Here is a 112,065-nt window from a genome sequence, read left to right as displayed (position 1 = left end):
TGCAGGCATGAGAACCTCCTCAGAAAGGCTTGACACTTCTGCGAGTTATTATACCGGATTATTTACTGGAACACCATTAGTCGGCTGAGGTCTTTGGAAGCGATGGGATGCCGACTAAAGTCGGCACTACGACAGTAAAGCTGAAAGCGCGTTTCTGAAACCATCCCTAAAGGCTACCCAATAAAAACTCCGCTTGCTTCGCGTGCGCTGGTATCACCTGCTCTCTGGGAAGATAGATGCTCACTTGGATGGGGAGTTGGGCGAGGTAGCGGCACATGAGTGGCCCGACATCCTGCCATGGCAGCCCACCGAGGCCACAACCGAGTGCGGGCAGTGCCAATGATCTGATGCCTTCCCGCTCGTAGGCTGCTACGACCCATTGCAAGCCCTGCTCGATCCCGGCCAGATCCGAACCTTCGCGCCAGTGCCGTTTGGTGGGAAAGAGCAGGAACCACTTGTTAGAATTGAGCTCTGATAACCCCGTAGGCTCGTCGGCAAGTTGTTGATCAAGGTGGCCTTCACGCTTGTAGATCGCTGGTTGGCCCATGGTCAGAATCTTTTTGCGGCAGAGATCTTCGTAGTAGACATACACATCAGGAAATTGGTATTTGGTGCGCGAAGCCAACCCTTTGCCCATTATGCCTACGGTGTTGACACTGATGGTAAGTGTTTGCATCTGAGAGAAGAACATATCACCTTCAAAAAGATTAAGTTTTTCGGTAATTTTATGGATCTGACGAGGCTGAAAAAACATATGTGGTTCTGGAACAACCGCAAGCTTGGCTGGCGCAATCAGCGCCTTGACCTGCTGTGCTGCCGCATGATGCGCCACATAGATGGTGTCAATGAAATGGGGCGGAATGCGATCCGGCACAAGACATTCGGCCATGATCTTGCGCTTGGAACCGTCTTCTTCTTTCCACCACTCACTGGTAACGATGTTCCACATCTGCCGAAGCTGCTCAAGTCCTGCTTCGACAGGTAGGATGGCGGTGGGCTGGCTCGCTGCATTGCCCGTGGTCACAAAAATGTTGGGTTCACGCAGCAGATCCGGACGCAGATGCAGTACCGCAATTGATTGCTTTTGGCCTTGAATGACCCGGTAGAGCATCGGATTGCGCGCCTGAAAATAGACATTGGCAAACTCCCAAAGACTGCGCCCATCAGGAGTCTTACGTTGCTGGCGGTTGGTCACAATCTGGCTGTCATAGATCGGTGTAGAGGCATGCCGTTGGGCCACAACCGCTGCATGCGAGAGGATGCCGTGTTCTAAGATTGAGGGTAGGTTGTTGATGTGCGTAATATAGTAGAGCCCTCTGATCTGCGGTTTTTTCATGGCACCTCCAGCGTTACCTTTTCGTAGATCTCGGCTAACTGCAAGCTACACTGAAGCGTAGGCAAAACCAAGGTTGCATCACGGCCATGCGCTTCTGCAAAGAGCCATGTGTCGCCACTTTGACGCACGAACTGTTCAATATGGTAGGCGTCTTGGGCAATGAGCAGGTATTCACGTAGCGACAAAATGCTGCGATAGTGTTGAAATTTTTTGCCCCGATCATACTTCTCGGTCGAAGGCGAAAGAACCTCGATGATGACACTAGGATTGAGCAAGGTATCTTCGCTGCTGTCTTCAAACGCCTCCGTGCCACAGACAACAGTGATGTCTGGGTAGGTATAGAGACCTGTTGCTGCGATTTTGACGCGCATATCACTGGGGTAGACGTTGCAATCACGCTGGCGCAATTGGGCATAGAGTGCCGCATAGGTGCTACCCGCGATCCGGTTGTGGCGCGCACTGCCCCCCGCCATCGCGTAGACTGCCCCCGCATAGTATTCATGGCGCTCAGTGCTGGTGCGCTCGGTGGCTAGGTAGGCTTCAACGCTTACCTCTGGTTTGGCTTGGGCGGTCATCGTGTAACTCCGAAAAGAAGTACCGAGGATTGCACCACAGAGGCACGGAGAGCACAGAGGTTGAAACGGAGAGAATGCCCAACAATGGTGCTGTCCATGCCCTACATCTCTCTGTGTTCTCTGTGTCTCTGTGGTGCAATCCTCTGCATCTCTGCAAAAACTCTATCAACGCACCAACTTCTTATACACCACCCGGTGGGGCTGATCCGCTGCGCTGCCCTTGCGCTTGTGGTAGTCCGCTTCGTACTCTGAGTAGCTTCCAGGGAACCAGACCACCTGGCTGTCATTCTCGAAGGCGAGAATGTGGGTCGCTACCCGATCCAAGAACCAGCGGTCGTGCGAGATGATCACGGCGCAACCGGCGAAGCTCTCAAGCCCCTCTTCGAGCGCCCGCAGGGTGTGTACATCCAAATCGTTCGTCGGCTCGTCGAGCAGCAGCAGGTTGGCCCCCGATTTGAGGATGCGCGCCAAATGGACGCGGTTGCGCTCGCCGCCCGAGAGGGTGCCTACCAGTTTCTGCTGATCAGAACCAGTAAAGTTGAAGCGCGCACAGTAGGCCCGCGAGTTGATCTGGCGGTTGCCTAAGACCAACACTTCGTTGCCTGCGCTAATCGTCTCCCAAACGCTCTTTTGCGGGTCGAGAACGTCGCGGCTCTGGTCCACATAGCCCAACGTCACCGTAGAGCCAATGGTGAGACTGCCGCTATCGGGCTGCTCTTGGCCGACAATCATGCGGAAGAGGGTGGTTTTGCCTGCACCGTTGGGCCCAATTACGCCGACGATGCCACCAGGCGGCAACTCGAAGGTCATTGCTTCATAGAGCAGCTTGTCGCCATACGCTTTGCTCACATTGTTTGCTTTGACCACCACATCACCGAGGCGCGGGCCGGGCGGAATGAAGATCTCAAGGTTGCGATCCTGCTGCTCTTGGCTCTCGTTGAGCAGCTTCTCGTAGGCGCTCAGGCGTGCCTTCGATTTGGCGTGGCGGCCTTTGGGTGCCATGTTCACCCAGTCCAACTCGCGCTGGAGCGCCTTCTGGCGCTGACTCTCGCTCTTCTCATCGCTGGCCAACTTCTGCTTCTTCTGCTCCAGCCAACTGGCATAGTTGCCGCGCCACGGAATCCCGTGGCCGCGCTCAAGCTCCAGAATCCAGCCCGCAACATTGTTGAGAAAGTGGCGGTCGTGGGTCACGGCGATCACCGTGCCTTTATACTCCTGGAGGTGGCGTTCGAGCCAAGCGACCGACTCGGCATCAAGGTGGTTGGTTGGCTCATCAAGCAGCAGGATGTCGGGCGTCTGCAAGAGCAGACGGCAGAGTGCTACCCGCCGCCGCTCGCCCCCCGACAGCACCTCCACCTGCGCGTCGCTCGGCGGACAGCGCAGCGCATCCATCGCCAGATCAAGCTTGTTGTCGAGATCCCAGGCATCCAAATGGTCAATCTGTTCCTGCACCTGCGCCTGTTCGGCCAACAGCGCATCATAGTCGGCATCGGGGGCTGCAAAGAGCTCATTGATCTCATCGAAGCGCCGCAGTAGCGCAGCGGTCTGGGCAACGCCCTCTTCCACCACTTCGCGCACCGTCTTACCCGCCTCCAAATGGGGCTCCTGCTCCAGCATGCCAATCGTAAAACCGGGCGACATCGTGGTTTCGCCATTAAAATCCCGATCAATGCCAGCCATAATGCGAAGCAGCGTACTCTTACCCGAACCATTAGCCCCAATCACACCAATCTTTGCCCCGTAGAAATAGGAGAGGCTAATATTCTTAAGAATTTCGCGCTTAGGCGGAATGACCTTCCCGACGCGGATCATGGAATAGATGATTTTGGTATCTGTCACTCAAAACTCCTTAAGCAGCTATTGGCTCACCTCGCGCAGGCGCGCAATCATCGGCGGCAGAACCTCAAGCAGATAGGCAACTTCGTCGCTCGTGGTCGTTTGGCCCAGGGTGAAGCGCACCGAGCCATTGGCCGCTTCGGGCGTCAAGCCCATAGCGACCAGCACATGGGAGGGTTCGAGCGAGCCGGAGGTACACGCCGAGCCACTGCTGGCGCAGATGCCCACTTGGTCGAGCAGCAGCAGCAGGCTCTCACCTTCGATCCCGGCGAAGCCCAGGTTGGCATTGTTGGGCAAGCGCTGCGTTGGGTCGCCATTGAGCCAACTGTCTGGAATGGTGCCAAGCACCTTGGTGATCAGGTGGTCGCGCAGGTGGCTCAGGCGCTGGCTCGCTGCGCCCCGTTGCGCCTCGGCTTGGCTGAGGGCCGCAGCGAAGCCCACAATTCCAGGCACATTCTCGGTTCCGGCGCGACGACGGCGCTCTTGACCGCCTCCATTGATCTGTGGCTGCAACGGAATGCCCCGGCGGGCATAGAGCACCCCGACCCCTTTGGGGCCATAGCACTTATGCCCCGTGAGGCTGAGCAGATCGACATGGAGCGTCTCCACATCAAGTGGCAGCGCCCCCGCCGCCTGCACCGCATCGCTGTGGAAGAACACCCCCGCCGCTCTACAGATGGCACCCAATGCAGGAATGGGCTGGATACTACCCACTTCATTGTTGGCATACATCACCGAAACCAACACCGTATCGGGGCGTAGCGCAGTTTGCAGATCGCTTGGTTGCACCAGACCATTGCGATCCACTGGCAGCAGCGTCAACTCAAAGCCAAGCGTTTGCAGCGCCTCAGCGGCATGCAGTACCGCATGGTGTTCAATCGCACTCACAATCAAATGGGCACCGCGCCCACGCGCTCGTTGGGCCAGCGCCACACCCTTGAGCGCCAAATTAGCCCCTTCACTCCCACCACTCGTGAAGATTACCTCACGGCGCGTACAGCCCAACACCAGCGCCACCTGCTCACGCGCATCATCAAGCGCATGCAGCGCAGCCCGCCCCAACTGATGAATACTAGAGGGATTGCCCGCTTGGAGCGAAAAATAGGGCAGCATCACCTCCAATACCTCCGGAGCGAGCGGCGTCGTCGCCGCATGATCAAGATAGACGATCCGTTTGTTCATTGCAGCAGTATACTACAACTCATGAGTTCACATATAGAACGTAAGTGCCAAAAATCCTTAACACCGCCCATCGCACAGTATATACAAAACAGAACATATGTCTAACCCATTGCAATGGGGGATTCATGTGGGATATATGTGGGATAGTGTGGGATAAAAGCGGCCACTTGTGTAAAACAATACGCAACACAGACTAGACATGCCCCGTATAATGGGGAGAGACGACGGGGGTGCTGCTGCCCTAAACGTCGTGCAGATGGGAGGCATAGCCTCACACGTATAGTCTAAGGGATACTACCAACCATGATGAAACAATCATCACTGCCCGAAATGATCAACCAGAGCCGTGACGTTATACTGCACCCAGGTGTTTCAACCTTTGAACGCTACGAACAGCACGGCACGATGAAAGAAGCGGCCATCTATGTGGGCATCGCTGCCTTTATCTCCGGGCTCCTCGGCCTCGTTGGGGGCTTCGGTGGCTTCATTACCGGCTTCATCGCGGCGCTCATCCAGTTCTTCGTCTTTACCGGCATGGTCTATTTCGTGGGCAAGAAGATGTATGCTGGTACCGGCACATGGGACGAAGTGGCCTATACCTTTTCGCTCTTCATTGCTCCACTGATCGTGGTGAGTGCCCTGATTAGCCTCATTGTTAGCTTTTTCGCATGGATTCCCCTGCTTAACCTGATCGTAGCCCTACTTGGCTTCTTTGTTCGTCTGATTGTCCTGGTTTTTCAGGTCTACTACGCCTACATTGCGGTGCAGTCGAGCATGAACCTGTTTGATCGCACCCAAGCGCTGCTTACGTTGGTGCTTTCTTACATTGGTACACTCGTGATCATGTTCATTGTCTTTTCGATCTTCTAAATGTTGGTATAAGGCTCTTCGTATGCGGATTCTGCATCTTGCCGACCTGCACCTGGGGGTCGAGAACTATGGACGGATTGATGCGGCCACGGGCTTACATTCGCGCTTCAACGACTACCTCGCCCGCCTTGATGCTGCGCTGGCCCTCGCGTTGGACGCGGGTGTTGATCTGGTGCTGATTGCGGGCGATATTTATAAGAATCGCACGCCTAATCCGACCCACCAGCGTGAGTTTGCGCGGCGCATCTATCGTCTGCGTTCGGCGGGTGTGCCGGTCTTTATTCTTACGGGCAACCACGACATCTCGCCCGCCCTAGGCCGCGCCCATTCGGTCGAGATTTTTGCGGCCTTGGGGGTTGAGGGGGTAACCATTGCCGACCGTCCGCGGCTCCATCAGATCGAGACGCCCGCCGGGATCATTCAGATTATTGCGCTGCCTTGGGTGACGCGCCATAGCCTGATGACCCGCGAGGAGATGCGTGGGGCCAATTTTGCGAGCATTGAGTATGAAGTACGCCGACGGCTGGAGGCGTTTGTCGTAGATGCCGCCCAACGCCTCGATCCGGCCTATCCTGCCCTGATTGCCTTCCACGGCAGCCTTGATGGCGCCCAGCTTGGTGCGGAACGCAGCATGACTCTTGGCCAAGACCTTGTGCTGCCCCGTTCGCTCATGGCTCAACCAGGGGTTGCCTATGTCGCAATGGGCCACATCCACAAACATCAGGCCCTCAGCCACGATCCGCCCATGGTCTATCCGGGCAGCATCGAGCGGGTAGACTTTGGCGAGCGCGATGAACCCAAGGGCTGCGTGATGGTGGAAATCACGGGCGGGCGCGCGACGTGGCAGTTCCATGCCTTGCCAGCACGCCCCTTTGTGAGCATCGAGAAAGATGTGCGTGCCAGCAGCGATCCGCTTGAACAGGTACGCATCCTGATTGGCCGCCACGATCTGCACGAAGCGGTAGTGCGCGTCGAGCTACGCGCCGAACGCGAACAGGTGCCGAACCTGCGCGAAGAGCGCATCCGCGAACTCTTGGAAGCCGCCGGGGCTTTCTATATCGCCGCGATCAACGTCCATGTCGAACGCAGTGGGCGTAGACGCCTAGCCGGTATGGAGCAAGAACTACTCGATGGCCTAACGCCACGCCGTGCCCTAGAACTCTACCTCAACAGCAAACAGCCGCCACTTGCCCCCGAACGCATTAACGCCCTCTTGAGCGCCACCGATGAACTACTAACGTAACCCCCGCCGGTAGGCGTAGCGCCATACGTATGGGGTAGGGCGAGGAACCTAGTTCCTCGCCCTACCCCTTTTTTACAGAACTTGCGTTCTTAACATAATCATACCCGCAAATCAACGCCATTCTGGTTCCAAAGTGTAAAAGATTACATTTTATGAACAATGGCTCATTTGGGAGATACCCCCGCGCAGAAGGCTTGAAATGGGGGGGGAAGTGGTATATAATGGCCTTCGCGGTGGGGGAAAGTGGGGAAAAGTGGGGAATTAGCACAGACGTTCAATTAAAAATGTCTGTCAATGGAGCGGTCAGTGTTTCTGGGCGAGTTTGAACACTCCATAGATGACAAGGGCCGTGTTGCCATCCCCGCCCGCTTTCGTGAGGAGCTTGCTGAGGGGTTTATCGTCACCAAAGGCTTTGAGCCGTGTCTTCAAGCCTTTCCCAAGCCGCTCTGGGAGCAACTGGCGTTCAAGATTGACCGCTTGCCCCTGGGAAGCCCGCAAGCACGCACCATGCGGCGTCTGATCTTTGCTCCTGCGACTGAAGTTGAAGTGGATCGCCAGGGGCGTATTCTTATCCCCCAAGGTCTGCGCGAATATGCTGGGTTGAGCGAGGAGGTCTTGATCACCGGGATGAATACCTACTTTGAGCTCTGGTCGGGCCAACGCTGGCGTGCGCTCCAGGAGGAGTTGAATGGTAGTGGAGCGGCCATTGCCGAGCAGATGGCCGATCTGGGGATTTAGTTGGTGTCAGAGGCGTTTCACCATGTTCCAGTCCTGCTTGATGCCGTATTGGAGGCGTTGCAGCCCCAACCTGGCGGGGTCTACCTTGATGGTACGCTCGGTGGTGGGGGCCATGCTCAGGCTATTCTGCAGGCGGCCCAACCCGCTGGCAGGCTCTTGGGCCTTGATGCCGATCCGGCGGCCCTCGTGGCGGCTCAAGCCCGCCTCTTGGCAGCCGGCCTCCCCCCAGAGAGCTTTCGACTTCACCATGCTCCCTTTGCTCAGTTGGCCCATATTGCCCACCAAGATGGTGTGCAGCAGGTAGATGGCATCCTGCTTGACCTTGGGGTCTCTTCGCATCAACTCGACACCCCGGCCCGTGGTTTTAGTTTTACCAATGATGGCCCGTTGGATATGCGCCTTGACCCGACCTGTGGCCCTACGGCGGCTGATCTGGTTAATGATCTGGAGGAGACGGTGCTGGCTGATCTGATCTATCGCTATGGTGAAGAGCGCGCTTCACGGCGCATTGCGCGCCAGATTGTGGCCCAACGACGCCAGGCACCGCTGCGTACCACGGCTGAATTGGCCGCACTGGTGGCGCGTGCGCTGGGGCGAGGCGGGCGCGAGCGGATCCATCCGGCTACCCGTACCTTCCAAGCGCTGCGCATCGCCGTCAATGCTGAACTGGATCAGCTTGAGGCCGCTTTGCCTCAAGCAGTGACCCTGCTGCGTCCCGGTGGGCGCTTGGCCGTAATCAGTTTCCACTCGCTGGAAGATCGCATTGTCAAACACTACTTTCGTGCAGTATCGGGCTATGGCGGAAGCGCCAATCCCCTTCCTCCCCAACTGCGCATCATCACCAAAAAGCCCGTAGAGGCCACTGCCGCAGAAGTGGCCCACAACCCTCGTGCGCGTAGTGCCAAACTGCGTGTCGCTGAACGTTGTATAGAGACCCTCAGTATGGAGTAACGCATGGCCGTCAATACACAGCGAATGTCGCCGATTGCCGGGGCGCGCGCCCGCCGCCTAGAGTTGCCGCACTACCTGCGCTTGGAGGGAAGTCGCTACCTGTTGGGCTTAGTTGCCATTCTGAGCCTGATGAGCCTAATTGTGCTGTTGCAGACCGGGGCGGTGGCGACGCGAGGGTATGCGATTGCGCGTTTGGAAGCGGAGAAGACCCAACTGCTGCGTGAGCGTACCATTCTGCTTGAACGCCAAGCCCGTGCTCAATCGCTGGATCGGGTGCGCTACCAGGCTGAACAGTTGGGCTTGCGCCCCGTGCAGCCCGACCAGGTGCGCTACTTGAGTCTGCCGCAAGTGCAGTCTCCGCCCGGCATGATGGCCGCTAATGCTCCCGTCTGGCGTGGAGGCTTGCATAATGAGTAGGAGCGAGCAGCAACGCCGCATCCGCACGCCTCTGCTTGGCAAGCTGCGGATCCCAAATCCGCCGCAACCACGGGTCAGTGCCCGTGGCACCAGCGCACCAAAACAGGTGCGCTTGGAGCGTTGGCGTATTCATGGGCTGCTCTTGTTTGGGATGTTCCTCTTGGGTATGGTGCTGGTGCGCGTGGTTGAGCTTCAAGTTGTGCGCCATGCGGAATTGAGCCAAAAGGCCGAGCACCTGATTGAACTGCAACTGCCCATTGCGCCCACACGCGGGGCCATTACCGACCGTATGGGCAATGTGTTGGCGATGGATGTGGATCGCAAGAGCCTCTGGGTGGTGCCGGGTGAAGTGCAGGCCGAGCGGGTGCCCGCCTTAGCACTCTCGCTCTCAGCACTGGTGCAGCGTTCACCACAAGAACTTGAGGCGGCCCTCACGGCCCGTGATCGCTACTGGGTGCGCGTGGCTCGTTGGCTCGAACCCGAAGTCGCCAACCAGATTGCGGCCCTTGCAGAACCAGGCTTGCGCCTTGAGTATGATCCCCATCGCGTCTATCCTCAAGGTAGTTTCGCCGCCCAACTTATTGGTACCGTCAACCATAATGGTGATGGGATTAGTGGGATTGAAGGCTTCTTCAATAGTGCCCTCAAAGGCGTTCCAGGGGTGCGCGAAGGCGAATTTGATAGTCTCCAGCGCCCGATTGCGATTGCACCAATGCGTGAAGTGCCTCCGCGTGATGGAGTGCAGCTTCAGACAACCATTGATCCACGGATTCAGTACCTCGTTGAACATGAACTGCATAGTGCAGTCGAGCGCCACCGCGCTGATGGTGGTTCGATCATTGTGCTTGATGTGCAGACCGGTGCCGTGCGTGGCATGGCCTCATGGCCGCCCTTTGATCCCAACAACTACACCGCCTACCCCCCCGAAGTCTATGGGCGCAACCCGGCGATTAGTGATCTCTATGAGCCAGGCAGTACCTTCAAGATGTTCACCGTGGCGGCGGGGTTGCAGAGCCGCGCCTTTAGTGCCGATACGCTGGTACACGATACCGGGGTGATTGCACGCCACGGCTTTACCCTGAAGAACTGGAATGCTGCCGGTAATGGCATGCTCGACTCGGCAGGGATCATGTACTACTCTAGCAATGTGGGTGCCCTGCTGCTCAATGAACTTACCGGCCCTGAAGCCTTCTACCAGAGCATTGCGGACTTTGGCTTTGGCCGCCCTACCGGCATCGAACTGGCGGGCGAAGAGCAAGGCATCGTGAATGCCTGGGGTGGCCCCAACTATAACGATCTCACCTTCCTCACCAATGCCTATGGTCAGGGTATTTCCGTGACCCCCCTGCAACTGGTGGTGGCGGCGGCGGCAATTGCCAACGATGGCATCCTGATGCGGCCCTATATCATTGAACAGCGCTGCGAAGGTGCTGTGTGTGTGGCAACCGAGCCGGTTGAGGCCGGACGGCCCATCGAACCAGGGGTAGCTTGGACGATCCGGCGCATGATGGTTCACTCAGCCAACCACTATGCCCCGGTGGTCTGGGGGCCACGCACGGGCAGCTATGCGGATCAATGGCTTGTTCCTGGCTACCAGATTGGGGCCAAGACGGGCACATCGAGCATTCCATTGCCCGGAGGGGGCTATGATCCACAATATACCATTGGTTCCGTCCTCGGTTTTGGCCCGGCTGAAGAGGCCCAATTTGCGGTCTTGGTCAAGATTGATCGCCCCAAGGATGACATCTGGGGCGTAGCGACGGCTATTCCGGTCTTTTATCGCATTATGGACGAATTGATGCGCTATGAGCGCATTGCGCCCGATCCGAACCTCTTTAGTCCGGGCCAAGCCCAGTCCCAAGCCCGGCCTTAGGCGCATGTCAATCTTGATTCTTTGTTCGTTCGTGTTGACGGCGCAGCCGTCAACACGAACGAACAAAGTTGTTAGCGCGAAAAAGCTTTGGGTTGACAGGCTGCCTCGCGGTGGCTTCGACAAACTGGCTTCGACAAGCTGGCTTCGACAAGCTGGCTTCGACAAGCTGGCTTCGACAAGCTCAGCCACCGGGCCACCGCGCCACCGCGCCGCTGGCTGAGCCTGTCGAAGCCAAGCGGCGCGGCCTAGGACTTCTTCCGCACGAACGAAAAAAATTCTTCGGAGGAGGCGTAGCCTCCCCCCAACCCCCGCTACTATACATCCTACCAAATGCCTACGTATACTCTCAGGAGGTGCTATAATTGCCCTAGATGTCCCACACAAGCAGAATGGGATCATGGAGGGCGATGTGCTACGACTCAGCGAAGTCCTATATGGTGTGCAACCCCGATGGGCACGGGCATTGCCCCATCTGCCACCGCAGTGGCAGGGGGTACAGCTTGGTGAAGTGGTCACCGACTCACGCGATGTAGAGCCGGGGGGACTGTTTCTCGCCCTTCAGGGGGAACGTACCGATGGGCATCTTTTTCTGGCCGATGTGATAGCAGGCGGCGCACGGGCAGCGCTCGTTACCCGTGCTGCGGTTGAGGCGCAACAAGCGACGCTGCGTCGCCTTGAGCGCCCGTGGGTTCTCGTAGACCCCGCCACTGGCGCGGGGCTCGCCGAAGCGCCCGCCGATGCTTGCTTACTCATCGCCGTGGACGACCCGCTGATGGCGGTTCAGCGCTTGGCCGTCTACCATCGTGGACAGCTCACGCCAACTGTTGTTGGTATCACCGGTAGCGTGGGCAAGACTTCCGTCAAGGAGGTCACAGCCGCCGTCTTGGGGCGGCGTTTCCGCACCTTAAAAAGCAAACGTAGTTTTAATAGCGAGGCCACGCTACCGACCAGCCTGCTCCGCTTACGACCGCACCATGAGGCGGTTGTGCTGGAGATGGGCATGTGGGCTGCGGGCGAAATCCGCTTTCTGGCGGGGCTCGCCCGCCCCACGGTCGGGATTGTTACTAATGTTGGCCCGACCCACCTTGAGCGGCTCGGCAGTATTGAGGCGATTGCCCATGCCAAAGCTGAATTGCCTGAATCGCTGCCCGCCGAGGGCTGGTGTATTCTGAATGCCGATGATCCGCTGGTGGCGGCAATGGCCAAACGTACCCGCGCGCGCGTCTTCACCTTTGGCTGTAGCCCTACTGCCGATCTGCGGGCTGAACACATCGAGAGCTTTGGCCTCGACGGGATCGCCTTTGAAGCCCACCACGCTGGCAGCAGCGTAACCCTGCGCCTGCCCATGCTCGGTCGCCATAGCGTCTACACGGCCATGGCCGCCGCAAGCGCTGGCCTCGTGTTGGGCCTCAGTTGGGAAGAGATTGCTGCCGGGTTGCAAGATTCTTCGGTGCAGTCGCGTGTGGCTGTCGTGAGCGCCGCAAATGGGGCTATAATAATTGATGACACCTACAATGCTGCGCCCTTCTCAACCGTGGCGGCCCTCGACCTCCTGGCGGAAATGCCTGGCCGTAAAATTGCAGTCTTGGGCGATATGCTGGAATTGGGTAGTGCCAGCGCAGCGGGCCACCGTCAGGTCGGTGAACATGCCGCAACGGTGGTAACCCATTTGGTGACGGTAGGGCCCCAAGCTGAAATGATTGCATCCGCTGCGCGGGCGTCCGGATTGCCCGCTGATCACGTTCTTACTTGTACAACGAATGCCGATGCTATCACCGCCTTGACCCCGTTGCTCCAGGCTGGTGACTATGTATTGGTGAAGGGATCACGGGCGCTGGAACTGGAGCAGCTTGTTGCTGCACTCCAAATCCGCCCAGAGGAGGAGTAGTTTTGGATGTTCTACGAGCGGTGCTGGTGCAAGATATGGCCCGCGCTCTCTTGTTGGCCGCTGCGGCCTTCGTGCTGACCCTGTTTGTCGGTGCGTGGTGGGTGAACTTCGCTCGGCGTCATAAGCTCGGTAAGCAGATCCGTGTGGATGGCCCCAAAAGCCATCTGACCAAGATGGGGACGCCGACTATGGGTGGGGTGATGATTGTTAGCACGGTAGTGGTGCTGACGATGCTCTTCAACATGGTTGATCGCTGGTCTATGCTCTTGCCCCTTGCGGTGTTGCTCAGTTTTGCGGTCTTGGGTGGGGTGGATGATTGGAAGAGCCTGACGGGAACGAAATCGAAGACCTATGGCTTTACGGTGCGCTACAAGTTCTGGCTCATGGTCGTGGTGGCCTTGGTGGCTAGTCTGGCGCTCTATTTGCCGAAGCCCTTTGGCTTGGCCCACGATGGTCTTGTGCAGATTCCCTTCATCGGCGAACGGAACATTGGCCCCTTCTTCATTCCGCTGGCGATCTTTATTATTGTGGGTACGGCGAATGCGGTCAATATCACCGATGGGCTCGATAGCTTGGCTGGCTGGAACTTGACGCTGGCCTTTGCTGCCTATGGCGTGATGACCTTCTTGGCGGAACCGCAATTGACCAATCTGATGGCCTTTTCCTTCACGCTCGTAGGGGCTTGTGCGGCCTTCCTTTGGTACAATGCTCATCCGGCCCAGGTCTTTATGGGTGATCTCGGTTCACTTGCCCTTGGGGCTACGTTAGCCGTTGTTGCCCTTCAGTCGCAACAATGGTTGCTACTGCCTGTAGTAGGGATTGTTTTTGTTGTTGAAGCGTGTTCAACCATGATCCAGACAGGCTATTTTAAGTGGACAAGGTGGCGCTATGGTGAGGGGCGACGGGTGTTTCGCATGGCACCGCTGCACCACCACTTTGAATTGTGTGGCTGGAGTCAGGTTCAGGTGACGCAACGCTTTGTGCTGATTGGCACGGTAGCCGCTATGGTGGGTATCTCGATGGCTCTGATCTTTGCAACGCCGCGTCCGCCCCAACACGCCGATGTTCCGCCCGCTACCCAAGTGGTTGAGGGGCGACCATGAATCTGCGTGACCAAAAGGTGCTCGTGATGGGCCTGGGCGTGCATGGCGGCGGGTTGGGGGTCGCTCGCTGGCTGCTGAGTCAGGGTGCCAAGGTGACAGTAACCGATAGCGCTGAGCCGGAGGCTTTGGCCGCGTCGGTGGCGGCACTCAATGCGGCGGCTGAGGAGTTGGACTCCCACGTAGACTATGTGCTGGGTGAGCATCGCGCTGAGGATTTCACGACGAGTGATCTCGTGGTGGCCAATGCGGCGGTGCGCCCCGACTCGCCCTGGCTGGCGCAGGCGGCGGACGCAGGGGTGCCGATTGAAACCGAGATGACGCTCTTCTTTCGCGCCTGCCCCGGCCCTATTCTGGGGGTGACGGGCACGAAGGGTAAGACCACCACGGCTCTGTTGCTGGCCGCGATGCTGCGACGACGCCATCCGGCTACGCTGGTCGCAGGCAATCTGCAGGTCTCGGCGCTTGAGGCGCTTCCTAAACTGAACGCCAAGACGCCAGTGGTGCTTGAGTTGTCCAGTTTCCAGCTTGAACGCCTCGGGGCGGCAGGGCTCAGCCCGCACTACAGCCTCGTTACCAACTTCTCCTCGGATCATGTCAATTGGCATGGCTCGCTTGATGCCTATGCCGCCGCCAAACGCCAAATCTACTGGCATCAGCCCAAGGATGGCATTCTCGCGCTCAATGGCGCTGATGATGGCTCGGTGGAGCATATGCTGCTCTATGAGGGCATGCAGCGTCACGGCGGGCGGGCGATTTGGGTCTGCGCTGGCCCCCACTGGTCGCGGGCGCGCACGCGCTTTCTGCAGCCGGTGGTGCGCTCGGTAGACACCTCGGTGGAGCGGCGCGGCGATACGATTATCTGGCGCGATGTGTCGGGCTACTGTGGCTCCGCGACGCCGTTGGCCGGTGAGCCGCTCTTTAGTGTTGGGGATCTGCGTATTCCGGGGGCGCACAATCTGGCAAATGCGATGTTTGCCGCCGCCCTTGCGCGTGCCTTTGGTGCCTTGCCCGCCGATATTCGTGTGGCGCTACGCACCTTCACTGGGGTTGAGCATCGGCTTGAATTGGTGCGCGAGTTTGATGGGGTTAGCTATGTGAATGATACCACCGCGACCAATCCTGCGGCGGCGCTCGCGGCCCTTGAGACGCTGCATACGCCGATTGTCTTGATTGCGGGCGGTGCCGATAAGGAGTTGGAATTTGGCCCCCTTGGGGCAGCAATTGCCCGCCGCGTGAAGGCTCTTGTCCTGCTGGAAGGCAGCGCCACCTCGCGTATGGTTGCGGCGGTGCAGGCATCTGCCGACCGTGCTGATTGCCCGTTGCTCAGTGGGCCCCATACCAATTTTGCCGAGGCGCTCGCTGCTGCCCGTGGCTTGGCTGAGGAGGGCGATACGGTGCTGCTCTCGCCGGGGTGTGCGAGCTTTGGCATGTTCAAGAACGAGTTTCATCGTGGCGAGGAGTTTCGTCACCTCGTGGGCGCACTGGATAACGAGCAGCGTCAACGTAGTGGGCAACATTCGTCACCAAAGGCTGCCCAGTGAGCTATTCTTTCCCACCGCCAGATGACCACAACGAGCGCACTGATCCTGAACAGCCCCGCCTGGTTGCCCTCACAGTGCCACGCCCTTGGGCGGTCTATACGCTGTTGGGGCTGATTGTTGCGATGTATCTGCTCACCACGCTGCTCAATCTGCTCTTGGGCACGGGGGGGCTCTTTCAACCCCACCTCTTGGTGCTGTTGCTGCTCGGAGCGAAAGATAATAGCCTGATTGATGGCGGGCAGTATTGGCGGCTGCTAACCGCCATGTTTTTGCACGGCAATCTGATCCATATCTTCTTCAACAGCTTTGCGCTCTATGCCCTTGGGCCTGAGTGTGAGCGCATCTATGGCACGCGGCGCTTCCTCGTCCTCTACTTTTTGGCCGGCTTGGGCGGCAGTGTCGCCTCCTACCTGATGTCGCCGAACCCCTCTGTGGGTGCAAGTGGGGCGATCTTTGGGCTGATTGGCGGTTTGGGCATGTTCTTCTACCTGAGCCGCGCCGCCTTGGGCGAGTTTGGGCAGGCCCAGGTGCAGAGTATGGGCGCGATTGCCGGGATTAACCTGATCATTGGCTTTTCGGCACCGGGGATTATTGACAATTGGGGCCATATGGGTGGCCTCGTGGTTGGAGCCCTCGTTGGGGCCGCCTTGGCTCCCCGCATCAGCGTGGATCAGCGCTTCTTTCCGCCCATGCTCAGCCGCACCTATCCGCCCTGGGGCACAACCGCAACCGTTGCTATTGGCGGTACCCTCGTACTCCTAGCTCTCCTGTTTTCTGGAGCATGAGCAGCATTGAGGTCAAACTTCCCCCGAAGAACTTTTTTCGTTCGTGTTGGTGGCGTAGCCACCAACACGAACGAAAAAAAATAAGGAGATTCCTGTGGCCGAGCGAACCCACAAACCCGACTACCTCCTCTTAGCTACGGTCGGGTCACTGGTGGCCTTCGGCTTGGTGATGATCTATAGTTCGAGCTTTGTCGAAGGCTACAATCTGCATAACAACCAGTACTACTATCTGCTGCGTCAGATGGTAGGTGCAGCAATTGGGACGGTGGGCCTGCTGGTGGCCCAACGGATCGATTATCGCATGTGGCGCAAATATTCGATCCATCTGATGGCGGCTTGTATCGGGCTTTTGGTGTTGGTGCTGATCTTGCCCGCCTCAATCACCGAAGTCAACAACTCACGCTCTTGGATTCGGCTTGGTGAGGGTGGCGTCTTTGGGCTCTTTAGTGTGCAACCCGCCGAGATTGCCAAGCTGATCATCATTATCTACTTTGCCGATTGGCTCTCGCGGCGCAGCGAAAAGGTCGGCAATGTCACCTATGGGCTCATTCCTTTCGCGGTGATGATGGGCCTGATCTTTGGCCTGGTGATGCTCCAGCCCGATCTGGGCACAGGCGTGGTGCTAGTGCTGATTGGCGGTTCGATCTACTTCGCCGCTGGGGCGCGCGTCTGGCATATCCTTGGGGCCATCGGGCTGGCCGTGGCCTCCTTTTGGTTTCTGATCAGCGTCGCGGGGTATCGCAATGCGCGCATTATGGCCTTCCAAGACCCCGAGAAGTACTACAGTACCTTTGGCTTCCAGCCTACCCACGCGCTCTATGCGCTCGGCAGTGGTGGCATCTTCGGCCAGGGTTTGGGCCAGGCGCGTCAGAAGTTCCAGTGGTTGCCCCAAGCCCATACCGATACCATTTATGCCATCATTGGCGAAGAACTGGGCCTCGTCGGGACGGTGCTGGTCTTGATCGCTTTTGCGATCATTGCCTACCGCGGCTATCGTATTGCTGGCCGTGCCCCCAATCCCTTTGCATCCCTCGTGGCGGTGGGGATTACCAGTTGGATTACGCTCCAAGCCTTCATTAATCTGGGGGTGACCACTTCGCTGCTGCCCTTTACTGGCCTAACTTTGCCCTTTGTATCGTATGGCAGTACGTCGCTCTATATGAATATGATTGCAATTGGTGTACTGCTCAATATCTCGAAGCATACATCGCAACACCAGCCCGAGGAGATTACCGATGCGCCGAGGATCAGACCCCGCCCCAAGCTTGCCTTCCTCAACAATCTTGCTGTGTGGCGGGGGCACGGGCGGGCACGTCTACCCGGCTTTGGCAGTGGCCACCGCTATCGTAGGCGTTGAGGAGGAACAGGGGAACAGAGGAACAGAGGAACAGAGGGGCAGGGGAACAGGGGGGCAGAGGAACAGGGGAACAGAGGAACAGGGGAACAGAGGAACAGAGGAACAGAGGGGCAGGGGGACGGGGCAGGGGGATTGCGGGGTGGTGCTGGTCTATGTGGGGAGTGTGGGGGGCATGGAGGAGCGGATTGTGGCAACCGAGAGTAGTTTGCCCTTTCGGGCGCTTCCGGCGGCGGCGTTGCGCGGGCGCGGCCCGCTGGCGCTGGCGCGGGGCGCGACAACGATGGCAGCCGGATTGGTGGCAGCACGCAGCCTGATCCGCGAACTGCGCCCCCAGGTGATCTTGGGTACGGGCGGCTATGTCTGTGTTCCGCTCTTTCTTGCCGCAACGCTGGCGCGCGTACCAACGCTGATCTACCTGCCCGATCTGGTGCCCGGCTTGGCTGGGCGGCTCCTAGCGCGTATCGCAACCAAGGTGGCCGTCAATGTGGCCGAGGCGCTGCCAGTGTTGGGCCTGCGCCCCGACAATCCACGAGCGCTCGTGGTGGGCTATCCCTTGCGCCCAGAGTTCTTTGAGCAGGAACGTGAGGCGTGTCGCCGCACCTTTGGCTTTGAGGCGCCCCTGCCGGTGCTGCTGGTCTATGGTGGCAGCCGAGGAGCTCGGAGTATCAACCAAGCAATTGCCCAACTGCTGCCCGATCTTTTGGCCCGCTGCCAGATCATTCACGTCTGTGGACGCGAAGGCGACGAAACATTCCTCCATAAGGCCGCACAGTCTTTGCCAGAATCGTTACAAGTACGGTATAAACTCTATCCATACTTGGATGGCGTAACCACCCCAGCGATGGTTGCCGCATTTGGAGCCGCCGATCTGGCCATCTGCCGGAGTGGTGCCTCTACATTGGCCGAATTGCCAGCGGCAGGTCTACCGGCGATCTTGGTACCCTATCCCTATGTGCATCAGGATGAAAATGCCGATTATCTGGTACGATATGGGGTAGCAGAAAAGGTTGCTGATTGTGCTATGATCGGAACAGGCCCGCCCCAGGAGGGGGCTCTCTTTCGCGCAGTGGCCCGCCTCCTCGATGATCAGCTTGCGCGGCAACGTATGGCGGAGCAGAGTCGGGCGTTGTCCCGTCCAGATGCGGCCCACGAGTTGGCCGGGGCAATGTTCGGATTAGCCGCAAGGAGTGGTGGCTGATGGAATACCACGAAGTCGTTCGCTTCCTTCTCCCCTGGCTCGAGGTAGTACCAATCGCGCAAGCCCAGGATGCGATCACGTTGACCTTGAATGGTACGGCGCTGCTGGTCATTTTGCTGGCGATTGGGGCCTATTGGGGCTATCAGTTTGGGTTTCGCAATCTGTTGACGGTGGCTTTTTGGACAATTGCGGCCTATATTGCGACGGTGCAGGGCGGTAATTTTGTGGTCCAATTGATCAATCGCATGTGGCAGAATGGGCCGCGCCTCTTGGCGATTGTTTTGGGGCGCGATACCGCTGGTGCCGATGTGCTTGAGCCCTTGATCACCACAGAATTGCAGGTGCCCCTCTTCTTTCGTTTTGTGGCCTTTGTTGCCCTGGTACTCCTGGGTTTCTTCTTCTCGAAGAATTCAAGTTGGAACGGCCCCCCCAATGAGCCTTTAGCGAAACCACTTGGCCTCTTTGTCGGAGCGCTGGTTGTTGCGCTCTGGAGCAATGCGATGAAAATCTTCTGGATCGATTTTCAGAATAATGGGGGCAATCTGGGCGGGCCAGTGGCGAACGTGCTCAATACCTTACCCAATATTGCCGATCTAACCACCTCGCTGATTGTGATCTTCTTCATCATTATTCTTGGACTGGTCTTCTTCTACTTCCCGAAGGTCTGGCAGGCGGGTGGTCGTAAGTGACGGCTCGGTTGCATTACCACATCGTTGGGGTTGCCGGAGCGGGCATGAGCGCAATGGCGCACCTGTTGCTCGATCAGGGCCAGCGGGTGAGCGGGTCTGACCTTGCGGCCAATCGCCAGACGGAGCGATTGGCGGCACGGGGGGCCACGATCTACCAGGGGCATGAGGCGGCCTATGTGGCCGGGGCTGATCGCTTGCTCGCTTCGGCGGCGGTGGCTCCTGGCCACGTTGAGCTTGATGCGGCCCGCGCCGCCGCGATTCCGATCATTGGCCGCGCCCAACTGTGGCGCGAGTGGTCGCAGCAGCGCCCGGTGGCGGCGGTGGCGGGAACCCACGGCAAGACCACCACGAGCGCGATGCTGGCCGTGGCGCTGCGGGCGGGCGGGCAGGATGCGGGCTATCTGATTGGGGCCGAGGTGCCTGATCTGGGCGGCAGTGCGGCCTGGGGTGATCCGGCTGCGCCGTTGGTGGTTGAGGCCGATGAGTATGATCGCGTCTTTTTGGCGCTCACCTCCAAGGTTGCGCTGATTACCAATGTGGAGTGGGATCACCCCGACATCTATGCCTCGCCTGAAGCCTACCATGAGGCATTTGCCCAGTTTGCGGCCCAGGCGCGCCATGTCGTACTCTGTGGTGATGACGCGGGCGCATTGGCCCTTGATCTCCCCTTTGCGCTGCGCTACGGGATTCAAGAGCGCCTCGCGCATGATCCGGCCTCGTGCCGTCTAGCTCCGCTTGATTGGACGGCCAGTGGAGTTGGGCCGACACCCTCTGGGGGCTTCCGTTTTGATCTCTGGCGCTACCACCGGCAGCGGATGGCTCAATACTGTTTGGGGGCGCAGAGCTTGGCACTGCCGGGGGCGCATAATGTGCGGAATGCGCTGGGTGCCTTGGCCGCCGCTGCGCTCTTAGGGGCCGATCTCGCGGCTGCTGCCGCAGCCCTGGCCAATTTTCGGGGAACAGCGCGCCGCTTTCAGGTGCAGGGCGAGGCCGGGGGGGTGCTGGTGATTGATGATTATGCCCACCACCCCACTGAGGTACGGGCCACTTTGGCGGCGGCGCGGGCACGCTACCCGCAGCGGCGCATTGTGGCCTATCTGCAACCCCACACCTTCAGCCGCACGGCCAGCCTGCGCGATGCCTGGGCCACGGCAGGCCAAATGGCAGACCTGCTGCTCATAGGTGATGTCTATGCCGCCCGTGAGCAGGGCGATGCTGCTGGTGCCGCCCGTGAACTGGTGGCACTCATGCAAACCGCTGGCCTCGCAGCGCACTATGCGGGCCCAGTGGCCGCTGCGGGCGTAACGCTGGTTGAACTCGTCCGCCCCGGCGATCTCGTTCTGACCATGGGGGCCGGTGATGGCGATGCGGTTGGGAGGTTCCTTCTTGAGCAGCGTACATCCACCTGATCTACCGCCGATCCGCACGGCTGAACCGATGGAGCGCCACACTTCGTGGCGGGCCGGGGGTGTGGCTCGCTACTATAGCGAGCCGCGTAGCCCTGAGCAGGCTCAGGCGTTGTTGGCTTGGGTCGCCGCCACCGAGCTACCGCTGCTCTGGGTGGGCCGAGGCACCAATCTGCTGGTGGATGATGCGGGTTACCCCGGCTTGATTGCCAGCTACCGCGCCCAAGGCTGGCAATTGGAGCATCAGGGAGATTACGCCCTGCTCCATGTCGAAGCCGGAGCGCCTATGGCGGGCTTGGCGCGGCGCGTGAGCAGCATGGGCTGGGCGGGCCTCGCCTGGGCCGAAGGCTTGCCAGGGAGTGTTGGCGGTGCCATAGTGGGCAATGCGGGCTGCTATGGCGGCGATATTGCCAGCAGCCTCGTGCAGGCCCAACTGCTCCTTGACAACCAGATTGTGACATGGCCGGTAGCACGGTTTGCGTTTGGCTATCGTTCGAGTGTCTTGAAGGCGTTGGAAGCGCGGAGTTCGGCCCTCGTGCTCGCTGCTACCTTCCGGCTCCAGCGGGGTAATGCGGAGGTGTTGAAGGCACACATGGCCGAAATCGCCGCTCAACGCAAACAGCGCACACCAGCGGGCAGTTCGTGCGGCAGCGTCTTTAAGAACCCGCCGGGCGATAGTGCCGGGCGGCTGATTGAAGCGGTAGGACTCAAAGGCTATAGCATCGGTACGGCCCTCGTCAGCCCCCTCCATGCCAACTACATCATCAATCGTGGTGGGGCGCGGGCATGTGATATTCAGGCGCTGATTGGATTGATTCAGGCTGAGGTTGCGCGACAGTTTGGTGTTATGCTTCAATTGGAGGTAAGGATTGTCCCGTAGGGGATGGTTGATAGCTACATTATCGTTTGCGAGGGCGCGAGGATGCGAAGACGCGAAGCCCTCGCATCCTCGCCTCACGCATCCCCGAAAGTTGGTTAGATCCGAATGAAACAGACAAAACCCATGAACCAGAAACTCACAGTTGCGGTACTCTTTGGCGGGCAGAGCGGCGAACACGAAGTATCGTTGCTCTCGGCTCAGGCGGTGATGGCGGCACTGAATCCGGAACGCTACACGATCTTTCCGGTGGGCATCACCAAAGATGGCCGCTGGATTGCGGGGGATGGCGCCCACGCGGCCTTGTTGGCTGCTGCTGATCCGGCCCGTCTGCCGGGGAGCGGGGGCGTACAAGCAGCAACAGGAGAGGTGCTTGAGAACTTCTCGTTCTTTCATCCACCTGTGCCGCTTGATGTGGTCTTTCCGGTGCTGCATGGGCCAATGGGTGAGGATGGGACAGTCCAGGGTCTGCTTGAACTGGTGGGCTTGCCCTATGTAGGCTGTGGGGTGGCGGCAAGTGCCGTGGGCCTGGATAAGGCCCTGATGAAGGCCGCATTTGCTGCGGTAGGCTTGCCGCTGCTGCCCTGGCTCTTGGTGCGCCGCAGCGATTTTGAGGCAGAACCAGGTGATATTTGTGCGCAAATTGAGGCCACGTTGCGCTACCCCGTCTTTGTGAAACCGGCCAACATGGGGAGCAGCGTGGGCGTTGGTAAGGCCAATGATCAGAGCGAATTGCTGACCGCGTTGAGCGAAGCGGCGCGTTACGACCGCCGGATCGTGGTAGAGCAGGGCATCGCGGCACGCGAGCTTGAGGTCAGTGTCTTGGGCAATGAAGAACTGGCGACGAGTGTCGTGGGCGAGGCGGTACCCTCTGGCGATTGGTACGATTATGCAGCCAAATACCTCGACGGTGCCTCGCAGATCATCATCCCGGCCCAGATTGAAGCCGGGCTGGCCGACCAGATCACTACCCTGGCCAAACTGGCCTTTCAGGCAATTGATGGCGCTGGGCTCTCACGGGTTGATTTTCTCCTCGACAAAGATCGCGGTGAACTTTGGATCAACGAAGTAAACACCATGCCGGGGTTTACGCCAATCAGCATGTACGCTAAGATGTGGGCAGCCAGTGGCTTGGAATATGCAGACCTACTGGATCGGCTGATAACGTTAGCATTGGAGCGTCATGCGGGTAGGGCGTAGCCCGCAGGGAGTATGCGAGGGAACCTGGTTCCCGCGCATACTCCCCCTTTGGCGGCGAAGCCGCCAACACGGAACAACAAACGGGGTTTGGGGCGCAGCCCCAACCGGCTTGTAGGGCAATGACACCAAGATCGGACGCAGTCCATGGAATATAATGCACCAAATACACGGGAGCGGGTCGCGGCGCTGCGCCAGCGCCGTCGTGAGGGCGCGTCGAAGCCGCCGACGGTACGTTGGCAGGTGACCCGTCCGGGGTTGCGGCGTGTGCTGTTGGCCTGGCTAGGCAGTGGGCGCTTGGTGAGTTTGGTGATCTTTCTGGTGGCGTGTGGGCTGTTGGGCTATCTCTTTGGCCATAGCCGCTTTCAGCTTCAGACGATAACCGTGGAGGGCAATAGTTCGCTCTTGGCTGAAGATGTGGCGGCCTTGGCTGGGCTCCATGGGCGTCCCATCTGGTTCGTGGATCAAGCGCAGGCCGTGGCGCGTTTGAGTGAGAATGCCTATATTGTTGCGGCTGAACTTGAGTTGCGACTGCCCGATCAGGCGCTGATACGTGTGGTTGAACGCCGTCCAGAGGTGCGTTGGCAAGCGGGTGGAGTGCAATATCTGGTGGATAGCACAGGTCAAGTCTTGGGCCCTGCTCAAGAAGCCGCCGAAGGTGACGTTCTAGTTATAACGGATCTGACCCATGCTCAACTGGATCCACGCATGCAGCTCGATAGCGATGCAATCCGTTTGGCCCAGGCGTTGGCGGTGCGCTTACCAGTGGAGTTGGGTTTGCATCCGACTGAAATTGGCTGGGATCATGGGCTGGGGATCTACATCCGTACCCTTGACGGCCAGACGATTATCTTTGGGCAGAGTGATCGCCTTGATCGCAAATTGGCAATCTTGGCAGCCCTACGTTCCGATCAGACGCCTTTTACCTACCTAGATTTGCGTCCAAGTAACCCGTTTTATCAGAATGTTGCTGGTGAGGCAAGCTAAGAGGCTGTCTAAGAGTCTATGGGCTGGCGTTGGAGTGCCGGCTTCAGCCGGCTAAAGCCGGCACTCCAGCGTATGCCACGTAGTAACTGCCGAATAAACCACAATACATGTGAGATAGCTTATGCAGCGTACGATTGTCGGCATTGATGTCGGGACCACGAAGGTTTGTACGATTGTAGCCCAACTGAGTGACACGGGGCGTCTCAACATCCTGGGGGTGGGAGTCACACCGAGCAAGGGCCTCGACAAGGGCGTCGTGGTCAATATTGACGATGCCGTGAGTTCGATTGAGAGTAGTGTGGAGAAAGCGGAGCGCTTGAGCGGCTACCGGATTGGCACGGCCTTTGTGGGCGTGAGTGGGCGGCATATCTCGTCGCTCAACAGCCGTGGCGTGGTGGCAGTACAGCGTCCCGACCAAGAGATTACCCGCAACGATGTGGCGCGGGCGGTGGAGTCGGCCCAGGCGGTGGCGATACCGACGCAGCGCGAGATTATCCATGTGATTCCGCGCGCCTATGTGCTTGATGGGCATGAAGGCATCCGCGATCCGATTGGCATGAGTGGCTTTCGCTTGGAGGTCGAGACGCACATCGTCACTGGCGAAGTAATGGCCATTCAGAATCTGATCAAGAGCGTGCAGAAGTCGGGGATTGAGATTGACGACATGGTGCTGCAACCGCTTGCTTCGGGTGAGGCGGTACTCACGGCTGAGGATAAAGATCGCGGCGTCATGCTGGTGGATATTGGCGGTGGTACCGCCGATGTCGCCATCTTTGTACAGGGCGGGGTCTGGCATACCAGTGTTATCTCGGTGGGAGGCAACCATTTTACCAACGATATTACCTATGTGTTGCACACACCGCACAATACGGCTGAGTATTTGAAACTGCGTTACGGCAGTGCAATTGCGGGCGAACCACCGGCTGAGGACGAAACTGATGGTATGATTGAGATTGAAACGCTCAATGTGGGCGAGAAACAGCAGATTAACCGCCACTTACTCAATGAGATTTTGCAGGCCCGCGCTGAACAATTGGTAGAATTGATCTACAATGAAATTCGGCGCAGCGGTTACGAGGGCATGCTCCCAGCAGGGATTGTGCTCACAGGAGGAGGGGCACAACTGGCGCGCTTCGATGAGTTGATGCGTGATATGCTGGGGATGCCGGTACGGGTTGGGGTTCCGACTGATCTGAGTGGGCTGGCCGATTCGCTCGACAGCCCTTCATACGCGACTGGCGTGGGTTTACTGCGCTGGGGTTCGCGCCACGGCCTGTCAATGCTTGGTTCCTCCCAACGCATCTCCGATGAGCGTCAGGGTTGGGGCAATGTCTATGAGCGCTTTAAGGGGTGGTTGAGGGAATTTTTACCGTAGGAGGCTACTATGGTAGACCGCAGCAGCGGCTTTAGTTATGAAGATTTCGCCCAGATCAAGGTTGTGGGCGTGGGTGGCGGTGGCTCGAATGCGGTTGACCGCATGATTGCTGATGGAGTGCAGGGGGTTGAGTTTATTACAGTCAATACCGATGTGCAGGCGCTGATGCACTCGCTTGCGCCGGTGCGGATTCGAATTGGCGATAAACTTACCCGTGGCTTGGGTTCGGGTGGCAATCCGGTCATTGGCCAGAAGGCGGCTGAAGAGAACCAAGAGGATGTCTACGAGCAACTCAAAGGCTCCGATATGGTCTTTGTGGCTGCGGGCATGGGCGGCGGCACGGGCACAGGTGCCTCACCGATCATTGCGGGGATTGCCCATGATCTAGGGGCGCTGACGGTGGGCGTAGTGACGCGGCCCTTCACCTTTGAGGGCAACCACCGCCGGAAGACGGCGGAAGCCGGGATTGACCAGTTGCGCCCGGTGGTTGATACGCTGATTGTGATTCCCAACGACCGTTTGTTGCAGACGGCGAGCAAGAATACGACCTTTACCCAAGCCTTCCAGATGGCCGATAATGTGCTGCGGCAGGGCATTCAGGGTATCTCCGACCTGATTACCCAGCGTGGTCTGATCAACGTGGACTTTGCCGACGTAAAGACCATCATGGCGCAGCAGGGTTCGGCGCTGATGGCCATGGGTTTTGGCAAGGGCGATAGCCGCATGGTTGATGCGGTGAATATGGCAATTGCCAGCCCGCTGCTTGAGGTCAGCATTGATGGGGCCAAGGGTGTGCTCTTCAATGTCACGGGCGGCGAAGACCTGGGTATCTTGGAGGTTTACGAGGCGGCAGACATTGTAGCCAAACAGGTGGATCCCGACGCGAACATCATTGTTGGCGCGGTGATTGATCCCACCTTCTCGCCGGGTGAGGTGAAGGTGACCTTGATTGCGACTGGCTTTGATCTGAGCAAGCCCAACGTACAGCGCACCCGCTCGTACCCAGCGGCGGCGGCACAGCCGCAGGCAACGCCAGCCCAGCAGCCCCAGCAGCCCCGTCCGCAGTCGCGTCAGGCTCCGGCGATGCCCAGCGGCGACGACCTAGACATCCCGCCCTTCCTGCGGAACCGCAACCGCGGGCGGTAGGATCAGCCTTGCGGTATGCCTCATGGTGGGTTTGGGGCGCAGCCCCAACAAGCAAAAATTTTTGACAACCCGATTGACAGCAACCCAAACAGACCGTATAATATGTTTCCGATTTTTCAACGGGGAGGGGGATTATTCCCCCTCCCCGTTGTCGCCTAAATGGGAATGTACGATAGTAATACGTAGTACAGGCAGTCGTAGAGTGTAAAAGCTTTATCTGTCTGCGTCAGCCGAGACGTGATACACACTGTTAGGTGGAGTCCGTGATGAAACCACGTCGTTGGTACAGCAGCCCTGAGGTCAATCCAACGCAACAATCGCTACCGGTGCGGCCCTTCCCAGCGGCCATCTACTGGATGTTCACGCGGCTGACGCGCCACGAACAGGGCGCCATCATCAAAGGGCCAACACCGCCACTTGCTCCGCAACCACACCCGAAAGCAACGAGCGGCATCATGATGCCGGAGCGTCCACGGCGGATTAATGCAGCCTAGCGGGGGCAGAGGAACAGAGGAACAGAGGAGCAGAGGAGCAGAGGAGCAGAGGAGCAGAGGAGCAGAGGAACAGAGGAACAGAGGAACAGAGCAGTTGAACTACCACGCCCCTCCGCTGGCTTCGACAAGCTCAGCCAGCGGAGGGGCGCAAAACTGTTTCTCTCATACCAATTACCGTTGAACATGCCGCACAATCAAGAATGCTACGGCCCATTGAGACGCCATGTTCGGCAATCTGCAATCTACAATGGTATCAATCCCCGCCACGCACAGGCATCCGATTGACCCTAGCAACGCCATCGTCAATGGCGGCTTGGGCAACGGCGTTAGCAATGGTGGGCACGACGAGGCGGTTGAAGACGCTGGGGATGATGTACTCTTCGCTCAGTTCCTCTGGGGGAATGGCGGAGGCTAGGGCTTCGGCGGCAGCAAGGCGCATGGCCGAGCTAATCTGGCGCGCACTGACATCGAGGGCACCACGGAAGATTCCGGGGAAACTCAAGACATTGTTGATCTGGTTGGGCTGATCGGAGCGTCCGGTGGCTACGACGCGCGCATACTGGCGCAGCATGTCGGGGTCACCTTCAGGCACGGGGTTGGCCAACGCAAAGATAATTGGGTCGGCATTCATGCTCTGCACCATTGCGGGGGTGAGGATGTTGCCGCGTGAAACACCGATGAAGACATCGGCCCCGTGGAGCGCCACGTCGAGCCCGCCGCGCCGCCGGTCACGGTTGGTCTGCGAAGCAACAATGCGTTGCATGGTACTCTGCTGTTGGTAGTCGCCCTCGCGCAGAATGCCGAAGCGATCCACGGCGGTAATTTCGCCAATCCCCGCTTCCAGCAGGGTACGAATAATCGCCGTGCCCGCCGCACCAACCCCATTGACCACGGCGCGTACATCGGCGAGGCGCTTGCCCGCAAGGATCAGCGCATTGCGTAGGGCTGCCAGCACCACAATCGCGGTGCCGTGCTGATCATCGTGCATCACCGGAATATCAAGGCTCTCTTGCAGGCGACCTTCAACGGTGAAGCAAGCAGGCGCAGCAATATCCTCAAGGTTGATGCCGCCAAATGTGGGAGCCAACTGTTCAACCGTTTGGACAATTACTTCGGGCTTTTGCGAGCGTAGGCAGATCGGCACCGCATCAATATTGGCCAACTCCTTAAAGAGAATGGCCTTGCCCTCCATGACCGGCATGGCCGCTTCCGGCCCCAGATTGCCCAAACCAAGGATCGCACTGCCATCACTCACCACCGCAACGCTATTGGCCTTCCACGTAAAGTCAAACGCCTTCTCAAGGTCATCGGCGATGACGCGGCAGACGCGGGCTACGCCAGGCGTATAGGCCAACGAGAGGTCCTCACGGGTCTTGAGTGGCACACGGCTCTGCATCGTGAGCTTACCACCACGGTGGGCCTGCAAAACCCGGTCGCTTACTTCGAGGACATCAATGCCAGGAATTTCACGAATAGCATTGACCAACGACTCACCATGTACCTCATCCTGCACACGCACCGTGAGATCACGGATCAAGAGTGAGCGTTCAGCGCGTACAATATCAATCGCGCCAATATCGCCACCTACCTCGCCAATGCGCGTAGTCAACTGGCCAAGCATGCCGGGGCGATTATCAATCTGGCAGCGCACGGTCACGGTGTAGGCGACTCCGATAGACATAGACAACCTCACTTAGGACAGAAGGTAGAAAATAGCAAGTAGGAACTAGTGCTACCGTCAAAAAACAAAAAAACACGCCTAACCGCTTGGGGATAGGCGACGCCGCTCGGCTCTATGGTACCATAGGCTGACAGGACGTGCAATTTGCCCTGAAGGAGCGCAGCATGAGCAAGCCCGATGATCAGCGCAGCATCAGCCGCACCTATCGTGCCGCAATTCGGCTTGGTGAGGACTATATTACCCTGGAGGAGACGATTACGTTGCCGTTGGATGCCTCGCCCGAAGAGGTGCAGCAAGCGGTAGCCTTGGGCTGGCAGATCTACCAAGCCCAACGCGAGGCGGTCGAGCAGCAGGTGATCACGATCCGCGAGACCCATGTGGCAACGCCGGTGCAGATGCGTGATCCTGATGGGCCCGCGAGCGATAAGCAGCGCAGTTACATTGCGACCTTGCAGGATCATTTGGCTTGGAGCAATGAGCAGTTGGCTGGGTATGCGGCTGATCGAGCCATCGATTTTATGACCATGACGAAGGGCCAAGCCTCCAATTTCATTGATGATCTGAAGAAATTGGCCGATGAGCGAGTACGTTACAGTGCCGAGGGTCGCGGGTGGGGGCGCAGCAGTGAAACGCAGAGCGCCAACCAGGCGGCTTCGGCGCGCCAGCTTCAAGCCCTTACCCGCATCGCCGAACAGCAAGGTCTTGATTTGGAGGCGACGATTGAGCAGCGTTTTGGCATCAACAGCAGCGAACTTAGCAATGAACAGGCAGGTTTGCTGCTGCAAGAATTGCAGCCCCGCCCGGCCCGTGCGAGCCGCCGTGAAGATGCTGCAAAGGATGAGCTGGAATGAGCGCGGGTAGAACAGCAGCACACGCTGCCCCGATGGGGCACCGTGCGCTGCTGTTCTACCTATGTACCTACGTTACCTATTCATCGTCTTCGATCCAAGCGAGGCCGTAGAGGTCGCCGTTATGCTCGCGTTTGCTGACAAAGGGGTGGAGTGCGGTATCGGGCGGGACGCGGCGGTAGATGTAGCGTGGCTGACCCTGCTGTTGAACTGCGAGGTAGTCGCCATTGGTGATAATCTGGGCGTTGCGTTCTTCGTCTAATAGGTCTTCGTAGCCATAGGCATCATCCATGTTGGCACCTCCTTGAGCTAGGAAAGAGGGTGATAGCTCAGTGTTTACCGTTGCCGTTGCCGTTGGGGATGAGCAGGGGCATTGTGCTGGGGCCTTCGACACCGAGTTCGAGTAGGGTGTTGCTCACGACACCAGTGGCTCGGCGCTCGAAGACGATATTGGTGATCTCGTCTACGAGGCTGATGGCACCGTTGTAGCCAACGATAGAACGGCGGTGGTAACCGAAGCGATCCTCGACCGGGAAACCAACCCGCACCAAGGGAATCTTCTCGGCATCGGCGATGAACTTGCCCTTCGAGTGGCCGATGAGCAGGTCAACCGGCTTGGCCTTGATGCGCTTGTGCAACTCGTGCAGGTCGCTCTTGATGATGATCTCGCTCTCCACGCCTAGCTCTTGGGTCACCTCAACCATGTGCTCGGCCCAGGGCTTGCTCTCCGAGGCCGTAAGAATATAGGCGGGGGTCATGCCCATCTCGACCACAAGGCTGGTGAGCCCCTCGAGGATGTCGGGGTCGCCAAAGAGTGCGACGCGCAACCCACTGGTGAACATGTGGGTGTCAACGAGGGCGTCGAGCAGGCGGGCGCGTTCAACCTGGAGAATCTCGGGAACCGTATGGTCGGTAATCTCAGTGAGCGTGTCTACGAAGGCGTCGGTGTTCTCTAGGCCGATAGGCATGGGCAAGATGTGGGCGGGGACGTTATGGCGTCGCTCGTAGATGTGGGCTGCATCACCGCCGATGTGGCGCTGCAGGGCAATGGTGGCGATCGATTTGGAGGAACTCTGGAGCTCTTCGATGGTGGTACCGCCACGGGCGAAGTGGGGGCGTGGTTCGTAGTAGCCGCCGTCGAGTGTCTCGGAGTAGTCGGTGAGCCAGATGGCGTGCAGGGCCATCTCACGCACGATATGCTTCAGTTCGCGGATGTCGCCAGGATTGACCCATCCAGGGATAATGTTGATCTTGCCGTTGGTCTCGCCCTTCTTTTTGCGCCGATCCGGCAGGTTATTGGCAATCTCCTTGAGGAAGTTGTCGAAGCCGGTAGCATGATTCCCAATGTAGGAGGGGGTCTTGACCGAGAGGATGGGGATGGTGATCTCGGGGTTGTTGTCCTTGAATTCGTCAATAATACCGGGAATATCGTCGCCAATAGTCTCAGAGAGGCAGGTAGAGCAGACCATGATCATGGTTGGATTGAAGCGCTCCCAGATATTCTTGAGTGCGCTGAGAAGATTGTTCTTACCCCCATAGACGGTAGTCTTTTCGGTAAGCGAAGTGGAGGCAACCTCAACGGGTTCGCGGAAGTGGCGAGCCATCTGGTGGCGCGGGTAGGTGGCACAGCCTTGAGATCCGTGGTTGATGGTGATGGCGCCGTGGATGCCATAGTTCGCAAGCATTGCGCCGATAGGCGCACACGAGCGGGTGGGGTTGATGGCAACCGCTCGATCTTGGGTGGTGACGCAGCTCATATATGGTTTGCTCCTCTTTATGGTTTGCAAGGGGAAGACCCAACAAAGGAAAATCAGTCTGCGCCTTCAAAGCCGTGGGCGAATCCGTGGCTAGTGTGGTGGGCAGCGGGAGCGGGACGGGCTTTGCGCTTGAGCGTGGCCCAGATGGGCGCGTGAATGGCTTTGTCAATGTCGCGGGCGAAGTTGACCATGCCGCTGAAGCCAGCGTAGGGGCCTGTGTCGTAGGTGTGACCATTGACAAAGGGAACGCCGAGTTTGTAGGCGACATACTTCTCTTTGTTGCCGGAGATGAAGAGGTCGGGGCGGCGATGGGTGAGGATCTCTTCGAGCTCAGGAACGTTGGGGTTGTCAATCATCATGCCCCCGGCGTCAATCTGCTCAAAGATCTTCTCGTAGTCATCTTCGTGACCAAAGGTAGTGGCGACGGTGATGGTCTTCATGCCAAGCTCACGCAGCAGTTCGATCCAGTGCCAAGCACGCGGGCCACCCTGATAGATAAAGACGGTCTTGCCCTGTAAGCGCTCGCGGTAGTAGTCAATCTTGGGCTGGAGTTTGGCCAACTCATTGGCAATCACCGCTTCGGCTTGGGCTTCGAGGCCAAAGAAGGCGGCGGTGTCGCGGAGGGCTTGGGCCATATGCTTGATGCCCCAGAGCGTGACATTGATGTAGGGCGTGCCGTACTTCTCTTGCATCATGTCGGCAATGTAGGTGGCAGAGCGCTGGCAGTGGACGACATTGAGCGCCGCTTTGTGCATGATCCGCAGCTCGTCTACGCCGACATTGCCGGTGAAGCGGGTGATGATCTTGAGGCCGAGCGCCTCAAAGAGATACTCAAAGGTGCGAAGATCGTTCTTGATGTTGTAATCACCGACGATATTGATGGTGCGGCTGAAGTCGCCTTCGGGTTCAGCAGAGCCGACCAGTTGGCGGAAGATGGTCTCGTTGCCGACGTGGTGACCCATAGACTGGCTGACACCCTTGAAGCCTTCGCATTCAAAGAAGACGACGGGCTTACCGATCATTTCTTCGGCCTGCTTGGCCACATCACGACCATCGTCGCCGATCAGGGCCGTGGAGCAGGTGTTGTAGACAAAGACGGCTTTGGCTTCGGGAAACTCGCGGTTGGCCTCGATGATTGACTGGAGCAGCTTCTTTTCGCCACCGAAGACAATGTTGGTCTCATTCATATCGCTGACAAAGGTATACTTCATGTGGAAGTCGCTGTCAGCAAGGTGGGGGCGGTAGCCCCAGGAGAAGAAGGCGCAACCGATGGGGCCGTGAGTGAGCTGAATGGCGTCTTTGACAGGGCCACCGACGACGCCACGGCAACCAGCGTAGGTGCAACCTCGCTCGGTCATGTCACCGGGGGTGGTGGCGGAATTACTGGCAATGAAGCAGTCGGTGCCGTCACCACGGCGGCAGCCGCCCTCGCTCGTCTTGAGGGCAATGTGGAGTGCCCGGTCGGGCAGAGTGGCATTGCATTTTAGTTTCATGGATCAATCCTTGATTAGCTATGGTGGGGATGATGTACGGGAACCTAATTCCTGCATAGACCCTACCCACGGCGTTCAGCAAGAAACTTGGGGATGCAGACCTGCTCGCTGGGGGTAGGGCCGCAGCCCTCTTCACCAGGAACACCAATGGCATCGGCGCGGCAACGCTGGCAGTTGCGGAACTGTTCAATGACCGTGGCACAGGTGTTGCGTACCGCATTGACCTGTTCGAGGGTAGGTTCTGGGAGATGGGCAAACTTCGCGAGCGGCAGCATCGGGATAATGTTCATGATGTAGGCACCGCGATCCTTGACGGCATGAGCAATATCGAGCATATGCTGATCGTTGACGCCGGGGATGAGGACGCTATTGACCTTGACGAACATGCCGCGTAGGGCCGCTTCGCGCAAACCCTCCATCTGGTTCTTGTGGAGCAGAGCGAAGGCTTCGGGGCCACGATAGGTTTTGCCCTGGTAGCGCACATGGGCGTAGATCTGCTCGCCAATGGCTTGCTCAACTGCGTTGATCGTGATGGTGAGCGTGGAGATCCCGGCACGTTCGATGGCATCAATGCGATCAGGCAGAAGCAGGCCATTGGTAGAGATGCAGCGCGTGAGTTGGGGAAACTCATCCTTGGCGCGCTCGAAGGTGGTGATAGTGGCATCGTTGGCGAGGGCATCGCCGGGGCCAGCCACACCAAGCACGCGCAGACGGGGATCGCGGGCCACCGCTTGGCCAATGGTCTGGAGCGCCTGATCGGGAGAGACGACGCGCATCGTCACGCCGGGGCGATTCTCGTTGGGGCAAGCATACTTGCGAACACAGTAGTTGCACTGAATGTTACAGCGCGGCGCAACAGGAACGTGGATGCGCCCGAAGCGGAAGTGCGCCCCACGGCTATAGCATGGGTGGGTACTAATATCTACCTTGGGGATACAACTGCCTTGGCAGGTGCTAGGGGGAGGAGTTGCGTGCATGGTGAGGAAGGATCCTTTCTGGTAAACTAGGAATTTCGTTGGGGATACGACCGTTGGCTCTCATCCCCTGGCGTCCTCTCCCGCAGCGCGGGAGAGGGGAAACGACATTCCACAGCAGTGCCATTGCAAGGGACGAACGCACCTAATCAGGGTGTCCTCGCGTCCTCGCGTCCTAGACTCAATCCATGATCCCATAGTCACGCATCAGATCCTCAAGCTCATCTTGGCTGATGGGAGTGGGGATGGTAAAATCCTCATTCTCCTGAATCTTGCCAGCGAGGGTACGGTACTCACCAGCCTGAGGCAACTCGGGGTCGTAGTCAATGACCGTCTTGCGGTTAATCTCGGCGCGTTGGACATCCTTGCTACGGGGTACGAAGTGGATCATCTTGGTATTGAGGCGCTTGGCAAACTCATTGACCATCTCGTACTCGTTCTCGACCATACGCGAATTGCAGATCAGGCCACCGAGGCGGGCGTAGCCGCGCTCGCCAAACTTCTTGATACCCTTGGCGATGTTATTGGCGGCGAAGAGGGCCATATACTCGCCGGAGCAGACGATGTAGATCTCTTCGGCATAGCCCTCGCGGATGGGCATCGCAAAGCCGCCACAGACCACGTCGCCGAGAACATCGTAGAAGACGTAATCCAAATTGTCCTTATACGCACCAAGGGTTTCGAGGGTCTGGATGGCAGTAATAACCCCACGGCCACCACAGCCGACGCCAGGTTCTGGGCCGCCCGACTCGACGCACTTCACATCACCAAAGCCCTTCACCAGCACCGTATCGAGCTGCACGCTTTCGGGGCCAATGTCACGCAGGGTATCGAGAACCGAGGGCTGGCGCGTACCACCAAGCAGGAGGCGGGTACAATCCGCCTTGGGGTCACACCCGACCACCATCAATTTGTTTCCCATCGAAGCCAGAGCCGCCGCCGTATTCTGCTGTGTCGTAGACTTCCCAATTCCGCCTTTGCCATAGAATGCAACCTGACGCATAGCGATGCTCCTTTTGACCTGACCGCTCGTTTCGCTTGGCAACAACAAAGACAGCCGCACTCCAAAAGTGATGGAGGCGGCTGGGCTGGTGTATCCAACTCGGCGCAACCCGAGCGGGCACCGGCGCTTACGCCGCCGTGGTGATCTGGGTCGGTGCCAGCGACCCAGACCACCTTGATACAGGTGGCGGTGGCGTAAGCGATGATGCAGACATGTGCTATGATGTCCGTGCATCGGCGCTTACGCCGCCGCTGCGTAGTTCCCCTACCGGTGCCAGCGGTGGGGGAACCCCTTTTTGGCTGATCGTCCCGCTGCTGCGGGCAGTTCAGCCAGCTTGCTGCGCCATTGCAGGCAAGAGCATCATTCGTAATGACTGTGGGGCAGTCGTTACCTGCGCTGCGAAGATCACGGTGCTACCACATACGACCTCACAAGCCGCTTGGGCCTGTGGGGTCTCGTGCGTTCTTGGAGCAGTAGGCACCCGCATAGGGGCCGAGCTTGGCTTACGCCAAAGCCACCCTGCACACAAGTCCGCGTGGACTGCGACCGCTGAACTGTCGCTTTTGATCTTCCTTCATTGGGTATGCGCTGAGTATAGCACCACGGCGCTCTTTTGACAACCCTATTTCATCGTTTCTTTGGTTAAGAATTGTCAATTATCTAGGTTTTCATTTATTGTGATGGAATGAACGAGATAAATAATCATATTATACGGGGCTTTTGTAAGATATATCCTATGGAATATGTTAGTTTGTCTAAGCCCAAAGGGGGTCATTTGTACATGTTGTACATATGAAAAAGTAAGAAAATAACTCGTTCGCTCGCGTTTTTCATGGAGGTCGGCACTTGCCCCACAACTTCTCCACATTACCCACAAAGTTATCCACAACTTATCTGCGAGGGGTTGGGGGGCGCGTGAGTGGGGGTTTAGGCGTTGCTGATGCCAGTGGGTGAGCGTAAAAGTCATGACAGTTGCCTGAGTTATCCACATCATGCCCACGTAGTGATTCGACATAAACCCATGGATTCGGCAGTAGAACCGAAAGATTAGGCTCTGTCGGAGAGGGGTGATCTATAAGGAATTGCTATAGCAAACACCCCTTGCCTTGCTTGAAATAGGGGGGAAGATCGAGTATGATCTGCACCACGGGAGGGCCACAGATTGAGCGCTCCGCGCTGGTCATGACCTAAGAGGCTATCTGAAAAGTCTATGAACTGGCGTTGGAGTGCCGGCTTCAGCCGGCTGAAGCTGGCACTCCAACGCCAGCCCATGGTTCGTAGCTACGGTACCGTTTGCGAGGGAGGGCGCACGGACGCGCAACCCTCGCCGCTGCGCCTCACGCATCTTCGCAAGCTGGTACAGCGACCTTCCACTGTTCTGAAACCATCCCTCGTGCAGGCAGGCTTTCTATGCTCTGGGCATAGGCTCGCGCCTATGCTCTAGCTTTTTCTTGGGCACAGCAAGGAGGTGCCAGTGAACCTGAACCAGATTTGGCAAGCTGCACTGGGCACGATTCAGCTCCAGACATCGCGGCAAGAATTTGATACATGGTTGCGGGGCACCACGCTGCTGGCTCTTGATGGCGGCATGGCCACCGTAGGTACCACCTCGCCATTCCACAAAGAGGGGCTTGAGAATCGCTACCTTGCGCCGGTGCGTCGTTCGCTCGGCGATGTGGTGGGCTATCCCGTGCAGGTGCGGGTCGTGATTGGCGCTGGAGCGGCGGTGCGCAGTGATACCAATGGCAACGGTCATGCGCATGGCAATGGCAGTACGCCCTTGATGGCCCACGCTGATGCTGATAGCCTCGCGAATGCCGAACGGGCCGTGCAACTCGATTTTAGCAATGCGATGCGTGCGGGTATGCTTAATCCGAAGTATACCTTTGCGCGCTTCATTGTTGGCTCGAGCAACCGGCTGGCCCACGCAGCCTGCCTGGGGGTGGCCGATAATCCCGGCCAAGCCTATAACCCGCTCTTCCTCTATGGCGGCGTGGGTTTGGGTAAGACCCACCTGCTCCATGCGATTGGCAACTATGTCCTCGACCGCGACCCGGAAATTAACGTCCTCTATGTCTCCTCCGAGAAGTTTACCAACGACCTGATCAATGCGATTCGGCGTCAGCAGACGGAGGAGTTTCGGATGCGTTACCGCAATATTGATGTTCTCTTAATTGATGATATTCAGTTTATTGCGGGCAAAGATGCGACCCAGGAGGAGTTTTTTCATACCTTCAATGCGCTCCATGCGGCGGCAAAACATATCATCATTAGCTCGGATAAGCCGCCAAAAGCTATTTTGACCCTAGAGGAGCGCTTGCGTTCGCGCTTTGAGTGGGGGCTGATCTGCGATATTCAGCCTCCCGACCTCGAGACGCGCACGGCAATTTTGCGTACCAAGGGCGAGCAGATGAATGTCTATGTGCCCGATGAGGTGATTGATTTCCTCGCCCATAAGGTGCAGAGTAACATCCGTGAGCTTGAGGGTAGCCTCAATCGGGTGGCAGCCTATGCCGATCTGCACCAGGTGCATATCACCGTTGAGGTGGCGACGCTGGCTCTGGCCGATCTGCTTGGGAGTGCCCGACGTAAGCGGATTACGCCCGACATGATCCTCAACGCGGTGAGTGAACACTACGGCGTGGATCTGCGAACCCTCCAAGGCCGTGGGCGCTCGCGCAATATTGTAGTACCGCGCCACGTTGTGATGTATCTGCTGCGTGAAGAGACCGACTGTAGCCTGATGGATATTGGCAATCTCTTGGGTGGACGTGACCATACGACGGTCATGCATGGCTGTGAGAAGATCGGTGAGGAGATCAATACCGATACACGCCTACGTAATGAGGTGTTGAGCATCCGCGAACGGTTGCATGCCCAGGTTGTTTAGGGATGGTTCTTGGAGGCTTTACCGTTTGCGAGGAGGCGAGGAGGCGAAGCCCTCGCCTCACGCATCCTCGCAACATTGTAAAGCGGCCTTCCCCTTTCTGAAACCATCCCTCTTGACTTTGCACAAATGTTCTTGTATACTGTTGGGGGCTGTCCCAAACCCGCTGTATTGCTTTCGTTTTGGCGGTGTCGCCACCAAAACGAAAGCAATACAGCTCTTTACCTTTGAACATGCCGCATCATCAAGAACGCGAAAGCCGATTGAGACGCCATGTTCGGCAATCTGCAATCAACAAGCTACAATCTGAAATGGTCTTAGGAGTCAACCATGGCCACAACTAGCCCCCCCTTTCTCGTTTGGTACGACGATAGCCCGCGCATTAGTACCGTCAGAAAGATTGAAGATGCCATTGCGGCCTACAGTGATCGCTTTGGTGGGATTGAACCAACCTTAGTATTAGTCAATGATCAGGATGTCACTAGCCTAGAAGGGGTCGAGGTGCGCACTGCAACCAATGTACGGCGCAATACCTTCTGGGTTGGGCGCGAGGATGGCCTGGCCCCTGAACGCCCTATCACTTCCTTGGGAAGGGTACAGAAACGAGGAAATAGAAAATAGGCAGTAGGGGATCCCTTTGCGCTTTTTTGCGGCAATAAACCCATGTTCTGTGTGCCCATGAAAGCCCTAGCACCTTCCATCTGTTCTCCTGTTCTCTGTTCTCCTGTTCTCTGTTCTCCTGTTCTCTGTTCTTTTGTTCTCTGTTCTTTTGTTCTCTGTTCTGTACCCTTACTCCTCCATCTCCTCCACATCCTCTACCCGCTCCACTGGTGAGCGCACTGGCAGTACCGGGCAGTTGGCTGGTGCATCCGCTGGTGGGGCGATCTGGTAGTAGGCTTGCATGATCTGCGTTACTGCGGGCAATGCCATGGTTGAAGAACCATCGCCAAGATCACCCACGCCTTCGATCAGCACCGCAACCACGATCTCGGGGTTGTCGTATGGTGCAAAGCCCACAAACCATGCGTGGCTTTGGCGCACAAGCCGCTGGTTCGGGCGCAGAATCAGCGGCCCAAACTCGGCGGTGCCAGTCTTGCCCGCAAGATCAAGACCAGCACAGTCTGGATGGGCTGTGCGGTTGGGCACATTCATCACCGACTCGCGCATACCATGACGAATCGCCTGCAGGTGGGCAGGATCAACCGGTACGCGACTAATAACCTCTGGTGCGATTGTGCGTACCGTCGCGCCGTTGCTGTCCGTAAGGTGCGTCACAACGTGGGGCCGCTGAATGGTGCCATCGAGGGCAATGCCCCCCGCTGCAACCGCTAGTTGCAAGGGCGTAACCAAAAGATCACCTTGGCCAATCGCGGTGTTGTAGGTGTCGCCTGTGGTCCAGACTTCACGCTTGACCGCCGCCTTCCATGTGCTGGTTGGCAGCAGACCTGGTGCCTCGCCTGCAATATCAACGCCGGTTGTGCGTCCAAAGTGGAACCAATCAAGCCCTTCAACCAAGCCCTCAATCTGCATGCCAGTAATGCGCAAGGCGCGATCATCCAGGTTGGTGGCCTGATCGTTGCCCCCCGCAATCGAGGCAAAGAAGACGTTGGATGAGAGACGTAGGGCATCGGCCAGATTGAGCAGGCCGTTGTCCCGTTCACGTATCGAGTTGGGCAACTCAAAGAGTGCGCCACCGCGCTCAATTAGGCGCAGCACCCCCGGATCGCGCAGTTGGGTGTCGGCTGTAATGATGCCCTGTTGTAATGCGGCTGCCCCAACAAACTGCTTAAGCGTCGAGCCAGGAGGGTATTGACCAGTTATTGAGCGATTGGTCAAGGGGGCAAGGCGGAGCAACTCGGCCAATTCTTCGGGATCGCTTGGGCTGAGCAGCGCGATGAGTTCGGCTTGGCGCCTTGGGTCTACCCAGACATTGTTGTCAAAGGCGGGCAACGAAACCATCGCCAGGATGCGTCCATCACGCGGATCGAGTGCGACTGCCGAACCAGCCACAATCGGATCGTAGTCACGCTTGTAGGCTTCGGGCGCTCGCTGCCGTCGTGCTTCACCCTCAGCAATCCAATCGCGCAGCAGCCGCTCCACCTCGGCTTGGAAGGGGATATCAATGGACAACACGAGGTTGAGGCCATTCTCTACCGGATAGACCCGCTCCATGGCGCTGACTGGGCGGTTGAGCGCATCCACAAAGACCATATCAAGGCCCAAGTGCCCGCGCAACTCGCGTTCGTAGCTGGCTTCAAGCCCATCTTTGCCAATCCTGTCATCCACTTGGTAGGGGGCCAAGCCCAAGCTCGCCGGATCAATCGGCTTACGCAGGAGCCCACAGCGTCCTGATTGGCCTACGACATCCGCCATGCTGGTGAGCCACGAACTGGCCGGGTTGGCGACGAGCAATTCACACTCGTTGATCCGCCCGATGTAGCCAAGCAGATGCGAGAGCGAAGGGACTTCAGCACTATGAGGGTAGCGGCGCTGGTAACTGGCGATTACCTGAGCCCCCGGTAGGTAGTTGCTATTCTCACTGATTGCCATGGCCAAATTGTTACTAAGCGCCTCGGCAACCAGAACCGGCTGGTAGGGCCGTACACTCTGGCGGGCGATCATGGCCTCAATCGGGCTTTCGAGGCGCAACACATCACTGTAGGTACGGGTCAATTCCAATGCCCGCAGGCTATGCTGGGGGGCGATCGTAAGCGTCAGTGGTTCACTGCTCGTTATGGGCGGCAACGGCCCCAGATCATTGAGCGTCCGCCGCAAGAGGGGGCGCTCTTCCAGCACCATAGTTGGTGTCAAGATCAGGGTTGAGCTAAGCTCAGCCACCTTACCCAGACGTGCCACTACTTCAGCCCGTTCCCAGGGCTGACGATTGGCATCAGGCATGCGCCCTGGCACCACAGCTAAACTATAGACCGGCACACTCTCGGCGAGCAGGGTCTGTGCATCGGCAGCAAAAATCTCTCCGCGACGCGGCGCAACCACCACATTTCGGCGGGTGATCACTTCTGGATCAACCCCAAACCTGTTGCTATCGCCCGTCACCATTTGTAAGTGGTAGAGCCGTGCGCTCATGATCACCACCACGATGATCACCAAGAGCCGGAGGCTTAAAAGGCGAAATTCCATTGCTTAATCCCGATCCGTTCGCATTCCCAAGACCCAGCGCATGGTGATGTAGATCGGCAGGGTGAGAATCAGTGCCAGCAGTGTAGTAGGCAGAATCACAAAACGGCTGTAACTGAACCATTCAAGCGGGAGAGGCTGGGTAAGCAAGGCCAGACTGATCTCGTAGATCAAGGTGGCCAGCAGCACCGCCAAGAGCGGAATAAGCGGCCCGCCAAGCTGGAGCCGTCGCGTGGCAAGAATGACCAGCAGGGCCGCCAGCAGCAGCGCGAGGGCATGTACTCCAAGGGGGCTAGCAGTCAGCAGATCGAGCGTCAGGCCGCCATAGATCGCCCAGCGTAGCGCATAGCTCAACTCGCTATCGGGGAAGGGCGTTGCCAAGCCCACCAAGATGCGGCTGACCACCAATACCACCAGCAGCGGCAATGCGAAGCCAAGTGGTGTTAGCAGCAGCGTAGCTTGGATAAGCGCGAGGGCTATGAGCGCCAAGATGCGTACACCTTCACGCGCCAGCCGCTCCTCTAGCCGTCTTGACTGAGAATCACCCACACGTACCGCACCTGATCAGTATCAACGAAGGGTCGCAGTTCGGCTTGCTGATACTGTTCAATCGTCTCAAAGTATTCGATCGTACCAATCGGAATATTGGCTGGCACAGCGGCCAGGGCAAAAGGCAGTTCCAGCACCGCAGTAAGCCCTGCGGTTACGACCGGGGCATCAACGGCTAGGTTCATGGCCCGTTCCACCTGCATGAGCCGCAGTCGTGAGCCGCGTTGCCACTGGCCCTGCACAAGGCCAATCGTGGCGCGGCCTTCGTGCAACACCCGCCCACTGATCTGGCTCCCCACATCGGTGAGCAGCAGCACCTCAGCAGTATGGCTATTGACCGTCTCGACAATGCCGACCAACCCTGCGGGACCACCGGGATTCTGACCAATCACCGCCATGCCCGGCTGGACACCATCGCGTGTGCCGCGGCTAAGGAGCATCACCCGCCGCCCCGCATCGGGAGCCCGCACAGCCACCTCTGCTCCGAGCAACTGCCATGGACGTTCGCGCTGAATCGCAAGCTGCTGGCGCAGGAAGACATTCTCAACATGGGCCTGTTCATGACGAATCAAGGCTTCATTGAGCCGACTATTCTCACGTTCGAGCTCAGCCACCCGCTCACGTAACGCAGCATCACCCCAAGGGCCAGCGAACCACCCAGCGACATCATCGCGCATGCTAGTTAACCACTGGGCCGGTGGTGCCAACACCCGTTGCAGGCCCGCCCGCACAGGATCGAGCCAGCCCTGGCTGCCAAGAGCCAACAGTAGTGCAACCAAGACACAGAGAACCAGCGCGAGCAGGATCGGGCGCGCACTGGTGGGTGCAGCGACCCGTTCACGGCGTAATTTTAGGGGTTTATCATCAAGCAGATCGCGCATAACCTAGAGCTTTGCTCTCCGCGAGCTCTGGGTGCGGCTCAAGATGTCTTGGTAGACCTTATTCTCAAAATTCTCCACCATCTTGCCCGCGCCGCGCGCCACACATGAGAGCGGATCTTCGGCAATATGGACAGGCATGCGCGTCTCCGCAGAGATACGTTTATCGAGGCCGTGGAGCAACGAACCGCCACCAGCGAGAGTAATGCCATGCTCCATAATATCGGCCACCAACTCAGGCGGCGTCTCTTCAAGGGCAAAGCGTACCTCTTGGATAATCGCATTGACTGGGCCACTGATGCCGTCGCGGATTTCAACCGAACTAACCTCAACAGCTTTCGGCAGACCAGTGAGCAGATCGCGGCCCCGCAGGACAACCTTAATCTCCTCTTCGAGAGGATAGGCCGAACCAGCGGCAATCTTAGCCCGTTCAGCCATACGCTCACCGATGAGCAGATTATACTCACGGCGTGCGAATTGGATGATCGCCTCATCAATCTCATCGCCAGCGGTACGGATCGAATGGTTGATCACAATCCCACCGAGCGAAATCACGGCAACTTCAGTGGTCCCACCACCAACATCCACAATCATGCTACCAATCGGCTCTTCGACGGGCAAACCCGCGCCAATGGCGGCTGCCATAGGCTCTTCCACCACATAGGCTTCACGCGCCTTCGCATTGAGCGTCGCATCACGTGCAGCCCGTTTTTCCACCTCAGTCACCCCGGAGGGCACCCCTACAACCACACGGGGGCGCGGATCAACCAAGCGCATGGGCGAATAGGCGTGAGCCTTCTTGATAAAGTAGGCCAACATCTTCTCGACCACATCAAAATCGGCGATCACGCCATCCTTCAGCGGACGAACGGCAATAATATTGGCAGGCGTCTTACCAACCATCGCCTTAGCTTCGGCGCCAACGGCATGGACGCGCTTAGTACGTGCATCAATCGCAACCACCGAGGGTTCGCTAATCACGATCCCCTTACCTCGAACATGAACCAGAGTATTGGCCGTACCCAGGTCAATGCCCAAGTCACGGCTAAAAGCGCCAAACAGCGAGTTAATCGGGTTAAAGCCCACGTTCCACTCCGCACGACGAAAATATAGTATAAGCTGAAAACACCCTATTATAGCATGCTCATGCGCTATGCGTGCTTGGGGCGGGATGCGAGGATGCGGGGATGCGAGGATGCGAGGATGTGGGGATGCGGGGATGCGGGGAGGCGAGGAGGCGAGGAGGCGGGGATGCGAGGATGCGAAGCCGCCACAGTGGAAGAACAAAGCGGGTTTGGGGCGTAGCCCCAAATAACATATATACGAAAGTTAAACCTTACCTAAGTACTAGGACTAGGGCTAGTCCTAGTACTCCCAACAATTCGGTACTTTCAGACTATTGTGCCATGGCATACAAAAGCGTATACTGCTAACTGTAAGCAATGGCTTACACAACGCCAAGCGGAAAGGGACGGTGAGCCAACAACGACGCAACACCATCGCAACGAACCGCAGTCTTGTCACAATTGCTCTAGTTGATATAGGTATTCCAGATACCATCCGACAAGACAAACTGGTCTAGGAGCGATGCAGCGTGTACCACGCCTAGGTTTCGTCGCGTTACTCATCCCCAACCTCCGCAACGTAATCGTAGTTTCCATTAGGAGGAACACCATGCTTCGCAGCTTTTTCGCCAAGGAAGAAGGCCAGGGTCTCGTCGAGTACGCACTCATTCTCGTCCTCATCGCCATCGTTGTCATCGGTATCTTGACCTTCTTGGGTGGCGCTGTTTCGGAAGTCTTCTCGGAGATTGGATCGGGCCTCGGCCGCTAATCATCCTCTAGCCCACAATGATTTGCCCCATCCCCCGCTTGCGGGGGGTGGTTTTTTTGTTATGGAGTAGGGGCACAGCAGCGCCGTGCTCTTGGGGAAGCAGAAATTGTTACGTATCCCAGCAGCCTGTCTTGCTGAATAATGCATGATTTGCAGGCATCGTAGTGCCGACTTTAGTCGGCTGAGGTCTTTGCCAGCGATGGGAAGCCGACTAAAGTTGGCACTACCTACAGCGCAAACAGGAACGTTCCTACGAATCTTCGCTCAGGGTGGCAACGCAACGGGGCAATCAACAACATCCGCTTCCCCTACACCTCAAGCCCCAGGGCTGCGAAGCGTTCACGCAGGAGCACCTCGGCGTTGAGCAGGCGGGCTCGTTCGATCAGGTAGGCGTGGTCAAGTTTTTGGCGGCGCACGATGCCCTCGACATCAATCTGGTCGTGTTTGCCTTCGGCTTGCCCACGGCCCAAGAGCAGCTTATGGGCAATGACATCTTCGGGGGCAACGACGCCCACTTGGGCACCGAGCAGGGGCATGCGGCGGAGGCGCTGGCGCATAGGTTCATCGAGCAGCAGGGGGTAGGTTTGCCCCGCCCGGCGTAAGGTGAGGTCATCAAAAATCTTGATGCCACGCCAAAGAATCCGCTGCCCATCAAATTGGACCGCTTTGCCACTGCCTTGGAGCAGTTTGACTACCTGAGGCAGTTGGCCGCGCATAATGAGCAGGTCAACATCTTGGATCGGACGACGGTTGCCATAGAGGTGGGCTGCCGCACCAGCAAAGACCCCCCAGGGCATATTGGCACCATCGAGCAGGCGTTGGACAACGGCGAGATTTCCGGCAATCAAGGACATGGGTGTCTTCCTCAAGGCTGTGGGGCGGCGAGAGGCTTTTTGAGGTACAGAGTTTTTTACCACAGAGGCACAGAGAGCACAGAGGTTTTGGGGTTAGGGAGTGTACGGGAATGGCGCTTATCTCAGCATCTCTGTGTCCTCGGTGCCTCTGTGGTGCATAGCTCTATTGTCTCTTCGCCCTCTATCTTACCACCCCATTGTTACGATGCTGTTCCAACCAAGCTTCGCGGGTGAGCAGCATTTCATAGAATTCAACGAAGGTCTCGAAGCGGCTACGTCGAAAGAAGGTGAGCAATTCGGTATGGCGCGGATCATTGAGTTGGCGCAGGGCCGGATCGCGTCCGGCGCTACGCCATTCACTCTCGATGTAGCGAAAGCCTAGCCGTTCGTAGCAACGCACGGCACGGCGGTTGAAGGCGGCGACATCGAGGTACATAGAGCTAAACTCCAACGGCCCAAAGTAGTGGTCGAGAAAGAGCGCGAGCGCCTCGGTGCCGAGCCCTTGGCCCACATGGGCCTGGGAGAGGGAGATGCCTAAACGGGCACATGTGCCATCGGTTTCGACCTCGCGCAGAGAGATGCGCCCAATCAAGCGTTGCTGCAGGTTGTCTACGGCCCAGACATAGCGTTGGGCTTGCCAGCCCCGCCCGCCAAACTCATCATAGAGCGAAATGCGCGGAATATTCCAGAGGGTATGCAAAGGTTCATAGTAGCGTGGCCAGAGTTCTTGGGCAAGGTTATCGCTACGCTGCCAGGGGCGAAGCAAGACCCGTTGACCGTAGATGATCCGCGCTTGCGTGTGTCGTTGCATCACTGACCTTCGCTCGTTCAACGCGGTTGGAGGTAGTTGAGTGACATCCAGCCTTCCACTGGACGGCCATCCACTTCGACTCGGACACGCAGCCAAGGGATGTTGTCTTCGATCCGTGGGCCGTCCAGTTTGCGTACGGTAGCACCATTGGGGATGACGGCAATGATATTGCTCGCATCGTGGGCCTGGGGAACACGGCGTAGATTCAAGCCCTCGGCGATATTGACCACATAGATCTCTTCGCGGCTGAAGAGGCTACTGATCCAAACCAGTGGATTTGCCGGGCGCTCGGTTATACCCGTCACGCCAATGACCGCAAAGTAGGTGGCACCTACGACCGCAAAGAGCATACTGGTCATGAGCAACCATGCGATCAGGCTACTCATCATGCGTTGGCGGCGCCATGGGGCGGCATTGGGGGCACGCCGCTTACTACTAGGACGTGGGGGCGGGGCAGCAACTGGGGGGATGTTCAGGCGGGCGGTTGGCGCTTTGCTGGTTGCTGCGGGGGCAGGCGTGGTTGCTGCTGGTAGCGCATTGATCTGGTTGCGGGCGAGTGGGCGCGTCGCGGCCCCCAACTCGCGCCAGAGGCTATCGAGTGCTAGACCAAAACTCTGAGCATCGGGGAAACGCTCATGAGGACGGCGTGCGGTCGCACGGGTCAGCAAGGCTTCCAATGAGGGTAGGTAGAGATTAGGTTGAACTTGACGTAACATGGAGGGCGTGGTTTGTAGATGCGCCAAAGCAATGCTGCGGGCATCATGGCCACGCATAGGTCGTTCGCCGGTCAACAGTTCATAGAGCAGCAGGCCCAGAGCATAGACACTACTCGAACGATTGGCTGGCTGGCCCTCAGTCAATTCAGGTGCCCGGTAGTGGGCTTGGTCGCGCTGGAGTTCATCCAAGGGTAGCAGCCAATTATCCACGAGCCGCACTTGGCCTTCATCCACCAGCAGGACATTGCTGCTCGAGATGGGCGGATGGTAGAGCCCTTGGGGCATATTGGCATCGGCCTGAGCTTGGCAGACCGTCAGCGCCCCGCTGAGTTGGCGTAGATAGAGCAGCGCCTGTTCAACCGTGAGCAGGCCCAAGCCGTGCAACGGGCGTCCGGTGCAATATTCGGTGACCATAAAGGGGCGACCGCCAACCTCACCGCTATCAAAGATCTCCAGCAAGGCTGGATGGGAGCGGCGGGCCATCTGGGCAATCTCGTTCAGAAAGCGTTCGTGGGGATGGGCTTGGCCCAGCAACTCTTTGCGGAGCAGGTGCAACAAGACACGGCGTTGCAAACGCTCATCGGCAGCCGCATAGACAACCGCCCAGCGCGTAGCGCCCAACTGTGTAGCGACGCGATAACGGCCAAAGAGCAGGGGCGGAGCGGAAGGGGTTTCGCTTGTATGTTCGGCGGTCACGTGCAGTTCAGCCTCACTTGTCACTCATCACTCATCACTTGTCACTCATCACTCATCACTTGTCACTCATCACTCATCACTTGTCACTCATCACTGATATGAGGGTTCACGCAGACAAGCCACCAACTCATAGTGGCCCTCCTGCCACGCAGCGAAAGTCACTTCGTGGCAACCAAATGCTTGTAATGTTTGTTCGAGGTGCATGCGTTGAAACGCACGTCCGGGGAGCAAGCGTGCCCAACTATCGGGTACTTTACTTAGCAGCAGTGTACCACCAGGACGCAAGACGCGCACCATTTCAGCAAGGGCATGGCGCGGATGGGGGAAATATTCAAGCGCCTCGAGGCATGTCACAAGATCGAACGTAGCGTTCGGTGCGGGCAATGCCTCCGCTTCGGCTTGTAGCCATAGGATCGGGAGTTGCGCGGATTTAGCTTGTGCTGTTGTGAGCATCGCCGGGGTAAGATCAAGGGCAACGACCACGCCGTTGAAATTGGCAGAGCCATAGAGCAGCAGGGGTACGCGCCCAGTCCCGGTGGCTACATCGAGCACGTGGGGATAGGCGTGGTTGCCTAGAGCGGCTTGCATGTGCGTTTGCAGGATCGCATCGGCCTCGGCTTGCCACGGCTGCCGCAGTGCATCATAGTGCTTGGCCCCTAGCCGATAGATCAGGCGTACCGCCCAACGCCCGAAGTAGGCCCCTTCAGCAAGAATCACCTGCCAATAGAGGAGCGCCCCTACCCCAAGGCCACCAGCCAACCAGCCCAGGATACGGTAGATCATGGAGAGAATTATACCATCCAGTGGGGGGGCGGGGACGGCGAAGCCGCTCCCACAAGTCTTTGTTAGCCCGAAGAAACTCTGGGCCGCGCCGCTTGGCTTCGACGGGCTGGCTTCGACAAGCTCAGCCAGCGCGTCGCTGGCTGAGATCGTCGAAGCCAGCCCGTCGGGCGTAGCCCCAGGTACACCCTTTTTGCACAATAAAGGCACAAGAAAAGCACAAATCATGTTCAACGCAAGCTTGTGCAAAACATGTTAAAATTGTAAAGATTGCTGCACCTGAACAGATGGAGCGCCCGCTTGGTCATGCTCAGGGGCAGCCTGTGTTGTTTCCACTAAGTCTTAGCGAATTCGAGGTGGACTATGGCGTGCTACCTGATCGCAGGCGCTTCGGGCTATGTTGGTTCGCGCCTTGCCGAGCGGCTTCTGGCTGCCGGCCAGCGGGTGCGAGGTCTTGTGCGTAACCCCGACACGCTCATGGTTGAGCGTCTTGCAGCGCGGGGGATGACGGTCTGGATTGGCGATCTGACTCGCCCTGCAAGCCTCGTCGGGATTGCCGACGGGGTTGATTATGTCTATAATCTGACATCGCGCTCGGTGCTAGAGAATGGTTCCTTGCAGCGCACCTACGTGGACGGCAATCAGCATCTGATTGCCGCCTGTTCGCGTGCGCGTTCGGTGCGGCGCTATATCTTCACCTCCAATCTGGCCCCCTATGGTGATTGTGGTGATCGGCTGGTGACTGAAGATACACCAGTTGCGCCGCTGCATCCCTTGGCTGAGGTGATGGTGGCAGCCGAACAAACCTTGCTGGAAGCAGCACGGCAACACCGCTTTCCGGCAATGATTCTGCGTTGCGCTTCGCTCTATGGGCCAGAACGTGATCCCGTGCAGGCGGTGGCCGATGGCATCGCAACGATCTATGGCAATGGGCGCAATTTTGTGGCCCATATCCACATTGATGATCTGCTGGAGGTGCTGTTGGCCCTGCCAAGCTACGGTCAGCCAGGCGCGATCTACAATGTTGGCGATGATCACCCGATGCGCTTGCTCGATTTTCAGGGTGAGGTGCGCCAACGCCTGGGCATGGTACCCCCGCGCACCGTCGCGCCTGCGGCAGCGCTTGCCGCTGGCATTGATCCCACCATTGTGGGCATGCTCAGCGCCTCCGTGCGTCTCGATAATAGCCGCATGAAGCACGATCTGCCACTTACGCTGCGCTACCCCAGTCTTATGGATTGGCTCGATGAGCGCCTGCCGGTGGCCGAAGAGCTCTCGTTGGTGGTGTGAGTCAGGAGAGATACAGAGGTATGTACCACAGAGGCACCGAGGGCACAGAGGTTTTTGAGTTGGGCGTGCAAACAACGGTGATTGCGCTCACCTCATCAATAATTATCTCTGTGTTCTCTGTGCCTCTGTGGTGAAAAACTCTGTACCTCTTACAAACTCTCTCTCTCTCTCGCTGCACTGGTTTGCACCATCTCGCATTGTGGGCAGGTGCCAAAGAGTTCCATCAGGTGAGCATTGATCCGAAAGCCGGTGCGTGCTTCAAGTTGCTCGATCAGTTGCTGTACCCCGCAGTTGTCGAAATGCTCCATTGCTCCGCAGCTTGTGCAGATGATATGGTGGTTGTGGTGGCCTGTGCCTAAGCTGTAGCGGTGGCACTCGTCGAGGCCGTGGATGCGTTCGAGGATGTGCAGTTCGCAGAGTAGACGTACCGTGCGGAAGATGCTGGCAATCCCCGGTGACTCGCCACGCTCAATCAGCCACTGTTCCAACTCCTGCACACTGAAGGCCCCTGGTAGCGCCGTGGCCGCTTGCAGCACCGCGAGGCGTGGCCTCGTGACTTTATAGCCCGCCGCTACGAGTTGCTCGGCTAAACTCGTCACAGCGGCGGGTAGTTCTTCGCGCCGCGCATTGAGCAAGCGGCTCATGACTCTCTCCTTAGATGATATACACTCTCACTATTGACAAAGTAGTGATCCAATGATACCGTATAAACGCAAGTGGTGTGAAGCGGAGAGCAGGAGAGCAGCGAACAGGAGAACAGAGAACAGGCGAACAGGAGAACAGAGAACAGGCGAACAGAGAACAGGCGAACAGCAGCGTATCCTGATTTTCCCTTTTCCCTTTTCCCTTTTCCCTTTTCCCTTTTCCCTTTTCCCTTTTCCCTTTTCCCTTTTTCCTTTTCCCTTTTCCCTTTTCCCTTTTCCCTTCCAAACCCATGCCCATCTATCTTTTTGGTTGCCCAGAGTGTGAGATTGAACTCGAAGAGTTGCGCCCCGCTTGGCGTGCCGATGAGCCGCTTGAGTGTCCGGTTTGCCATGGCCTGTGTGTGCGCGAACCGAGCCGCTTTAGTGTGCGTTCGGCCCCGCCACCGCCCCAACCTGTCTATGCCAATCCGCAGCAGGTGGCACGGGCTTTGCATGGCCTCGATTGCGACTGCTGTCGCCCACGACGACGTTAATACCATAGCCGATAGCCGATAGCCGATAGCTGAAAGCCGGACATGGCGTCTCAATGTGCTTGAATGTCATTAGGCATGCGGCCTGTTCAATGGTAATTGGTATTAATACCAAATTTTGATGAAGCTTTACAGTTTGGCGACATTCAGCGCATCCCGATGGCGCAAACCTATTTTCTATTTTCTATATCCTTACCTTTCGGAGACTCCCTATGACTCTTGCCAAGCCCTTTAAGCCGGTGCCGTTGACGATTTTGACTGGTTTTCTTGGTGCTGGAAAGACGACTCTGCTCAATCGGATTCTGCACGCCGACCATGGCTTGAAGGTGGCGGTGCTGGTCAATGATTTTGGTAGTATCAATATTGATACCCAGTTGGTTGTTGGTGTTGAGGGTGAGGCGATTTCACTGGCTAATGGCTGTATCTGCTGCACGATTCGTGGCGATCTGCTCAATACTGCGCTGCAACTCCTTGCCCGCGATGAGCCGCCGGAGTATCTGGTGATTGAGGCGAGTGGTGTGAGTGATCCATGGGCCGTGGCCGAGACCTTTGAGTTGCCGGAGTTGCGCCCCTATGTGCAGCTTGATGGCGTGATTACGGTGGTTGATGCTGAGTATGTGCGTCAGCAGGAGCAGTATGAAGATCTGGTGGTTGATCAGATCAGCGCCGCTGATATTGTCGTTCTCAGTAAGGTTGATCTCGTTGAGGCTCAACAGCAGGCTGAGGTTGAGGCTTGGGTGCGCCAGATTGTGCCCAGAGCCCGCATTCTTCCCGCTGTCCATGGTGATGTGCCTTTCAACCTATTGCTAGGCGTGGGGCAGTATCGCATGAGCCTGACCTCTATGCAGCAGACGCCCCAGCAGGCAAGCTGTGGTCATGAGCATGCGCCTGGCGAGACCTGTGATCACCATCACGATCACGACCACCACCACGATCATAGTGTCGCCTTTAGTACCTGGAGTTACACCAGCACGCGTCCCTTCACGCTGCCAGCCCTGCGCCAAGTGGTTCTCAATCTGCCAGTAGCGATCTTTCGCGCCAAAGGCTTGATCTATCTTGCCGAAGCCCCCGACCGGCGCGTGGTCTTACAGGCAGTTGGGGTGCGGGTCAATGTAACCCTCGCCGACGCCTGGGGCACAACGCCCCCCGTCACCCAATTGGTCTTCCTCAGCACCCCCGGCGATCTCGATGAGGACGCCATGCAAGCCGCTTTGGACGCATGCCTCAGCGACCTGCCCCAAGCCGCTGAGGTGGCCGCCGAGCAGACGTGGATGCGGGGGGGAGGGGCGAGGTGAGAACAGAAGAACAGAGAACAGAGAACAGGGGGGCAGGGAACAGGGGAACAGAAGAACAGGGGAACAGGGGAACCAAGAACAGGGGAACAGATACTCTACAAAAAAACTCTGTGTTCTCTGTGCCTCTGTGGTGAAAAACTCTGTGTTCTCTAGCGTGAATGAATCTATATGCTTTAAGCTCTCTCCTATGCAACTTGACCATGTACCATTCCAACTGCGGCCCGCCCGCGCTGAGGACTTTTGGGCGGTGGCGCGTCTCTTTGAGGCTCTGCACCATTTTAATGCGGGCTTGGATCGCCGTTTCCGTTTGGATGCCGATTGGGAACGGTTGTTGCAGCAGCACTTTACGCTTACCCATACTGCCCCCGGTTCGCTCTGGCTGCTGGCGTGGTGCGCTGATGCGCCGGTGGGCCTGTTGCTGGTGGAAGCCCATAGCGATTCGCCTATCTTTGCCGAGCGCCGCTGGGCTGAGTTGGTGGCGCTCTATGTTGCCCCTGAACAGCGCGGTGGCCCTTTGGCCCACCAGTTGGTCGAACAGGCCAAGCAGTGGGCGGCGGCGAAGGGCTTTGACCGCTTGCAACTCTATGTGACTGCCCATAATGAACGGGCAAAACGCTTCTATACCAAGTGTGGCCTTGGGCCAACCCAGGAGATTTGGCGGGTTGATCTCAAGCCCACACCCGGAGTTGACCTCCCCGCTGATCCCTCAACGACGGCTGAACAGCCCAGACGCCAGCGGCCTGAATTGGGCCACCATCAATTGGCCATGGAGTTGTCCAATGAACCAGAGGATCAACTATAGCTTGTAGGGTCTACGCCAAGCGGGAATGGCCCGCCTGAGCGCCCTGGATATGTTGGCCGACAAGGGAAGGCTGATGCTGCTGTCCTGCTGGACAGAGCTTGGTTTGCTGTTGCCTAGAATCTGGCTCACAGAACACCTTGTCCTACAAGAAAGGTCGAAAACTCATGTCCCGTTCGCGTCCTTTGTTCCTCGTCCTCTTCGTAGTGCTGGCAATGCTGCTGGCTGCGTGTGGGGCTGCGCCGAGTGCGCAACCGACGACGGCACCTGCCGCCCCTGCGACCGAAGTGCCCGCCACTGAACCGACTGAGGCACCAACCGCCGAGCCGACTGAAGAGCCGGTTGCAGATGTTCCGCCGCTCAATGTGGTTGCGACCTACAGCATTCTGGGCGATCTGGTTGAACATGTCGCAGGCGACCTGATCAACCTGACGACATTGGTGGGCTACGATGGTGACCCCCATGTCTATGAGCCGACCCCGCGTGATAGTGTGACCCTCGCACAGGCCGATCTGCTCTTTGAGAATGGCCTTGAGTTTGAACTCTGGCTCGATGCCCTCTTTGAAGCGTCGGGTTCGCAAGCAACCCGCGTTGTGGTCTCGGAGGGCATTACGCCCTTGCCCTTTGATTGGGATCACCATGATCACGATCATGATCATGATCACGACCACCACAAAGACCCCTTGGCTCATGCCTGCAAGCACTTTGAGGACGAGCCGACCGCTGTGACGGCGGGCACGAGCATGGCGGATGCGGAGGCCATTCCTGATGACCATACGCTCTATGTGGTGAGCCTGAGCGATGGCGCGGGTATGGTTAGCTTGAGCTATGATGAAGAAGGAGACGTGAGCTTCTTCTTGGGTAGCGCAGTGAGTTTGACCCTCAGCCTGGGGACAAGCGAGCTTGAACCTGAAGCGGTTGAGCTGATCAGCGAAGGCTGCGACGCAATTGCGCTTGTCTACACCTTTGAGCTTGAACCGGGCGACTATACGCTCAGCTTTGGCCCCGACGCGGGTGAGCAGGTTGCCCTGGTTTGGGAAGAGGTTGGCCATGATCATGGTCATCATCATGGCGAGTTTGATCCCCATGTCTGGCAGGATCCCAACAACGCGATCATCATGGTCGAGGCCATCCGTGACGCGCTGATGCTCGCCGATGCACCCAATGCTGAGGTCTACGCGCAGAACGCGGCAGCCTACATTGTGGAGCTTGAGGAGTTGGATCGTTTCATCGTAGCAGAGGTGGCGCGGATTCCAATGGCCCAGCGCCAATTGGTGACCAATCACGACACCTTTGGCTATTTTGCGGCACGCTACGGCTTTGAGGTGCTTGGCACCGCGCTAGGGGCCACCACCGAGGCGGCTGATCCGGCGGCGGGTGCAATTGCCGAACTTGTGCAGCAGATCCAGGCCGCAGGGGTGCCTGCCATCTTCACCGAGAACACCAGCAACCCAGCCCTGATGGAGACTATTGCACGCGAAGCGGGGGTGAGCCTGGCGCCGCCGCTCTACACCGATGCGTTAGGTGCGCCGGGGAGCCCAGGGGCCACCTATATTGGCATGGTGCGCGTCAACGTCACCACAATTGTGGAGGCGTTGACGCAGGAGTAGCTAGAGTTTTTGAAGAGGTACCGAGGATTGAACCACAGAGACACAGAGAACACAGAGTTTTTGATGGTAGGAGCGCCAAACAGGTGATTGCTTTGCCACAAACATCTCTGTCTCTGTGTCCTCAGTGCCTCTGTGGTTCAATACTCTGTACCTCACTCACTCTAATGCAAAGTAGCGCGTATTAAAATGATCAGGGCGGAAGCCAATCGAGCTATGTTTGAAGACGATCCGCGCATCGGGGGTGTCGGCGACGCCGGTGAGGGTGATCCAGCCGCTTGCGCTGCCGCCGGGGAAGAGCAGAGCCGAGAGCCGTGGTTCGGGGCCGTTGACCGAGACCCGTTCGGGTTCGGTGGTGCCGTCGGTGGCAGTGAAATAGCCGTTGTTGATCAGCTTGGGCGTCTCTTCAACCCCGATGTAGCGCACATGCACATAGGCCAGCAGGTATTCGCGCCCCGGCGGGGCCGGATCGTTGAAGCGGTTATGGGCTTGGATGCGCTCCCATGCCTCCTCGCCACGGATGACCGCCTCGATACGGATGATCCAATCATCGGTGATTACCTCTTGGTCAATGGTGGCGGGCTCACGCCACTCTTGGCCCACTTGGTTGGCTTGTAGCCCGCTGCGGTCGCTGAATTCGCTCAGGCTGGCGTTGGGGCTCAGCGCCACAAAGCGGCTCTCGGCGAGGATAGAATTGCTGCCCAAAGCGAGCAGCAGGTGCTCTTCTTCCAGCCCGACCATGAAGGCGGCCCAGCCGCCCACTTCAGCCCCACTGGCGACATCGCCGCTGCGCTCGAGGCGCGGGGATGGGGCGACGTTGGCGGTCTGGCTGTAGGCTTCACCGCGAGCGCCAAGCACACGCAGTGCGTTGCCGGGCATACTTTGGCTATCGCGGGCCATAGAGGTCAGGCGGAAGTTGAGCAACAGGTACTCCATGCCTTCGTCGGGCGGGCCATTGTTGGCATTGGCGCGCCGCAATTGTTCGTAGGCATCTTCGCCGCGCACTTGCGCGACAACCTCGACGCGCCAGCCGCCAAACTCAAGGGGCGTATCCATGGGCAGCGGGCTGCTGCGGCTATAGCCCAACTCAGGGTCAAGCGGTGCGGCGGGGGGAGTCGTTGGCAGCACTTCATCGCTCACTGGGGCTGCGGCGGGGATCACGGTGGCGGGCAGGTTGGTAGGCGGGTTGGCGACTGTACCATTGCTACGGGTGAAGAGTGCAGCGGTGAGCAGCAGCCCGGCACCCATACAGAGGGCTACGAACACCATGCCGATCACCGCGATGGGCATGAAAGCTTGGCTTTTGGTAGCGGGCTTCGGCGCTGCGGCAACAGGTGGCGGCGAAGAGGGCGGCGCTGCGGCAGCAGGTGGCGGCGTTGCTGCGGTTACCTTTGTCTCAGCCACAGCGGGAGCGGGCTGGCCTTGGAAGGCGGCACGCAGGGCGTTTCGCATCGCCACCGCCGAGGAGTGACGAAACTCGGGGTTAATACTAAGGCCACGGGTAAGCTCGGCGGCAAGCTCAGGTGGAATCGCCGGATTGAGGCTATCAGCGGAACGTAGTGGGTCGGGCTCATTGCGCACCGAGGCAGTGACGCGGGTCAGCGCATCGGCGGGCGGGCTGCCGGTCAGCAGATTGTAGAGCGTAGCGGCGACTGCATAGAGATCACTGCGTTCATTGGTTCCACTGCCCTGAATTTGTTCAATCGGCGCATACTGGGGCGTATAGCCAAAGAGACTCGCGCCATCACCCTGAGCCATCGTACTCGTCTGGCCCTTGGCGAGGCCAAAATCGAGCAGAATCACCCCACCGTGGGCGGCCAACTTCAGGTTTTGTGGCTTAATATCACGGTGAATAATCGGCGGCGTGCGCCCATGCAGATATTCTAGCGCATCCAAGAGACTTGTAGCCCAAGGGTCCACCTCAGCGGGGCTAAAGGGCGCAGCGCGCTCCTGCAACATCGTCGCCAGATCGGGCCCAGGGATGAACTGCATCACCAAAAACTGGCCGTCCTGCTCAATGAAATGGTCGCTAACCACCGGCAATGCCGGGTGGCTCAAGGAGGCCAGCAGACGCGCCTCACGCTCAAAGGCGGCGCGTAGTGACGGATCGCGCATCAAGGTCTGCTTGAGCGCAACCGTATTGCCTAGTCGTTCGTCGGTAGCCCGATAGACCGCACCCATACCGCCTTGGGCCAACAGTTCACCAATGCGGTAGCGCCCTTGGAGCAGCATGTCTTGCTTAAGATCCATGTGTGCCTCTGCCGTATTACCCTGAGTATTACTCCGTATACGGCAGAAAGAGCCGTTCAAAGAGCAACTCAAAGCTCGGCGAATCGCCGGTCATCTGGTCGTAGAGTTCCACCACGCGCACCACTTGATCACGGCGGCGCCAAAGCGCTTCAGCGAAGCGGTCGTCTTCAATGACACCTCGTTGGATGAGGAAGGCGTAGAACTGCTTCAACGCGGTACAGAGATCGCGCACTTGGCGTTCAGAGGTCTTATTGACACGGCGCGGGTAGTAGAAGAAGAGGCACTCATCGAGGGTCGCGTAGTCACCTTGGGCGAGGGTGCGCCCATAGTAGGAGGCGAGGAACTCGGCATAGATCTTGAGTGCCCGTGAGCGGGCGCGCGCCGTGGTACTCGTTTTACCCATTTCAAGCAGGTAGTCGTAAAACTGGGCAATGAGATCGCTACTCTGATCGAGTGAAACCGAAGTATTGGTATCCTCAAACAGATCTTCAAAGTGGTCAAAATTACCATCATAATCTTCATCCCAATCATCCTCTACCCAATCACCAAAAAAAGATGATTCAAACGTCTCATCTTCATTGGTGATGGGTAAGATGTTGATGCGGGGGAAGAGATCGGGGGCGCGAGCGAGGAGCATATTGAGATGTTGGGCAATAATGACTTCAGCCTCTTCATCGCGGGCCTGATTGAGGCGCGCAATGGTTTCAGGGGGTAACAGTTGAAGCATGCGCTCGTGAGCAGCCTGGAGGGTAGCTTGGTCAACTACAACCCCCTCGGGCTGATCAAAGTCATCATCATCGTCCCAATCGTCATCAAGTTCCCAATCGCCGCCAACGAGTTCATCTTCAAGCTGATCGAAGAGGTGATGCTGGTTGGTATCGTCCTCACTGAAGCCACCGAAGGTTGCGGAGGCGCGTTGCACTTGGCCATTCCAGAGCCCCGCTTCGGCATCGCGTTCACGAGCGCGGTGCAGTTCGTGCTGGAGCGCCTCGATCTGGGCAAGGAGGGCGCGATCGCGGGCTTCATCGGCATCGGCTGCGCGTGGGGGTGGTTCAAAGACCTCGGCGCAGTTGAAGAGCTTGAGCGCACCCAGGGGCTGATTGGTAAGAAAGATGTCATCCACCAGGGTGAGGCGCTCATCGCGCAGCACGAGGTGTTGCCAAGGGGTACCGGGGTAGGCGCTGCGCCATGGTGCGGTAGCAAAGATAGGCAGCACGATCTCATCACAGGGGGCAAGCGTACTCTGTGTGCGCTGGGTACGCTGCAAGATCGCCTCAAGCAACTCAGCATCCTGCTTGGCCACAGCGCTTGCTGAAAAATCCTCGCGCCGTTCGCGGGTCATGGTCAATACCAGCGGATCGCTGCGCGTCACGGTAACAATGATACTATCGCCACTACGGAAACCAACCTTACTGTACCACTGATTCATTGCAAAGGCGGGCATACCGTTCATGTGTGGCTCATCAGGTTTCAGGCTGATAAACTCCAGCGGCCTACCCCAGGCATCCTGCAGAGTAAAGTTCATGCCACGGGTGCCACAGAAGGGCAGCAGATGGGCAAGGGGCAGCATGCCATTTCCAAGATCCTCATCGCGGGGCAGACAGCGAAAGCGCAAGCCATGCAGCGCAATATGCAGAGGCATCAGTTGGCCACGGCCCAGGCGCAACCAGCCCAGCGCCAGTCCATCCCAACGCAGACGTTCGCGAATCGTAGCAAAGGGGTTTTTGGCGTTACTGGGACGCTGTTCGAGCACCCGCTCAAGCACCCGCCGTTCCTCAACGGGGCCATGGTACTCACCGGCAAGTTGCCGGAGAATGGCGGCGATAGTTGGCTCGTGGTGGGTCATAGCCCCTTACTCCATCCTAGCGAGACGATGCGCATGCTAAAGCATCTCCCTCACAGAGACATTGTTTCGGGTACAGGGTAGCATTACGTGAGGGGGGTGTCAAGGAGATGTAGGTATGTTACCATACGCATGAAGGTGAGTTTCTTGCCGGGGGGGGGGTGAGGCGAAGCCTCTTCCAAGAAAACTCTTTGTTAGCGCGAAGAAGTTCTGGGCCGCGACGTTGGCTGAGCCTGTCGAAGCCAACGTCGCGGTGGCTTCGACAGGCTCAGCCAACGCGACGCACCCCCACGAACCCAAGGCTTCTTCGCGCTAACAGCGGGTTGAAGGGCGCAGCCCTACAAATTCTAGTCATTCTCAAACGAAGACGAACGTGATAGCAAGGATAACCACCCATGATGATGGGGTCGCCCGGACGGGCATTGCGCCAAGAGGCCGAGAAGCCTAAGGATGTTGTGGCGACGCTGCGTCGCTTTGGTACCTATGTGCGGCCTTGGTGGTATCTGTTGGTGCTGACGGTCTTGATGATCATTGTGGCCACGGTCTTTCAGGTTGGCACTGCGCCCCTGATTGGCCAAGCGGTTGACTGCTACTTTCTGCCCCGTCTGGATACCTGTTGGTATGATCCAGCAGCAGTAGTGGTCGCGCCAGAGGAGCGATTGAGGGGCTTGGCTGGCCTGGTGCTGCTCATGAGTGGCCTCTTTGCAACCGGCGCACTGCTTCAGGGGATCGCCTTCTTTAGTATGAATTGGGTCGGCCAACAGGCGCTACGCCGCATCCGCGAGGATACCTTTGCCCAAATTCAGCGGCTCTCGGTGGGCTACTATACGCGCAACGAGGCTGGGAATATCATGAGCCGCATTACCAGTGATACCGATACCATTCAGCAGGCTCTTGGCTTTGCGCTGCTCAGTGTGATCAGTGGGGTGCTTCAGCTCCTTGTGACCGGCGTGCTCATGTTGGCGACCAATCTGACCTATGCGCTGCTGAGTCTCAGTGTGGTGCCGGTAATGATCTTGGCGACGCTCTATTTCTCGACGCAGGCACGCAAAGCGTTTCGCACCAGCCGCCAGCAGATGGGCAATGTGAATGCCGGGCTGCAAGAGGGGATCGCTGGGATGCGCGAGGTGCAGGCTTTCAACCGCGAAGCAGAGAGCATCGCACAGTTCCGGGCGGCCAATGCGGCCAACCGTGATGCCAATGTGCGCGCCGCAAGTTTCACCAGTGCGCTCAACCCGGTGCTAGAGGCGCTCGGCTATGTGGCCATTGCCATTGTGGTGGTCGTAGGTGGCCTGAGCGCCCTGCGCGGTCAAGCTCTGCTGGGCAGCGGGGTGATCTCGCTCGGCATGGTTTTTGCCTTCATCCAGTATGTGCAGCGTTTCAACCAGCCCATTCAGCAGATTGCCGTCCTCTGGACCAATTTGCAGAGTGCGGTAGCTGGAGGTGAGCGCATCTTTGGCCTGATTGATACCGATCCAGAGCTCCTGGATCGGCCTGATGCCTATGAACTACCACCGATCAACGGGCGGGTTGTCTTTGATGCGGTGCATGCGGCCTACATTGCCGATCAACCTGTGTTACGCGGCGTCAGCTTTGTGGCCGAACCGGGCCACATGGTAGCGATTGTGGGGCCAACCGGCGCGGGCAAGACAACGATTATCAATCTGATCCCACGCTTCTACGATGTGGCTGCGGGTAGCGTAACGATTGATGGCCACGATGTACGCATGGTGACTGCGGCCAGCCTACGTCGTCAGATCGGGATTGTGCTTCAGGATTCCTTCCTCTTTGCCGACACCGTGATGAACAACATTCGCTACGGGCGGATCGCCGCCAGCGACGCCGAGGTCATTGCGGCGGCGCAACTCGTTGCGGCCCACGAGTTCATCGAGCGACTGCCCAATGGTTACCAGACCGTCTTGGGCGAACGGGGCGGCGGCCTCAGCCAGGGCCAGCGCCAACTGCTCGCCATCGCCCGCGCAGCCCTCGCCGATCCGCGCATCCTTATTTTGGACGAAGCGACCAGCAGTGTGGATACGCGCACCGAGCGGCTGATCCAACGGGCCTTCGACCAACTGCTGATCGGGCGCACCAGTTTTGTCATTGCCCACCGGCTCAGCACCATACGCAACGCCAACGTGGTACTCGTAGTTCAGGACGGCCAGATTGTGGAACGGGGCACCCATGATGAATTGCTTGCGCTTGAGGGGGCTTACTACGCACTCTACATGAGCCAATTTAGCCATGCGGAAGTTTGAGGGAGCGCTGTCCCAAAGCCCTCTTTTTTCTTTCGGTTTGGCGGTGCAGCCGCCAAACCGAAAGAAAAAACGGATTAGCGCGAAGAAGTTCTGGGCCGCGCCGCGTGGCTTCGACAGGCTGGCTTCGACAAGCTGGCTTCGACAAGCTCAGCCACCGCGCCACCGCGCCACCGCGCCGCGTGGCTTCGACAGGCTGGCTTCGACAAGCTCAGCCACCGCGCCACCGCGCCACCGCGCCGCGTGGCTTCGACAGGCTCAGCCAACGTTGCGGCTCAGAGCTTTTTCGTGCTAACAAAAAACTTGTTAGCGCGAAGAAGCCTTGGGTTGGCAGGTAGATTGTGCTACCATGGCGTATGGGTTTCTTTCCACACAATCCGCGTCGTGTGTTCTTGCTGCTTGCTGCCCTGGTGGGGGCACTGCTTATGGTGCTTCTGGCAGTACCAAAGAGCATGGCGACAACAGCGTTGCGCTGGAGCGATCCAGTAGCTATTTCCGAGTTGGACGACGAAGAGATGACCATTGCTGGCGTGCCAGCACTCGCGGTTGATCATTATGGTTCAATCCATACCGTTTGGCATAGTGTCAAACTAGATATAAGTGAACAGCGTGAGCCGGGCACACAAGCGGCAGCCTATCATGATCTGTTGATCTACCGAGCGCGCATTGATGATACATGGACAACAAGCTCAATCATATTTCAGCGTGAACGTCCATCGCTGGGTGATGCTGGGTCAACCCTCAGTGGTGGGGCGGGGATGTATAATCCCGCTTTTGAGCTACGGGGACAGTTGCTGACCGGGCGTGATAGCAAGCTCCATATGTTGGTGGGTAATACGGGACGCCAATGGTTTCTCACGGCAGCCCTCGATGAGGTGGTGCGTAACCTGTTGCTCTTTCCGCCATGGCCATTGAGCCAAGGCCCACATAGCCATATGGCGTTGGATCAGCATGATGGCACCCTGCATATGGTGATGAATGAGATTCCTCCGGGTATTGAAACGATTGCTCAGATGTTAGAGGGTGATTCTGAACGAAAAATCTGCTCCGATTGCCCCTATATTTTCTACCGCTTTTCTGATAATGGTGGTACCATCTGGTCATTAACCGAGAATCTCTCGGATGATGAGCAGGATGAGCAGGATGAGCAGGATGAACAGGATGAGCAGGATCAGCAGGATCAGCAGGAGGATGCCCATGCGCTTTATCCCCAGATCACGGTGGATGAGCGCCAGCGCGTACATGTCATATGGGAAGAGCGGAAGAATGCAGATGCTGTAGGGGGGCAATTGGTCTACCGCTACGCTGATGCTGGCGCTACAGATTGGAGTACTCCGCGCAAGCTGGGGGTGCTTGATGAACCAGTGACCCAAGCGGTATTAGGGCTGAACCAAGCCAACACGCTCATGCTGGTCTACCGGGGCACGCGGAGTAACAGCGTCTTCTACCAATCTTCGTCTGATGGTGGGAATACATGGACATCCCCACGGATCATTCCAGATGTGCAGGCGCGCGGGCAGCGCCAGGCGCTCTACCCGCGCTTTAGCATGGCCGCCGATAGTCAAGGCCACATCCATCTGTTGATGGTGGGCCTACAGCCGGGCAGCGGTAGTGCGACAGCGCAGTTGTTGCATCTGCATTGGGACGGTCAGCGTTGGTCGGCACCAGTACGGATAGCGACGGGTGCCGATAATCCGCTGGGCCCGCAATTGGTGATTGAACGAGGTAACCGACTGCATGCGCTCTGGTTTACTAGTAACTTCCATCCAGTGAGCCGCGCCGAGCAGCAGTTGGTCTGGTACAGTAGCGCTCAACTTACCGCACCAGAGCAAGCACCAGCGCCCACCTTTACGCCCCATCCTGATACGTTGCCCACAGCAACGCCTGAGCCGGTGATTCTGCCCACCCCCACGCCCCTCGCAGAGCAACTAGCTAGGCTTGAGACGCTTGATGGCCCGCCCCTCTGGGAACTGCGTGGGCTCCAGGGGGTAGGTGTGGGCCTGTTGAGTGCGGCACTGCTGATCTCGTTTGTCGGCATGGTCTATTTGCGTCTACGGCGCTAGAGGTACAGAGATTTTCACCACAGAGGCACCGAGGACACAGAGGTTTTGAGCTTGAGCATACGAACACCTAACAAGCATGTCAAGCCGACTGAAAAGAAATTTAGCGCTACGTTAGGGGCAACTTGTACCGTATGGAGACCATGAAGAGACAGATCTCCCGGCGCGAGTTTTTGGCGACTGCGGCGCATACGACGGCTGCGGGGTTGTTGCTGGCCTATGGTTTGGAGTGGCAGCCGTTGGCTGCGCCATTTGCGGATGCGAGTGGGCTGGCGGTGCCGCCTGGTACCAATGAGGATGCTGGTCAACTTTTGATTCTGAATAATCCAGGGGGACAGCCCAATTTTAGTGGCTATCTGAGCGAAATTCTGCGTACCGAGGGCTTTGTGAGTCTGCGCCGGTTGCATGTGGCTGAGTTGAATGAGCAGGCGTTGGCCGCTGTGCAGGTGGTGTTGCTCGGGCCTGGGGCGCTGCATAGTAGTCTCGTGGCGCTGCTGCATGATTTTGTACTACAAGGCGGGGTCTTGGTGGGCTTTCAGGCCACTGGGCAACTCGCTGAACTCTTTGGCGTACATGATTTGGGTGCCAGGGTTGCCGGTGATTATGTGCAGATGATTAGTGAGCATCCTGATCTGGCCGGGCTGGAACGAGGGCCGTTGCAGGTGCATGGGCCGTGCGCCCGCATTGCGCTCGCGGGGGCCGACGTGCTGGCCACCAACCAAGCAGGTGATCCGTTGCTCTGTTGGCACCAAGTGGGGCGCGGGCGGACACTCTATTGGGCCTATGATCTGGCCCGTTGCATTGCGCTACTGCGTCAGGGTAATCCTGAGTGGGCCGACCAGGAGCGTGATGGAATGGAGGGGATTCGGGCGAGCGATCTTTTCTACGGCTGGATCGATCTGGAGCGCATGGCCGTGCCGCAGGCCGATCTTCAGCAGCGCATGTTGAGCCTGTTGCTGGAACTGTTGGTCCAAGCGGGGCCACCGCTCTTGCGCCTCTGGTACTTCCCGGAGGGTGCGCCAAGTGTGTTGGTGGCAACCGGCGATGCCCATGGGAGCCGCGTGAGCCATATTGAGCAGTTGTATACTGCGGTGGAGCAGCACGCTGGCACGGCTTCGGTCTACTATACGCCACCAGAGAGCGATCTGCTGGGGCGGGCGACGCGCCGTTCGCGTTGGGCGTTGGCGGAGTTACCACTGGTGGGCGGACGGCTACGGGGGAATGATCCGCTGCCTACGCCTGCCCAGATTGCCGCGTGGCGGGCACGGGGTCATGAGTTTGGCATGCATCCGTATGTTGAAATGGGGCTAGAGCCGGGCTACAATACCTACTGGAACGATTTTATCAAGCATGGCTATGGGCCGTTGCCGCCAACAGTGCGGACGCACCGCATTCTCTGGCATGGTTGGGTTGAAAATGCACGTATCCAGGCTCGCTACGGCTTGCGGATGAATCTCGATCACTACCACTCCGGGCCAGCGGTACGCCATGCTGATGGCACATGGGCCTACGGCTACCTGAGTGGCACGGGCCTGCCTATGCGCTTTGTGGACAACGACGGGGCGCTATTGAGTGTCTACCAGCAACCCACCCAACTCGTAGATGAGCATCTGATGCCGGTCTTTGCGACCGGCTTTGAGGTAGGGTTGAGTGGCGCAGAGGCTGCGGAGGTGACCATGGCCCAAATTGCGGCGAGTGTGGCCCACTACCCGGCGGCATTGGGGCTACAATGCCACATCGATCCCTTTTTGTTTGGTGGGAACATTGCCGAGGAAGTGGGCACATGGCTTGCCACAACCCTGGAGTATGCGGCGAGCCAAGGGCTGCCGATCATGAGTGCCGAGCGCTGGTTGAACTTCATCGAAGCGCGTCAGGCCCTTCAGATCGGAGCCACCTTTTGGGAGGCTGACACCCAACGGCTCACGGTAGAACTCAAGGTGCCCCCCAATCCGGTTGGCCCAGCCGTGCTGCTCTTGCCACTGCGCCACGGCACCCGGGAACTCCGCGAATTCGGCTTGGCGGCGCAGCAAACAACCAGCGCACCGCAGATCACCCTTGCGGGGCGCACCTATGCAACGGTGGCACTGCCGCCAGCACAGCAACGGGTCGTGGCGGTCTATGGGTAAGATAGAAGGAACGTACAAATCTATGCAGGCAATCACCCAACACCACTTGAGTAAGTATGTTGGCCTCGCCCTCGTGTCGGGTTCTATTTTGGCGCTACAGATCACCTTTACGCGCATCTTTTCGCTGATGATCTGGCACCATTTTACCTATCTGGTAATTGGTGTGGCGCTGTTGGGTGGTGGTGCTGCGGGTACGTTCCTTGCGGTGCGCCAGTGGGACGATGAGACACTGCGTCGTCGGGTGGGTGGGTTGGCGTTTATTTTTAGCGTCATTGTGCTGCTGAATCTCGTGGCGATACGCTATGTGGCGATTGATCCGCTGCGAGCAGCACAGTTGGTGCAATCAATTATTGGCCTGATTATCTATTTTACCTGCCTCTTTGCCACCTTCTTCAGTGGGGGCTTAGTGGTGGCAGCGATCTTTAGCCGCTGGGCCGAGCAGGCTCACCGGCTCTATTTTGCCGATATGCTTGGTGCGGGTGTGGCGACCGTGGGGGTGCTGGTGATCTTGCAGATCTTCAGTGGGCCGGGCACGCTTGCCTTGGTAGCGATCTTGGCCATGCTGGCCGCCTTCCTTCTAGGGATTGAGGGGAATCCAAAGTTGCGTGCTGCACTCCCGCTGATCCTTGTGGCTCAGGTGGGCCTGCTGCTGCTGCTGGTCAATCGCCCGTTGGCCCTGCCGGTGCCGGAATCGAAGGAGTTGGGTTGGGCCCAACGCTTCCAAAATAGTCGCCCCGAATTTACGCGCTGGGACCCGGTGGGGCGGGTGGATGTGATGCCCGAAATGGTCATTACCGATCCCATGATTGTTGGGGCGGTCAGTTCGGCCTATGAGCGTGAGGGCGCGCCGGAGTTGCCGCTGCGCCTCGTGACGATTGATGGGACTTCGATGACCGGCATGTATGCCTTTGATGGCAGTGAGGCCGATCTAGAGCGCTTCCGCTTCCTCGATCACGCGGTGATCAGCGCGGTCTACCATTTGGGCCTCGAAGAACCCAGTACGCTCAAGATTGGCGTGGGTGGCGGCTTGGATATTCTGCTGGCGCGGCTCTACGGTGCCAGCAGTATCACTGCGATTGAGTTGAACCCCAGTATTGTGGCGCTGCTCAATGGCCCCTATGCCGACTATACCGGGCGCATTGCGGAACATCCGAGTACCGAGTTGATTGTGGCTGAGGGGCGTAGTTTCCTGACGCGCACCGATCAGCAGTATGACATCATTCAGGGTATTGGCTTGGACAATCTCGCAGCCCTATCGGGTGGTGCCTATGTCTTGGCCGAATCCTACATCTACACGGTCAACTCGTTGGAACAATCGCTGAACGCCCTATCGCCCAACGGGGTCTTTTCGTGGACACGCGATGTGAACAGTCCCCCGCGTGAGATGTTGCGGCTGACGGGCCTGGCGGCGGAGGCGTTGCGGCGCATGGGGGTGAGCGAGCCGGGGGCGCATATTGCCATTGTGGCCAACGAGAGTGGGCAGAATGCGACGCTGCTGGTGAGTCGCTCGCCCTTTACAGCGGAGCAGATGAGTACACTGGAGACATGGGCGGTGGGCAATAACTTTGAACCGCTTCAGCATCCTCTGGTGCGCCTCGATACCACCTTTGCCGACTATATCTATGCGCCCGACCCGCGTGCCTTTGAGCGCGACTATCCCTTCCACATCTTTCCGGTAACTGATGATAATCCTTTTTTCTACAACTACTTCAAGTGGAGCAATCTGCACTTTGATCAAGCCTATGAAGGGCGTTTGAACCGCTTCCCGATTGGCAACCTGATTCTGCTCACGATGTTCAGCATGGCGCTGTTGACGGCGGTCATCTTCATTGTTGTACCGCTGGCGCGCTACAAGCGTGACGGGTTGCGTACCTCGGCGACGCTGCCGGTGCTGATCTACTTCAGCCTCTTGGGGGCGGGCTACATCTTTGTGCAGATTGTGCTCATCCAGCGCTTCACGCTCTTCATTGGCTACCCGATCCATGCCGTGACCACCACGATTGCCAGTATGCTCGCCTTCTCGGCTTTGGGCAGCCTCTTGGCCCGTAGTCGGATCGAGACGGCGGGGCAACTGCGGAATGTGCTGCTGCTAGTCGCCGTACTCATTATGGTCTACATTGTCGCCCTGCCGCCCATCTTTGCCAGCCTCTTACGCCTGAGCGATCCTATGCGTATTCTGACGAGCGTACTGCTCTTGGCGCCGCTTTCGATGGTGATGGGCATGCCCTTCCCGACGGGCTTACGGCGGCTAGGGGTGCAGGCGCCGGGGCTGGTACCGTGGGCCTGGGGTATGAACGGGGTCTTCTCGGTACTTGGCTCGGTGCTGGTGATCATCATCAGTATGCTGAGTAGTTTCACCGTTGCTTTGGCTGTTGGGGCGCTCTGCTACCTCAGTGCTGCCGTAGTGAGCATGGCGCTCTGGCGCGTGCGCGGCGAGCGTAGTAGCTATGAGGCTACCGAAGTCTTTAGCCCAGAGGCACAGCGGGTGTAGGGGGCCGTGATGGAACCCGGTTCCCGCACGCATTCCATCGTCCGATGGGAAACAGGAACGAGTATGACCGTCTCACCCGCCCAGCGTAGTACACAACGCATCGTCGCGATTGACGCACTGCGCGGCGTGGCGCTGCTCATGATGGCGCTCGACCACTCTAGCTTCTTTGTGGGCGCAGGCTTGCAGGCCGAATCGTATGGGGGCCAGGTGGTCTTTTTGCAGAGTATTGCCTATTGGGGGAGTGGGCTGCTGACCAATCTCGCCTCGCCGATCTTCTTCCTCTTGGGGGGCTATAGTTTGGCGCTCTACGCAGCGGGGCAGCGGCGCAAAGGCAATCCAGAGGGGGCCACGACGCGCTATATGCTGATCCGCGCCGGGGTGATTCTGGTACTCGATCTGACCATTTGTAGCTATTTTTGGATGGGCGACGCACCCTATGCCCATGTGCTAACAGCCCTCGCGGCCTCGATGACCCTATTGAGTCTTTTGCGTCTACTGCCGACGGCGTGGCTGGCGGGGGTAGCCTTGGGGACACTGCTGCTGCATCAGGCGGTGGTGGCTTCTATGGCCGATGCGTTGATGGCCGGGGCAACGCAGCCCTTCTGGCAGGCTTTTTGGCTTACCTATAGCTACGAGACAACCCCCCCGGCCCATTTTGCGGTCTTGGGCTGGGGGCCGCTGATGTGGTTGGGCTATGCCTTGGGGCAATACCAGGCGGCACCACTGCTGCGCCGGGCGCGTACATGGGCCTTGGGTGGCCTCGCGCTCTTGAGCCTCTGGCTAGGCTTACGGCTTATTGGCGGCTTTGGCGACTTAGGGGCCTTTGGGTTGGTGGGCGACAGCCCCGCGCACTTCCTGGTGATGAGCAAAGCGCCCCCAAGCCTCACCTACTTCGCCTTCAACCTTGGCATCGCCGGACTCATCTTAGGGGGCTTCTACGCCTGGCCGCGCCTATTTGACCGTGGGCCGCTCCAATTTCTCGTGCTGGTCGGTCAGGTCTCACTCTTCTTCTACGTAGCTCACATTGTAGTCTACCATTATGTAGCGCAACTCATGGGCCTGGTGGAGCTACCGGGGCCACGGGTCATCTGGGGCTATAGCGCCTGGTTGCTTGGCCTGCTCGTCTTGTGGCCCCTCGCGGCGAAGTATCGAACGCTGCGAAAGCGCTATCCGCGTTACTTGAGCTATGTGTGAGCATACCATTGGAGATTGCAGATTGTAGATTGGAGATTGCCGAACATGGCGTCCCATAGGCCATTGTAACATGTCATCGTGCAAGAAACGAGTGAACAAGCCGAAGCACCAGACCACAGATGAGGTCTGGTGTTTGTCGTTTCCAACCAATGTTAAGCGCCTTTCTGATCGAATTTTTTGAACTCTTTGCCTCCGAAACCACTACGACCATCCCGTCTGTCCGGTGGTGCTTTGCTCCTATCCATCGCCACGGCGGGTAGCGACAACTTGGTTTGTGGTGGTGCCATGATTCGCTGTGGGGCCGCTGCTACGCCCCTACGGGGTGCTTGGGCGACTACGGGTGGCCCTCACCCCCTACCCCTCTCCTTTCAACGATAGAGTTTTTTGGAAGTATTGGATTGGATGCGGTGTCAAGGATGTGCTCATGGAACGCGGACAAACGACCTGCGAGGTGGGCGCCGTGCAGCCACCATGCGTAGCCCCACAGACCCAACGGCGCACACCTGGCAGGTCTGAGGTACCAACGGCTCATGAGACCTCGCAGGTGCGGCGCGGTGGGATCGTTGACGCCCTCATGGTGGCGGCACGCGCCCCACCTGCCAGGTCATGTGCGCTGCTCTTGGTTCATTGGAGCGCGTCAAAAACCCTTTACACACCAAAAGGTGCTGCCTTGTCTCAATGGATCGCGTGAGAACGCGGCGGAGCAAAAAAGTCTCTACCTGAAAGCCCCTCACTCCTCCTCCAGCAGCCCCGCCGCCGCCGGATTGGCGACGAAGCTCAGGATGCGGGCGATTAGTGCGGTATCCTCCACATCCAGACCGGCGGCAAGCTGCGCTAGCTCCCGTTCGCCCGCCCAGATGCGCTGGGTGGCCGTGGCGATGCGCCAACCATCCGCTTCAAGTTGGGGCAACAGCGCCTCGATCTCTGCCCGCTGCGCCCTGTGCGTTGCCGCAAAGAACGCAAAGAAGGTACAGAGAATTGTACCACAGAGAACCCATGTCTCCTCGGTGTATTGTCGCAAAAGAGCGCGAAAGAGGTATAGAGAATATAACCACAGAGACACAGAGAACACAGAGAGGTTTGTGGCAAGGCAATTACTGTATTTGTTGGCGCAAAAACCTCAATACAAAACCTCTGTGTCCTCGGTGCCTCTGTGGTGCAATGCTCGGTAGCTCTCCTAGCTCACTGCTCCGCCATGGGCGGCGCAGTAAACATATAGCCTGCCCCGCGCACACTGATGATGAACGAGGGCGTTTGGGGGTCGGGTTCGATCTTGCGGCGCAGGCGGTGGATGCGGGTTTTGACCAGATCACGGGCTTCTTGGGTTGAGCAGCAGGCTAGTCCGAGTACCTCGCGGGCGATCTGTTCGACTGAGATGATTTGGTTGCCGTGGCGTGCGAGGTAGAGCAGCAGTTCAAATTCGCCGGGCGAGAGCGGGAGTGGGCGTAGGCTGAGGGCGGCGCGCCGCCGGATCGGGTCGAGTTCGAGGGCACCCAAGCGCAGCGTGCTGTTCTCTAAAAAGCCCGGACTGGGCTTGGGGCGCTCAAATTCGGTGGCACGGAGAATGTGGCTGCTCAATTGGCGTAGCAGCGCCGCACGGGTAATCCGTACCTGCCGCCGCTCAAGGGCGGCCCGTACGCGATTCTCTAGGATTTCTTGGCCGATTGGGAGACACAGGTAGGCAAAAGCCCTATGATCCAACGCGCCCATCAGCGATTCAATCGTCGCCCCATGGCTGATCAAGATGACTTCGAGTTCCGGATCGCGTGAACGCGCCTCCCGTAAGAGCGCCACTCCGTCAGTATCGGGCAAACGGATGGTGGTGATCAACACCGCATAGGTCGTCATGGCCAGACGGTCGAGCGCCTTTGCTCCACTGCCAACGCTCGTCACACTGAAACCAGCACTGCGTAAACGCGCTTCAAACATCATTCGCTCGATCGCATCGCCTGTCACCAGAAGGAGACGCTCTTGATTGATCATGGTGTTGCTTGCTCCACTGTGAGCCATGATGTGAGGGGTTTTCGGGGAGGGCGAAGCCCTCCCCGAACCCATCCCTTTCACGATTCTTTATCTGATGGTAACCATACGGGGGTACACGCTAACGGAAAAGAACCAAAGGTACTGTTTGCTGGGGGGTTATTTTTCCTAGTACTGTAGTACTATACCGTGTCATAGGTGCGCTCTTATGCCGCTAGGCATAGTGCGGAGCGCGACTGCCCCATGGCAGATTGTTTCAAAACGGTAAATGAACGTTTCCTTAAAATAAATATCCTTCACTTGTTGCAACGGCAACTATCGCATAAGATACTATTAGCGCCGTGTGCCGCGTGGCATGTGCGCGTCCTATGCGTGCGTGCCTGCGGCAGACCTCGTGTGTTTGCAGTATAATCCCCGCGAGGCAGGTGCTGCATGGCTTGCCTCAAGTGCCTACCACATAAGGAAGGACCTGTTTGATGACGACGTTGGATACCGATACCCTAGAGATGGTGCTGGCAACCATCCGTGAGTATGCCGAGAAGGAACTGAAACCGGAGTTCCTGCGGGAGCTGGACGAGCGTGATGAGTTTCCCCATAAGGTGCTGCAAGAGCTCTATGATGCGGAGAAGATTGGTGTCCATCTGATCTTCATTCCTGAAGAGTATGACGGCCTTGGCGGTGGTGCCTATGATGTCTACCGCGTCAGTGAGCAGATGGCACGCATTGATTTGGGTATCGCTACGGGTGTCCTTGCTACGTTCTTGGGTACCGATCCGATTGTGGTTGGTGGCACTGAGGAGCAAAAGGCCCATTGGATGGGTCGTATTGCTAATGAGGGTATGTTGGTAGCCTATGGCGCGACTGAGCCCCAGGCTGGCTCTGATCTTGGTACGCTGACTACAAAGGCGGTGCCGGTTGAGGAGGATGGCCGCGTTGTTGGCTATAAGCTCTCTGGCCGCAAGCAGTGGATTTCCAATGGTGGCGTCGCGCAACTCTATACGATTCTTGCCAATGCGCCCGGCGGTCCTTCGTGGTTTGTGCTTGAGGCAGGACAGCCCGGTTTTGGCTATGGCAAGCCGGAAGATAAGCACGGTATTCGTGCCTCCAATACGGCGGCCCTCTTTCTCGATGAGGTCTTTGTGCCCGCTGAGAACCTCGTCGGTGGCGTTGAGGGCCAGGGTCTCGCCCAAGCCCAGGCGGTCTTTGGCTATACCCGTTTGATGGTTGGTTCCTTTGGGCTTGGTGGTGGCTGGGCGCCACTGGAACGGGCTATTCGCTATAGCCAAACCCGTGTCCAAGGCGGCGGCTTGCTCTCTACGAAGCAGGCTTTTACCCATAAGCTGCTGGTGCCCAATGCGGTGCGCCTTGAGGCGGCGCGCTCCTATATTGAGTGGGTGGCCGAGCGCATTGATAGTGGTAAGCCCGATCAGCAGACTGAGGGTGCGGTAGCGAAGTATTTTGCGACCGAGAGTGGCAATAAGGCTGCTGAGGATGCCATTCAGGCCCACGGCGGCTATGGCTATACCAAGGAGTATATGGTTGAGAAGCAGAAGCGCGATGTGCGGATCACCTGTATCTACGAGGGTACCTCGGAGATTCTGGAGTGGACAATTGCGCGCGACCGCTGGCAGGCTCACCTGAAGACGCGTGGTATGTTCTATAACGATTGGGCGACCCAATTGGAAGCGCTTGCCCGTACCAATGCGGAGAGTGGTGCTGCCCATGCGGCGTTGGCCATGCGTGCCCTCGCGGTGCTCATGGAGCGCTGCCGTCTCGACCGGCTCACGCGCAACCAGCATATCCTCTTCCGCCTCGGCGAACTGATTGCCTGGGCCGAGACTGCGGCGATCTTTTGTGAACGTTCGCTCAATACCCCCAGTGTTGCTGTGCCCTTTAGCCCCGAAATGCAACGCACCATGGCCCGTGTCCACGCCCGCGAAGCGGCAATGAAGGTGGCCACCGACGGTCTGCGTTGGTGCATCAGCGCCGGGCAGAGCGACCCCAATCTGGCGAATCAGCTCAATCTGCCCGCGATCTACAATGCCCAAGCGGGGCAGATTAGTGATATGAATAGTGTGGCGGAAGCGTTGATTGCGGCGTTTCCGGCGGATGGGTAGAGGGCAGAAGAACAGAGGAACCAATGAACATGTGAACCAATGAACAGATGAACAGGTAAGAAACTTAAGGTATTTTCTGTTCTTTTGTTCTTTTGTTCTTCTGTTCTTTTGTTCCTCCGTTCGTCTGTTCATCTGTTCCTCCGTTCCTCCGTTCTTCTGTTTCTCTGTTCTTTCCTGCTTGGAGTAGACCAATGGATCATACACATCGCGCCATCGCTGTTGTTGGTGTTGGCGCAATTCTCCCCGATGCGCTGAATGCGCGTGCGTTTTGGCAGAATATTCTGGCGCGACGCTATAGTATCAGTGAGACGCCTCCTGGTCGCTGGAGCGTTGAGGCCTATTTTGACCCCGATCCCGCTGCGCCCGATAAGACCTATTCTAAGATCGGTGGTTGGGTGCGCGATTTTTCGTTCGATTGGCAGCGTTTTCGTATTCCGCCTAAGGTGGCGGCGGCGATGGATCAGGGGCAGCAGTGGGCGGTGACGATTGCTGCTGAGGCCTTGGCTGATTATGGTTTTCCTGATCGCGCTCTGAATACTGAGAATACTGGGGTGATTCTGGGGACGGCGATGGGTGGTGAGTTGCATTATCTCACCAATCAGCGCGTGATTTTTCCTGAATTTGCCCACTATTTGCGCTCGACGCCCGCCTTTCAGGCGCTGCCGCCCGCAGCGCAAGCGGCGATGTTGGCTGAGTTCCACGCGGCGATGAACCGCGATCTGCCGGGGGTCAGTGAGGACTCGATGCCCGGTGAGTTGCCCAATATTGTGGCTGGGCGTGTGGCGAATGTTTTGAACCTGCGCGGCCCCAATTTTATTGCCGATGCCGCTTGTGCCTCTACCTTCGCTGCGGTTGCTGCGGCGGTTGAGATGCTCTGTGAGGGCCACGTTGATGCGGTACTCACTGGCGGCGTCGATCGCAATATGGGTATCTCTACCTTCGTGAAGTTCTGCAAAATTGGGGCTCTCTCGGCTACCGGCACGCGACCCTTTGGCGCTGGGGCCGATGGCTTTGTGATGGGTGAGGGTGCCGCTGCCTTTTTGCTTAAGCGTTTGGAAGATGCTGAACGCGATGGCGATAAGATCTATGCTGTGATTCGTGGTGTCGGTGCCTCCTCCGATGGTAAGGGCAAGGGCATCACTGCGCCCAATCCGCTGGGCCAGGTCTATGCAATTGAACGCGCCTGGCAACATGCTGGTCTTGATCCCGCCACGGCCACCCTCGTCGAGGCTCACGGTACCAGTACCCGCGTCGGTGATGTGGTGGAGATCGAGAGTCTTACGAAGGTCTTTGGTGGGGCCGAGCGTGGGCGCATTGGCCTCGGTTCGGCCAAGAGTAATATTGGTCACCTTAAGGCTGGGGCCGGGGCGGCTGGGTTGCTCAAGACGATCTTTGCGCTGCATGAGAGGGTGTTGCCGCCGACGCTCAATGCTGATCCCTCCAATCCCAATGTGGACTTTAGTCAGACGCCCTTCTATCTGCTGCACGAGGCGCGTGAGTGGGAACGGCCTGCGGCGTTCCCGCGCCGGGCTGCGGTGAGTGCCTATGGCTTTGGGGGTACCAATTTCCATCTGGTGTTGGAAGAGTATGTGCCGGGCATGCTGCGGACTGAACCGCAACGCTATGCTGGGGCGGATGTGCCAACTAGTGGCGCTAGTTCCAGTGGTGGCCACTATACCGCCCCGCCCCAGGTGGCCCAGAAGCCGCCCCTGCGCGGTATCCTGGCTCTTGGCGCGGCGACGCCCGCTGCGTTGGCTGAAAAGCTCGCAGCGACCCTCGCCCGTGTGCGTGGTGGCTATACGCCGCCCGTCGCGTCGCCCGATCCCGCCGAGTTGCGCCAGGCCGAGCGCTTGGTTGTGGATTTCGCCAATGGCAATGATCTTGCCGAGAAGTTGGCTAAGGCGATGAAGGCGGCTAATCTGAACCTTCCCGCCGCATGGAAGCCTTTGGCCGCCCAAGGTGTCTTCCGAGGTAGCGGCCAGCCCAATGGCAAGATTGCCTTCCTCTTCCCCGGCCAAGGGAGCCAGTATCTCAATATGGGCCGCGAGTTGGCCCAGGCATCCCCGGCGGTCGCTCGGGTCTTCCAAGAGGCCGATGCGATCATGACGCCTATTCTGGGCCGTCCGCTTACCTCCTATCTCTTTGTGGAGAGCGATGATCCGGCGGTACTTAAGCAGGCTGAACGCGCCCTGATGCAGACCGCGATCACGCAGCCCGCCATGCTCACGCTCGATATTGCTATTCTTACGCTGCTCGCTGAGTATGGCATCCAGCCCGACATGGTGATGGGCCATTCGCTCGGTGAGTATGGCGCACTTGTGGCCGCTGGTGTGATGCCCTTCGCCGAGGCGCTGGAGGCCGCTGCGGCCCGTGGGGCCGAGATGACCAAGGTGAGCGTTGATGATAACGGCTGGATGGCGGCGGTGATGGCCCCCCTCGATTTGGTTGAGCAGACGATCAATGCGGTTGATGGCTATGTTGTCGCCGCCAACCTCAACAGCTACAGCCAGGCGGTCATCGGTGGCGCGAGCCAAGCGGTTGAGCAGGCGCTTGAGGCTTTTGTGGCCAAGGGATTCCAAGCCCAGCGTATCCCGGTCAGCCACGCCTTCCACACCAAGATTGTCGCCCCGGCCTCCAAGCCGCTCCGCACCCTTTTGGATCGCCTACAGATCTCGTCGCCGCGCATCCCGCTGGTGGCCAATGTGACCGGCGAGCTCTACCCGACCGACGTTGAGCAGATCAAGGACATCCTTGAACGCCAGATCGCCTCGCCGGTGCAGTGGGTCAAGGGGCTTGAGACGCTCTACCGCGAGGGTTGCCGCATCTTCGTTGAGTGTGGCCCCAAGAAGGCGCTCAAGAGCTTTGTGGATGATGTCCTCGGACGCAATCCCGATCTGCTGTCGCTCTTTAGTAACCACCCCAAGACTGGCGAACTGGCCAGTTTCAACCAGGCGCTCTGCGGCCTCTATGCGGCGGGCTGTGTCCCCGAAGCGAGCCCCGCGCCCGTCGTGCAGGCACCAGTGGCCAGTCTGGCCACGCCAAGCGCCTACCCTTCGGCAGTGGATGCCAAGCAAGTCCAGACCAGTCCGGTGGAGGATACTCGCGTGATCAATGAACCAAGTAATGGGCATAGTTCCAACCCCGACCTTACCGCTTTGAGCAACCTGTTGGTCCAAGCGTTCCAGGGGGGCAATGCGCCCCAGCACGGAGCGCAGCAGGTCTACGACCGCAACCGTCCGCCCAGTGGCTCCGTGGTTATCTCCGGCACAGGCCTGGGCTTGCCCGGGGCCGAGAAGCCGGTCATGGCTGAAGATAATGTTGCCCGTATCCTGCGTGGCGACCAGTTGATTGACCTGATTCCGGAACGCTTCCGGCGCAAGATGCTCGCCAAGCACGTTACGCGGGTGGTGAAGGACGATAATGGCGGTGGTAGTTTCCAGACGATTGAAGATAGCGCCGAGGTGATTAAGCTGGCCGGACGGCCCGGCAGTTTCGACCTTACCGCCGAGTATGGCGTGCCCGCCCGCCTGGTGGAAGCGCTCGATTCCACCAGTCAGCTTGCTATCGCCGCTGGCCTCGATGCGCTGCGCGAAGCGGGCATTCCGCTCGTGCAGACCTACAAGAAGACCAGTCGCGGGACGTTTCTGCCTGATCGCTGGTTGCTGCCCGAAGCGCTGCGCGACGAGACGGGGGTCATTTTCACCTCCGCCTTCCCTGGGCTGGATCGCATCGCCGATGAGTTTCAGCGTTACTACGAGCATGAGGCGCGCCAAGCGTTGCTGGAGGAGCTTGAGGCGCTACGCGCCGAGGTGCGCGACGAGCAGACCCTTGTGGCGCTCAGTCGGCGCATTGTGGCGCTGCGTGATGAGCTTGCGGAGCAACCCTATGAGTTTGATCGCCGCTTCATCTTCCGCATTCTGGCGATGGGCCACAGCCAGATGGCTGAGTATATCGGCGCACGCGGCCCCAATACCCACGTCAATGCCGCCTGCGCCTCCACCGCCCAAGGCATCGCCCTGGCCGAAGACTGGATCCGCAGCGGGCGCTGCCGCCGCGTCTTGGTGATCGGCGGCGACAACGCCACCAACGACCAGCTTATGGAGTGGATCGGCGCGGGCTTCCTGGCGACGGGTGCCGCCGCCACCGACGACAAGGTGGAAGAGGCTGCCCTGCCCTTCGACCGCCGCCGTCACGGGACGATCCTGGGCATGGGGGCGTGCGCCCTGCTGATCGAGAGCGAAGACGCCGTGCGCGAACGCGGCATGCGCGCCATTGCCGAACTGCTCGCCAGCGAGACGAGCAACAGCGCCTTCCACGGCACGCGCCTCGATGTGCAGCACATCAGCCAAGTGGTTGAGAGTCTCGTTGGGGCTGCCGAGCGGCGCTTCGGTGTAGACCGGCGTACCATGGCTGCACAGACCGTCTTTGTCAGCCACGAGACCTTCACGCCCGCCCGGGGCGGCAGCGCCTCGGCGGAAGTGGCGGCGCTACGCAACGTCTTTGGGCCCGCCGCCAACGAGATCGTCGTCGCCAACACCAAGGGGCTCACTGGCCACCCGATGGGCGTCGGCATCGAAGACGTAATCGCGGTCAAGATTCTGGAGCATGGTATTGTTCCGCCGGTGCCCAACTACCGCGAGGTTGACCCCGATCTTGGCAGCCTCAACCTGAGTCGTGGTGGACGCTACCCCGTGCGTTACGCCATCCACTTTGCGGCAGGCTTCGGCTCGCAGCTCGCCCTGACGCTACTGCGCCGCATCCCTGGGGCCGCCGAGCGCATTGATAGCCGCCAGCGTTACGACTACTGGCTGGCCCAAGTGGCGGGCTACGACCGCGCCGCGACCGAAGTGGTGCAGCGGGTCTTGCGCGTCCAGGCCCAAGGCGCACCGCAGCGCATGCCCGCGCCGAGCAGTTGGCAGCCCGGCACCAGCCCCAGCCAGCGCGCCGCCTACGCCCCCGACCTCGCAGTGAGCCACGCGCCCCTCCCGTCCGCACCGAGCTACAGCCCCGCGCCCCCGCCGCCCGCCTACAGCAACAACGGCAGCAGTGGCAACGGCAGAATCAGCCCCGCCCCCGCGCCCGCCCCGGCCCCCGTGGCTCACGCGCCGGTGCCCGTGCCCTCCGCGCCGGCCCCCGTGGCCCCCGCGCCGGTGCCCGCGCCCGCCCCCGCGCCCGTGGCACCCGTCAATGAAGCCGCCCCACTCGTCACTCATCACTCGTCACTCGTCACCGATCCCGTCGAAACCAAAGTCCTCAACCTGGTTGCCGAGAAGACCGGCTACCCCCTGGAGATGCTCGACCTCGACCTTGATCTCGAAGCCGACCTGGGCGTAGACACGGTCAAACAGGCCGAGACCTTCGCCGCCGTGCGTGAAGCCTTCGCCATCCCGCGCATTGACGACCTGCGCCTGCGCGACTACCCCACCATGCGCGCCGTCATCGGCTTCGTGCGCGACCAGCGCCCCGACCTCGCCGCTGCCCCACTGATCACGGACAACCCACCACCGACCACGGACACCGCCCCACTCATCACTCATCACTCGCCACTCGTCACTGACACCGCCCCACTCATCACTCATCACTCGTCACTCGTCACTGATCCCGTCGAAACCAAAGTCCTCAACCTGGTCGCCGAGAAGACCGGCTACCCCCTGGAGATGCTCGACCTCGACCTTGATCTCGAAGCCGACTTGGGCGTAGACACGGTCAAACAGGCTGAGACCTTCGCTGCCGTGCGTGAAGCCTTCGCCATCCCGCGCATTGACGACCTGCGCCTGCGCGACTACCCCACCATGCGCGCCGTGATCAGCTTCGTGCGCGACCAGCGCCCCGACCTCGCCGCCGCCCCACTGATCACGGACAACCCACCACCGACCACGGACACCGCCCCACTCATCACTCATCACTCGTCACTCGTCACTGACACCGCCCCACTCATCACTCATCACTCGTCACTTGTCACCGATCCCGTCGAAACCAAAGTCCTCAACCTGGTCGCCGAGAAGACCGGCTACCCCCTAGAGATGCTGGATCTCGACCTTGACCTCGAAGCCGACCTAGGGGTAGACACGGTCAAACAGGCCGAGACCTTCGCCGCCGTGCGTGAGTCCTTTGCCATCCCGCGCATTGACGATCTCAAGCTCCGCGACTACCCGACATTGCGCTCGGTAATCGGCTTTGTCCACACCCACCGCCCGGATTTGAGAGGCGGAGCGTTGGAGACGCGGGGAGGCGAGGAGTTGGAGACGCGAGGACGCGAGGACGCGAGGACGCCTCCCGCATCCTCGCCTCTCGCCGCTTCGCCTCTCGCCGCTTCGCCTCTCGCCGCTTCGCCTCTCGCCGCTTCGCCTCTCGCCGCTTCGCCTCCCACCACCGACCCCGTCGAAACCAAAGTCCTCGATCTCGTCGCCGAGAAGACCGGCTACCCCCTAGAGATGCTCGATCTCGACCTTGACCTCGAAGCCGACCTGGGCGTAGACACGGTCAAACAGGCTGAGACTTTCGCCGCCGTGCGTGAGTCCTTTGCCATCCCGCGCATTAACGACCTCAAGCTCCGCGACTACCCAACGCTTCGTTCCGTGATCGGCTTCGTCCACACCCACCGCCCGGATTTGGGAGGCGAGGAGTTGGAGACGCGAGGAGGCGAGGACGCGAGGACGCCTCCCGCATCCTCGCCTCCCGCATCCTCGCCTCCCGCATCCTCGCCTCTCGCCGCTTCGCCTCTCGCCTCCCCGCCTCTCGCCGCTTCGCCTCTCGCATCCTCCTCCTCCGCCCCCCGCCGCGTTGTCGTGCCGGTGCTGCGGCCCGCCCTCGATCTCTGCAAAGCGACCGGCGTGAACCTTGAGAGCGGACGGGTCTTGGTGCTGCTGGATCAGGGTGGCGTTGGCAAGGCTCTGGTGGCCCGTCTGGAGAAGCGTGGGGTTGACGTCATCAGCATTGAGACGCCGCCCGACGATGCGGCGCTGGTGGCGCTGCTTGAGCAGCAGCAGGCCAATGGGCCGCTTACCGGCATCTATTGGCTGGCGGCACTCGATGCCGAGCCGGAGCTTGAGGAGTTGGATCTGGCGCAGTGGCGCGAACTGAACCGCGTGCGGGTCAAGAACCTCTTCCTCGCCACCCACACCATGCTGGCGGGCCAGGCCGAAGATGCCGCGCCCTTCCTTGTTGTGGCGACGCGCATGGGCGGGCTGCACGGCTACAGCGAGGATGGTGCGCTCGCGCCGCTGGGCGGGGCGGTCACCGGCTTTGCCAAAGCCTACAAGCGCGAACGCCCCGCTGCCCTCGTCAAGGCGGTGGACTTTGAGGCGGGGCGCAAGAGCGCCGAGCCCGCCGAGCTGCTCATTGCCGAGACGCTCAGCGATCCTGGTGTGGTTGAAGTGGGCTACCACGACGGCCTGCGCTTCAGCGTTGGCTTTAGCGAGCGCCCCGCTGCTGATGGTCAGCCGGGGATGCAACTCAATGGTGAGACGGTCTACTTGGTGACCGGCGCAGCCGGTGGCATCACCAGCGCGATCATTGGCGATTTGGCTCAGGCCGGGCAAGGGGGCCACTTCTACCTGCTCGATCTGACGCCCGCGCCCGCCGCAGATGATCCCCAGATCGCCCGCTTGCGCCAGGGGCGCGACGTGCTCAAGGCGGCCCTGATTGCCGAGGCGCAGGCCAAGGGCGAACGGCCCACGCCCGTGCAGATCGAACGGGCCATGATGGGCGTCGAACGGAGCGAAGCTGCCCTGCGCGCTATCGAAGCGGTGGAGCAGGCGGGCGGCACTGCACACTACATCAGCCTTGACCTGCGCGACGGCGCGGCGCTTGCGGCGGTGGTAGACGATCTGCGCGAGCGCCACGGGCGACTCGACGTACTGCTGCACGCCGGTGGCATCGAGATCAGCCGGGTCCTCAACGAGAAGTCGCCCGACGAGTTCAACCGCGTCTTCGACATCAAAGCCGACGGCTTCTTCAGCCTCCTGCGTGCCGCCAAGGGGCTACCCATTGGTGCCACCGTTGCCTTTAGCTCCGTGGCCGGGCGCTTCGGCAATAGCGGCCAGAGCGACTACAGCGCGGCCAACGATCTGCTCTGCAAACTGAGCAGCAGCATGCGCCGCTGGCGTCCCGAGACGCGGGCGATCACCATTGACTGGACCGCCTGGGGCGGGATCGGCATGGCCACCCGTGGCTCCATCCCGCGCATCATGGCAATGGCCGGGATCGACATGCTCCCACCGGAAGTGGGCATTCCCACGATTCGCCGCGAACTCACCGCTGGCGCCACCCGCGACGAGATCGTGGTTGGCCTGGGCCTCGGCGTCCTCGTCGCCCCCTTCGACCCGCATGGCGGCCTTGACCCCGCCAAGCTTGCCGCCAACCTCGCCGCCCGCGAGCGCCCCCTGCTGATGGTGGGCAGCCTGCGCAGCGCCGACCTCTACGAGGGCATTGTTGCCGAGACGACGCTCGATCCGGCGCAGCAGCCCTTCCTCTACGACCACCAGATCGAAGGCACGCCGGTACTCCCCGGCGTCATGGGCACCGAAGGCTTCGCCGAACTGGCCAGCCTCCTCGTCCCCGGCTTCAGCGTGGCCCGCATCGAACGTGAAGAGCTCGACAGCCCCGTCAAGTTCCACCGCAACCAGCCGCGCCCCCTAACGCTCAGCGCCTTCATCCACCCGGCTGACAACGGCGACCTCATTGCTCACACGGCACTGCGTTCCACCTTCCAGCCCTCCGTAGCCGCCGGGCAGACCCCGCCACCCGCCATCGAGACCGTCCACTTCCGCGCTGAGGTGCGGCTCAGCCGTCGTGCGCCAGCCCAGCCCCAGGGTGAAGTGCCGTCACTCAACGGCAACGCCCAGGTCATCGCGCGCGACGCCATCTACCAGGTCTACTTCCACGGCCCAGCCTACCAGGTGCTCGCCCAGGTCACACTCAACGACGAGTCGGCCATCGGCCTCATGGCCAACGACCTCCCCGCCGACAGCGTACCCGCCGACGTAGAGCAGTTAGTGAACCCACGCCTACTCGAACTCTGCTTCCAGACGGCTGGCGTCTGGGAGATCTACCAGAGCGAACAGATGGCACTCCCCTCAGCCTTCGACAGCCTCATCGTCTACCGCAACCTGAGGGCAGCCCCAGCCGACACCCGCATCTACGCGGTGGTAAGCCACCACGCGAGCGGCAACGGCTTCGACGCCCGCGTCCTCGACGACCAGGGCAACGTCTACCTCGATCTCAGCGGCTACCGCACCGCGAGGCTCCCGGGCCGAGCGAAATTGTAGGTGCATGAGGAGAGAGGAGAGGATCCAGAGGATTACACCACAGAGGCACCGAGGGCACAGAGGGGTTGTAATTGGAGATAATCCGACAGGTGGTTGCTTTACTACAAATTTCTCTGTGTCCTCGGTGCCTCTGTGGTGAAATGCTCGGCATCTCTTCAAATTTCTCTGTGTCCTCGGTGCCTCTGTGGTGAAATGCTCGGCATCTCTTCAAATTTCTCTGTGTCCTCGGTGCCTCTGTGGTAAAATGCTCGGCATCGCTCTAAAACTCCCCGCCCGGCGGACGCAGCCGTTCAAGCAGCAAAAAACTGCTGGCCGTGGTGAGCATCAAGATGGTACTCATGGCTAACGCTTGTGCATAATTGAGCGCACCCGGCTGACCAAGAAAACGGAAGATCATCACCGGCAGGGTGGGTTGGTCGGGCCGTGCGAGCATGAGACTGGCACCAAATTCGCCCAGCGAAACCGTGAAAGCAAAGACTGCCCCGGTAGCCAATGCCGGGGCAATCTGTGGCAACTCGACCCGCAGCCAGGCGCTGATCGGCGTAGCGCCGAGCATAAGCGCGGCTTCACGCTGGTGACGTGAGCGTGCCCGTAGCACTGGTAGCAGCGAGCGGATCACAAAGGGGAGCGCCACGAGGCTATGCAGCAACGGCAAAAGCCACGGCGACGTGCGCCACTGCGTGAGGCCCAGTTGGTTGAGCGCCACAAGATAGCCTAAACCCAATGTGACCGCCGAGATACCCAAGGGCAGCATAAAGAGCGCATCGAGCAGCGCGGCCAGCCGCACCTGTTTGCGCGGGCGACGGGCTAACAGGTAGGCCGTCGGCAACCCAATCAGCAGCGCGAGCAGCGTCGTACTGGCTGCAATGCGTAATGAATTAAACAGAGCCACCGTTGGCGGCACAAAGAAAGCCGAGCCGGTACGATTCTCATTGAGGGCGCTATAGGCTGCCAACGTAAAGGGCCAAGGGCTCTCTGCGGGCGCAAGGAGCGAACGCAACACCAATGCGGCGAGGGGCAAGCCCAAGAGCAGCAGGATCAGCGCACTATTGGCCCCCACCAGCAGCTTGGCCCCCAGGCTACGTACTGGTCGCGCCGCAACACTCCGTGCCTGAAGTTCGAGCGGCACCGCGACCCGCGCCGCCACGCGCGTATAGGCCACACTCAGCAACAGCATACAGACCGCCTGGATGAGCGCCAGCGTCGCGGCCACATCCAAACGCAGCAATTGCGCCGTTTGACGATAAATCTCAACCTCCAGCGTAGCCATGCGCGCCCCACCGAGAATCACAATCACCCCAAAGCTCGTAAAGGTAAAGATAAAGATCAGCAGCGCCGCTGCGCCCAACGCAGGCAACAAGAGCGGCAACGTAATCCGCAGCAACACCTGATAGCGCCGCGCCCCCAGCATCATCGCCGCCTCGCCCATACGCGGATCGAGGTGCTGCCAAAAGCCACCCACCATCCGCAGCACAATCGTATAGTTGTAGAAGACATGGGCCACCAGCACCAGCCCCAGCCCACTGCCCAATTGGAACGTTGGCAGGCCCAATCCAGCCAACAACGGCCCCAACAAACCACGCGGGCCCAGCAACGCCCCAAACGCCACCGCAACCACAATCGTGGGCAATACAAAGGGAATCGTGGCTAAAGCCCGCAACAGGCTCTTACCCGGAAAATGGTAACGCGCAAAGACATACGCCCCCGGCATGCCCACCAGCAGCGTCAAGAGCGTCGAAAGCAGCGCCTGCCAGATGGTAAAGCCAAGCACCCGCCAATAGTAGCCCTGCTGCAAAGCCGCCCAAGCCCCGCCCAACCCATCGGCAAAACTCAAGCGCACAATCGCCCAAAGCGGCAACACAAAAAACAGCCCCAGAAAGGCCACTGGGAAGAACCAACCAAACCATGTTAGACAGCGCCAAAGCATGTTGAGGAAAGGAGAAAGGAGAAAGGAGAAAGGAGGGGATAGGCTACGCTGAAAGCCACCAGCGCATCCTGATGCCGCGAACCTATTTTCTATTTTCTCGTTGCTGTATTCTTCGCTGTAGTATCGTTAAGAGACGATTAAACTCTTGATTTTGCCCTCCAACAATGCTACCATACTTAGGAAGCATCAAGGGAACGACGAGAATCCTGGGAACCTGAACAGCCGAATACGCGCAGCCACAACGCAAGCGTCTCTCCTCAGTTGTAAAAGAAAAGGTGTGCATTCGGGGACTGGCGTGCGTCAGAGGAAAGGGGTTGGCCTTCTGAGCCACTCCGGGAGACTGACAGATAAGCGCTGGGTCACTGAAGAGTGACCGGATGCTCTACGAGCGACGGGGCTGCCTCTCGCGGCAAAGCTCAAGGTGTTAGGGGCACAACAACGTTGCCCACGCCAGGGTTGAGCCATACCCGACAGCAACAGCTAGCCCGGTGGGATACACGCTATCCCCCGCAGGCCGAGCGGCCAAGGGTCTGCCATTACGGGATAAGTAGGCAAGAACAGTAACCTGATGGGCCCGCCCGACCCTTGGAGCGTCAAGGTCAAGGCCTTTGACCGAGTGTACACTGCCTTGGAATGGTTCCTTTTCAAGCGCGAGGAAATCGCAAACGCACGTCGGAAGTAAGTAGTTCGTGCTGTACGTACGTCGGAGGCTTGTACGCAACGCCATGCGTTGTAAGCCGTTACCACTGTCGAACGTTCGGTTCCGAGATGTTATCGTCCGCACGTGGAACTCTTCGCAAACCATGATTCAGTGCAGAGCCGGGGGTTTTTACCCCCGGCTTTTGCCGTTTCGGAATAGTAGGGGGCATGGTATGGTTCGGTGGCATCTTATCGTTTACGAAGGCGCAAGCATGCGATGACGTGAAGCCTTCGCTGCTTCGCCTCACGTATCCTCACGCCCCTGACTGTCTGATAAAACCCTGATACCAGATTTGACTCTTCCCCGCTTTTATGCGACAATAAGCCCCGCTAGTGAGTGCAACATTTTCTCATTTGCTTGGGAAACAGGCTGTTATGCGCGTGTACGTTGGGCAGGCGGTCGTTGTTGGTCAAATCCAGATACAGACACGATTCCGGCACTGCCGCTAGGACTTCTGGCTCGTTTTGAGCTGGAAGATTTTTATTGTTGTGACAACATCGGTTTTGCGCCCAGTCTATCCCTTCACCGCTATCGTTGGCCAAGAGCGGCTTAAGCGCGCCCTCATTCTCAATGCGATCAATTCGCGGGTGGGTGGTGTGCTTATTCGTGGCGAGAAGGGCACCGCCAAATCAACCGCTGTGCGCGGTCTTGCGCACCTGCTCCCCTCGATCCATGTGGTTGAGGGCTGTCCCTACTCCTGTCAACCCGACCGCCCCGCTGGCTTGTGTGTGGCATGTCAGGGTCGCAGTGTTGAAGTGGGGGCCTTGCCTACCTACGAACGTCCGACGCGCCTCGTGGAGTTGCCGGTTTCGGCCTCCGAGGATCGCGTGGTCGGGGCGCTCGATCTGGAGCATGCGATTACCGAGGGCCAGCGCCGTTTTGAACCTGGCCTGCTTGCCCACGTCAATCGCGGCTTGCTCTATGTGGATGAGGTCAATCTGCTTGATGACCACCTCGTTGATCTGTTGCTCGACGCAGCCGCTATGGGCGTCAATACGGTGGAACGCGAGGGGGTAAGTATCTCCCATCCGGCCCGTTTCATCCTTGTGGGGACGATGAACCCTGAAGAGGGTGAGTTGCGCCCGCAGTTGCTTGACCGCTTTGGGCTTGCTGTTGAGGTCGCTGGTCTGCTTGATGTGCCCTCGCGGGTCGCGGTGATCGAACGACGGCTTAGCTATGAGGCCGATGCCCATACCTTTATGGCGCAGTGGCAACAGGCTGAAGCGGAGTTGGCCGGACGAATTGCGGCTGCCCGGGAACTGCTGCCGATTGTGGTCATGGATAGCTCCGATATGGCTGCGGTAGCAAGCCTCTGTATCGAGTTGGGTGTGGATGGCCATCGCGCCGATCTCACGATCCTTGAGACCGCACGTACCCATGCGGCTTGGAGTGGGCGCACCCGTCTGGGGGTGGAAGATATTCGCATTGCGGCTGAGTTGGCCCTGCCCCACCGTATGCGCCGCCAGCCCTTTACCGATATTCGCCTTGATGAACAGCGCGTCGCTGCGATCTTAGAGCGTAATGGCAAAGCGGCTGAACATCCAGCCAGTGGCGATGAGCTAAAAAAAAAGGCTAATTTGAGTACACCCACGGAGAGTGGCGAGGGGGGCGATGAGCAGGGCGGTGGTGGTCAGGTTACGCCCCTTGGCAGCGCTGGAAGCAGCGAGACCAGTAGCCCTCCAAGCCAGAACCAAGCGAGTGGTAAGCAGTTTGAGGCCGACCAGATGTTTCGTACGCGCCGCCTTGAAGCTCAGAGCGACCGCCAACAGCGCCGTTCACCAGGTAAGCGCACCCGTACCCGCACAACCCGGAAGCAGGGACGCTACATCCGTAGCCGCCGCGCTGAACGGGTTACCGATCTGGCCCTTGATGCGACCCTGCGTGAAGCCGCTGTCTATCAGCGCAAGCGCCGCCACGAACTGGCCCATACGATTGCCTTGCCCCATCGCCGTCGCCCGAAAGTCCTCATTCAACGCAGCGATATGCGCCAGAAGGTGCGCGTGCGCCGCACCCGTAACGCCGTCTGTTTTGTGGTTGATGCGAGTTGGAGCATGGCCGCCGAAGAGCGGATGCAAGCAACGAAAGCCGCAGTTCTTTCGCTGCTGCGCGACGCCTACCAACGCCGCGACCGCGTTGGCCTCGTGAGTTTTCAACGTGACTACGCCCGTGTCTTGTTGCCCCTAACCAATAGTGTTGAACTGGCCCAAAAGCGCCTCCAGACCATGCCCACCGGCGGCAAGACACCTCTAGCCCGTGGGATGCTCACCGCCTTCGAGTTGCTCGAGAAGGCTCGTCGTCAAGACGAAGAGGTGCTCCCATTGATGGTGCTACTCACCGATGGGCAGGCCAACGTTGCGATTAGCCAACTGCCCCCCCAACAGGAGGCGTATCAGATCGCTGATCTGATCGCCACCCGTGCGATCCGCGCCATCGTGATCGATACCGAACATCCTAGTTTTGAGCGCGGCCTCTCACGGCGTTTAGCCGAGCATCTGCGGGGGGCTTACTATCGGCTTGAAGATCTGAGTGATGATGGCCTCGTCCAGGCTGTCCGTCGCCAGATGCAGCAGTAGGGGCTAACCACGCGCCCTGCCCGAGCATAGAGTGTCGTTTTGTCAATTATACGCAGGAGGGAAGTAGGAGATGACCGACCAGGTACGTAGGGATGGAACCGCCGAGGGCGAGCTGCTTGATCCGCTGCTCGACGCAGCGGATGCTCCGGCGGCGCAGGCCGAGGAAGCCTCGTCGCAGCCGACGACGGAGGCTGAGCCCGTAGGCCAGCCTACGCCTGAGCCGGAGGCCGCTGAACCGGAGCAGGTTGCCGTTGCCGCCGAGCCGGAGGCCGCCGAGCCGGAGCAGGTTGCCGTTGCCGCCGAGCCGGAGCATGTTGCCGTTGCCGCCGAGCCGGAGGCCGCCGAGCCGGAGCAGGTTGCCATTGCCGCCGAGCCGGAGGCCGCCGAGCCAGAGCAGGTTGCCGCTACCGCCGAGCCGGAGCATGTTGCCGCTACCGCCGAGCCGGAGGCCGCCGAGCCAGAGCAGGTTGCCGCTGCCGCCGAGCCGGAGGCTGCCGAGGTTGAGGCTGAAGCCGCTGGAGCAAGTTTTACGCCGGTTGCCGAAGAGCAGTCCCGGCCCCGCAAGCTGAAAGATCTCCAGGCCGGCATGGAGCTAGATGGGCGGGTCACGTCCATTGCGCTCTATGGTATCTTTGTGGATGTTGGCGTTGGCCGTGATGGCCTCGTGCATATCTCAGAGATGAGCGACACGCGCATCGATAAGCCGTCTGATATTGTGCAGATTGATGATCGCGTGCGCGTGCGGATCAAGAGCATTGATCCTGAAGCACGCCGCATTAGCTTAACGATGCGTACTGGTAGCGGTGAGCGTGAACGGGGTGGCCGTGGCAAGCCCCGCCGCGCTGAAGTGGATAAGGATCGCTTGTCCTCCATTAAGGTTGGCGATGTGGTTGATGGGACGATTACTGGCTATGCGCCCTTCGGAGCGTTCGCTGATATTGGCGTGGGCAAGGATGGCCTTGTGCATGTCAGTGAGTTGGCCGAAGGCCGCGTTGAACGGCCTGAAGATGCCGTGAAAGTGGGGGATCGCTTCCAGTTTAAGATCCTTGAAGTTGACCCCGATGGCACCCGGATTAGCCTGAGCCTACGCCGTGCCCAACGCACCCAGAAGATGCAGGGCCTTGAGCCGGGTAGTGTGATCGAAGGTACGGTAAGTGGCATTGCACCCTTCGGTGCTTTTGTAGACATTGGTGTTGGCCGTGATGGGCTTGTCCATATTTCGGCCCTTTCTAGCAGCCGCGTCAACCGCGTCGAGGATGTGGTGAAGGTGGGCGACCGTGTGAGTGTGCGGGTGCTTGAGGTTGACCAGCAGAGCAAGCGCATTAGCTTGACGATGCGTGTTGACGAGAGCGATGAGGAGCAGCATGGTTCGTTGGAAGAGGATTTTGCCTCTGCTGCGCCTAGCCGCTCGTCGGCAAACAGTGGTGTGGCAACGCGCCCCAGCCCCCCCGCGACGCAACGCTTCGCTTCAGCCGCTGAGGCCAAGGCGGGCCGCGACCGTGAGCGTGAGCGCCGTGAACGGCGTGAGCGTGACCGCAATCGCGTTCAGGCCCAACCCGAGATCTATAGCACCGAGGATGTCGAAGAGGAGTTTGTGGGTGACGCCACCCTCGAAGATCTCTTGACCAAGTTTGGTGGCCCAACCAGCCGCCGCGAGCGCCGTAACAATCGCCGTGGTGAAGAGTCCGACTATGAAGATGAGGGCGATGGCGACGAGGTGCGTCAGGATCGACGCCAGCGCGATGTCATCCGCCGTACCCTCCAGCAGGTCGGGCGGGACGAGTGAGTAGAGTTGTATCTTCACGTTTTGTTTCGTTGTGGCGGCTTCGCCGCCACAACGAAACAAAACGTTTTATTTGACATAGCCGCACTGCGGCACGTATAATGCATTGTCCAAAATTTCAAAGGAGTGATCGATCATGCCAAAACGAACGTGGCAGCCGAAGCGTATTCCACGCCGCCGCAAACATGGCTTCCTTGCACGGATGGCCACGAAGGACGGGCGTGAAATTTTGCGCCGCCGCCGCATGAAGGGCCGCCATAAATTGACGGTAAGCGATGAGCGGCGTCATGGTAACCGTCGCGGCCATCGCTAGGCTTGTATGAAACGCGCCTATCGGTTGCGTCGGCCTGAGCAATTTCGGCGCGTCCGGCAAGAGGGGCGCAGTCTGCATACGCCGCTCTTGACGCTGCAAGTGCTTACCGGACGCCGCCGCCGGATCCGCTGCGGCTTTGTGGTTACCAAACGGCTTGGTACTGCGGTGCAGCGCAATCGCGCAAAGCGACGCCTGCGTGAGGCGGTACGTCTCGCGCTCCCGTCGCTCAACTTGGGCTACGATCTCGTCTTTGTGGTGCGTAGCCCCGAGCTTATCACCCTGCCTTTTGATGCATTACGTCAGCGTATCGAACAACTCTTGCGTCGTGCTGGCCTGTGGGGTCAGGAAATACCTGTACCCCCAAGCTAATTGATGGCTCGCCCCACCGGCATGGGGGCACAACTGCGGAACGCCTGTAGGCGTGTACATCTTGAGGAGACCGTATGTGGTCTAGTTTTGTTGGTTTTCTTGAACTTGCACTGATCTGGTTTTCGTCAGTTACTGGAAGTGTTGCTCTTGGCATCATTCTCTTTACGATTGCTGCGCGTTTGATCATCCTGCCGTTGACCCTCAGCTCGATTCGTTCGAGCCGACGGATGCAGGAGTTGCAGCCCCTGATCAAAGATTTGCAGCGCAAGCATGGCAAAGATGCCCAAAAACTTCAAGAAGAGACGCTCAAGCTCTATCGTGAACATAAAGTAAATCCGGTAGGCGGTTGTCTGCCTTTGTTGCTCCAGTTGCCTATCTTCTTTGGTGTTTACCAAGCGGTCTACCACCTCTTTGGTGGCGAGACGGGCCGCCAATACCTCAGTGAGGGTGCCGCAATACGCCTTGAAGACCCGATCATCCATGAACTCTTCGAGCGCAAGCTCTTTGGTGTGATTGATGCCGGTCAGGCGACGTTTGGCTCTGATGGCTACAGTGGCCTTGTGTTTGTCATTTTGCCGCTGCTCTCGATTGTCTTCCAGTTTCTGCAGACCCTCATGGCCACGCCGCGTGTCCAGGATCCGCAGCAGAAGATGATGACCCAGATGATGATGTTTATGCCCCTGATCTTTGGCTATATTGCCTTTACCTTCCCTCAGGGTGCGGTACTCTACTGGGTGACGAGTAGTGTGATTGGGGTTGTGCAGCAGTACTTTACAGCAGGTTGGGGTTCGCTGGCCAACTATCTGAAGTTTCTGCCGCCCGATGGCAAAACGATGCTCAACCCTGCCCTTACTCCGGCAGTTGTTGCTGGCGATGCTGGCGGTAGTGCTGCTGTCGCTGCTGCGCCACGCGCCGACTTCTGGAGTGTGATGAGCCCCTTGACCGCTGCGAAGGATGGCTCCACACCTGAAACTGAGGCTGCCAAACCAGCACCTACTGAACCGAGTGAACATTCAACTACCCGAACCCGTCCGCAGAATCGTCAGCCCGTCAATGCACGCCGCTCGCGTAAGCGTAAGTGAGGCTTCCATGAAGAGCATCGAGATCAGTGCCCGCACCGTCGCTGAGGCCGTTGAGTTGGCGCTGGCCCAACTGGGTAAGGATCGCGATGAGGTGGCCATTGCGGTCTTGGAACCAGGTGAAGGGGGCGATGAAGCCCTCGTGCGTGTTTCTGTGGTGGATGAAGAAGGCGATGAGCCGAGCGTTGTTGTGCCTGAACCATCGAGTGAAGTGCAAGTGATTGCACGTCAAATGCTCGATGATCTGTTGGAGCGGATGCATATCCATGCCTATGTCACTCCGGTGCTGGTACGTGTGCCCGGCCAGAAGGGTGAGATTGAAGAGACGGTCACGCTCCATGTGGAGGGCGCAGACGAGGAGGCCATGGGGCTGTTGATCGGGCGTCGTGGCGAGACGCTGCGTTCCCTCCAGTTTTTGCTGAACCTGCTGGTGAGCCGTCGTGTCCAAAAGTGGCCGCAGGTTGTCGTGGATGTGGGCAACTACCGCCAGCGCCGCCAAGAGTCGCTCGAAGGTCTCGCCCTGCGCATGGCCGAGCGTGTGCGTCAGAGTGGCCGCCCAATCATGCTTGAACCTATGGCAGCCTACGAGCGCCGGATTGTCCATTTGGCGCTACGTGGCGATCAATCGATCTATACCGAGAGTTCGGGCGAAGGCGAGAACCGCAAGATTGTGATCTACCCGGCGCGGTAGCTTTGGCATAGCCGCTCTTTGCTCTTTTGTTGCCCCAGTTCAGACAGTGCATGCTATACTAAGCGTAGTACTGCATCTGTGAAGGGTGACATGGATAAGAGCTATGCCAAGCCAACCTCCTGATAATTTAGAAACACTTCAACCGGACGAATTGCTTGAGTTGGTGCGCGAGTTGCTGATGGTGAATGAGCAACTCCGCGCCCACCACGCAACTCCGCCAACCGCTGCACAGAGTCTGTTGGACGACCAGTTGCGGCGCACGTCGCTGTTGACCCAATTGGCGATTGAGTTCCGTGAGTCGGTTGATCCGGCTACGATTGTTGAACATACCCTGCGAGCGGTAACGGTTCACTTAGTGGTAGCTGGAGCTAGCATCATTTTGGTGGGCTCAAACGATAGTATTGAGTTGGCCACGGTGGTTATTGATGGTGCGGTTCAGCCCATGGATCAGGGCCTTGCGGTCGAGGTGGTCGAGAAGGGGCTGGCTGGTTGGGCCTTGCGCCACGGCAGTAGTGTCGCCCTCTCCGATGTGGCCCGCGATCGGCGTTGGCTTGAGTTTAGTGAGCGCCATCGCAGTGGTAGTGTGATTGTCATTCCGGTGCGCCAGTCGTCGGCTACACTGGGGGTCTTGACGGTTCACCGTGCGGTGCCGTATGCCTTTAGTAGCCACGATTTGATTCTGCTCGAAGGGGTGGCGGCCCAGTTGGGGGTGGCCCTCAGTGCGGCCCGCCATCAGGCGAGTGAGCGCCAACGACGCAATCAAGCCATGGCCCTGTTGGCTATGAGCCAGTTCCTGACGGCTGAACGGACGCCAACTGAGTTGGCGACCATGCTGCAAGAGAAGAGTATCGCCGTCTTTGGGGCCCAAGCAGGTCTGCTCTTCCTTGCCGATGATGGCGATGAGTTGCACCCCGTACTGCCCGAAGGCGAACATGCCCCCGATGAGCAGATGGTCACTATGGCTTCTGGGGCGGCACGCCTAGCTTGGGCGAGCCAGCGGATTGCGACGACTGGCCCTGCCCCCGAGGTGACATGTGTGGCCATGCCGCTGATTAACCACGGGGTAACGATTGGCTCTTATGCGCTGGTGCATGCCAGTGGGGGCAATTTCTCCGCTGCGGTCTGGTCGCTGCTGACGGTCTTTACCCATGCCATTGCCGCAGCCTGTGCCAATATTAACCTTGTGACCCGCCTTGTCCATCAGGCACGTTCGCTCGAGAGCCTGGTTGAGCAGCGGACCCAGCAGGTGATCCGTTCGCGCGATGCCTTACGCGCAATTTTTGATCATCTCAATGAGGGGATTCTGCTGCTCGATAGCGATGAGCGCGTGGTGGCTGCGAATGCCTACTTTTGTAAACAGATCGTTGGCTTGCATCCCCGCGAAGTTGTGGGCCACTCCTACGCCGAAGTGCGCCAGATGATCGAGCGCCAGGGTACGCTAACTATCGAAGACCTGCCCTCCAATAATCGTGGTGCTCAACGCTCAATGGTGCATCAAACCCGCAACAATGGGCAGCGCCATATGTTGGTTGAACGGACGCCTGTGGGTAGCGCGAAACGTGCTGAGCAGATGATTGAATTCTGGCGCATGCAGAGTACGCGGAGCTAAACACAATACGTTTCAAATACGACGGTTTCTTGACGCAAAGGCGCAAGGGCGCAGAGTTTTTTGCATATGAGCGCCAAACCTTTGCGGCTTTGCGCGAGCTTATTTGAAAGGTATTGGAGCTAAACAGTGGGCCAACATGTTGGATGTGCCCCAGTTTTGTGGTATCTTTACTCATTATGCCAGAGTTCTTCATTGCACCGGGTGGCCTGCGGCTGATTGTCGAGGAACTGCCCCATACCTATTCAGTGTCGTTGGGCTGTTTTATTGGCGCTGGGGCACGCCATGAGGCGCCTGCGTGTAGCGGTGCGGCCCATTTTATCGAACATATGCTCTTTAAGGGTTCGCAGCACTATCCTAATGCCCGTACTATTTCACAGACGATTGAGGGGGTGGGGGGCCTGCTCAATGCTTCGACCGCCTATGAGTCGACGGTCTACTACACGAAGGTCGCAACGATTCATTTTGATCGCGCTGCCCAACTCTTGGGTGATATGCTGCTGCATCCGCTCTTTGAGTTGCACGAACTGGAAAAGGAGCGCCGCGTGATCATTGAAGAGTTGCGCGGTTTGCAGGATGTCCCCGGCGATTGGGTACACGATCTGCTGCAACAGACGATGTGGGCCCAAACACCGCTTGGACGTGATATTGCCGGAAGTGTTGAGACGGTGAGTGCGATTAGTCGCAACGATCTGGCTGAATTTTGGCAGCGCCACTACAATCGCTCCAATATGGTAGTCTCGGTTGCTGGGAATATTCGCGCCGAGCGTGTAGCTGAATGTGTTGGGGCTGCGTTTATGCCCATGAGCGATGGTCTGCCCACTGCGCCTCAAGCAGTTCCTGTGCCTGTCTCCGGCCCACGCTTGACTCTGATGAGCCGTGATACCGAACAGGGCAATTTCTGCTTTGGCCTGCCCGGTTTGGCCTATAACGATCCCGACCGCCGCCCCCTTCAGGTTCTCGATTCGATCCTCGGTGGGGGGATGTCCTCGCGGCTCTTCCAGTTGCTCCGCGAAGACCATGGCCTTGCCTACCACGTTGGCTCGTACCATAACGAACTCTCTGATACGGGGATGTGGGTTGTCTATGGGAGCGTTGAACCGGAGGCGCTCCGTGATGCCATCGCTCTCGTCTTGGAGATGTTGCGCGAATTGGTACACTATGGGGTCACCGACGATGAGTTGGGGATGGTCAAAGAACAGGTCAAAGGCGGGCTGCTGCTCTCCTTGGAAGATACGTGGTCGGTAGCTTCACGCAACGGTGCCCATCTGCTGCGTTACGGCCATGTGATGCCGGTCGAGCAGGTGGTCGCTGAAGTGGAGGCGGTCACGGCTGAGGATGTGCGTCGGGTGGCCAAGCGCCTGATCCGCAACGATAGTCTCCACGTAGCCGTGATTGGCCCCTATAATGATGAAGATAGCCGCGATCTTGAGGTCCTCGTCGCTGAGGCATTGCTCTAGTTAACGAATTGAAGGGGTAGAAGCTCAATGCAGAATTCGCAACACAAACACACCAAATCGATCGCCATCGTGGGCGCTGGTGTGGCAGGGTTGGCAGCAGGCCGTGAATTGATGCAGGCTGGTCATACGGTAGCGATCTTTGAAAAGAGCCGTGGTGTGGGTGGACGGGTGGCAACTCGTCGCGTTGGTGATTTCTGTATTGACCATGGTGCCCAGTTGATCAAGGCACCCAGTGCGCCCCTTTTGGCACTTGTGCAGGATAGTGGGACGGCCCAAGAACTGACTGCCCCGGTCTGGACGTTTGACGGCATGGGGCGGATCATGCCCGGCGATCCGGCGATGAACACCGAGCCTAAATGGGTCTGGACGAATGGCAATAATGCGTTGGCGCAGCATATGGCCCAGGGGCTGAATGTGAGCTTGGAGCGCAGCGTTGCCGCCCTTATGTCGGTAGGTGCAGGCTATGAGGTGGTGGATACGAGCGGTGAGCGGGTTGGCCCCTTTGATGTTGTGCTCTTGACCGCACCGGCACCTCAGTCGGCGGCGATTCTTGCGGCCAGCGAGATTGATCCAGAAGTGCGGAGTGAGTTGTTGGCGGCGCTGCAACCCGCCCGCTACCGCCCATGCATTTCGCTGGCGCTGGCCTATAAGCAAAGCCCAACGCCCCCTTGGTATGCCCTAGTGAATACCGACCGTATGCACCCAATCACATGGTTAGCCTGCGAGCATGCCAAGCCGGGGCGCACCCCAGAGGGCCACGGGCTGATGCTGGCCCAAATGGCTCCCGCTTGGAGCCAGACCCATTGGGAGGCGCTGGTAAAAGATACCTACGACCAAGATGGGCTGATTCCTGCGCCAGTGGCCGATGTGCATACCTACATCTGTGCGCTGGTTGATACCGATCTCGAACCGCCACTCTGGGTTGATATTCAGCGCTGGCGCTACGCCCTGGCCGATACGTCGTGTGGTGTGGCTGCCAGCGCAGGGCGTGCCGGTATCTTTGTGGCAGGCGATATGGAGTTGGGCCAGGGCCGCGCCCATTTGGCGATTAGCAGCGGCTGGGCTGCGGCCCGGCGCATTGGGGATTTTTTGGTCGAGTGCTGAGGGAGAGGGAGAGGGAGAGAGAGGTACAGAGGTTTTTGAACCACAGAGGCACAGAGAGCACAGAGAGGGTTTTTATTGGGAAGGCGGTCGCCGCCGTGATTGGTTCGCCTCCATGGTGCAGGGGTTTTTGAACCACAGAGGCACAGAGAGCACAGAGAGGTTTTTTGGGAAGGCGGTTGCCGCCGTGATTGGTTCGCCTCCATGTTCCATGGTGCAGGGGTTTTTGAACCACAGAGGCACAGAGAGCACAGAGAGGGTTTTTGGGAAGGCGATTACCATGATTGGTCTGCCTCCATCAACAACTCTGTGTCCTCGGTGCCTCTGTGGTTCAAATCTCTATACCCTCATATACCCTCTCCCATCAACAACTCTGTGTCCTCGGTGCCTCTGTGGTTCAAATCTCTATACCCTCATATAACCTCAACCCATCGCCTCATCCGCCGCCGCCGCCAACGCAAAGTCCTTCATGGTCAAGCCACCTGCATCATGGGTGGTGAGCGTCAACGTGACCTTGTTGTAGCGGATGTCAATGTCGGGGTGGTGCCCGGCTGCTTCGGCCAGAAAACCGATCTGGGTCACAAAGGCGATGGCGGCGGGAAAGCCGGAGAGCTTGTAGGTCTTGCACAAGGCTTCGCCTTGGCGCGTCCATCCGTGGATCTGTTCCATGTGAAGGGTGATTTCGTCCGGGCTGAGTCTGTTCATGGGCTGTTTTGCTCCTTATGTAATGGTTCGTAATGACGTTACAGCTTGTGAGGACGCGAGGACGCGAGGACGCGAGGACGCGAAACCCTCGCCTCTTCGCCTCACGCATCCTCACCTACTTCCTAGCAAGGCTTTCCACCAGACGTTCTGCCGCTGCGCCACGCCCGAAGGCCAGGGTGATGGGGGTGTTGCTCCCGGGGTAGTAGGCGGTGGGACCAAGGGCGCGAGCGTCGGGGCCAAGGGCGGTGATGGCTCGTGCCTGTTCGTCTAGGTTGGCACTAGCCGGGAGAATGATCAAGGCTGGCCCATCATTGGCAATGGGCCCATCGCCGTAGATCCCAGGTGCCGGTAAGCCCCACCCCAGGTAGCGTACAGGTTCGCTGAGACGGGCGCTCTGCGGCAGGTAGACCCGCACCTGACGCAGCATGGCGTCGTTGCTGCGCCAAGGGGCACGGGCGGCATGACCCATGCTGGTGGTAACGAGATCAAACTCGTGGTAGACACGGGGCTCATAACGCATGATACCAAAATAGAGCCAAACATTAAAGCTCAGACTGGCACCAAGTATGAATAGCATAAGCAGACCTTTGGCTCTAATACCATTTACGATTGTAGATTGCCGATTGCCGATTGCCGAACATTGCGTCCCAATGGGCGTTAGCGTTCTTGATACTGCGGCATGTTCAAGGCTCATTGGTATAAGGTTGGTGGAGAGTTGCGTGAAGCCTACCGCCGCGAGCATGCACGCGGGGGCGAGGGTGCCCAATGAGCGCATGGCGTGGGGCGCGTCACCACTGAAGATGCCTGGGAGCATATAGATGCCTCCTAGTGCCAGCGGCAGCGCGAGGGCAGGTTGACGCCAGCCCCCCGCGAGGCTCAAGCCGAGGCCAAAGGCCAAGCCTAAGCCCACGAGTGGATCGAGCAGCGGCGCGTTGGGCAGATGGTGACGACCGTTGCTATCGCCAGCAACGTGGTAGGCGAGGGCGTAGTCTCTAAGATTGGCGAGCAACAAGGCCGCAGGGGTGCGCTGCTCAATACTCTGGCTATCGAGCAACGAGACGCTGCCAACGCGCCGGTTGTAGCCAGCGAGATCATTGAGTAGGTAGAAGGCGAGTGGGCTGACGGTGATCAGTCCAACCAGCAGCGCAACCGCAAGACCGGGCAAGGCCCGCTGCCACGCCGCTCGCGCAACGCCCAAGCGGAGCAAGACCACCGCCGCCAATACCAAAGGTGCTACGCGCCCCGTGTGGTAGGTGTAGAGCGCCAGGGCGCCTAAGCAGCCGGCGGCGGCAGAACAAAGGAACAGAGGAACGGAAGAACGGAAGAACAGAAGAACAGAAGAACGGAAGAACGGAAGAACGGAAGAACGGAAGAACGGAAGAACAGAAGAACGGAAGAACGGAAGAACGGAAGAACGGAAGAACAGAAGAACAGAAGAACTGTCGGACATAGCTGTTCCTCTGTTCTTTTGTTCCTTTGTTCCTTTGTTCTTCTGTTCTTCTGTTCTGCTGCTCTTCTGTTCCTCTGCTCTTCTGCTCCTCTGTTCCTCTGTTCTTCCCCCCATCCCACGCCAGAGCAGGCCGATGGCCGTGAGGGTAAAGAGGTGGTCGAGGGTTGCAGGGAAGGCCCAGCGGCTCATACTGAGGCTCCAGGAGGCCCAGGCGAGCAGGGCGGCGGCAATGAGGGCGTTGCGCCGTCCGAGCAGCGGTGTGGCGGCCCACGCGAGCGCAAGGGGCGTCAGGGCACCGGCGAGGGCGCTGATGAGGCGGGCACTCCAGAGCTCAGGGCCAAAGAAGCCTACGATGGGAGCCATGAGGTAGAAGAGCAGGGCCGGGAGATCGGCACCGCCCACAACGTAGATGGGGCGATACGTGGGATCATGCCAGATCTGCAGGGCTTGCAATCCATGACGCGCCTCGTCGCGCCAGAGGCCCGCTGGTTGCGCGTCTAGGTTGACGAGCCGTAAACCCAAGGCAATACTGAAGATCAGCATGAGGCCAAGGGCAAAATGGGGCGTGCGAAGGGCTTGGCTTGGCTGGCTCGCTAGTGCATTGAGCTGTTGCCTTGGGATGTGTGGTAAACCTGCCCAAACCCCCAGAATAAGCAGGCTCACACCAAGGGGCGCAGGCAGCCCAAAGCGCAGCAGCAGGAGTGCGGCGAGGGCTAGACCAACACCAAGCCAAGTAGTCCATGGATGGGCCTTGAGCCATGCCCAAACGCGCTGATGGGCAACCTTGAGGGCGGGCCAAGCAAGCAGCAGCATGAGGGGCAGCAGTGGAAACCATGGCCAACCCAAGGTAGGCAGCCAGTAGCCTGCGCTGCTTGGCAGAGCCACTGCGAGGCCAACCAGCCCCGCAAGGATGCTACCGCCCCCCAAGGCCAAGCGTGGATTGGCGCCCAAGCGGATCAATAACAGCCACAGGAGCAACGGCATGGCCGCCAGATAGATGGTGCGAATCGGTTGTGGCAGTGCGTTACCCATTGGCACAGCACTGGCACTGAAGTTGCTGAGTGCCACCCCAAGCTCACGCGGGTCGCCAGGGGCACGGAAGGGCGCACTACGCAGCACCAAGGCGGTCTCGCCAGAGGGCTGGGTGGGCACCATGAGCCAAAAGTCGCGCCAATGCTCACTGGTTTGTAGGTGGGCCAGTGGTACTCCGGCAGTACTGAGTTCTACCAAGGCTGAGGGATCACCGGGGGCGCGTGGCCCCGCAAGGCGCAAGCGCACGAGCGCGGGCTGGCCCTCGAAGCCATGAAGGAAGATTGCCGCCTCACCCGCCGACCAGCGGTAGGTTGCTTGTTCATGCGTTTCAAGGGCGTAGAAACGGGCTAAGAACTGGCCAATGCGCGGATGTTCAGCCTGAAGTTCAAGGCTTGGTTGGGCCAACAGCGCCCCGCCAACCAGAGTGAGCAGGGTCAGCATTATAAGGGCAAGGGCATGGGAAATAAGGGCTTGCATATGTGGCTTTATTATTGCTTGTGGTATCATAATGATTACCTCTTTTTGTTTCGTTTGGGCGGCGAAGCCGCCCAAACGAAACAAAAAGAGTTCTTGTCAGGCGACGAAGCCGCCCCACTCATCACAAACACCCCATAATTCGGTTATACCCCACCATCATAAGCTATGCACACACCACAGAGTACCATTCTCATCGTTGATGATGATAGCCACGTTCGTTTTATGCTGCGGACGTTGTTGCGCCAAGAGGAACACACGTTGCTTGAGGCCGAGAGCGGCGAAGAGGCATTGGCGCTGTTGCAGGATCAACATGTTGATCTCATGCTGCTTGATGTCGTTTTACCCGACCTTGATGGGTTTACGGTGTGTATGCGGCTCCGTGATGATCCGCGTTGGCGTGATCTACCGATTCTCTTCCTCACGTCACTCAATGATCAGGCCTCACGCTTGCAGGGGCTTAATGCGGGTGCTGATGGGTTTATTAGTAAACCCTTTGACCATGGTGAGCTATTGGCGCAGGTACGCACGATTATGCGGCTCAACCGCTATCGCCATTTGCACAACCAGCATGAGCGTTTTGTGCGCCTGATTCAACTTGCCCCCGATGGCATTGCGGTGCTTGATCGGGCCCATTGCTTTATCTTGGTCAATCAGGCTTTGGTGCAACTCCTTGGCATGCTGAACGCAGCTCAGTTGCAAGCGATCAGCTTTACCCACTTTTTGCCCCCTGAAAGTTTAGAACGCTATGAGGCTTGTTTGCAAAGCTTGAGCAAGGGGCACGAACATACGGTGCGTACCGAATTGCAGATCCAGAATAGCCATGGTCAGCCGATTGCGGTTGAAGTGAGTATTGGTTTGGTAGATGATAGTGAGGGCGAGCATGTACAGATGATTCTGCGCGATATTACGGTACGGAAGCAGGCCGAAGCCCAGATTCAACGCCAACTGAACCAACTCACTAGCCTGCATGCGATGGGGGTGGCCATTACGGCTAGTCTCGATCTGAAGAACATCTTGGCACGCCTGCTCGAAAATATTATGGGCCAACTCAAGGTGGATGCCTGTGGTATCCTGTTACTCAATCGGCACACCGGCATGCTTGAGTTGGCGGCCAGCAATGGTTTGGATCGATCCAGTGAGACCCTGATGCTCCAGCGCCCCGATGAAGGGCTGGCAGGCATGGTGTTTCAGACCGAGCGCCCGTTGGCTGAACCCAATTATACCCAACCGGTGCTGCGTGCGCCGCGCGATTACCTCTTGGCGACTCGCTTTTGCAGCTATAGTGCCCTGCCGCTGCGTGCTCGTGGTGATGTACAGGGCGTCTTGGAGTTGTTCCACCATGACCATTTTGTGCCCGACCATATGTGGTGGCTCTATGTTGAAGCCCTGGCACTGCAAGCTGCCATTGCAATTCATACTGCCATGCTCTTTGATCAACTGCAACTCAGTAGTGCCGAGTTGAGCCATGCCTACAATGCAACAATTGAGGGCTGGTCGCGGGCGCTTGATCTGCGTGACCACGAGACCGAAGGCCATAGTGTGCGCGTGACGGAGTTGACGATGCAGTTGGCTCGTACAATGGGCATCAATGGCGAAGAGTTGGAACATATCCGCCGTGGTGCATTATTGCATGACATTGGTAAAATGGGCATCCCTGATCGCATCCTGCTCAAGCCGGGGCCGCTTTCGGTGGCTGAGTGGGAGGTGATGCGCCAGCATCCTACCTACGCCTACGAGTGGTTGGCGATGATTCCCTTTTTGCAACAGACCCTGATCATTCCCTATGGGCACCACGAGAAGTGGGATGGCACCGGCTACCCGCAGGGGCTGAAGGGTGAAGCGATTCCCCTAGCCGCACGCATCTTTTCGGTGGTTGATGTCTGGGACGCCCTGCGCTCCGAGCGCCCCTACCGCCCGGCTTGGAGCGATGAACGGGCCTTGGAGTATATTAAACAGCGTGCAGGCAGCCATTTTGATCCTACAGTAGTTCAAGCGTTTATAGCTATGATTCAGCAACAAGTATATAGGTAAACGGAGTAATATCGTATGGCAGCCATTTGGCCCGGAAAACCCTATCCACTCGGCGCGACGTGGGATGGTCTGGGGGTGAATTTTGCCCTCTTTTCGCAGCATGCCACCCGGGTAGACCTCTGCCTCTTCGATGGGCCTGAGGCGGTGCGTGAGACAACCCGCCTGAGGTTGCCTGAGCGGACGGAACATATTTGGCATGGTTATGTCCCACATCTGAAGCCTGGCCAACTCTATGGTTATCGCGTCTATGGCCCCTATAATCCCGGCCATGGCCATCGTTTCAATCCCCATAAGCTGCTGCTCGATCCCTATGCCAAGGCGATTACCGATGGATTGCAGTGGGAGAATGCGCTCTATGGCTACCGCATGAGTAGTCCGTATGCCGATTTGACCATTGGGAAGCGCGATAGTGCCCCCTTTGCCCCCCGTTCGGTGGTGGTTGATCAGCGCTTTGATTGGGGCAATGATCAGCGTTTGGCTCTTCCGCTCAGCGATTCGATCATCTATGAAGTGCATGTGAAGGGGTTTACCCAGCAGATGCCTGACGTGCCCGCTGAGTTACGTGGCACCTATGCGGGCCTCGGTAGCCCAGCAGCACTGGCCTACTTACAAGCGTTAGGCGTCACAGCGGTGGAGTTGCTGCCGATCCACTATTTCCCTGATGACCAAGTGCTGATTGATCAGGGCTTGAAGAACTATTGGGGCTACCAGACGCTTGGCTATTTTGCCCCCGATGGGCGCTATGCGGCAGCACAAGAGCCAGGTGCGCAGGTCGCAGAGTTTAAGCAGATGGTGAAGGCGCTCCACGCCGCTGGGATTGAAGTCATTCTCGATGTGGTCTATAACCATACGGGTGAGGGGAACCAGCAGGGGCCGACGTTGGCCTTCCGTGGGCTAGATAATGCGAGCTACTACCGCCTTGTGCCCGATAATCCGCGCTACTACATGGATTACACCGGCACGGGTAATAGCCTCGATACCACCCATTCGCGGGTCTTGCAGTTGGTCATTGACAGTCTGCGCTACTGGGTGACTGAGATGCGTGTTGATGGCTTCCGCTTTGATCTGGCCCGTACCCTGATTCGCGGCGAGAATGATGGCGCGAATGCCTTCTTCGATGTGGTTAAGCTTGATCCGATTCTGGCTCAGGTGAAGCTGATTGCCGAGCCGTGGGATGTTGGGCCTGATGGCTACTGGGTGGGGCGCTTCCCCTACCCTTGGGCCGAATGGAACGGCAAGTACCGCGATAATGTCCGTAAGTTTTGGAAGGGTGATGGGGGCCAGGCCGCCGAGTTTGCCTCGCGCATTATGGGCTCGATGGATCTCTACCGCCACAACGGGCGTCGGCCCTTCCATAGTGTCAATTTTATCACCGCCCACGATGGCTTTACGCTGCGCGATTTGGTCAGCTACAACGAGAAGCATAACGAGGCCAATGGCGAAGCGAACCACGATGGCGATGACCACAACAACAGTTGGAATATGGGGGTTGAGGGGCCAAGTGACGATCCGGAGATCCGTGAGGCGCGCCTGCGCCAGATGCGGAATTTCCTGGCTACGCTGCTGCTCTCGCAGGGTACGCCGATGCTGCTGGCGGGCGATGAGCGTGGGCGTACCCAGCAGGGCAATAATAATGCCTACTGCCAAGATAACGCTATCAGTTGGCTCGACTGGCGTCCCGATGAGGAGGCTGAGGGGCTGCTGGCCTTTACGAAGCGTCTGATTGAGCTACGGCAACGCCACCCGCTGCTGCACCGCCGGCGCTTCTTTCAGGGGCCGTTGGTGCCTGGCGGGATTGACTATGATGTTGAATGGCTCACCCCCGATGGACAAGAGATCGGCCCGGCGATCTGGCACAATAGCGAATTGCGCTGCATTGGCCTGCTGCTCAACGGGCGCGTCATGCGCGAGCATGACATCCAAGGCAATCCCGTGCATGACGATGTGCTGCTCGTCCTCTTCAATGCCAGCCCAGAGGATGTAGCCTTTATCCTGCCCGATTGGCCCGACGATCCCCTCTGGGAGGTGTTGGTAGACACTGCCGAGCCACAATTGGCCGAGGGTACGCCTATTACCACTGAGACCTACCAACTGGCGGCGCGCTCACTGGTGGTGTTGGTGGAGCGAGGCCAGAAGACGCGCGGACGCGAGGAGGCGAGGACGTGAGGACGCGAAGGCGCGAGGAGGCGAGGACGTGAAGGCGCGAGGAGGCGAGGACGCGAAGGCGCGAGGAGGCGAGGACGCGAAGGCGCGAGGAGGCGAGGACGCGAAGGCGCAAGGGCGAGGACGCGAAGGCGCGAGGAGGCGAGGACGCGAAGGCGCGAGGAGGCGAGGACGCGAAGGCGCGAGGAGGCGAGGACGCGAAGGCGCGAGGAGGCGAGGACGCGAAGGCGCGAGGAGGCGAGGACGCGAAGGCGCGAGGACACTAAAGCCCATTGAGACGCCATGTTCTCCAATCTCCAATCTCCAATCTCCAATCTCCAATCTCCAATCTCCAATGAAACATTGATGAACCATGCCCACGATCTTCGACAATATCACCATTCCGCTGCTGCCAACGCTGCGGACGATGCTGGAGTTGGGCCATCGTTTGGACGTTGCGGTGGGCTATTTCCATCTGCGGGGCTGGGATGCGCTGGCCGATCTGGTGGATCGCTTTTCGGGTGCGGATGATCACTGTTGCCGCCTCTTGGTGGGCATGCAGCGCCCTGAGCATGAGGTGATGCGTTCGTTGCAGCGCCTCCCCCGTGAGGGCGATGGCTATCTCGATGGGCCGACGTTGGCCCGTCTGCGCCGCCAAGCGGCCCAGAGCTTTCGTGAGCAGCTTGAGTTTGGCGTGCCTTCCTCGCAGGCCCGTGCGACGCTGCGTGTGTTGGCGGCGCAACTGCGGGCGCGTAAGCTGCGCGTGAAGCTCTTTTTGCGCCATCCGCTCCACGCGAAGCTCTATCTGGTGCAGCGCCACGATCCCATGACGCCGCAGATTGGCTTTGTGGGTAGTAGCAATCTGAGCTTTGCGGGGCTCAGTGGCCATGGTGAGTTGAATGTGGATGTGGTCGAGCAGGATGCGGCGCGTAAGTTGCAGCACTGGTTTCAAGATCGTTGGGATGATGCGCTGGCCTTCGATATTTCCGACGATCTCGCCGATCTGATTGAGACCAGTTGGGCGGCTGAACGCCTCGTGGCCCCCTACCACGTCTATCTCAAGATGGCCTTCTTGCTCTCGCAGGATGCGCGTGAAGGCAGCCGCGAGTTTGCGCTGCCCCGCGATCTGCGTGACCTCCTGCTGCCCTTTCAGGCTGAGGCGGTTGCCCTTGCTGCTCGCTATCTGCAGCGCCGCGATGGCGTGCTGCTCGGTGATGTGGTGGGGCTGGGCAAGACGCTCATGGCGACGGCGGTGGCGCGGATTTTTCAGGATATTGAGCAGAGCAGTGCGCTGGTGGTCTGTCCGCCGAAGCTGGTGGCGATGTGGCGTGGCTATTTCGCCCGCTACCAGGTGGCAGGCGCGGTCTTGTCGCTCGGCCAGGCGGTTGAGGAGTTGCCGCGCATGCCGCGTTACCGTTTGGTGATTGTGGACGAGAGCCATAATCTACGCAATCGGGGGGGCAAGCGCTATGCCGCGCTGCGCGACTATGTGGAGCGCAATGGTGCGCGGGTGATGCTCTTGACGGCGACGCCCTTCAATAAGCAGTTTACCGACCTGAGTAATCAGTTGCGCCTCTTTCTCGATGAGCGGCGCGATCTGCGCATCCGCCCGGAGCAGTTTTTTCTCGAATATAGTGCTGCGGGGCGTAATGAGGCCGATTTTCAGGCCAACTTTGATGCCTCGCCCCGTTCGCTGCGCGCCTTTGAGCAGAGTAGTCACCCCGATGATTGGCGCGATCTGATGCGCCTCTTTATGGTGCGCCGTACCCGCCAGTTTATCCTGCGTACCTATGCGGATTTCGATGCGGAGCGGCAACGCTACTATGTGACGATTGGCGAACGACGGGCCTATTTTCCGCTGCGCCAACCACATACGCTCAACTTTGCGCTGCATGATGATGACCCCAACGATCAGTATTCCCGCCTCTATAGCAGCCAGGTGGTGCAGGTGATTGAGCAACTGGCGCTGCCCCGCTATGAACTGGCCGCCTATGTGAGCCAGACGGCGGCCCGGCGCACGACACCCGCCGAGCGCACGCTGCTCGATAATCTAGCGCGGGGCGGACGGCGCTTGCTTGGCTTTAGTCGCACCAACCTCTTCAAGCGCCTCGAATCGAGTGGCTATAGCTTCCTGCTCTCGCTCGAACGCCAGATTCTCCGCAATATGATTACGCTCCACGCCCTCGAAACGGGCCAACCAGTGCCGATTGGAACACAGGATGTGGCCATGCTCGATGCGGTGATGAATGATCTGGACGATGAGGTGCCGCCGGACGATGAAGCGGCTGACCCTCACCCCCCTACCCCCCTCTCCCACAACGTGGGAGAGGGGGCAGGGGGTGAGGGCCATCCTTCAGGTATAGAGTTTTTGCTCCCAAAGGCTCCTTGCCCCCCCACCCCCAGCCCCTCCCCCACGAGGGGGGAGGGGAGTTGTAGCGCAACACAATCACCTGAACCAGACCCGCTTGCCACCGACGAACTCCCCGCCCCCGATGCGGCGGCTTCGACCCTTCGACAAGCTCAGGGCTCAGCCCCCGACCCCGATGCGGTGGCTGAGCTTGTCGAAGCCCCCGACCCCGATGCGGCGCTGAGTACCTATGCCGTCCGTGCCGCGCAGGTCTATGCGACCTACACGACGCGCTTCCGCCGCCGCTTTAAGTGGCTCGCTGCCAAGTTCTTCCAGGCGGGCCTCAAGCGGGCGCTGCGGGCGGATGCGCGTATGCTGGCTGAGTTGGCCCAGCAGGTGGGGCGTTGGCAACCCGCCAATGATGCGAAGCTGGCCGCGTTGACAACCCTGCTGTGCGAAACGCATCCCAACGAGAAGGTGCTGATCTTCACCCAATTCGCCGATACTGCGCTCTACCTTGCGGCGCAACTACGGGCGCGTGGTCTCACTGACCTTGAAGTGGCAACGGGGCAGGCGGGTGATCCGACGGGCCTTGCGCGCCGCTTTAGCCCCCAAAGTAACGAGGGGCTGCGCGAGGGTGAGCGTGAAATACGGGTATTGGTGGCCACCGATGTGCTGGGCGAGGGCCAGAATTTACAGGATGCCCATATTGTGGTCAACTACGACCTGCCCTGGGCGATCATTCGCCTGATCCAGCGGGCCGGGCGCGTGGATCGCATTGGCCAGCAGGCCGACACGATCCATGCCTACTCCTTTATGCCCGCTGAAGGGGTGGAGCGCATTATCCGCCTGCGCACGCGCCTCTACGAACGGCTTCAGGCCAACCAAGAGGTGGTGGGTACCGACGAGACCTTCTTCGGCGAGGAGGCTGCGGCGAAGTTGCGCGATCTCTACACCGAGCAGGCGAGCGTGTTGGAAGATGATAGCGACGAAGATGTCGATCTCGCCAGCGCCGCGCTCCAGGTCTGGAAGAGCGCCAGCGAACGTGACCAGCAGGCTGCCTTGGCGCTTGCGCCCGTGGTGGGAGCGACCCGCCCCGTGCAGACCCCTAGTGGTACGGCACTGCCGATGGGGGTGACGAGCTACCTGCGCTTTCCCGATGGCACCGATGCAATGGTGCGCGTTGACACGACAGGCAAGGTGGTTTCACAATCACTGGCTGCCACCTTCCGCGCCCTGGCCTGCGGCCCCGACACCCCCACGCTGCCCCCCTTGGCCAACCATGACGAACTGGTCGTAGCGGCGGTGCAGGCCGCCGTGCAGGAGCAGCAGAGCTTTGCCGGGCAACTTGGCTCGCTACGCAGCGTGCGCCGCCAGGTCTACGAACGGGTGAAACGCTCTCTTGAGCGCCACCAGCGCCAGCCGACGCTCTTCTCACAACCGCTGCTGACGAATCTGCCCACGCTGATTGAAGCCCTGCTGCGCTTCCCGCTGCGCGAAGCGGCCCGCACCGCCCTGAGCCAACAGATACGCCTCGCTGCCTCCGACGACGACATCGCCAACAACGCCCTACGCTTCCACGAAGAGGAGCGCCTGGTCATCGTGAGTGACGCCGATGAGCCGACCGAGCCAGATCCGCAGATTGTCTGCTCTTTGGGCATCGGGTAGGATACCCTCTGGTGGGGGTTTGGGGAGGCTTCGCCTTCTCCAAGAAGACTCTTTTTGTTCCGTGTTGGCGGCTTCGCCGCCAACACGGAACAAAAAATGGGGTTTGGGGCGCAGCCCCACGAGCGGGTTTTAGGGCGGCAGCCCTAAATGTAATGCGCCATGGGGCGCAGCCCCAACAGATGAGAAGCAAACCATGACCCAACCTACGCAACATCCGATCCATATTGGCAAGATTGTACGCCATGCCATGCTGTTCAACAGCCAACGCTGGCAAGGAGAGGCACGCGCAATGGATGATCTCTTGCAGAGTGTTGAGCAACTCTTTGCCCTGCTGGAAGAGCGCAAGCTGCCCTACGTCCTGGTTGGCGGGATCGCGCTCTTGCACTACATTCAAGGGCGCAACACCGAAGATATTGATCTTATCTTCAATGTTGCTGCATTACAAGCGATTCCAGAGATTGAAGTTACGTATCAATCGCCATTTTTTGCCCGAGGCACCTACAAAGATCTACAGATTGATTTTTTACTCAGCAAAAACCCGCTCTTTGCCCATGTGCAAAAACATCATGTGAGCGAACAACCCTTTTTTGAACGTAAGATTTCGGCAGCCACCGTGAATGGCTTGATCCTACTCAAACTCTACGCCTTACCTTCGCTCTACCGTCAAGGTGATTTTACTCGAGTTGGTTTGTACGAAAATGACATAGCAACACTGATGTTTTATTATACTCCTTCGCTGCAAGAACTACTGCACGAACTCACCCCCTTTGTCAGCCCGCAAGACATGAGCGCGACGACGGAGATTGTTGCAGAGCTTGAGGGGCGCATCGCACGTTTCCGGCGCACGAGTGGTGGGTAGAGTGGCATGTGCGTTTTGGTATAATACCAATTGCCGTTGAATATGCCGCATAGCAAATTGCGTCAGACCGCATTGCAATGAGGTATACTCTGCTTATCACTCGTCACTCATCACTCGTAACTGATATTATGCTCTACAATTAGCCGAAAAAGAGGTGTGCCATGACTACCGTTGACGAAGTGCGCACAGCGGCCCTTCAGCTCTCACGAGGCGATCAACTTCAACTCATTCAGGAGTTACTGCGCGGCATGCAGGATAGCTACCAGCAGTCGGGTGGCGCGATCCCATCCACGGTACGACGTACCCCGCCAATCACCGATCTGGCTGATCTGGCCGCCGATTTTTGGCCCGAAGATGAGAGTGCCGACGCGATCAACGCATTCATTGCACAGGAACGCAGCGCCGATCGGATGAGTGACCGAAGCTTACTAAGGGAAGCGGATGTTGTTGATTGCCCCGTTGCTTTGCCACCCTGAGATGCCGTAGGTAGTGCCGACTTTAGTCGGCTTCCCATCGCTGCCAAAGACCTCAGCCGACTAAGACAAGGTTTCAGGTGTCAGGTGTCAGGTTTCAGGCCGAGCGCATCAGAAAGAGGCGCGTGACGCTAAACTGTAAAGTGGCTGTGAACCATGTCTAGCGCGAAAAAGCTTTGGGTTGGCAGGCGACCTCGCGGTGGCTTCGACAGGCTCAGCCACCGAGCCACCGCGCCGCTGGCTGAGCCTGTCGAAGCCAAGCGGCGCGGCCCAGAGCTTTTTCGCGCTAACAAAAGTTTCCGCTTCCCTTAAGGAATTCCCATGCTCCCCCTCACCACCATCCAACGCCACCTCGACCAAGCAGGCCAGCCGAACGCCCTGCGCGATCTCTTTGCCCAGACGCTCAATTGGGGCCGCATGGCTGGCCAGGGGCAACAAGTCGCCGTTGGCGCTCCCCTGCACCAGACGCTGGTTGCCCAGCCGCTCGCTAAGTTGGGCGCGATTCCTGTCTTTGGGATTTTTTGGCCCGATCTGAAGCTGCCCAATGTGACGCAGCGCCGGGCCGTGCATCAGGCATTAGCGCCGGTGGCATTTGAGCATCTGCTCTGCTATGTGACCCAGGATGGTCGCCAACTTGCCTTTGTTTGGGCGCGTGATCGCGGTGGCCAGCGCGTTGAGTTGCGGACCCTCCCCTATGAGCAGGGAACCTCCGCACGGACGACGCTTGAACGCCTGGCAGCCCTCGCCTTTCGCCTCGATGAGTTTGACATGCTTGGCCAGGTTGCCACAGCGACGGTGCTGCAACGGCTCAATGCCGCCTTTGATGTTGAGGTGGTGACCAAACAGTTCTTTGCGACCTATCGCCGCTGCTTTGAGCAGGTTGAAGCGGCGCTGCGCGGCATTGCTGAAGAGCATGCCCGTCGCCTCTTTGTGCAGAAGCTCTTCAATCGGCTGATGTTTATCGTCTTTTTGGAGCGTAAGGGCTGGCTGCGCTACGCCGGGCGCACCGACTACCTGCGGGCGCTCTGGGAGGCGCATCTCCAGGAGCGCATCACCGATCCGGCTGCCAATTTCTACACCAGTCGCCTCAAGCTGCTCTTCTTCACCGGCCTCAATACGCCCAATGAGGTCAATGTGGTGGATATTCAGCGCAACCACGTTCTTGCCGAGCGCATCGGCCACGTCCCCTACCTCAATGGCGGGCTGTTTGAAGAGGAGGCCGACGACCGCGATGATGCAATTCTGCTGCCCGATGCGGCGCTGGCAGAGACGATCACCGACCTCTTCTACCGCTTCAATTTCACCGTCTCGGAGAGTACGCCCTTCGATATTGAGGTGGCTGTAGACCCCGAGATGCTCGGCAAGGTCTTTGAGGAGTTGGTCACCGGACGCCACGAGAGTGGCAGCTACTACACGCCGCGTCCGATTGTCGCCTTTATGTGCCGCGAGGGCTTGAAGGGCTACCTGCAGCGCCACCTGCCCCACGAGCCGCCCGCAGCCCTTGCCGCCCTCGTGGATCAGCGTGAGGCAAAGCATCTCCGCGACCCTGAACTCCTCTTGGCGACGCTCAAGCGGGTGCGGGCCTGTGATCCCGCCTGCGGCAGCGGTGCCTACCTGCTCGGTATGCTGCAAGAACTCTTGGCGCTACGCAGCAGCCTCTTCACCAGCCGCCATGTTGACGCGGTGACGACCTACCAGCGCAAGCTGGAGATCATTCAGAACAACATCTACGGCGTAGACCTCGACCCCTTTGCGGTCAATATTGCGCGGCTGCGCCTCTGGCTCTCGCTGGTGGTGGAGTATGAGGGCGACGACCCGCCGCCGCTGCCCAACCTCGACTACAAGGTGGAAGTGGGCGACAGCCTGAGCGCCCCCGACCCTTCGGGCGGCTTGCAGACCGACATGTTCCGCAAGCAGCAGATCGTCGATCTCTTTGTACTCAAAGAGCAATACCTACGCACCCACGGCAGCGCCAAACTCGCGCTGCGCGAGCAGGTGGCCGCGCAAGAGCGCACCATTGCGGCGTGGGCGCACCCCCAGGGCGGCGTGCAAGGCTTCGACTGGGCGGTCGAGTTTGCCGAAGTCTTTGCCGACGGCGGCTTTGATATTGTGGTGGCCAACCCGCCCTACGTGCGCCAAGAGCTGATCAAGGCGCTCAAGCCCACCCTGAAGAACATCTACCCCGATGTCTACGTTGGCACCGCCGATCTCTACATCTATTTCTATGCTAGGGCGCTGCAAAGCCTGCGTGACGGCGGCATGCTCTGCTTTATCACGCCCAACAAGTGGTTTCGGGCGGGCTACGGCGAGAAGCTACGCACGCTGATGCAGCAGCTTGCACTCCGCATCCTGATTGATTTTGGCGATGCGCCGGTCTTTCAAGCCACCACCTACCCAAGTATCATCATCGCCAGCAAAGAGTCCGCCCCAGCCAACCAGCAGGTCTTGGCCCTCACCTGGCCAAGCGGGCGGCCCCTTGGCGAGTTCATGGACGCGCTCGACGAGGCCAATCGCGCCCAGGCAGAGCGCAATCCCAACGCCCCCAGCCTCGAACAGCGCTACCTCAGCAGCAGTGGATGGAACCTAGCGGGCAACGCAACCTACCGCATCCTCGCACAGATGCGGGCAGCGGGCAAGCCTTTGGGCGAGTATGTGGGAGGGAAGTTTTATCGGGGCATCCTTACCGGCCTCAACGATGCCTTTGTGGTGAATCAAGTAGCCCGTGATGCCCTCATTGCCGAACACCCCTCCAGCGCGGCACTGCTCAAACCCTTCCTACGCGGGCGCGACGTGAAGCGCTGGCGGGTGGAAGAGACAGGCCAGTATCTCATCAAGATTGAGTCTTCGGAGAATGTGACCCATCCGTGGAGTGGTAAAACGGCGGCGGCTGCCGAGTGCGTCTTTAACAAGACCTATCCTGCCATTGCTGCCCATTTTGCCCACTACCGTGATGCGCTAATTGCGCGGAGTGATCAGGGTCACTACTATTGGGAATTGCGCTCATGCGCTTATTGGCAGGCATTTGAGCAGCCAAAGATTGTCTACCCTGACATTGCCAAAGAAGCGCGGTTCGCTTTTCGAGAGCAGGTTGCCTACTTCGGTAATACGGCATATTGCATTCCACGCACTGACTATTACTTGCTTGCCGTTCTCAACTCAACGCCCATTACCTTCTTTTATACGGAGTTAAGTTCACAAGTTCGCGGGGGATACCTCCGCTTCATCTACCAGTACGTCGAACAACTCCCCATCCCCACCGCGCCGCCCGCCGAGCGCGAGGCGCTGGCGGGGTTGGCCAAGCAGTGTTTGGCGGCGCAGGGACAAGGGGCGCAGGTAGCCGCGTGGGAGGCGGAGATTGACGAGCGGGTAGCGCGCCTCTATGGCATCAGCGCAGCGGATCTGGAGGGGTTGAAGGGAACGTGAGGGCAACGACCTGCGAGGTGGGCGCCGTCTGAAAAGCTAGTGGGCGCACGTTGGAGTGCCGGCGTTAGCCGGCTAACGTCGGCACTCCAACGCCGGCTAACGCCGGCACTCCAACGCCGGCTAACGCCGGCACTCCAACGCCGG

General features: G+C 58.8%; 79 protein-coding genes. 53 read left to right on the top strand and 26 right to left on the bottom strand.

From position 1 onward, the window contains the following. Positions 1-166: 166 nt before the first annotated feature. The 4 genes from CJ255_RS01500 to CJ255_RS01485 form a co-directional block, all read right to left on the bottom strand. Positions 167-1,336: a DarT ssDNA thymidine ADP-ribosyltransferase family protein gene (locus tag CJ255_RS01500; protein ID WP_097642318.1), complete on the bottom strand. Its 1,170-nt coding sequence runs from the start codon at positions 1,334-1,336 to the stop codon at positions 167-169. Next, positions 1,333-1,911, bottom strand: coding sequence for a Uma2 family endonuclease (locus CJ255_RS01495; protein WP_097642317.1), 579 nt, complete (start codon positions 1,909-1,911; stop codon positions 1,333-1,335). The genes CJ255_RS01500 and CJ255_RS01495 overlap by 4 nt, the downstream gene beginning before the upstream one ends. Before the next feature lie 165 nt (positions 1,912-2,076). Beyond that, positions 2,077-3,750: an energy-dependent translational throttle protein EttA gene (gene ettA, locus CJ255_RS01490; protein ID WP_097642316.1), complete on the bottom strand. Its 1,674-nt coding sequence runs from the start codon at positions 3,748-3,750 to the stop codon at positions 2,077-2,079. Between the two features lie 18 nt (positions 3,751-3,768). Further along, positions 3,769-4,929, bottom strand: a complete 1,161-nt coding sequence (locus tag CJ255_RS01485) for a cysteine desulfurase family protein (RefSeq protein WP_097642315.1) — start codon at positions 4,927-4,929, stop codon at positions 3,769-3,771. 303 nt (positions 4,930-5,232) lie between these two features. On the opposite strand from CJ255_RS01485, the gene CJ255_RS01480 reads away from it, so the two are divergent. From CJ255_RS01480 to CJ255_RS01385, 20 genes are all read left to right on the top strand, one after another. After that, positions 5,233-5,799, top strand: coding sequence for a YIP1 family protein (locus tag CJ255_RS01480; protein ID WP_097642314.1), 567 nt, complete (start codon positions 5,233-5,235; stop codon positions 5,797-5,799). 22 nt (positions 5,800-5,821) lie between these two features. Continuing rightward, complete coding sequence (locus tag CJ255_RS01475) at positions 5,822-7,042, top strand: metallophosphoesterase family protein (protein ID WP_097642313.1); 1,221 nt, start codon at positions 5,822-5,824, stop codon at positions 7,040-7,042. A gap of 294 nt (positions 7,043-7,336) precedes the next feature. Then, a complete protein-coding gene (gene mraZ / locus CJ255_RS01470; protein ID WP_245863108.1) occupies positions 7,337-7,780 on the top strand; it encodes a division/cell wall cluster transcriptional repressor MraZ in 444 nt (147 codons plus the stop codon). Between the two features lie 3 nt (positions 7,781-7,783). Next, positions 7,784-8,731 (top strand): 16S rRNA (cytosine(1402)-N(4))-methyltransferase RsmH, encoded by a 948-nt coding sequence (gene rsmH / locus CJ255_RS01465; protein ID WP_097642329.1) that lies wholly within the window; start codon positions 7,784-7,786, stop codon positions 8,729-8,731. A 3-nt stretch (positions 8,732-8,734) separates the two neighbouring features. Beyond that, the gene (locus tag CJ255_RS01460) at positions 8,735-9,148 is read left to right on the top strand and encodes a hypothetical protein (RefSeq protein WP_097642310.1); all 414 of its coding nucleotides are present in this window, start codon (positions 8,735-8,737) and stop codon (positions 9,146-9,148) included. Then, positions 9,141-11,021: a peptidoglycan D,D-transpeptidase FtsI family protein gene (locus CJ255_RS01455; RefSeq protein ID WP_097642309.1), complete on the top strand. Its 1,881-nt coding sequence runs from the start codon at positions 9,141-9,143 to the stop codon at positions 11,019-11,021. Before CJ255_RS01460 ends, CJ255_RS01455 begins: the two co-directional genes overlap by 8 nt. Positions 11,022-11,430: 409 nt before the next feature. Next, positions 11,431-12,909: a UDP-N-acetylmuramoyl-tripeptide--D-alanyl-D-alanine ligase gene (locus tag CJ255_RS01450; protein WP_165774519.1), complete on the top strand. Its 1,479-nt coding sequence runs from the start codon at positions 11,431-11,433 to the stop codon at positions 12,907-12,909. A 2-nt stretch (positions 12,910-12,911) separates the two neighbouring features. Continuing rightward, positions 12,912-14,012 carry a phospho-N-acetylmuramoyl-pentapeptide-transferase gene (mraY, locus tag CJ255_RS01445; protein WP_097642307.1) on the top strand — a complete coding sequence of 367 codons (1,101 nt, stop codon included), beginning with the start codon at positions 12,912-12,914 and terminating at the stop codon, positions 14,010-14,012. Next, the gene (gene murD, locus CJ255_RS01440; RefSeq protein WP_165774518.1) at positions 14,009-15,553 is read left to right on the top strand and encodes a UDP-N-acetylmuramoyl-L-alanine--D-glutamate ligase; all 1,545 of its coding nucleotides are present in this window, start codon (positions 14,009-14,011) and stop codon (positions 15,551-15,553) included. Before mraY ends, murD begins: the two co-directional genes overlap by 4 nt. Continuing rightward, a complete protein-coding gene (locus tag CJ255_RS01435; RefSeq protein WP_245863106.1) occupies positions 15,550-16,338 on the top strand; it encodes a rhomboid family intramembrane serine protease in 789 nt (262 codons plus the stop codon). Before murD ends, CJ255_RS01435 begins: the two co-directional genes overlap by 4 nt. A gap of 94 nt (positions 16,339-16,432) precedes the next feature. Then, the gene (ftsW, locus tag CJ255_RS01430) at positions 16,433-17,695 is read left to right on the top strand and encodes a putative lipid II flippase FtsW (protein ID WP_097642306.1); all 1,263 of its coding nucleotides are present in this window, start codon (positions 16,433-16,435) and stop codon (positions 17,693-17,695) included. Positions 17,696-17,834: 139 nt separating this feature from the next. Continuing rightward, entirely contained in the window at positions 17,835-18,893 is a 1,059-nt protein-coding gene (locus CJ255_RS01425; protein WP_245863104.1) for a UDP-N-acetylglucosamine--N-acetylmuramyl-(pentapeptide) pyrophosphoryl-undecaprenol N-acetylglucosamine transferase, read from the top strand. Next, positions 18,893-19,582 carry a hypothetical protein gene (locus tag CJ255_RS01420; RefSeq protein ID WP_097642304.1) on the top strand — a complete coding sequence of 230 codons (690 nt, stop codon included), beginning with the start codon at positions 18,893-18,895 and terminating at the stop codon, positions 19,580-19,582. The genes CJ255_RS01425 and CJ255_RS01420 overlap by 1 nt, the downstream gene beginning before the upstream one ends. Beyond that, complete coding sequence (gene murC / locus CJ255_RS01415) at positions 19,579-20,991, top strand: UDP-N-acetylmuramate--L-alanine ligase (RefSeq protein ID WP_281257158.1); 1,413 nt, start codon at positions 19,579-19,581, stop codon at positions 20,989-20,991. The genes CJ255_RS01420 and murC overlap by 4 nt, the downstream gene beginning before the upstream one ends. Then, on the top strand, positions 20,969-21,868 hold the full coding sequence (gene murB, locus CJ255_RS01410; protein ID WP_281257156.1) for a UDP-N-acetylmuramate dehydrogenase: 900 nt from the start codon (positions 20,969-20,971) through the stop codon (positions 21,866-21,868). Before murC ends, murB begins: the two co-directional genes overlap by 23 nt. A gap of 123 nt (positions 21,869-21,991) precedes the next feature. After that, a complete protein-coding gene (locus CJ255_RS01405) occupies positions 21,992-23,065 on the top strand; it encodes a D-alanine--D-alanine ligase family protein (protein ID WP_097642303.1) in 1,074 nt (357 codons plus the stop codon). 144 nt (positions 23,066-23,209) lie between these two features. Beyond that, on the top strand, positions 23,210-24,049 hold the full coding sequence (locus tag CJ255_RS01400; protein WP_097642302.1) for a cell division protein FtsQ/DivIB: 840 nt from the start codon (positions 23,210-23,212) through the stop codon (positions 24,047-24,049). Positions 24,050-24,170: 121 nt separating this feature from the next. Further along, a complete protein-coding gene (ftsA, locus tag CJ255_RS01395) occupies positions 24,171-25,424 on the top strand; it encodes a cell division protein FtsA (protein WP_097642301.1) in 1,254 nt (417 codons plus the stop codon). Positions 25,425-25,433: 9 nt separating this feature from the next. Beyond that, entirely contained in the window at positions 25,434-26,570 is a 1,137-nt protein-coding gene (ftsZ, locus tag CJ255_RS01390) for a cell division protein FtsZ (protein WP_097642300.1), read from the top strand. Between the two features lie 266 nt (positions 26,571-26,836). Continuing rightward, on the top strand, positions 26,837-27,064 hold the full coding sequence (locus CJ255_RS01385; RefSeq protein ID WP_097642299.1) for a hypothetical protein: 228 nt from the start codon (positions 26,837-26,839) through the stop codon (positions 27,062-27,064). Between the two features lie 253 nt (positions 27,065-27,317). Here CJ255_RS01385 and CJ255_RS01380 read toward each other — a convergent pair whose 3' ends face one another. After that, positions 27,318-28,745, bottom strand: coding sequence for a malic enzyme-like NAD(P)-binding protein (locus tag CJ255_RS01380; protein ID WP_097642298.1), 1,428 nt, complete (start codon positions 28,743-28,745; stop codon positions 27,318-27,320). Positions 28,746-28,909: 164 nt separating this feature from the next. On the opposite strand from CJ255_RS01380, the gene CJ255_RS01375 reads away from it, so the two are divergent. Further along, positions 28,910-29,596 (top strand): hypothetical protein, encoded by a 687-nt coding sequence (locus CJ255_RS01375; RefSeq protein ID WP_097642297.1) that lies wholly within the window; start codon positions 28,910-28,912, stop codon positions 29,594-29,596. 76 nt (positions 29,597-29,672) lie between these two features. On the opposite strand, the gene CJ255_RS01370 is transcribed toward CJ255_RS01375, so the two are convergent. The 5 genes from CJ255_RS01370 to nifH form a co-directional block, all read right to left on the bottom strand. Further along, positions 29,673-29,885: a hypothetical protein gene (locus CJ255_RS01370; protein ID WP_097642296.1), complete on the bottom strand. Its 213-nt coding sequence runs from the start codon at positions 29,883-29,885 to the stop codon at positions 29,673-29,675. A gap of 37 nt (positions 29,886-29,922) precedes the next feature. Further along, complete coding sequence (nifN, locus tag CJ255_RS01365) at positions 29,923-31,350, bottom strand: nitrogenase iron-molybdenum cofactor biosynthesis protein NifN (RefSeq protein ID WP_097642295.1); 1,428 nt, start codon at positions 31,348-31,350, stop codon at positions 29,923-29,925. Positions 31,351-31,403: 53 nt separating this feature from the next. Next, positions 31,404-32,843: a nitrogenase component I subunit alpha gene (locus CJ255_RS01360; protein WP_097642294.1), complete on the bottom strand. Its 1,440-nt coding sequence runs from the start codon at positions 32,841-32,843 to the stop codon at positions 31,404-31,406. Positions 32,844-32,905: 62 nt separating this feature from the next. Beyond that, on the bottom strand, positions 32,906-33,820 hold the full coding sequence (locus CJ255_RS01355) for a radical SAM protein (RefSeq protein ID WP_097642293.1): 915 nt from the start codon (positions 33,818-33,820) through the stop codon (positions 32,906-32,908). 178 nt (positions 33,821-33,998) lie between these two features. Beyond that, positions 33,999-34,820: a nitrogenase iron protein gene (nifH, locus tag CJ255_RS01350; RefSeq protein WP_097642292.1), complete on the bottom strand. Its 822-nt coding sequence runs from the start codon at positions 34,818-34,820 to the stop codon at positions 33,999-34,001. A 140-nt stretch (positions 34,821-34,960) separates the two neighbouring features. On the opposite strand from nifH, the gene CJ255_RS22375 reads away from it, so the two are divergent. The 3 genes from CJ255_RS22375 (at position 34,961) to CJ255_RS01340 (ending at position 38,328) form a co-directional block, all read left to right on the top strand. Beyond that, a complete protein-coding gene (locus tag CJ255_RS22375; protein ID WP_124681781.1) occupies positions 34,961-35,437 on the top strand; it encodes a hypothetical protein in 477 nt (158 codons plus the stop codon). Between the two features lie 857 nt (positions 35,438-36,294). Next, entirely contained in the window at positions 36,295-37,710 is a 1,416-nt protein-coding gene (gene dnaA / locus CJ255_RS01345) for a chromosomal replication initiator protein DnaA (RefSeq protein WP_097642291.1), read from the top strand. 327 nt (positions 37,711-38,037) lie between these two features. After that, entirely contained in the window at positions 38,038-38,328 is a 291-nt protein-coding gene (locus tag CJ255_RS01340) for a hypothetical protein (protein ID WP_097642290.1), read from the top strand. Between the two features lie 168 nt (positions 38,329-38,496). Here CJ255_RS01340 and CJ255_RS01335 read toward each other — a convergent pair whose 3' ends face one another. From CJ255_RS01335 to CJ255_RS01320, 4 genes are read right to left on the bottom strand one after another with little or no spacing between them, the layout of a single operon-like run. Next, complete coding sequence (locus CJ255_RS01335; protein ID WP_097642289.1) at positions 38,497-40,848, bottom strand: penicillin-binding transpeptidase domain-containing protein; 2,352 nt, start codon at positions 40,846-40,848, stop codon at positions 38,497-38,499. Between the two features lie 3 nt (positions 40,849-40,851). Further along, the gene (locus CJ255_RS01330) at positions 40,852-41,394 is read right to left on the bottom strand and encodes a rod shape-determining protein MreD (protein WP_097642324.1); all 543 of its coding nucleotides are present in this window, start codon (positions 41,392-41,394) and stop codon (positions 40,852-40,854) included. Then, on the bottom strand, positions 41,367-42,275 hold the full coding sequence (gene mreC / locus CJ255_RS01325) for a rod shape-determining protein MreC (protein ID WP_097642287.1): 909 nt from the start codon (positions 42,273-42,275) through the stop codon (positions 41,367-41,369). Before mreC ends, CJ255_RS01330 begins: the two co-directional genes overlap by 28 nt. A gap of 3 nt (positions 42,276-42,278) precedes the next feature. Beyond that, positions 42,279-43,358, bottom strand: coding sequence for a rod shape-determining protein (locus CJ255_RS01320; RefSeq protein WP_097642286.1), 1,080 nt, complete (start codon positions 43,356-43,358; stop codon positions 42,279-42,281). 588 nt (positions 43,359-43,946) lie between these two features. Here CJ255_RS01320 and CJ255_RS01315 point away from each other — a divergent pair. Next, complete coding sequence (locus CJ255_RS01315; protein WP_097642323.1) at positions 43,947-44,105, top strand: Flp family type IVb pilin; 159 nt, start codon at positions 43,947-43,949, stop codon at positions 44,103-44,105. A gap of 308 nt (positions 44,106-44,413) precedes the next feature. Here CJ255_RS01315 and CJ255_RS01310 read toward each other — a convergent pair whose 3' ends face one another. The 4 genes from CJ255_RS01310 to CJ255_RS01295 all read right to left on the bottom strand — a co-directional run bounded on the left by CJ255_RS01310 (position 44,414) and on the right by CJ255_RS01295 (position 48,190). Then, complete coding sequence (locus CJ255_RS01310; RefSeq protein ID WP_097642285.1) at positions 44,414-44,959, bottom strand: nucleotidyltransferase family protein; 546 nt, start codon at positions 44,957-44,959, stop codon at positions 44,414-44,416. Between the two features lie 181 nt (positions 44,960-45,140). After that, positions 45,141-45,770, bottom strand: coding sequence for a GNAT family N-acetyltransferase (locus CJ255_RS01305; RefSeq protein ID WP_097642284.1), 630 nt, complete (start codon positions 45,768-45,770; stop codon positions 45,141-45,143). Between the two features lie 17 nt (positions 45,771-45,787). Beyond that, positions 45,788-47,206, bottom strand: a complete 1,419-nt coding sequence (locus tag CJ255_RS01300) for a serine/threonine protein kinase (protein ID WP_245863103.1) — start codon at positions 47,204-47,206, stop codon at positions 45,788-45,790. A gap of 66 nt (positions 47,207-47,272) precedes the next feature. Then, positions 47,273-48,190 (bottom strand): class I SAM-dependent methyltransferase, encoded by a 918-nt coding sequence (locus CJ255_RS01295; RefSeq protein ID WP_097642283.1) that lies wholly within the window; start codon positions 48,188-48,190, stop codon positions 47,273-47,275. Between the two features lie 135 nt (positions 48,191-48,325). Here CJ255_RS01295 and CJ255_RS01290 point away from each other — a divergent pair, with 135 nt between their 5' ends. After that, positions 48,326-49,252, top strand: coding sequence for an NAD-dependent epimerase/dehydratase family protein (locus CJ255_RS01290; protein ID WP_097642282.1), 927 nt, complete (start codon positions 48,326-48,328; stop codon positions 49,250-49,252). A 149-nt stretch (positions 49,253-49,401) separates the two neighbouring features. On the opposite strand, the gene CJ255_RS01285 is transcribed toward CJ255_RS01290, so the two are convergent. Then, positions 49,402-49,896: a Fur family transcriptional regulator gene (locus CJ255_RS01285; protein WP_097642281.1), complete on the bottom strand. Its 495-nt coding sequence runs from the start codon at positions 49,894-49,896 to the stop codon at positions 49,402-49,404. 290 nt (positions 49,897-50,186) lie between these two features. On the opposite strand from CJ255_RS01285, the gene CJ255_RS01275 reads away from it, so the two are divergent. From CJ255_RS01275 to CJ255_RS01260, 4 genes are all read left to right on the top strand, one after another. Beyond that, positions 50,187-50,429, top strand: coding sequence for an FmdB family zinc ribbon protein (locus tag CJ255_RS01275; RefSeq protein ID WP_097642279.1), 243 nt, complete (start codon positions 50,187-50,189; stop codon positions 50,427-50,429). 209 nt (positions 50,430-50,638) lie between these two features. Beyond that, complete coding sequence (locus CJ255_RS01270) at positions 50,639-51,721, top strand: CobW family GTP-binding protein (protein WP_097642278.1); 1,083 nt, start codon at positions 50,639-50,641, stop codon at positions 51,719-51,721. Positions 51,722-51,908: 187 nt separating this feature from the next. Next, positions 51,909-52,523 carry a GNAT family N-acetyltransferase gene (locus CJ255_RS01265; protein WP_097642277.1) on the top strand — a complete coding sequence of 205 codons (615 nt, stop codon included), beginning with the start codon at positions 51,909-51,911 and terminating at the stop codon, positions 52,521-52,523. A gap of 164 nt (positions 52,524-52,687) precedes the next feature. After that, positions 52,688-54,130, top strand: a complete 1,443-nt coding sequence (locus tag CJ255_RS01260) for a metal ABC transporter solute-binding protein, Zn/Mn family (protein ID WP_097642276.1) — start codon at positions 52,688-52,690, stop codon at positions 54,128-54,130. 156 nt (positions 54,131-54,286) lie between these two features. Here the strand turns inward: CJ255_RS01260 and CJ255_RS01255 are convergent, their stop codons facing one another. Together CJ255_RS01255 and CJ255_RS01250 are read right to left on the bottom strand one after the other, a co-directional pair. Next, positions 54,287-56,377 carry a serine/threonine protein kinase gene (locus CJ255_RS01255; RefSeq protein WP_097642275.1) on the bottom strand — a complete coding sequence of 697 codons (2,091 nt, stop codon included), beginning with the start codon at positions 56,375-56,377 and terminating at the stop codon, positions 54,287-54,289. A 28-nt stretch (positions 56,378-56,405) separates the two neighbouring features. Then, on the bottom strand, positions 56,406-58,223 hold the full coding sequence (locus tag CJ255_RS01250) for a site-specific integrase (protein ID WP_097642274.1): 1,818 nt from the start codon (positions 58,221-58,223) through the stop codon (positions 56,406-56,408). A gap of 392 nt (positions 58,224-58,615) precedes the next feature. On the opposite strand from CJ255_RS01250, the gene CJ255_RS01245 reads away from it, so the two are divergent. From CJ255_RS01245 to CJ255_RS01225, 6 genes are all read left to right on the top strand, one after another. Next, positions 58,616-60,478 carry an ABC transporter ATP-binding protein gene (locus CJ255_RS01245; RefSeq protein ID WP_097642273.1) on the top strand — a complete coding sequence of 621 codons (1,863 nt, stop codon included), beginning with the start codon at positions 58,616-58,618 and terminating at the stop codon, positions 60,476-60,478. Between the two features lie 43 nt (positions 60,479-60,521). Then, on the top strand, positions 60,522-60,770 hold the full coding sequence (locus tag CJ255_RS22365) for a hypothetical protein (protein WP_124681779.1): 249 nt from the start codon (positions 60,522-60,524) through the stop codon (positions 60,768-60,770). A 46-nt stretch (positions 60,771-60,816) separates the two neighbouring features. Continuing rightward, positions 60,817-62,538, top strand: coding sequence for a hypothetical protein (locus CJ255_RS01240; RefSeq protein WP_124681778.1), 1,722 nt, complete (start codon positions 60,817-60,819; stop codon positions 62,536-62,538). Positions 62,539-62,678: 140 nt separating this feature from the next. Then, complete coding sequence (locus CJ255_RS01235; RefSeq protein ID WP_124681777.1) at positions 62,679-64,661, top strand: hypothetical protein; 1,983 nt, start codon at positions 62,679-62,681, stop codon at positions 64,659-64,661. Positions 64,662-64,683: 22 nt separating this feature from the next. Further along, complete coding sequence (locus tag CJ255_RS01230) at positions 64,684-67,152, top strand: spermidine synthase family protein (RefSeq protein WP_245863101.1); 2,469 nt, start codon at positions 64,684-64,686, stop codon at positions 67,150-67,152. A gap of 63 nt (positions 67,153-67,215) precedes the next feature. Then, complete coding sequence (locus tag CJ255_RS01225) at positions 67,216-68,346, top strand: heparan-alpha-glucosaminide N-acetyltransferase domain-containing protein (protein WP_097642270.1); 1,131 nt, start codon at positions 67,216-67,218, stop codon at positions 68,344-68,346. Between the two features lie 730 nt (positions 68,347-69,076). On the opposite strand, the gene CJ255_RS01220 is transcribed toward CJ255_RS01225, so the two are convergent. Then, positions 69,077-69,367, bottom strand: coding sequence for a hypothetical protein (locus tag CJ255_RS01220; protein ID WP_097642269.1), 291 nt, complete (start codon positions 69,365-69,367; stop codon positions 69,077-69,079). Positions 69,368-69,528: 161 nt separating this feature from the next. Then, positions 69,529-70,329 (bottom strand): response regulator transcription factor, encoded by an 801-nt coding sequence (locus CJ255_RS01215; RefSeq protein WP_165774517.1) that lies wholly within the window; start codon positions 70,327-70,329, stop codon positions 69,529-69,531. Between the two features lie 473 nt (positions 70,330-70,802). Between CJ255_RS01215 and CJ255_RS01210 the strand changes: the two genes are divergently transcribed. Next, on the top strand, positions 70,803-72,443 hold the full coding sequence (locus tag CJ255_RS01210) for an acyl-CoA dehydrogenase family protein (protein WP_097642267.1): 1,641 nt from the start codon (positions 70,803-70,805) through the stop codon (positions 72,441-72,443). A gap of 191 nt (positions 72,444-72,634) precedes the next feature. After that, positions 72,635-81,712 (top strand): type I polyketide synthase, encoded by a 9,078-nt coding sequence (locus CJ255_RS01205; RefSeq protein ID WP_097642266.1) that lies wholly within the window; start codon positions 72,635-72,637, stop codon positions 81,710-81,712. A 259-nt stretch (positions 81,713-81,971) separates the two neighbouring features. On the opposite strand, the gene CJ255_RS01200 is transcribed toward CJ255_RS01205, so the two are convergent. Further along, entirely contained in the window at positions 81,972-83,639 is a 1,668-nt protein-coding gene (locus CJ255_RS01200; RefSeq protein ID WP_097642265.1) for an ABC transporter permease, read from the bottom strand. Between the two features lie 1,188 nt (positions 83,640-84,827). Here CJ255_RS01200 and CJ255_RS01195 point away from each other — a divergent pair. From CJ255_RS01195 to CJ255_RS01155, 9 genes are all read left to right on the top strand, one after another. After that, on the top strand, positions 84,828-86,912 hold the full coding sequence (locus CJ255_RS01195) for a putative cobaltochelatase (RefSeq protein WP_245863099.1): 2,085 nt from the start codon (positions 84,828-84,830) through the stop codon (positions 86,910-86,912). Between the two features lie 70 nt (positions 86,913-86,982). Then, positions 86,983-88,698, top strand: a complete 1,716-nt coding sequence (locus CJ255_RS01190; protein WP_097642264.1) for a S1 RNA-binding domain-containing protein — start codon at positions 86,983-86,985, stop codon at positions 88,696-88,698. 133 nt (positions 88,699-88,831) lie between these two features. Continuing rightward, a complete protein-coding gene (gene rpmH / locus CJ255_RS01185; protein WP_097642263.1) occupies positions 88,832-89,008 on the top strand; it encodes a 50S ribosomal protein L34 in 177 nt (58 codons plus the stop codon). 6 nt (positions 89,009-89,014) lie between these two features. After that, positions 89,015-89,377, top strand: coding sequence for a ribonuclease P protein component (gene rnpA / locus CJ255_RS01180; protein WP_097642262.1), 363 nt, complete (start codon positions 89,015-89,017; stop codon positions 89,375-89,377). A gap of 74 nt (positions 89,378-89,451) precedes the next feature. Next, positions 89,452-90,459, top strand: a complete 1,008-nt coding sequence (locus CJ255_RS01175) for a YidC/Oxa1 family membrane protein insertase (RefSeq protein WP_097642261.1) — start codon at positions 89,452-89,454, stop codon at positions 90,457-90,459. A 7-nt stretch (positions 90,460-90,466) separates the two neighbouring features. Further along, positions 90,467-91,147 carry an RNA-binding cell elongation regulator Jag/EloR gene (jag, locus tag CJ255_RS01170; RefSeq protein ID WP_097642260.1) on the top strand — a complete coding sequence of 227 codons (681 nt, stop codon included), beginning with the start codon at positions 90,467-90,469 and terminating at the stop codon, positions 91,145-91,147. 103 nt (positions 91,148-91,250) lie between these two features. Then, positions 91,251-92,756: a GAF domain-containing protein gene (locus CJ255_RS01165; RefSeq protein ID WP_097642259.1), complete on the top strand. Its 1,506-nt coding sequence runs from the start codon at positions 91,251-91,253 to the stop codon at positions 92,754-92,756. Positions 92,757-92,932: 176 nt separating this feature from the next. Then, on the top strand, positions 92,933-94,213 hold the full coding sequence (locus CJ255_RS01160) for a M16 family metallopeptidase (RefSeq protein WP_097642319.1): 1,281 nt from the start codon (positions 92,933-92,935) through the stop codon (positions 94,211-94,213). Positions 94,214-94,240: 27 nt separating this feature from the next. After that, positions 94,241-95,317: an NAD(P)/FAD-dependent oxidoreductase gene (locus tag CJ255_RS01155; RefSeq protein ID WP_097642258.1), complete on the top strand. Its 1,077-nt coding sequence runs from the start codon at positions 94,241-94,243 to the stop codon at positions 95,315-95,317. A gap of 420 nt (positions 95,318-95,737) precedes the next feature. On the opposite strand, the gene CJ255_RS01150 is transcribed toward CJ255_RS01155, so the two are convergent. Both CJ255_RS01150 and CJ255_RS01145 read right to left on the bottom strand, forming a co-directional pair. Further along, complete coding sequence (locus tag CJ255_RS01150) at positions 95,738-96,019, bottom strand: 4a-hydroxytetrahydrobiopterin dehydratase (RefSeq protein ID WP_097642257.1); 282 nt, start codon at positions 96,017-96,019, stop codon at positions 95,738-95,740. A 115-nt stretch (positions 96,020-96,134) separates the two neighbouring features. Then, entirely contained in the window at positions 96,135-98,978 is a 2,844-nt protein-coding gene (locus CJ255_RS01145; RefSeq protein ID WP_097642256.1) for an ArnT family glycosyltransferase, read from the bottom strand. A gap of 165 nt (positions 98,979-99,143) precedes the next feature. Here CJ255_RS01145 and CJ255_RS01140 point away from each other — a divergent pair, with 165 nt between their 5' ends. The 6 genes from CJ255_RS01140 (at position 99,144) to CJ255_RS01110 (ending at position 111,921) form a co-directional block, all read left to right on the top strand. After that, a complete protein-coding gene (locus CJ255_RS01140; protein WP_097642255.1) occupies positions 99,144-101,009 on the top strand; it encodes an HD domain-containing phosphohydrolase in 1,866 nt (621 codons plus the stop codon). 15 nt (positions 101,010-101,024) lie between these two features. Beyond that, on the top strand, positions 101,025-103,175 hold the full coding sequence (gene glgX / locus CJ255_RS01135; RefSeq protein WP_097642254.1) for a glycogen debranching protein GlgX: 2,151 nt from the start codon (positions 101,025-101,027) through the stop codon (positions 103,173-103,175). A 349-nt stretch (positions 103,176-103,524) separates the two neighbouring features. Beyond that, entirely contained in the window at positions 103,525-107,166 is a 3,642-nt protein-coding gene (locus CJ255_RS01125) for a helicase-related protein (RefSeq protein ID WP_097642252.1), read from the top strand. Between the two features lie 193 nt (positions 107,167-107,359). Continuing rightward, positions 107,360-108,025: a death domain-containing protein gene (locus CJ255_RS01120; RefSeq protein WP_097642251.1), complete on the top strand. Its 666-nt coding sequence runs from the start codon at positions 107,360-107,362 to the stop codon at positions 108,023-108,025. A gap of 161 nt (positions 108,026-108,186) precedes the next feature. Beyond that, complete coding sequence (locus tag CJ255_RS01115; protein ID WP_097642250.1) at positions 108,187-108,501, top strand: hypothetical protein; 315 nt, start codon at positions 108,187-108,189, stop codon at positions 108,499-108,501. A gap of 318 nt (positions 108,502-108,819) precedes the next feature. Continuing rightward, positions 108,820-111,921 carry an Eco57I restriction-modification methylase domain-containing protein gene (locus CJ255_RS01110; RefSeq protein ID WP_097642249.1) on the top strand — a complete coding sequence of 1,034 codons (3,102 nt, stop codon included), beginning with the start codon at positions 108,820-108,822 and terminating at the stop codon, positions 111,919-111,921. Positions 111,922-112,065: the final 144 nt, after the last annotated feature.

The organism is Candidatus Viridilinea mediisalina, assembly GCF_002532535.1.
Classification (GTDB): Bacteria; Chloroflexota; Chloroflexia; order Chloroflexales; family Chloroflexaceae; genus Viridilinea; species Viridilinea mediisalina.
The sequence above is the reverse complement of the archived record's forward strand: the minus strand, read 5'-3'. Positions and strand labels throughout refer to the sequence as shown.

Excerpts from the sequence above, each read along its gene's own strand:
- CJ255_RS01500 (WP_097642318.1), bottom strand. The coding sequence starts at position 1,336 with ATGAAAAAACCGCAGATCAGAGGGCTCTACTATATTACGCACATCAAC.
- CJ255_RS01495 (WP_097642317.1), bottom strand. The coding sequence starts at position 1,911 with ATGACCGCCCAAGCCAAACCAGAGGTAAGCGTTGAAGCCTACCTAGCC.
- CJ255_RS01485 (WP_097642315.1), bottom strand. The coding sequence starts at position 4,929 with ATGAACAAACGGATCGTCTATCTTGATCATGCGGCGACGACGCCGCTC.
- CJ255_RS01480 (WP_097642314.1), top strand. The coding sequence starts at position 5,233 with ATGATGAAACAATCATCACTGCCCGAAATGATCAACCAGAGCCGTGAC.
- CJ255_RS01475 (WP_097642313.1), top strand. The coding sequence starts at position 5,822 with ATGCGGATTCTGCATCTTGCCGACCTGCACCTGGGGGTCGAGAACTAT.
- mraZ (WP_245863108.1), top strand. The coding sequence starts at position 7,337 with ATGGAGCGGTCAGTGTTTCTGGGCGAGTTTGAACACTCCATAGATGAC.
- CJ255_RS01460 (WP_097642310.1), top strand. The coding sequence starts at position 8,735 with ATGGCCGTCAATACACAGCGAATGTCGCCGATTGCCGGGGCGCGCGCC.
- CJ255_RS01455 (WP_097642309.1), top strand. The coding sequence starts at position 9,141 with ATGAGTAGGAGCGAGCAGCAACGCCGCATCCGCACGCCTCTGCTTGGC.
- murD (WP_165774518.1), top strand. The coding sequence starts at position 14,009 with ATGAATCTGCGTGACCAAAAGGTGCTCGTGATGGGCCTGGGCGTGCAT.
- CJ255_RS01420 (WP_097642304.1), top strand. The coding sequence starts at position 18,893 with ATGGAATACCACGAAGTCGTTCGCTTCCTTCTCCCCTGGCTCGAGGTA.
- CJ255_RS01405 (WP_097642303.1), top strand. The coding sequence starts at position 21,992 with ATGAACCAGAAACTCACAGTTGCGGTACTCTTTGGCGGGCAGAGCGGC.
- CJ255_RS01400 (WP_097642302.1), top strand. The coding sequence starts at position 23,210 with ATGGAATATAATGCACCAAATACACGGGAGCGGGTCGCGGCGCTGCGC.
- ftsA (WP_097642301.1), top strand. The coding sequence starts at position 24,171 with ATGCAGCGTACGATTGTCGGCATTGATGTCGGGACCACGAAGGTTTGT.
- ftsZ (WP_097642300.1), top strand. The coding sequence starts at position 25,434 with ATGGTAGACCGCAGCAGCGGCTTTAGTTATGAAGATTTCGCCCAGATC.
- CJ255_RS01385 (WP_097642299.1), top strand. The coding sequence starts at position 26,837 with ATGAAACCACGTCGTTGGTACAGCAGCCCTGAGGTCAATCCAACGCAA.
- CJ255_RS01380 (WP_097642298.1), bottom strand. The coding sequence starts at position 28,745 with ATGTCTATCGGAGTCGCCTACACCGTGACCGTGCGCTGCCAGATTGAT.
- CJ255_RS01375 (WP_097642297.1), top strand. The coding sequence starts at position 28,910 with ATGAGCAAGCCCGATGATCAGCGCAGCATCAGCCGCACCTATCGTGCC.
- CJ255_RS01370 (WP_097642296.1), bottom strand. The coding sequence starts at position 29,885 with ATGGATGATGCCTATGGCTACGAAGACCTATTAGACGAAGAACGCAAC.
- nifN (WP_097642295.1), bottom strand. The coding sequence starts at position 31,350 with ATGAGCTGCGTCACCACCCAAGATCGAGCGGTTGCCATCAACCCCACC.
- CJ255_RS01360 (WP_097642294.1), bottom strand. The coding sequence starts at position 32,843 with ATGAAACTAAAATGCAATGCCACTCTGCCCGACCGGGCACTCCACATT.
- CJ255_RS01355 (WP_097642293.1), bottom strand. The coding sequence starts at position 33,820 with ATGCACGCAACTCCTCCCCCTAGCACCTGCCAAGGCAGTTGTATCCCC.
- nifH (WP_097642292.1), bottom strand. The coding sequence starts at position 34,820 with ATGCGTCAGGTTGCATTCTATGGCAAAGGCGGAATTGGGAAGTCTACG.
- CJ255_RS01340 (WP_097642290.1), top strand. The coding sequence starts at position 38,038 with ATGGCCACAACTAGCCCCCCCTTTCTCGTTTGGTACGACGATAGCCCG.
- CJ255_RS01335 (WP_097642289.1), bottom strand. The coding sequence starts at position 40,848 with ATGGAATTTCGCCTTTTAAGCCTCCGGCTCTTGGTGATCATCGTGGTG.
- mreC (WP_097642287.1), bottom strand. The coding sequence starts at position 42,275 with ATGCGCGATCTGCTTGATGATAAACCCCTAAAATTACGCCGTGAACGG.
- CJ255_RS01315 (WP_097642323.1), top strand. The coding sequence starts at position 43,947 with ATGCTTCGCAGCTTTTTCGCCAAGGAAGAAGGCCAGGGTCTCGTCGAG.
- CJ255_RS01310 (WP_097642285.1), bottom strand. The coding sequence starts at position 44,959 with ATGTCCTTGATTGCCGGAAATCTCGCCGTTGTCCAACGCCTGCTCGAT.
- CJ255_RS01305 (WP_097642284.1), bottom strand. The coding sequence starts at position 45,770 with ATGCAACGACACACGCAAGCGCGGATCATCTACGGTCAACGGGTCTTG.
- CJ255_RS01295 (WP_097642283.1), bottom strand. The coding sequence starts at position 48,190 with ATGATTTGTGCTTTTCTTGTGCCTTTATTGTGCAAAAAGGGTGTACCT.
- CJ255_RS01290 (WP_097642282.1), top strand. The coding sequence starts at position 48,326 with ATGGCGTGCTACCTGATCGCAGGCGCTTCGGGCTATGTTGGTTCGCGC.
- CJ255_RS01285 (WP_097642281.1), bottom strand. The coding sequence starts at position 49,896 with ATGAGCCGCTTGCTCAATGCGCGGCGCGAAGAACTACCCGCCGCTGTG.
- CJ255_RS01275 (WP_097642279.1), top strand. The coding sequence starts at position 50,187 with ATGCCCATCTATCTTTTTGGTTGCCCAGAGTGTGAGATTGAACTCGAA.
- CJ255_RS01270 (WP_097642278.1), top strand. The coding sequence starts at position 50,639 with ATGACTCTTGCCAAGCCCTTTAAGCCGGTGCCGTTGACGATTTTGACT.
- CJ255_RS01265 (WP_097642277.1), top strand. The coding sequence starts at position 51,909 with ATGCAACTTGACCATGTACCATTCCAACTGCGGCCCGCCCGCGCTGAG.
- CJ255_RS01260 (WP_097642276.1), top strand. The coding sequence starts at position 52,688 with ATGTCCCGTTCGCGTCCTTTGTTCCTCGTCCTCTTCGTAGTGCTGGCA.
- CJ255_RS01255 (WP_097642275.1), bottom strand. The coding sequence starts at position 56,377 with ATGGATCTTAAGCAAGACATGCTGCTCCAAGGGCGCTACCGCATTGGT.
- CJ255_RS01250 (WP_097642274.1), bottom strand. The coding sequence starts at position 58,223 with ATGACCCACCACGAGCCAACTATCGCCGCCATTCTCCGGCAACTTGCC.
- CJ255_RS01245 (WP_097642273.1), top strand. The coding sequence starts at position 58,616 with ATGATGATGGGGTCGCCCGGACGGGCATTGCGCCAAGAGGCCGAGAAG.
- CJ255_RS01235 (WP_124681777.1), top strand. The coding sequence starts at position 62,679 with ATGAAGAGACAGATCTCCCGGCGCGAGTTTTTGGCGACTGCGGCGCAT.
- CJ255_RS01230 (WP_245863101.1), top strand. The coding sequence starts at position 64,684 with ATGCAGGCAATCACCCAACACCACTTGAGTAAGTATGTTGGCCTCGCC.
- CJ255_RS01225 (WP_097642270.1), top strand. The coding sequence starts at position 67,216 with ATGACCGTCTCACCCGCCCAGCGTAGTACACAACGCATCGTCGCGATT.
- CJ255_RS01215 (WP_165774517.1), bottom strand. The coding sequence starts at position 70,329 with ATGATCAATCAAGAGCGTCTCCTTCTGGTGACAGGCGATGCGATCGAG.
- CJ255_RS01210 (WP_097642267.1), top strand. The coding sequence starts at position 70,803 with ATGACGACGTTGGATACCGATACCCTAGAGATGGTGCTGGCAACCATC.
- CJ255_RS01205 (WP_097642266.1), top strand. The coding sequence starts at position 72,635 with ATGGATCATACACATCGCGCCATCGCTGTTGTTGGTGTTGGCGCAATT.
- CJ255_RS01200 (WP_097642265.1), bottom strand. The coding sequence starts at position 83,639 with ATGCTTTGGCGCTGTCTAACATGGTTTGGTTGGTTCTTCCCAGTGGCC.
- CJ255_RS01190 (WP_097642264.1), top strand. The coding sequence starts at position 86,983 with ATGACCGACCAGGTACGTAGGGATGGAACCGCCGAGGGCGAGCTGCTT.
- rpmH (WP_097642263.1), top strand. The coding sequence starts at position 88,832 with ATGCCAAAACGAACGTGGCAGCCGAAGCGTATTCCACGCCGCCGCAAA.
- rnpA (WP_097642262.1), top strand. The coding sequence starts at position 89,015 with ATGAAACGCGCCTATCGGTTGCGTCGGCCTGAGCAATTTCGGCGCGTC.
- CJ255_RS01175 (WP_097642261.1), top strand. The coding sequence starts at position 89,452 with ATGTGGTCTAGTTTTGTTGGTTTTCTTGAACTTGCACTGATCTGGTTT.
- jag (WP_097642260.1), top strand. The coding sequence starts at position 90,467 with ATGAAGAGCATCGAGATCAGTGCCCGCACCGTCGCTGAGGCCGTTGAG.
- CJ255_RS01165 (WP_097642259.1), top strand. The coding sequence starts at position 91,251 with ATGCCAAGCCAACCTCCTGATAATTTAGAAACACTTCAACCGGACGAA.
- CJ255_RS01160 (WP_097642319.1), top strand. The coding sequence starts at position 92,933 with ATGCCAGAGTTCTTCATTGCACCGGGTGGCCTGCGGCTGATTGTCGAG.
- CJ255_RS01155 (WP_097642258.1), top strand. The coding sequence starts at position 94,241 with ATGCAGAATTCGCAACACAAACACACCAAATCGATCGCCATCGTGGGC.
- CJ255_RS01150 (WP_097642257.1), bottom strand. The coding sequence starts at position 96,019 with ATGAACAGACTCAGCCCGGACGAAATCACCCTTCACATGGAACAGATC.
- CJ255_RS01145 (WP_097642256.1), bottom strand. The coding sequence starts at position 98,978 with ATGCAAGCCCTTATTTCCCATGCCCTTGCCCTTATAATGCTGACCCTG.
- CJ255_RS01140 (WP_097642255.1), top strand. The coding sequence starts at position 99,144 with ATGCACACACCACAGAGTACCATTCTCATCGTTGATGATGATAGCCAC.
- glgX (WP_097642254.1), top strand. The coding sequence starts at position 101,025 with ATGGCAGCCATTTGGCCCGGAAAACCCTATCCACTCGGCGCGACGTGG.
- CJ255_RS01125 (WP_097642252.1), top strand. The coding sequence starts at position 103,525 with ATGCCCACGATCTTCGACAATATCACCATTCCGCTGCTGCCAACGCTG.
- CJ255_RS01120 (WP_097642251.1), top strand. The coding sequence starts at position 107,360 with ATGACCCAACCTACGCAACATCCGATCCATATTGGCAAGATTGTACGC.
- CJ255_RS01115 (WP_097642250.1), top strand. The coding sequence starts at position 108,187 with ATGACTACCGTTGACGAAGTGCGCACAGCGGCCCTTCAGCTCTCACGA.
- CJ255_RS01110 (WP_097642249.1), top strand. The coding sequence starts at position 108,820 with ATGCTCCCCCTCACCACCATCCAACGCCACCTCGACCAAGCAGGCCAG.